Annotated in this window: 110 protein-coding genes and 1 tRNA gene (2 of these 111 only partly in view); 53 read left to right on the top strand and 58 right to left on the bottom strand. The window is 68.9% G+C overall.

Going from position 1 to position 109,608, the window contains the following annotated elements; genetic code table 11:
- A protein-coding gene (locus tag DKG75_RS09495) for an SCP2 sterol-binding domain-containing protein (protein ID WP_109920835.1) crosses the window boundary here: on the bottom strand, positions 1 to 51 show its start. It extends 264 nt beyond the left edge of the window; only the first 51 of its 315 coding nucleotides appear in the window; it begins with the start codon at positions 49 to 51; its stop codon lies off the left edge, out of view.
- A gap of 134 nt (positions 52 to 185) precedes the next feature.
- Here DKG75_RS09495 and DKG75_RS09500 point away from each other — a divergent pair, with 134 nt between their 5' ends.
- Positions 186 to 584 (top strand): Zn-ribbon domain-containing OB-fold protein, encoded by a 399-nt coding sequence (locus DKG75_RS09500; RefSeq protein ID WP_109920836.1) that lies wholly within the window; start codon positions 186 to 188, stop codon positions 582 to 584.
- Entirely contained in the window at positions 584 to 1,738 is a 1,155-nt protein-coding gene (locus DKG75_RS09505) for a thiolase (RefSeq protein WP_109920837.1), read from the top strand. Before DKG75_RS09500 ends, DKG75_RS09505 begins: the two co-directional genes overlap by 1 nt.
- Positions 1,739 to 1,741: 3 nt before the next feature.
- Here the strand turns inward: DKG75_RS09505 and DKG75_RS09510 are convergent, their stop codons facing one another.
- Positions 1,742 to 2,023 carry a hypothetical protein gene (locus DKG75_RS09510; RefSeq protein WP_109920838.1) on the bottom strand — a complete coding sequence of 94 codons (282 nt, stop codon included), beginning with the start codon at positions 2,021 to 2,023 and terminating at the stop codon, positions 1,742 to 1,744.
- An 87-nt stretch (positions 2,024 to 2,110) separates the two neighbouring features.
- On the opposite strand from DKG75_RS09510, the gene DKG75_RS09515 reads away from it, so the two are divergent.
- A complete protein-coding gene (locus tag DKG75_RS09515; RefSeq protein ID WP_109920839.1) occupies positions 2,111 to 2,401 on the top strand; it encodes a hypothetical protein in 291 nt (96 codons plus the stop codon).
- A 6-nt stretch (positions 2,402 to 2,407) separates the two neighbouring features.
- Complete coding sequence (locus tag DKG75_RS09520) at positions 2,408 to 3,166, top strand: TSUP family transporter (RefSeq protein WP_109920840.1); 759 nt, start codon at positions 2,408 to 2,410, stop codon at positions 3,164 to 3,166.
- 4 nt (positions 3,167 to 3,170) lie between these two features.
- On the opposite strand, the gene DKG75_RS09525 is transcribed toward DKG75_RS09520, so the two are convergent.
- Positions 3,171 to 6,677, bottom strand: coding sequence for an AMP-binding protein (locus DKG75_RS09525; RefSeq protein ID WP_109920841.1), 3,507 nt, complete (start codon positions 6,675 to 6,677; stop codon positions 3,171 to 3,173).
- 443 nt (positions 6,678 to 7,120) lie between these two features.
- Between DKG75_RS09525 and DKG75_RS09530 the strand changes: the two genes are divergently transcribed.
- Positions 7,121 to 8,077 (top strand): HD domain-containing protein, encoded by a 957-nt coding sequence (locus DKG75_RS09530; RefSeq protein ID WP_109920842.1) that lies wholly within the window; start codon positions 7,121 to 7,123, stop codon positions 8,075 to 8,077.
- A 19-nt stretch (positions 8,078 to 8,096) separates the two neighbouring features.
- Here DKG75_RS09530 and DKG75_RS09535 read toward each other — a convergent pair whose 3' ends face one another.
- Positions 8,097 to 8,543 (bottom strand): MOSC domain-containing protein, encoded by a 447-nt coding sequence (locus DKG75_RS09535; RefSeq protein ID WP_109920843.1) that lies wholly within the window; start codon positions 8,541 to 8,543, stop codon positions 8,097 to 8,099.
- Positions 8,540 to 10,414, bottom strand: a complete 1,875-nt coding sequence (locus DKG75_RS09540) for a trypsin-like peptidase domain-containing protein (protein WP_109920844.1) — start codon at positions 10,412 to 10,414, stop codon at positions 8,540 to 8,542. Before DKG75_RS09540 ends, DKG75_RS09535 begins: the two co-directional genes overlap by 4 nt.
- Positions 10,415 to 10,643: 229 nt before the next feature.
- On the opposite strand from DKG75_RS09540, the gene DKG75_RS09545 reads away from it, so the two are divergent.
- Positions 10,644 to 11,561 (top strand): LysR family transcriptional regulator, encoded by a 918-nt coding sequence (locus tag DKG75_RS09545; RefSeq protein WP_166646383.1) that lies wholly within the window; start codon positions 10,644 to 10,646, stop codon positions 11,559 to 11,561.
- A gap of 25 nt (positions 11,562 to 11,586) precedes the next feature.
- On the opposite strand, the gene DKG75_RS09550 is transcribed toward DKG75_RS09545, so the two are convergent.
- Positions 11,587 to 12,534 (bottom strand): alpha/beta hydrolase, encoded by a 948-nt coding sequence (locus tag DKG75_RS09550; protein ID WP_109920846.1) that lies wholly within the window; start codon positions 12,532 to 12,534, stop codon positions 11,587 to 11,589.
- A 197-nt stretch (positions 12,535 to 12,731) separates the two neighbouring features.
- Here DKG75_RS09550 and DKG75_RS09555 point away from each other — a divergent pair, with 197 nt between their 5' ends.
- From DKG75_RS09555 to DKG75_RS09575, 5 genes are all read left to right on the top strand, one after another.
- Complete coding sequence (locus DKG75_RS09555) at positions 12,732 to 13,268, top strand: thermonuclease family protein (protein WP_109920847.1); 537 nt, start codon at positions 12,732 to 12,734, stop codon at positions 13,266 to 13,268.
- Between the two features lie 118 nt (positions 13,269 to 13,386).
- Entirely contained in the window at positions 13,387 to 15,048 is a 1,662-nt protein-coding gene (locus tag DKG75_RS09560) for a cytochrome P450 (RefSeq protein ID WP_109920848.1), read from the top strand.
- A gap of 8 nt (positions 15,049 to 15,056) precedes the next feature.
- A complete protein-coding gene (locus tag DKG75_RS09565) occupies positions 15,057 to 16,079 on the top strand; it encodes an NAD-dependent epimerase/dehydratase family protein (protein ID WP_109920849.1) in 1,023 nt (340 codons plus the stop codon).
- A gap of 107 nt (positions 16,080 to 16,186) precedes the next feature.
- Positions 16,187 to 16,822 (top strand): hypothetical protein, encoded by a 636-nt coding sequence (locus DKG75_RS09570; RefSeq protein WP_109920850.1) that lies wholly within the window; start codon positions 16,187 to 16,189, stop codon positions 16,820 to 16,822.
- Between the two features lie 8 nt (positions 16,823 to 16,830).
- Entirely contained in the window at positions 16,831 to 17,640 is an 810-nt protein-coding gene (locus tag DKG75_RS09575; protein ID WP_109920851.1) for a hypothetical protein, read from the top strand.
- Positions 17,641 to 17,790: 150 nt separating this feature from the next.
- Here DKG75_RS09575 and DKG75_RS09580 read toward each other — a convergent pair whose 3' ends face one another.
- Genes DKG75_RS09580 through DKG75_RS09595 form a run of 4 tightly spaced genes read right to left on the bottom strand, consistent with a single transcriptional unit; the run spans position 17,791 to position 22,725 of the window.
- The gene (locus tag DKG75_RS09580) at positions 17,791 to 18,828 is read right to left on the bottom strand and encodes an SDR family NAD(P)-dependent oxidoreductase (protein WP_109920852.1); all 1,038 of its coding nucleotides are present in this window, start codon (positions 18,826 to 18,828) and stop codon (positions 17,791 to 17,793) included.
- Positions 18,829 to 18,839: 11 nt separating this feature from the next.
- Positions 18,840 to 19,517, bottom strand: coding sequence for a sterol desaturase family protein (locus DKG75_RS09585; RefSeq protein WP_109920853.1), 678 nt, complete (start codon positions 19,515 to 19,517; stop codon positions 18,840 to 18,842).
- A gap of 23 nt (positions 19,518 to 19,540) precedes the next feature.
- A complete protein-coding gene (locus DKG75_RS09590; RefSeq protein WP_109920854.1) occupies positions 19,541 to 21,139 on the bottom strand; it encodes an aldehyde dehydrogenase family protein in 1,599 nt (532 codons plus the stop codon).
- The gene (locus tag DKG75_RS09595; RefSeq protein WP_109920855.1) at positions 21,136 to 22,725 is read right to left on the bottom strand and encodes a GMC family oxidoreductase; all 1,590 of its coding nucleotides are present in this window, start codon (positions 22,723 to 22,725) and stop codon (positions 21,136 to 21,138) included. The genes DKG75_RS09590 and DKG75_RS09595 overlap by 4 nt, the downstream gene beginning before the upstream one ends.
- 158 nt (positions 22,726 to 22,883) lie before the next feature.
- On the opposite strand from DKG75_RS09595, the gene DKG75_RS09600 reads away from it, so the two are divergent.
- From DKG75_RS09600 to DKG75_RS09630, 7 genes are all read left to right on the top strand, one after another.
- On the top strand, positions 22,884 to 23,660 hold the full coding sequence (locus DKG75_RS09600; protein WP_109920856.1) for a TetR/AcrR family transcriptional regulator: 777 nt from the start codon (positions 22,884 to 22,886) through the stop codon (positions 23,658 to 23,660).
- A gap of 41 nt (positions 23,661 to 23,701) precedes the next feature.
- The gene (locus DKG75_RS09605) at positions 23,702 to 24,475 is read left to right on the top strand and encodes an SDR family NAD(P)-dependent oxidoreductase (RefSeq protein ID WP_109921083.1); all 774 of its coding nucleotides are present in this window, start codon (positions 23,702 to 23,704) and stop codon (positions 24,473 to 24,475) included.
- A 13-nt stretch (positions 24,476 to 24,488) separates the two neighbouring features.
- A complete protein-coding gene (locus DKG75_RS09610) occupies positions 24,489 to 25,265 on the top strand; it encodes a ferredoxin--NADP reductase (protein WP_109920857.1) in 777 nt (258 codons plus the stop codon).
- Positions 25,266 to 25,502: 237 nt separating this feature from the next.
- The gene (locus DKG75_RS09615) at positions 25,503 to 26,696 is read left to right on the top strand and encodes an acyl-CoA dehydrogenase family protein (RefSeq protein WP_109920858.1); all 1,194 of its coding nucleotides are present in this window, start codon (positions 25,503 to 25,505) and stop codon (positions 26,694 to 26,696) included.
- Between the two features lie 59 nt (positions 26,697 to 26,755).
- Complete coding sequence (locus tag DKG75_RS09620) at positions 26,756 to 28,789, top strand: DUF1302 domain-containing protein (protein WP_166646382.1); 2,034 nt, start codon at positions 26,756 to 26,758, stop codon at positions 28,787 to 28,789.
- A 25-nt stretch (positions 28,790 to 28,814) separates the two neighbouring features.
- Entirely contained in the window at positions 28,815 to 30,191 is a 1,377-nt protein-coding gene (locus tag DKG75_RS09625; RefSeq protein WP_166646381.1) for a DUF1329 domain-containing protein, read from the top strand.
- A 205-nt stretch (positions 30,192 to 30,396) separates the two neighbouring features.
- Entirely contained in the window at positions 30,397 to 32,028 is a 1,632-nt protein-coding gene (locus tag DKG75_RS09630; protein ID WP_166646380.1) for an FAD-binding protein, read from the top strand.
- A gap of 13 nt (positions 32,029 to 32,041) precedes the next feature.
- Here DKG75_RS09630 and DKG75_RS09635 read toward each other — a convergent pair whose 3' ends face one another.
- The 3 genes from DKG75_RS09635 to nosP all read right to left on the bottom strand — a co-directional run bounded on the left by DKG75_RS09635 (position 32,042) and on the right by nosP (position 36,544).
- Positions 32,042 to 32,674 (bottom strand): TetR/AcrR family transcriptional regulator, encoded by a 633-nt coding sequence (locus DKG75_RS09635; protein WP_166646379.1) that lies wholly within the window; start codon positions 32,672 to 32,674, stop codon positions 32,042 to 32,044.
- 143 nt (positions 32,675 to 32,817) lie between these two features.
- Entirely contained in the window at positions 32,818 to 35,409 is a 2,592-nt protein-coding gene (locus DKG75_RS09640) for a hybrid sensor histidine kinase/response regulator (protein ID WP_109920863.1), read from the bottom strand.
- Positions 35,402 to 36,544, bottom strand: a complete 1,143-nt coding sequence (nosP, locus tag DKG75_RS09645) for a nitric oxide-sensing protein NosP (protein ID WP_109920864.1) — start codon at positions 36,542 to 36,544, stop codon at positions 35,402 to 35,404. Before nosP ends, DKG75_RS09640 begins: the two co-directional genes overlap by 8 nt.
- A gap of 170 nt (positions 36,545 to 36,714) precedes the next feature.
- Between nosP and DKG75_RS09650 the strand changes: the two genes are divergently transcribed.
- The 5 genes from DKG75_RS09650 (at position 36,715) to DKG75_RS09670 (ending at position 41,148) form a co-directional block, all read left to right on the top strand.
- Complete coding sequence (locus DKG75_RS09650) at positions 36,715 to 37,101, top strand: c-type cytochrome (RefSeq protein WP_109920865.1); 387 nt, start codon at positions 36,715 to 36,717, stop codon at positions 37,099 to 37,101.
- A 77-nt stretch (positions 37,102 to 37,178) separates the two neighbouring features.
- Positions 37,179 to 37,904 carry an ATP-binding cassette domain-containing protein gene (locus DKG75_RS09655; RefSeq protein WP_243746469.1) on the top strand — a complete coding sequence of 242 codons (726 nt, stop codon included), beginning with the start codon at positions 37,179 to 37,181 and terminating at the stop codon, positions 37,902 to 37,904.
- Positions 37,901 to 38,716: an ABC transporter permease gene (locus tag DKG75_RS09660; RefSeq protein WP_166646378.1), complete on the top strand. Its 816-nt coding sequence runs from the start codon at positions 37,901 to 37,903 to the stop codon at positions 38,714 to 38,716. Before DKG75_RS09655 ends, DKG75_RS09660 begins: the two co-directional genes overlap by 4 nt.
- Complete coding sequence (locus DKG75_RS09665) at positions 38,713 to 39,960, top strand: FCSD flavin-binding domain-containing protein (protein WP_109920867.1); 1,248 nt, start codon at positions 38,713 to 38,715, stop codon at positions 39,958 to 39,960. The genes DKG75_RS09660 and DKG75_RS09665 overlap by 4 nt, the downstream gene beginning before the upstream one ends.
- A 3-nt stretch (positions 39,961 to 39,963) precedes the next feature.
- Complete coding sequence (locus DKG75_RS09670; RefSeq protein ID WP_109920868.1) at positions 39,964 to 41,148, top strand: ABC transporter substrate-binding protein; 1,185 nt, start codon at positions 39,964 to 39,966, stop codon at positions 41,146 to 41,148.
- Here the strand turns inward: DKG75_RS09670 and DKG75_RS09675 are convergent, their stop codons facing one another.
- The 6 genes from DKG75_RS09675 to DKG75_RS09700 all read right to left on the bottom strand — a co-directional run bounded on the left by DKG75_RS09675 (position 41,149) and on the right by DKG75_RS09700 (position 47,057).
- The gene (locus DKG75_RS09675; RefSeq protein ID WP_109920869.1) at positions 41,149 to 42,120 is read right to left on the bottom strand and encodes a YheT family hydrolase; all 972 of its coding nucleotides are present in this window, start codon (positions 42,118 to 42,120) and stop codon (positions 41,149 to 41,151) included. It lies immediately after the preceding gene.
- A 165-nt stretch (positions 42,121 to 42,285) separates the two neighbouring features.
- A complete protein-coding gene (locus tag DKG75_RS09680; protein WP_109920870.1) occupies positions 42,286 to 43,056 on the bottom strand; it encodes an SDR family NAD(P)-dependent oxidoreductase in 771 nt (256 codons plus the stop codon).
- Between the two features lie 47 nt (positions 43,057 to 43,103).
- Positions 43,104 to 43,547, bottom strand: a complete 444-nt coding sequence (locus DKG75_RS09685) for a GNAT family acetyltransferase (RefSeq protein WP_109920871.1) — start codon at positions 43,545 to 43,547, stop codon at positions 43,104 to 43,106.
- Positions 43,548 to 44,537 carry an NAD-dependent epimerase/dehydratase family protein gene (locus tag DKG75_RS09690; protein ID WP_109920872.1) on the bottom strand — a complete coding sequence of 330 codons (990 nt, stop codon included), beginning with the start codon at positions 44,535 to 44,537 and terminating at the stop codon, positions 43,548 to 43,550.
- Between the two features lie 17 nt (positions 44,538 to 44,554).
- On the bottom strand, positions 44,555 to 45,967 hold the full coding sequence (locus DKG75_RS09695) for an FAD-binding oxidoreductase (RefSeq protein WP_208111976.1): 1,413 nt from the start codon (positions 45,965 to 45,967) through the stop codon (positions 44,555 to 44,557).
- A 112-nt stretch (positions 45,968 to 46,079) separates the two neighbouring features.
- On the bottom strand, positions 46,080 to 47,057 hold the full coding sequence (locus DKG75_RS09700) for an L-threonylcarbamoyladenylate synthase (RefSeq protein WP_109921086.1): 978 nt from the start codon (positions 47,055 to 47,057) through the stop codon (positions 46,080 to 46,082).
- 95 nt (positions 47,058 to 47,152) lie between these two features.
- Between DKG75_RS09700 and DKG75_RS09705 the strand changes: the two genes are divergently transcribed.
- From DKG75_RS09705 to DKG75_RS09720, 4 genes are all read left to right on the top strand, one after another.
- A complete protein-coding gene (locus DKG75_RS09705; RefSeq protein WP_109920873.1) occupies positions 47,153 to 48,949 on the top strand; it encodes an acyl-CoA dehydrogenase family protein in 1,797 nt (598 codons plus the stop codon).
- 220 nt (positions 48,950 to 49,169) lie between these two features.
- The gene (locus tag DKG75_RS09710; RefSeq protein ID WP_208111975.1) at positions 49,170 to 50,222 is read left to right on the top strand and encodes an MBL fold metallo-hydrolase; all 1,053 of its coding nucleotides are present in this window, start codon (positions 49,170 to 49,172) and stop codon (positions 50,220 to 50,222) included.
- A 39-nt stretch (positions 50,223 to 50,261) separates the two neighbouring features.
- The gene (locus DKG75_RS09715; protein WP_109920875.1) at positions 50,262 to 50,759 is read left to right on the top strand and encodes a MarR family winged helix-turn-helix transcriptional regulator; all 498 of its coding nucleotides are present in this window, start codon (positions 50,262 to 50,264) and stop codon (positions 50,757 to 50,759) included.
- On the top strand, positions 50,756 to 51,529 hold the full coding sequence (locus DKG75_RS09720; protein ID WP_109920876.1) for an enoyl-CoA hydratase: 774 nt from the start codon (positions 50,756 to 50,758) through the stop codon (positions 51,527 to 51,529). Before DKG75_RS09715 ends, DKG75_RS09720 begins: the two co-directional genes overlap by 4 nt.
- Positions 51,530 to 51,575: 46 nt before the next feature.
- On the opposite strand, the gene DKG75_RS09725 is transcribed toward DKG75_RS09720, so the two are convergent.
- On the bottom strand, positions 51,576 to 51,821 hold the full coding sequence (locus DKG75_RS09725) for a DUF3297 family protein (RefSeq protein ID WP_109920877.1): 246 nt from the start codon (positions 51,819 to 51,821) through the stop codon (positions 51,576 to 51,578).
- Positions 51,822 to 51,963: 142 nt separating this feature from the next.
- On the opposite strand from DKG75_RS09725, the gene DKG75_RS23480 reads away from it, so the two are divergent.
- The 3 genes from DKG75_RS23480 (at position 51,964) to DKG75_RS09740 (ending at position 54,087) form a co-directional block, all read left to right on the top strand.
- A complete protein-coding gene (locus DKG75_RS23480; protein WP_109920878.1) occupies positions 51,964 to 53,013 on the top strand; it encodes an SHOCT domain-containing protein in 1,050 nt (349 codons plus the stop codon).
- A 186-nt stretch (positions 53,014 to 53,199) separates the two neighbouring features.
- Positions 53,200 to 53,424 (top strand): 50S ribosomal protein L31, encoded by a 225-nt coding sequence (rpmE, locus tag DKG75_RS09735; protein WP_109920879.1) that lies wholly within the window; start codon positions 53,200 to 53,202, stop codon positions 53,422 to 53,424.
- 192 nt (positions 53,425 to 53,616) lie between these two features.
- Positions 53,617 to 54,087, top strand: a complete 471-nt coding sequence (locus tag DKG75_RS09740; protein WP_109920880.1) for an Hsp20 family protein — start codon at positions 53,617 to 53,619, stop codon at positions 54,085 to 54,087.
- A 142-nt stretch (positions 54,088 to 54,229) separates the two neighbouring features.
- Here the strand turns inward: DKG75_RS09740 and DKG75_RS09745 are convergent, their stop codons facing one another.
- A complete protein-coding gene (locus tag DKG75_RS09745; RefSeq protein ID WP_109920881.1) occupies positions 54,230 to 54,424 on the bottom strand; it encodes a DUF1192 domain-containing protein in 195 nt (64 codons plus the stop codon).
- Positions 54,425 to 54,480: 56 nt separating this feature from the next.
- Between DKG75_RS09745 and DKG75_RS09750 the strand changes: the two genes are divergently transcribed.
- Complete coding sequence (locus DKG75_RS09750; RefSeq protein ID WP_109920882.1) at positions 54,481 to 55,482, top strand: NAD(P)H-quinone oxidoreductase; 1,002 nt, start codon at positions 54,481 to 54,483, stop codon at positions 55,480 to 55,482.
- Between the two features lie 111 nt (positions 55,483 to 55,593).
- Positions 55,594 to 56,244: a DUF1013 domain-containing protein gene (locus DKG75_RS09755; protein ID WP_109920883.1), complete on the top strand. Its 651-nt coding sequence runs from the start codon at positions 55,594 to 55,596 to the stop codon at positions 56,242 to 56,244.
- 3 nt (positions 56,245 to 56,247) lie between these two features.
- Here the strand turns inward: DKG75_RS09755 and DKG75_RS09760 are convergent, their stop codons facing one another.
- Complete coding sequence (locus DKG75_RS09760; RefSeq protein WP_109920884.1) at positions 56,248 to 57,126, bottom strand: LysR family transcriptional regulator; 879 nt, start codon at positions 57,124 to 57,126, stop codon at positions 56,248 to 56,250.
- Positions 57,127 to 57,218: 92 nt separating this feature from the next.
- On the opposite strand from DKG75_RS09760, the gene DKG75_RS09765 reads away from it, so the two are divergent.
- Both DKG75_RS09765 and DKG75_RS09770 read left to right on the top strand, forming a co-directional pair.
- Positions 57,219 to 57,644: a CidA/LrgA family protein gene (locus DKG75_RS09765; RefSeq protein ID WP_243746468.1), complete on the top strand. Its 426-nt coding sequence runs from the start codon at positions 57,219 to 57,221 to the stop codon at positions 57,642 to 57,644.
- A complete protein-coding gene (locus DKG75_RS09770; protein ID WP_109920885.1) occupies positions 57,634 to 58,323 on the top strand; it encodes an LrgB family protein in 690 nt (229 codons plus the stop codon). The genes DKG75_RS09765 and DKG75_RS09770 overlap by 11 nt, the downstream gene beginning before the upstream one ends.
- A gap of 10 nt (positions 58,324 to 58,333) precedes the next feature.
- On the opposite strand, the gene DKG75_RS09775 is transcribed toward DKG75_RS09770, so the two are convergent.
- Positions 58,334 to 58,924, bottom strand: a complete 591-nt coding sequence (locus DKG75_RS09775; RefSeq protein WP_166646377.1) for a PadR family transcriptional regulator — start codon at positions 58,922 to 58,924, stop codon at positions 58,334 to 58,336.
- 67 nt (positions 58,925 to 58,991) lie between these two features.
- Positions 58,992 to 59,417, bottom strand: a complete 426-nt coding sequence (gene arfB / locus DKG75_RS09780) for an alternative ribosome rescue aminoacyl-tRNA hydrolase ArfB (RefSeq protein WP_109920887.1) — start codon at positions 59,415 to 59,417, stop codon at positions 58,992 to 58,994.
- Positions 59,418 to 59,537: 120 nt separating this feature from the next.
- On the opposite strand from arfB, the gene DKG75_RS09785 reads away from it, so the two are divergent.
- Positions 59,538 to 60,728: a serine hydrolase gene (locus DKG75_RS09785; protein WP_109920888.1), complete on the top strand. Its 1,191-nt coding sequence runs from the start codon at positions 59,538 to 59,540 to the stop codon at positions 60,726 to 60,728.
- A gap of 5 nt (positions 60,729 to 60,733) precedes the next feature.
- Here DKG75_RS09785 and DKG75_RS09790 read toward each other — a convergent pair whose 3' ends face one another.
- From DKG75_RS09790 to DKG75_RS09810, 5 genes are all read right to left on the bottom strand, one after another.
- A complete protein-coding gene (locus DKG75_RS09790; RefSeq protein ID WP_109920889.1) occupies positions 60,734 to 61,906 on the bottom strand; it encodes a BaiN/RdsA family NAD(P)/FAD-dependent oxidoreductase in 1,173 nt (390 codons plus the stop codon).
- Positions 61,907 to 62,002: 96 nt separating this feature from the next.
- Entirely contained in the window at positions 62,003 to 62,479 is a 477-nt protein-coding gene (locus DKG75_RS09795) for a nuclear transport factor 2 family protein (protein ID WP_109920890.1), read from the bottom strand.
- 14 nt (positions 62,480 to 62,493) lie between these two features.
- On the bottom strand, positions 62,494 to 63,276 hold the full coding sequence (locus DKG75_RS09800; RefSeq protein WP_109920891.1) for an SDR family oxidoreductase: 783 nt from the start codon (positions 63,274 to 63,276) through the stop codon (positions 62,494 to 62,496).
- Between the two features lie 19 nt (positions 63,277 to 63,295).
- Positions 63,296 to 64,450 carry a sulfotransferase family protein gene (locus DKG75_RS09805; RefSeq protein ID WP_109920892.1) on the bottom strand — a complete coding sequence of 385 codons (1,155 nt, stop codon included), beginning with the start codon at positions 64,448 to 64,450 and terminating at the stop codon, positions 63,296 to 63,298.
- Positions 64,451 to 64,475: 25 nt separating this feature from the next.
- The gene (locus DKG75_RS09810; protein ID WP_109920893.1) at positions 64,476 to 65,558 is read right to left on the bottom strand and encodes a DUF1214 domain-containing protein; all 1,083 of its coding nucleotides are present in this window, start codon (positions 65,556 to 65,558) and stop codon (positions 64,476 to 64,478) included.
- A gap of 127 nt (positions 65,559 to 65,685) precedes the next feature.
- On the opposite strand from DKG75_RS09810, the gene DKG75_RS22715 reads away from it, so the two are divergent.
- Positions 65,686 to 66,294 (top strand): TetR/AcrR family transcriptional regulator, encoded by a 609-nt coding sequence (locus DKG75_RS22715; protein ID WP_166646376.1) that lies wholly within the window; start codon positions 65,686 to 65,688, stop codon positions 66,292 to 66,294.
- 16 nt (positions 66,295 to 66,310) lie between these two features.
- On the opposite strand, the gene DKG75_RS09825 is transcribed toward DKG75_RS22715, so the two are convergent.
- Positions 66,311 to 67,024: a TetR/AcrR family transcriptional regulator gene (locus tag DKG75_RS09825; protein WP_166646375.1), complete on the bottom strand. Its 714-nt coding sequence runs from the start codon at positions 67,022 to 67,024 to the stop codon at positions 66,311 to 66,313.
- Between the two features lie 208 nt (positions 67,025 to 67,232).
- Between DKG75_RS09825 and DKG75_RS09830 the strand changes: the two genes are divergently transcribed.
- From DKG75_RS09830 to thiD, 9 genes are all read left to right on the top strand, one after another.
- The gene (locus DKG75_RS09830; protein WP_109920895.1) at positions 67,233 to 67,547 is read left to right on the top strand and encodes a chorismate mutase; all 315 of its coding nucleotides are present in this window, start codon (positions 67,233 to 67,235) and stop codon (positions 67,545 to 67,547) included.
- 157 nt (positions 67,548 to 67,704) lie between these two features.
- On the top strand, positions 67,705 to 69,021 hold the full coding sequence (tolB, locus tag DKG75_RS09835; RefSeq protein ID WP_109920896.1) for a Tol-Pal system beta propeller repeat protein TolB: 1,317 nt from the start codon (positions 67,705 to 67,707) through the stop codon (positions 69,019 to 69,021).
- A gap of 216 nt (positions 69,022 to 69,237) precedes the next feature.
- Positions 69,238 to 69,723, top strand: coding sequence for a peptidoglycan-associated lipoprotein Pal (gene pal, locus DKG75_RS09840; RefSeq protein WP_109920897.1), 486 nt, complete (start codon positions 69,238 to 69,240; stop codon positions 69,721 to 69,723).
- 182 nt (positions 69,724 to 69,905) lie between these two features.
- Complete coding sequence (gene ybgF, locus DKG75_RS09845; RefSeq protein ID WP_109920898.1) at positions 69,906 to 70,784, top strand: tol-pal system protein YbgF; 879 nt, start codon at positions 69,906 to 69,908, stop codon at positions 70,782 to 70,784.
- Positions 70,768 to 72,051, top strand: coding sequence for a tRNA lysidine(34) synthetase TilS (tilS, locus tag DKG75_RS09850; protein ID WP_166646374.1), 1,284 nt, complete (start codon positions 70,768 to 70,770; stop codon positions 72,049 to 72,051). Before ybgF ends, tilS begins: the two co-directional genes overlap by 17 nt.
- 69 nt (positions 72,052 to 72,120) lie before the next feature.
- A complete protein-coding gene (gene ftsH, locus DKG75_RS09855; RefSeq protein WP_109921089.1) occupies positions 72,121 to 74,034 on the top strand; it encodes an ATP-dependent zinc metalloprotease FtsH in 1,914 nt (637 codons plus the stop codon).
- Positions 74,035 to 74,096: 62 nt separating this feature from the next.
- Positions 74,097 to 75,086 (top strand): dihydropteroate synthase, encoded by a 990-nt coding sequence (folP, locus tag DKG75_RS09860; RefSeq protein WP_109920900.1) that lies wholly within the window; start codon positions 74,097 to 74,099, stop codon positions 75,084 to 75,086.
- Positions 75,087 to 75,096: 10 nt separating this feature from the next.
- Positions 75,097 to 76,446, top strand: coding sequence for a phosphoglucosamine mutase (glmM, locus tag DKG75_RS09865; protein ID WP_109920901.1), 1,350 nt, complete (start codon positions 75,097 to 75,099; stop codon positions 76,444 to 76,446).
- The gene (gene thiD, locus DKG75_RS09870; RefSeq protein WP_109920902.1) at positions 76,443 to 77,243 is read left to right on the top strand and encodes a bifunctional hydroxymethylpyrimidine kinase/phosphomethylpyrimidine kinase; all 801 of its coding nucleotides are present in this window, start codon (positions 76,443 to 76,445) and stop codon (positions 77,241 to 77,243) included. The genes glmM and thiD overlap by 4 nt, the downstream gene beginning before the upstream one ends.
- A gap of 102 nt (positions 77,244 to 77,345) precedes the next feature.
- Here the strand turns inward: thiD and DKG75_RS09875 are convergent, their stop codons facing one another.
- The 3 genes from DKG75_RS09875 to DKG75_RS09885 all read right to left on the bottom strand — a co-directional run bounded on the left by DKG75_RS09875 (position 77,346) and on the right by DKG75_RS09885 (position 80,662).
- Positions 77,346 to 77,600 carry a hypothetical protein gene (locus DKG75_RS09875; protein WP_109920903.1) on the bottom strand — a complete coding sequence of 85 codons (255 nt, stop codon included), beginning with the start codon at positions 77,598 to 77,600 and terminating at the stop codon, positions 77,346 to 77,348.
- 176 nt (positions 77,601 to 77,776) lie between these two features.
- Positions 77,777 to 79,357: a phosphoglycerate dehydrogenase gene (gene serA, locus DKG75_RS09880; RefSeq protein ID WP_109920904.1), complete on the bottom strand. Its 1,581-nt coding sequence runs from the start codon at positions 79,355 to 79,357 to the stop codon at positions 77,777 to 77,779.
- Between the two features lie 120 nt (positions 79,358 to 79,477).
- The gene (locus DKG75_RS09885; protein ID WP_109920905.1) at positions 79,478 to 80,662 is read right to left on the bottom strand and encodes a phosphoserine transaminase; all 1,185 of its coding nucleotides are present in this window, start codon (positions 80,660 to 80,662) and stop codon (positions 79,478 to 79,480) included.
- 181 nt (positions 80,663 to 80,843) lie between these two features.
- On the opposite strand from DKG75_RS09885, the gene DKG75_RS09890 reads away from it, so the two are divergent.
- Complete coding sequence (locus DKG75_RS09890; protein ID WP_109920906.1) at positions 80,844 to 81,230, top strand: DUF2794 domain-containing protein; 387 nt, start codon at positions 80,844 to 80,846, stop codon at positions 81,228 to 81,230.
- A 19-nt stretch (positions 81,231 to 81,249) separates the two neighbouring features.
- Positions 81,250 to 81,870, top strand: a complete 621-nt coding sequence (locus DKG75_RS09895; protein ID WP_109920907.1) for a class I SAM-dependent methyltransferase — start codon at positions 81,250 to 81,252, stop codon at positions 81,868 to 81,870.
- Between the two features lie 19 nt (positions 81,871 to 81,889).
- On the opposite strand, the gene sciP is transcribed toward DKG75_RS09895, so the two are convergent.
- The 4 genes from sciP to DKG75_RS22985 form a co-directional block, all read right to left on the bottom strand.
- A complete protein-coding gene (gene sciP / locus DKG75_RS09900) occupies positions 81,890 to 82,174 on the bottom strand; it encodes a CtrA inhibitor SciP (protein WP_279573913.1) in 285 nt (94 codons plus the stop codon).
- 83 nt (positions 82,175 to 82,257) lie between these two features.
- Positions 82,258 to 82,917 carry a flagellar hook assembly protein FlgD gene (locus DKG75_RS09905; RefSeq protein ID WP_109920908.1) on the bottom strand — a complete coding sequence of 220 codons (660 nt, stop codon included), beginning with the start codon at positions 82,915 to 82,917 and terminating at the stop codon, positions 82,258 to 82,260.
- Between the two features lie 18 nt (positions 82,918 to 82,935).
- Positions 82,936 to 83,307 carry a flagellar hook-length control protein FliK gene (locus tag DKG75_RS09910; protein WP_166646373.1) on the bottom strand — a complete coding sequence of 124 codons (372 nt, stop codon included), beginning with the start codon at positions 83,305 to 83,307 and terminating at the stop codon, positions 82,936 to 82,938.
- Entirely contained in the window at positions 83,279 to 84,079 is an 801-nt protein-coding gene (locus DKG75_RS22985; RefSeq protein ID WP_166646372.1) for a hypothetical protein, read from the bottom strand. Before DKG75_RS22985 ends, DKG75_RS09910 begins: the two co-directional genes overlap by 29 nt.
- 203 nt (positions 84,080 to 84,282) lie before the next feature.
- Between DKG75_RS22985 and mnmA the strand changes: the two genes are divergently transcribed.
- Together mnmA and DKG75_RS09920 are read left to right on the top strand one after the other, a co-directional pair.
- Positions 84,283 to 85,410, top strand: a complete 1,128-nt coding sequence (gene mnmA, locus DKG75_RS09915; RefSeq protein ID WP_425086477.1) for a tRNA 2-thiouridine(34) synthase MnmA — start codon at positions 84,283 to 84,285, stop codon at positions 85,408 to 85,410.
- A 62-nt stretch (positions 85,411 to 85,472) separates the two neighbouring features.
- Positions 85,473 to 85,549, top strand: a tRNA-Met gene (locus DKG75_RS09920).
- Positions 85,550 to 85,614: 65 nt separating this feature from the next.
- On the opposite strand, the gene DKG75_RS09925 is transcribed toward DKG75_RS09920, so the two are convergent.
- The 16 genes from DKG75_RS09925 to DKG75_RS10000 all read right to left on the bottom strand — a co-directional run bounded on the left by DKG75_RS09925 (position 85,615) and on the right by DKG75_RS10000 (position 103,380).
- A complete protein-coding gene (locus DKG75_RS09925) occupies positions 85,615 to 86,232 on the bottom strand; it encodes a YqaA family protein (RefSeq protein ID WP_109920910.1) in 618 nt (205 codons plus the stop codon).
- 82 nt (positions 86,233 to 86,314) lie between these two features.
- Positions 86,315 to 87,259 carry a serine O-acetyltransferase EpsC gene (epsC, locus tag DKG75_RS09930; protein ID WP_109921092.1) on the bottom strand — a complete coding sequence of 315 codons (945 nt, stop codon included), beginning with the start codon at positions 87,257 to 87,259 and terminating at the stop codon, positions 86,315 to 86,317.
- Positions 87,260 to 87,266: 7 nt separating this feature from the next.
- Complete coding sequence (locus tag DKG75_RS09935; protein ID WP_243746467.1) at positions 87,267 to 88,970, bottom strand: family 2A encapsulin nanocompartment cargo protein cysteine desulfurase; 1,704 nt, start codon at positions 88,968 to 88,970, stop codon at positions 87,267 to 87,269.
- A gap of 103 nt (positions 88,971 to 89,073) precedes the next feature.
- On the bottom strand, positions 89,074 to 90,015 hold the full coding sequence (locus DKG75_RS09940) for a family 2A encapsulin nanocompartment shell protein (RefSeq protein WP_109920912.1): 942 nt from the start codon (positions 90,013 to 90,015) through the stop codon (positions 89,074 to 89,076).
- A 163-nt stretch (positions 90,016 to 90,178) separates the two neighbouring features.
- Complete coding sequence (cobA, locus tag DKG75_RS09945) at positions 90,179 to 91,042, bottom strand: uroporphyrinogen-III C-methyltransferase (RefSeq protein ID WP_109920913.1); 864 nt, start codon at positions 91,040 to 91,042, stop codon at positions 90,179 to 90,181.
- A complete protein-coding gene (locus tag DKG75_RS09950; protein WP_109920914.1) occupies positions 91,014 to 93,662 on the bottom strand; it encodes a nitrate reductase in 2,649 nt (882 codons plus the stop codon). The genes cobA and DKG75_RS09950 overlap by 29 nt, the downstream gene beginning before the upstream one ends.
- Positions 93,662 to 93,994, bottom strand: coding sequence for a nitrite reductase small subunit NirD (gene nirD / locus DKG75_RS09955; RefSeq protein WP_109920915.1), 333 nt, complete (start codon positions 93,992 to 93,994; stop codon positions 93,662 to 93,664). The genes DKG75_RS09950 and nirD overlap by 1 nt, the downstream gene beginning before the upstream one ends.
- A complete protein-coding gene (gene nirB, locus DKG75_RS09960; protein WP_109920916.1) occupies positions 93,991 to 96,441 on the bottom strand; it encodes a nitrite reductase large subunit NirB in 2,451 nt (816 codons plus the stop codon). Before nirB ends, nirD begins: the two co-directional genes overlap by 4 nt.
- Before the next feature lie 2 nt (positions 96,442 to 96,443).
- Complete coding sequence (locus DKG75_RS09965) at positions 96,444 to 97,244, bottom strand: ABC transporter ATP-binding protein (RefSeq protein WP_109920917.1); 801 nt, start codon at positions 97,242 to 97,244, stop codon at positions 96,444 to 96,446.
- An 11-nt stretch (positions 97,245 to 97,255) separates the two neighbouring features.
- Positions 97,256 to 98,125: a nitrate ABC transporter permease gene (gene ntrB, locus DKG75_RS09970; RefSeq protein WP_208111973.1), complete on the bottom strand. Its 870-nt coding sequence runs from the start codon at positions 98,123 to 98,125 to the stop codon at positions 97,256 to 97,258.
- Between the two features lie 17 nt (positions 98,126 to 98,142).
- Positions 98,143 to 99,429: a CmpA/NrtA family ABC transporter substrate-binding protein gene (locus DKG75_RS09975; protein ID WP_109920918.1), complete on the bottom strand. Its 1,287-nt coding sequence runs from the start codon at positions 99,427 to 99,429 to the stop codon at positions 98,143 to 98,145.
- A gap of 397 nt (positions 99,430 to 99,826) precedes the next feature.
- Positions 99,827 to 101,083 carry a CmpA/NrtA family ABC transporter substrate-binding protein gene (locus DKG75_RS09980; protein WP_109920919.1) on the bottom strand — a complete coding sequence of 419 codons (1,257 nt, stop codon included), beginning with the start codon at positions 101,081 to 101,083 and terminating at the stop codon, positions 99,827 to 99,829.
- Positions 101,080 to 101,679, bottom strand: a complete 600-nt coding sequence (locus DKG75_RS09985) for an ANTAR domain-containing response regulator (protein ID WP_109920920.1) — start codon at positions 101,677 to 101,679, stop codon at positions 101,080 to 101,082. Before DKG75_RS09985 ends, DKG75_RS09980 begins: the two co-directional genes overlap by 4 nt.
- 90 nt (positions 101,680 to 101,769) lie before the next feature.
- Positions 101,770 to 102,405 (bottom strand): EF-hand domain-containing protein, encoded by a 636-nt coding sequence (locus DKG75_RS09990; RefSeq protein WP_133636817.1) that lies wholly within the window; start codon positions 102,403 to 102,405, stop codon positions 101,770 to 101,772.
- A gap of 88 nt (positions 102,406 to 102,493) precedes the next feature.
- Positions 102,494 to 103,054: a Spy/CpxP family protein refolding chaperone gene (locus tag DKG75_RS09995; RefSeq protein ID WP_109920922.1), complete on the bottom strand. Its 561-nt coding sequence runs from the start codon at positions 103,052 to 103,054 to the stop codon at positions 102,494 to 102,496.
- 80 nt (positions 103,055 to 103,134) lie between these two features.
- Positions 103,135 to 103,380: a GlsB/YeaQ/YmgE family stress response membrane protein gene (locus DKG75_RS10000; RefSeq protein WP_109920923.1), complete on the bottom strand. Its 246-nt coding sequence runs from the start codon at positions 103,378 to 103,380 to the stop codon at positions 103,135 to 103,137.
- 128 nt (positions 103,381 to 103,508) lie between these two features.
- On the opposite strand from DKG75_RS10000, the gene def reads away from it, so the two are divergent.
- Both def and DKG75_RS10010 read left to right on the top strand, forming a co-directional pair.
- Positions 103,509 to 104,030, top strand: coding sequence for a peptide deformylase (gene def, locus DKG75_RS10005; protein ID WP_208111972.1), 522 nt, complete (start codon positions 103,509 to 103,511; stop codon positions 104,028 to 104,030).
- Between the two features lie 5 nt (positions 104,031 to 104,035).
- Positions 104,036 to 104,698, top strand: coding sequence for a COQ9 family protein (locus DKG75_RS10010; protein ID WP_109920925.1), 663 nt, complete (start codon positions 104,036 to 104,038; stop codon positions 104,696 to 104,698).
- On the opposite strand, the gene DKG75_RS10015 is transcribed toward DKG75_RS10010, so the two are convergent.
- From DKG75_RS10015 to DKG75_RS10025, 3 genes are read right to left on the bottom strand one after another with little or no spacing between them, the layout of a single operon-like run.
- Positions 104,679 to 105,845, bottom strand: a complete 1,167-nt coding sequence (locus DKG75_RS10015) for a 5-(carboxyamino)imidazole ribonucleotide synthase (protein WP_109920926.1) — start codon at positions 105,843 to 105,845, stop codon at positions 104,679 to 104,681. The two genes, DKG75_RS10010 and DKG75_RS10015, sit on opposite strands and share 20 nt — an antisense overlap.
- Positions 105,842 to 106,330 carry a 5-(carboxyamino)imidazole ribonucleotide mutase gene (gene purE / locus DKG75_RS10020; RefSeq protein ID WP_109920927.1) on the bottom strand — a complete coding sequence of 163 codons (489 nt, stop codon included), beginning with the start codon at positions 106,328 to 106,330 and terminating at the stop codon, positions 105,842 to 105,844. The genes DKG75_RS10015 and purE overlap by 4 nt, the downstream gene beginning before the upstream one ends.
- A gap of 12 nt (positions 106,331 to 106,342) precedes the next feature.
- Complete coding sequence (locus DKG75_RS10025; RefSeq protein WP_109920928.1) at positions 106,343 to 106,543, bottom strand: YdcH family protein; 201 nt, start codon at positions 106,541 to 106,543, stop codon at positions 106,343 to 106,345.
- Between the two features lie 209 nt (positions 106,544 to 106,752).
- Here DKG75_RS10025 and DKG75_RS10030 point away from each other — a divergent pair, with 209 nt between their 5' ends.
- Complete coding sequence (locus tag DKG75_RS10030; protein WP_109920929.1) at positions 106,753 to 106,920, top strand: YdcH family protein; 168 nt, start codon at positions 106,753 to 106,755, stop codon at positions 106,918 to 106,920.
- Between the two features lie 113 nt (positions 106,921 to 107,033).
- Here the strand turns inward: DKG75_RS10030 and DKG75_RS10035 are convergent, their stop codons facing one another.
- Complete coding sequence (locus DKG75_RS10035; protein WP_109920930.1) at positions 107,034 to 107,357, bottom strand: type II toxin-antitoxin system RelE/ParE family toxin; 324 nt, start codon at positions 107,355 to 107,357, stop codon at positions 107,034 to 107,036.
- Positions 107,354 to 107,629, bottom strand: coding sequence for a ribbon-helix-helix domain-containing protein (locus DKG75_RS10040; protein ID WP_109920931.1), 276 nt, complete (start codon positions 107,627 to 107,629; stop codon positions 107,354 to 107,356). The genes DKG75_RS10035 and DKG75_RS10040 overlap by 4 nt, the downstream gene beginning before the upstream one ends.
- 198 nt (positions 107,630 to 107,827) lie before the next feature.
- Here DKG75_RS10040 and pbpC point away from each other — a divergent pair, with 198 nt between their 5' ends.
- On the top strand, positions 107,828 to 109,608 hold the 5' portion of the coding sequence (gene pbpC / locus DKG75_RS10045) for a penicillin-binding protein 1C (protein ID WP_243746466.1). Its footprint extends 349 nt past the window's final position; only the first 1,781 of its 2,130 coding nucleotides appear in the window; it begins with the start codon at positions 107,828 to 107,830; the stop codon falls past the right edge of the window.

The raw sequence follows: 109,608 nt of genomic DNA on the forward strand, positions 1-109,608 counted from the left end.
GAGGCGGCGGGCCACTTCCGCGATGACATCGTCCAGATAGGCCGAACTCATGCTGTTTCACTCCTTGGCGGGCGGCGCCAGGATAATGGGCCCGGCGCTGATGGCAAGTCCGCGGCTTGCCGCCATCGCCGCCACTGGCTAGGGTGCCGGAAAATACAATGAAAAGCGGTTGAGGAGAGTGGGGGATGGAGATCCGTGTAACGGCGGCCGGGCCGGGCACCGAACGCCTGTGGCGCGATGCCCTGGGCGAGGGGCGGCTGACCCTGCCCTTCTGCGAGGCGTGCGGCCGCGCCCATTTCTTTCCCCGGGTGCTCTGCCCGCATTGCGGCGCCAATGCCATCGTGCTGCGCCCCGCCAGCGGCCGGGGCACGGTCCATTCGACCACCACCGTCCGCCGCCGGGCCGAGGAGGGTGGCGACTATAACGTCGCCCTGATCGATTTCGCCGAGGGGCCGCGCATGATGGCGCGGGTCGATGGCGTGGCGCCGGCCGCCGTCGCCATCGGCATGGCGGTCGAGGCCGCGATCGTGACCGAGGACGAGGCTCCCCTCGTGGTGTTCCGGCCGGTGGCGGAGGGGGCGTGATGGTCAATCCCCGCCTGCGCGGCACCGCCGCCATCGTCGGCGTCGGCCATGGCGGCATCGGCGCGGCGCCGGGCCGCACCGCCTTCGACATCGTCGGCGATGCCACCCATGCCGCGCTGGCCGACTGCGGCCTGAAACTGTCCGATATCGACGGCGTCTTTGCCGCCACCATGGTCAATTCCATGCCGGCGGTGAATGTCGTCGAATACCTGGGGCTGCGGCCCCGGGTGACCGAGGGCACCAATACCGGCGGCTCGTCCTTCCTCGCCCATCTGCAATGGGCGGCCCTCGCCCTCGATGCCGGCCTGTGCGAGGTGGCGCTGATCACCTATGGCTCGAATCAGAAGACCGGGGCGGGCAAATTCGTCTCGACCAGCGAGATCGTGCCGTTCGAGGCGCCCTACAAGCCGCGCTATCCGGTTTCCGCCTATGCCCTGGCGGCGGCGCGCCACATGCACGAGTTCGGCACCACGCGCGAGCATCTGGCCGAGGTGGCGGTGGCGGCCCGGACCTGGGCCAACCTGAACCCGGAAGCCTGCGCCCGGGGGCCCCTGTCGATCGGCGATGTGCTTGCCTCGCGCATGGTGTCCGATCCCCTGACGGTCAGGGACTGCTGTCTGGTGACCGACGGCGCCGGCGCCGTGATCATGACCAGGGCCGACCGGGCCCGTGATTTTCCGAAGCCGCCGGCCTATCTCCTCGGCGTCGCGGCGGAGAACTGGCACCGTTGGGTGTCCTCGATGCCGGACCTGACCACCACCGCGGCCAGCCGTTCCGGCCCCCGGGCGATGGCGATGGCCGGGGTCGGCCATGCCGATCTCGACCTCGTCATGCTCTATGACGCCTTCACCATCACGCCGATCATGTTCCTCGAAGATCTCGGCTTCTGCCCCAAGGGCGAGGGCGGGCGCTTCGTCGCCGACGGCCGGCTGCGCCACGGCGGCGGCTTCGCCCTCAACACCAACGGCGGCGGGCTGTCCTGTGTCCATCCCGGCATGTACGGGCTGTTCCTGCTGATCGAGGCGGTCCGGCAATTGCGCGGGGAATGCGGGGCCCGCCAGCTCGACCGCCCGAAACTGGCGCTCTGCCATGGCAACGGCGGCCATTGGTCGTCGCAGGTGACCGCGATCCTCGGCACCGGCGAGACGCTGTGACGGTCAGCGCCGGGGCTTGAGGCGGATCGCCATCGGGTGGCCGTCCGGGCGCGTCCCGGCGGCTTCGAGGCGCATGGTCAGGGTGACCGCGCCGCCGCAATGGGGGCAGGCGGCGTGGCGGCGCAATTCGGGCAGGGTGAAGTCCCGGCCCAATTGGCGCAGCAAGGCCGGCAGGTCGACGTCGGCGCCCCGGGCGCAGGACGGGCAGTCGAGGCGAAGGGCATAGCCGTGTTCCTCGATCTGGCCGATGGTGTTCAGGCGGACGGCGGGAAGTTTCGAGGCCATGGGCGGCGCAGCTCGGTCTGTGGCATTCTTCTCCCCGACCTTAAGCCGTGATGGCGAACGAAAGATTAACGACAGGGGTAAAGCCGCATGTATGCCGATGTCAGGCGGACCCTGTTCCAAGTGCTGCCCGGCGATGCCGAGACCGGGCAGGTCTATCTGGGCCTGCTGCTGTTCGTGCTCGTTTCGCTGGCCCTGCGCCGGGGGCTTGGCCACCTGGCGCCGATCGGCGTGGTCATCCTGGCCGGTCTCGGGCTAGAAGTGGCGGATGTCGCCGTCCTCGGACAATCGGCGCGGGGCGCGTTGCCGGATTTGCTGCATTTCGTCCTCGCCCCCCTGTTCCTGTTCGGGATGGCCCGCTTCCGCCTGCTGAAAGCCTGAGCCATCATGGAGTTCATCGCCGGCCCGGAAATCCTGGGCCTTCTGTTTCTCGTCGCCCTCGTCGCCGGCTGCATCGATGCCATCGCGGGTGGCGGCGGCCTGCTGACCGTGCCCGTGCTGCTCTCGGTCGGGGTGCCGCCGGCGCAGACATTGGCCACCAACAAGCTGCAGGGCACTTTCGGCTCCCTGGCCGCCAGCATCACCTTCATCCGCCGGGGCGAGATCGATCTCCGCGCCTTCTGGCCCTTCATCGCCGCCACCCTTGTCGGGGCCGTGATCGGGACCATCGGCGTCCGCATGATCGATGCCTCGGCCCTGGCCCGGATGATCCCGGTGCTGCTGGTCGGGGTCGCGCTCTATGTCCTGCTGTCGCCCCGGGCGGGCGATATCGAGGCCCACCGAAGGGTTTCCGACATTTTCTTCATCGCCCTGGTGGCGCCCCTGATCGGGGCCTACGACGGGTTCTTCGGGCCGGGCACCGGCTCCTTCTTCGCCATTGCCTTCGTCGCCCTGCTCGGCCATTCGCTGCGCCGGGCGACGGCTCATGCCAAGGTCCTGAACTTCACCTCGAACATCGCCTCGCTGGCCGTCTTCATCGGCGGCGGCCATGTCGTCTGGGTGATCGGCGGGGTGATGGCGCTCGGCCAGCTGATCGGCGCCCAGGTCGGGGCGCAGCTGGTGGTGAAGGTCGGGGCGCGGATCGTGCGCCCCGTCCTCGTGGTGATGTCGGTGGCCCTGGCCCTGAAACTGCTGCTCTGGGGCTGATCGATCAGCCCTTGCCCAGGGCCTGTTTCACCGCCTGGTAATCGGTCTTGCCCGAGCCGAGCAGGGGCAGTTCGGCGACATGGACGATGGTCTTCGGCAGCATCAGTTCGGTCAGGCCGCGGTCGTGCAGGTGCTTCGAGAAGGTGCCGCGGTCGGCGTCGGGGCAGGTCGTCATCATGGCCAGGCGCTCGCCCTTGGCGGGGTCGGGCAGGTTCACGACCGCATGGGCGAAATCGGGCCAGAGGTCGGCCGCCTCGTGCTCGACGGCGGCGAGGCTGACCATCTCGCCCGCGACCTTGGCGAAGCGCTTGGCCCGGCCGAGGATGGTGACGAAGCCGAGATCGTCGATCTCGACGATGTCGCCGGTGTCGTACCAGGCATCCGCCGGCGGCTCCAGTTCCGCCGGCCGGTCGGGGCGGAAATAGCCGAGCATGATGTTCGGCCCGCGCACGACGAGGCGGCCGCCGCGGTCGATGCCTTCGACCGGCTCCAGCCGGGCGCGCATGGCGGGCAGCAGGCGGCCGACCGAGCCGGGCTTGAACTGCATCGCGGTATTGACCGCGACCACCGGCGAGCATTCGGTGGTGCCATAGCCTTCGAGGATGCGGACGCCGAATTTCTCGCCGTAGATGCGCCGCGTCTCGTCCTTCACCCGTTCCGCCCCGGCGAAGATATAGCGGGTCGAATAGAAGTCGTAAGGGTGCGCCGCCCGGGCATAGCCGTTCAGGAAGGTATCGGTGCCGAACATCATGGTCGAGCCGGTCTCATAGACCAGTTCCGGGATCGCCCGGTAATGCAGCGGCGAGGGATAGAGGAAGGTCTTCACCCCCTGCAGCATGGGCAGGATCAGGCCGCCCAGCAGGCCGAAGGAATGGAACACCGGCAGGGGGTTCAGCACCTTGTCCTGGCCCGTGATGTCGACGATCGAGGCGATCTGGTTCTGGTTGGCGTTCAGGTTGCGGTGGCTGAGAACGACGCCCTTGGGCAGGCCCTCGCTGCCCGAGGTGAAGAGGACCACCGCCGGATCGTCCGGCTTGGAGACGGCATCGCCGTGGAAGAAGCGCGGCGCCCGGGCGGCGGCCAGGCCCCACAGCTTGTCGCCCAGCGACAGCTTGGTGCGGATATCCTCGAGATAGACGACTTCCGCCACCTCGCCGATCGCCTTCACCGCCTCGTCGAGCTTGCCGAGGGCGACGAAGCGGCGTGCCGTCAGCACGGTCTTCACCTTGGCGGTGCGGCAGGCGGAGGCCATGGTCGACGGCCCGGCGGAGAAATTCAGCATGGCCGGGACCCGGCCGAAGGCGGTGAGGGCGAAGAAAGTGACGGCGACGCCGGCCGAATTCGGCAGCAGCACGCCGACGATCTCGCGCTCCGCCGTCAGGCGCGACAGCGCCCGGCCGAGCACGAAGGTGCTCATGACGAAGCGGTTGTAGGTCAGGGGCTTGCGCTCCTGGTCCTCGACGATAGGGCTGGCGCCGCCGTGGTTGGTGCGGGCGCGCAGCAGGGCCTGCCACAGGTTGAGGTCGAGATCGGTCGATTCGAACATCATCTCGACCATGACGTCGTAGAGCTTGTTGCCGACGACCTGGCGGCGGTGGCGGCCGGCGATGCCGGCGGGCACGTCGAAGCGGCGCGGCTCCTGGATGTGGATCGTCACCTTGGGGAAAAGCCGGCGGTGCGTCTTGCCGCCGAGGCGCGAGAACAGGGAATATTGCGGCCCCTCGATGCGGATCGGCAGGATCGCGGCGCCGGCCCGGTCGGCGACCATGCCCGGGCCCTCGTAGATCTTCATCAGGCTGCCGGTCACGGTCGGCCGGCCTTCGGGGAAGATCACCATGGGCGTGCCGGCCTCGACCGCGCCGATCAGGGCCTTGACCGCGACCGGCTTCGAGGTGTCGACCGGGTGCAGCTTGATCAGCTTGGCCATCAGCCGGGCGGCGAAGGTCCGGCTGACGGCGGCGCTGGCGGCGAAATGGGGCGTGCCGGGCAGGAAGGCGGCCAGCAGGGGTGCATCGAGGTGGGAGACGTGGTTGGAGACGATCACCACCGGCGTGCCGTCGGCCGGGATATGGTGCCCGCCCGTGACCTCGACCCGGAACAGGAAGCGCAGCAGCTTGGCCGCCGCCTGCTTGAACAGGTGATCGGGCCACAGCCGGAGGGCGAGCGGCGCCGCCGCCAATGTCGCCAGCGCGACGACGAGGAGAAGCCCGGACAGGCCGAGGCCGAGGCCGGCGAGCGCCATGGCGGCTAGCAGCATGCCCAGCCCGCCGAGGCCGACCAGCATGCCGAGGATGGCATAGTGATGCGCCGTCGCCCGCTCGTCTTCCGGATCGGCGGCCAGGACGAGGAGGGGGATCGACAGCAGCCCGCCGCCCGCGGCGAAGAAGAGGATGTCGAGGCCGAGGCGGATCGCGCCCTCGCCGGCGAAGACGGCGAAGAGCGAGAGCGGCCCCGCCGCCTCGCCCGCCGCCGGCAGGCCCAGGCTGACGCCATAGGCATCGAAGGCGGCGAAGATCATCACGATCAGGGCCAGCGGCGTCCATGCGGCGCTGGCCTCGCCCCGGGTCAGGCGGAGTGCCAGATAGGCGCCGAAGGTGACGCCGAGGCCGAACAGGCCGATCAGGCTGAATTCGACCAGCGCATCGCCGCGCAGGAACTGGCGCGCCGCCGCCGGCAGATAGGCCAGCAGGACGATGGTCAGGCCGGTGAACCAGCCGATGCCGAGCGCGGCGGCCCAGGGCGCCTGCCGGGCGCGCATGCGGTCGATCGCCTGGATCACCCCGCCGCGGGCGAGGCCGGCCAGATCCAATTCGCCGTCCGCCGGCGGGGCGCCCACGGTGGTGGTGGCCAGCCGCCCGGTCAGCCACCAGGCGGCGCCTGCGATCACCACCAGGGCGGCGGCCAGCAGCGGCCCGCCGCCCGGCAGGGCGAGCAGGACATGGGCAAGGCCGATGCCGAGACCGGCGCCGAGAAAGACGGCGGAGAGTGCCGCCGCGAGCCCGGGCAGCCGCTCGGCCGGGGCCAGCCGGCGGTAGAGGGCGGAAAGCACCAGCGGCCCGAGCAAGGCGCCGACGATGCCGTCGAGGCCGAGGGCGATCCAGATCGCCAGCCCTTCCCGCGCGGCGATGCCGCCGGCGGCGACGACGGCGGCGAGCAGGGATACCGCCATGCACCAGGTGACCAGGGGCTGGCCCCGGCCGCGGGTGGCGACGGCGGCGGCGAGGCGCGGCAGCAGGATCGAGGGGACGAGCAGCAGGCCGGCGGCAAGCAGGCCGCGCAGGCCCGGCGCCCGGTCCGCCGCGGCGATATCGGAGACGAGGCCGGACGGGCCGAGCAGGGCGATGAAGATCGCCGCCACCGACAGGGCGAAGGCGAAGACGGCGATCACCAGGCGCGGCGCCGGCCCCCGGCCGAGCCGGTCCATCAGGCCCGTCGCGGGCGGCGGTTCGGGGGGATCGCGCTGGGGTTCGAGGGAGTCCGGCCTTGGCTGGGCATCGACGTGTTCGGTCATTCCGCGTCCCGTTCTTCCGTCGTCGGCGCCGCCGCGTGAGGGGCGGTATCGGGCCGGCCGGCGGCTTCGATCCAAAAGGTCCGGGGCACGCCACACTCCCCGGTCCAAGGTGATTAACGCAGATTTAGCCCCATCCGAAAGGGGCGATGGCGGTTTCCCCCTCAATTCTGCTGAATTTCACATTGTTCCGGCATGGCAAAAGGTGATCTAGAATGGCGCAGTGCCGGGGGGCGCCGGGCTTGGGGGGCTTTACCCCCGTGCCAATGTCGCCCGGTGTGATCTAGGTCACAGACGCAGAAGGTCCGCAGGCTGTCCGTATATGCGCATTCACGTCTGGCATTTTCGGCGGGTCTCCATGCAATTTCCACCTGTCCTCCGACCGCAGCATCCGCCGCCCGGCCGTTTCCGCCGGTGCCCGGGCTGTTGATCGATCCGGGGGCGTGATGACCGCGACATTGCAGGAAATCGCCGGAACCGCCGGCATCGATCTGGCGGCCGAACCTTTCGCCCTGGTCCAGGGCCATACCGCGCGGCGCGCCGCCCGGTCGATGATCGGCAGCTATCTGGCGCTCGAGGCGGCGCCGGAACCGAAGCTCGGCCCGATCGCCGACTGGGTGCTGGCCGCCTATGGCTTCGGGCCGGACCATCCCTATCGCCGGGCCGCCGCGCCGATCGCCGCCGCCATCGAGCGGCGGGACACGCCGGTGCCGGTCAATCCCTATCACAATGCCCATCACACCCTGGAAGTCCTGCTGAACGCCCATTACCTGGCGATCCGCAACGACCTGGTCGCGACCCACATCCGCCTGAACGACCGGGAACGGGCGCTGCTGTGCCTGTCCGCGCTGATCCACGACTACGAGCACGACGGCACCATGAACGGGCCGACCCGCTTCCGCCTGGAATCGCTGGCCTATGACACCGCGCATCCGCAATTCCGGGCCGCGGGCATGGACGAGGCGGATTGCGCCGCGATCCGGGCGATCGTGCTCGCCACCGATCCGGCGGGGCCCAATCTCTACATGAAGGCGCTGCACAGCGCCGCCTTCTACGGCGGCCTGCCGCCGGAGCCTGGGCAGGCCTTCGCCGAACTGAAGCCGCTGGCGGACGATCGCCGCCTGCTGCGCATGGCGGCGCTGCTGAACGATGCCGACCTGCTGTCGTCGGCCGGGCTCAGCGTCGATTACGCCGACCGGCAGTCGGCGAAACTGGGGGCGGAGGGCGGCCGCAAGCTGGACTGCGCGGATATGCTGCGCTTTCTCCAGCATATCGTCGGCGGCAGTTTCACCACCCGCGCCGCGCGCTTCTTCAACCTCAATATGTTCCTGATCAAGTCCTTCGCCGAGATGGACGTTCACGATTCGAACGACGGCGTGGATGCGCCCCTGATCCGGCCCTGACTCGTCAGGGAATCGGGTTTCAGGCCGGCGCGACCGTATCGCCCAGGGCGATGGCGCCGCCCTGGAGCACGCGGCAGGTGACGCCGCCGCGCCAATCCGGCGTCAGGGCCCTTGTCAGGCCGGGCAATTGGGCATCCATGCGCGAGCAGGGGTCGGTTTCCCCCGTCACTTCGAGCACGACCGGGCCGATGGCGACGCGGGCGCCGACGGTACGGGGCAGGGCGATGCCTTCGACCAGCAGGTTGGCCCGGCGCAGGGTCCAGGGGGCATGGGCCGGCGGGGGCGCGATCTCGGCGACGGCGGCGGCGAACCCTTCGGCCGCCAGCACGGTCACCTGGCGCTTGCCGGGCCTGCCCCTGATGTCGCCGGCGACCCCGGCCGTGGCCGTGATCTCCACCTGGTCCAGGGTTTCCATGGCGGCGCGCGGCCTGGCGCGGCGGGCGATGCCGATCAGGCGCCCGGTCATTTCCAGCACTCCACCAGCACCGTATAGCGCCGGGCGATCTCGCCGACATCGGCGGCGGACAGCGGCGTGATCGAATCGGCGGCCACCGGCACCACCTGGGCCCGGTTCAGGAAGGCGGAAACCACCCGTCCCTTGATGGCGAAATTCACGTTCTGCGGAATGTCGCCATAGGCATCGACCACTTCGAGGGCGTCGAGCTTGGCCGAGACGATGCCGATGACATGGCCCGAACGGTCGAGCAGCGGCCCGCCGGAATTGCCCGGCTGCACCGGCGCCGAAATCTGGAAGTAATCGGGATCGTCGCGCAGCCCCGCATTGGCGCTGATCGTGCCCGTGGCGACATTGGCTTCCGACGACAGCAGCCCGCGCAGGGGATAGCCGATGGCGACGACATCGTCGCCCGGGCGCACATCCTTGCCCATGCGGAACACGGCATGGGCGGGCGGGACGGACGAGGCGCGCAGCAGGGCGAGGTCGTGGGCGGCGTCGCTGGCGAGCACGGTGGCGGCGCCGATCGCCTCCCGCCCCAGGCGCAGCTTCAGGTCGCTGCAGGCGGCGATGACGTGATGGTTGGTCAGCACCATGCCGCTTTGGGAAATGAAGAAGCCGGAGCCGGTCGAATCCAGTTCGGTGCGGCTGCGCTCGGGCGGGGGCTGGTCGGCGGGGCCGGTGCTGGCGACCCGGGGCGCGGCGCTGCCCGGGCCGGCGCGGCGCAGCCATTCGTCGGCCCGGCGCCGGGCTTCCTTGGTTTCCGCCCGTTCCATGCGCTCGCTCAGGTCGCCCCGCTCCTCGAGGGCGGCTTCGCGGTCGGGGCCGGAGCCCATGGACTCGATGGCGATGGTCAGCCACTTATAGGCTTCGATCAGGTCCTGGGGCACGCCCTGGCCATCGCGGTGCAGGGCGGCCAAGTTGCGCATGGCGCTGGTATTGCCGCGCTGGGCGGCCTGTTCGTACCAATAGGCGGCCTCGTCGGGCGCGCGGGCGATGCCGTCGCCGGAATCGAGCAGGACGCCCAGGTTGTTCTGGGCCGCGGCATTGCCCTGTTCGGCCGCCTTGCGGTACCAGAGCGCTGCCTCCGCCTTGTTGGCGGGAATGCCTTCGCCGGCATCCAGCATCAGGGCAAGGTTGAACTGCGCCTCGACATCGCCCTGTTCGGCGGCCTTGCGGTACCATTTGGCCGCTTCGATATCGTCGAGGGGGACGCCGGTGCCGAAATCGAACATGACGCCCAGGTTGAACTGGGCGCGGGCGAAGCCCTGTTCGGCGGCGGCGGCATACCAGCGCGCGGCCTCCACCTTGTCCTCGGCGATGCCGATGCCCTTGTCGTAAAGGACGCCCAGGTTGTTCTGGGCCTTGGCGTGGCCCTGTTCGGCGGCCTTGCGGTACCAGTCCGCGGCGGCGATCGGGTCGCGCAGGATGCCGTCGCCATTCTCCAGCATCAGGGCCAGATTATACTGCGCGCCGACATGGCCGGTGATCGCGGCCTTGCGGTACCAGAAGGCAGCCTCTTCCTTGTTCACCTGCACGCCCTTGCCGGAATCATAGAGCAGGGCGAGGTTGAACTGGGCATCCGGATTGCCGCGCTCGGCGGCGAGGCGGTACCATTTGGCCGCCTCGGCATCGTTTTCGGCCAGGCCCTGGCCATTGTCGAGCATGACGCCGACGCCGAACTGGGCATCGGAATCGCCGCCCTCGGCCAGGGGCAGCCAGACGCGATAGGCCTCCACGTAGTCGCCGCGCTCGTAGGCGGCGAACCCTTCCTGGTAATTCGCCGCCCAGGCCGGAATCCCGGCCGCCATGAGCACGAACGAACCGAGCAGGGCGATCGCGCCGACAGCGGCAACAGAGCTGCGGCGGCCAAAAGGCATCATGGCAGAGGCACCAATGCGGAAAATCCGATGCAGTCGGGCAGATGTCCTTCGGACAAGTGTCTTTGGGCAAATGTCTCGACTGTTGTCATACAGGATTTAACTTAGACCGGCCGTTTTCGAGTCGCGACCTTTTTGCAAGCGCGAAATGCGTTTCCTCGGCGGGTGTGGTAACCGGATCGCGCTTTGCCGGGGGCTGCGCGGCGCTTCAACTGCGGCTATGTCTTGGACCATGCAGGATTGGGATGATCTGAAGATCGCGCTGGCGATCGCCCGCCACGGCACGCTGACCGCGGCCGGCCGTGCCCTCGGCCTCAACCAGTCGACCATGGGGCGGCGGCTGTCGGCGCTCGAGGCCGCGGTCGGCCGGCCTTTGTTCGAGCGCCAGGGCACCAGCCTGGTGGCCACCGAACTGGGGGCCAGGGTGGTCGCCGCCGCCGAGCATATGGCGGGGACTGTGGCCGAATTGTCGGTCGAACTGGCGGGCGGGCCGCTGCCGCTCGAAGGCGTGCTGCGCCTCTCGGCGCCGGAACTGCTGATCGCGCCCTTTCTGGCGCCGCGCCTTGCCCCCTTCGTCTCCAGCCATCCGGGGCTTGCCCTCGAACTCGTCTCGGACGAGCGGCCGCCGGTGCTCGCCCGGCGCGACAGCGATATCGCGCTTCGCTTCGCCCTGCCCGACCAGGCGGAGCTTTTCGTCCGCCGCGTCGCTTTCGTCGCCTTCGCGGTCTATGCCGCGCCGCGCTATGTGCTGGCGGCCGGCCTCGATCCGGAGGAGCGGCGCTCGCCGGTGGCGGGCACCTTTGCCGGCTGCGACGCGATCGGCCCGCCGCCCGAACTGTCGGGGGCGGCGGATGCCCAATGGTTCGCCCAGATCGCCCGGGGCGCCCGGCCGGCGCTGCGCGTCGACGGCACGCCGGCGCAGCTGGCGGCGGTCAAGGCCGGGCTCGGCCTTGCCCTGCTGCCCTGCTTCATCGGCGACGACGAGGGCCTGACCCGCCTGACCGCGCCCGGCGCCTGCCCCTTGCGCGAAGTCTGGCTGGCGGTGCACCGCGACCTGCGCCATGCGCCGCGGCTGCGCGCCACCATCGACCAGATCAGCGCGATCATGAAGCGCGATCGCCCGGCCCTGATGGGTGCGCCGCGCCCTTGATCCGAACCGTAGGCGCCCCGCGCCCTTAAGCCTTGGCGAAAGTCTCGCGCAGGCGGGCGGCGCCCTGGGAGAGGGCGGTGCGCCCGGCCTCGATCACCCCGCCCATGGAACAGAAGCCGTGAATCTGGCCGGGGAATTCGGCCAGCGTCACCTCGTTGCCCGCGGCTTCCAGGGCCCGGGCGTAGGCGATGCCTTCGTCCCGCAGGGGGTCGAAGCCGGCGACGACGACATGGGCCGCCGGCAGCCGGGCCAGGTCCGGGTGGCGCAGCGGCGAGAAGCGCGGATCGCCGAGGTCGCTGCTGCCGTCGCCGACATATTGCTGGAAGAACCAGGTCATCAGGTCCTGGTCGAGCATATAGCCCTCGGCATTGGCAGTGCGCGACAGGCCCTCGTGCAGGGCATCGGTCGCCGGGTAGATCAGCAATTGGAAGACGATGCGGGGCCCGCCGGCATCGCGGACCTGCTGGCTGACCACGGCGGACAGATTGCCGCCCGCGCTGTCGCCGCCGACCGCGATCCGCGTCGCATCGGCGCCCAGGGCCGCGGCATTGCGCGCCACCCAATGGACGGCGGCGAGGCAATCCTCGACCGCGGCCGGAAAGCGGTGCTCGGGGGCGAGGCGGTAGTCGACGGCGACGACCAGGCACTTCGCCTCGTTGGCCAGCAGCCGGCAGCCGCCGTCATGGGTGTCCAGGCTGCCGATGACGAAGCCGCCGCCATGGAAGAACACCAGCACCGGCAGGGGGCCGGGCGGGGCCGCCACCGGCGTATAGATGCGCAGGCCGATGTCGCCGCCCGGGCCCGGCATGGTGCGGTCCTCGACCTTGCCGATGGGCTGGTCCTTGATGTCGGTCAGCTTGCAGGTCATCTCGAACATCTGGCGGGCGATGCTGGCCGGCACCTGATGCAGCTTGGGCAGGGGCGAGCGCGCCACCTGGTCGAGAATGGCCTTGGCCTGGGGGTCGAGGGTCATGGGTCTTTCCGTCCTTATGGGTGACACCCGGGCGGCACGCCGCTTTCGCGTCTCTCCCTGCCGGTCCCGGGCGAGCCGCAGGCTATCGCCGGGCCTTGACCCTGTCATGGAAAAATGGCGGGACAAAGACATGTCCCCATTCAGGAAATTCTAACGGTTTACATTCAAATTGGTTGCATTGGGATCGGGTGAACCACATGCAACGCAGATCGAAATTCCAGGGGCGCATACAGGCCCAGGGACGCATCCAGGCAAGGACGGTCGATGCCTATGGCCTGTCGCTGCTGCTGGCGGGCCTGCTGCTCGCCGCCGCCGTCGCCTATGCCCTGTCCGGCCTGCCGGGCCTGCTGGCCGGGCCGGCGCCCCGGGTGATCGCCGGCTATGCCTCGGTCGTCGACGGCGAGACCCTGGACCTGATGGGCGAGCGCATCCGCCTTGCCGGCATCGATGCCCCTGCCCTGGGCCAGGACTGCCTGCGCGACGGCCGGGAGCGCGACTGCGGGCGCGAGGCGGCCATGGTCCTGCGCCGCCTGGTCGGCTGGCAGCGCATCGCCTGCGTCGACCGCGGTATGGACGGCAGCGGCCGCACCCTTGCCACCTGCGCCTATGACGCAGGCGACGTGGGCGCGGACCTAGTCGGCCTCGGCGTCGCGGTCGAGCAAGCCTCCGCCAGCCGCATCGTCGCCGACAGCCTGCGCCTCAGCCCCGCCCTGTGGCTGACGGTCGAGCGGTGATCGGATTCTGAACTTACGATTTTACATATTTAGTATTTCTGTATAGTCTTCCTTCCCAGGAAACGCGGCCCGGTCCGGGCGACCGTCGCAGGCGGCATCAGGGCGAGGGGGGGAAGGCATGAGTGTCCAGGCAAGTGCGCGGGCCGGCGGCGGCGACGAGCCGCCGATGGTGAAGGGGGGCATCCCCTGGATCGGCCATATGCTCGCCTTCGCTTCCAACCCGTTCAAATTCGTCGAGCGGGCGGCGCGCGAGGCGGGCGAGGTCGCGGCCTTCCGCCTGCTCGGCCAGCGCATCGTGCTGCTGACCGGGGACGAGGCGAGCGAAGCCTTCTACCGTTCCTCGGACGAACAGCTCGACCAGTCGGCGGCCTATAAGCTGATGACGCCGATCTTCGGCGAAGGTCTCGTCTTCGACGCCCCGATCGCGCGGAAGAACGAACAGCTGCGCATGCTGATGCCGGCCCTCCGGGTCGAGGCCATGCGCGACCATTCGACGAAGATCGTCCAGGAGGTCGAGGACATCATCGCCGGCTGGGGCGATGCCGGCGAGATCGAACTGGTCGAGTTCATGAAGCAGCTGACGATCAATACCGCCAGCCATTGCCTGCTCGGACGCGAATTCCGCTACGAGCTGAGCACCGAATTCGCCCATATCTATCACGACCTCGAACAGGGCGTGCACCCCCTCGCCTATCATTTCCCCAATCTGCCGATCCCGAAGTTCCGCCGCCGCGACAAGGCGCGCAAGCGCCTCCAGGAACTGGTCGGCGCCATCGTGCGGAAGCGCGCCTCCCAGGCGGAAAAGCCCAGCGACATGTTCCAGTCGCTGATCGACATGCGTTACGAGGACGGCGCCAAGCTCGACGAAAACGAGATCACCGGCCTGCTGGTCGGCGCCATCTTCGCCGGCCACCACACGAGTTCCGGCACCGCGGCCTGGGTGCTCCTGGAACTCCTCAAGAACCCGCCGGTCCTGCGCGCGGCGCGGCAGGAACTGGACGCCCTGTTGGGCCGCAAGGGCGACGTCACCTTCCAGAGCCTGCGGGAAATGCCCGTGCTCGAAAACGTGCTGAAGGAAGTGCTGCGCCTGCATCCGCCCCTGATCATCCTGATGCGGCAAGTGTCGGAAGACCTGCATGTCAAGGGTTACACGATCAAGGCCGGCGACATGGTCTGGGCCTCGCCGCCGGTGACGCACCGCATGTCGCGCCTGTTCTCCAATCCGGCCGCCTTCGATCCCGACCGCTTCTCGCCCGAGCGGCGCGAGGACCGCAACCTGATGGCCTATCAGCCCTTCGGCGGCGGCAAGCACAAATGCTCGGGCAATGCCTTCGCCATGTTCCAGATCAAGGCGATCTTCGCCGTGCTGCTGCGCCGCTACGACTTCGAACTGGTCGACGCGCCCGAGAGCTATGTCGACAATTACGCCGACATGATCGTGCAGCCGAAATCGCCCTGCCGCCTGCGCTATCGCCGGCGCCCGGCTTCGAGTTTCGTCTCGGATTACGGCAAGGGCGAGCCGCCGCCCGCCGCCGGCAAATGCCCGGTCGATCACGGCGCCCGCGCCCGGGTGGAAATGCCGAAGATCACGGTCGCCGTCGATCGCGGTCTCTGCCAGGGCCATGCCATGTGCATGGGCGAGGCGCCGGATCATTTCCACGTCGGCGAGGACGGCGTGCTGCGCATCGTCAAGGAAGCGGTGACCGAGGCCGAGATGGCGGCGGTGCAATCCGCCATCAATTATTGCCCGAACGCGGCGCTGCGCCTCGAACGGCGCTGAGGCGGGCGATGAAGATCTTCGTCACCGGGGCGACCGGCTTCGTCGGCGCCCATACCGCCCGCGCCCTGCTCGAAGCCGGGCACGACCTGCGCCTGCTCGCCCGCGATCCTGCGGCGTTACGGCGCTATTTCGCCCGTTTCGGCCAGCGGGTGGACGATATTGTCGAAGGCGACATGCGCGATGCGCCGCTGGTCGGCAAGGCGATGGCGGGCTGCGATGCGGTCTTTCACGCTGCCGCCCTGGTCTCGGTCGATCCGAAGCGCGCCGACGAGATCTATCGCAACAATATCGCCGGGATCGATGCCGTGCTCGGTACCGCCTGCCGGCTGGGCATCGGGCGGATCGTCTATGTCTCCAGCCTGTCCGTGCTGTTCCAGAAGGGTGTGACGCGGATCGACGAGGCGACCCCCCTCGGCACGCCGGCCAATGCCTATGCCCGCTCGAAGCGCGACTGTGACGCTCATGTCCGGCGCCTGCAGGCGGCGGGGCGGCCGATCCAGATGACCTATCCGGCCGGCATCTTCGGGCCGGACGATCCCAAGCTGTCGGAGGCGAACCATGGCGTTACCGCCTTCGTCAAGGTGGTGCCGCGGACCTCGACCGGGCTGCAGGCGATCGACGTCCGCGATCTCGCCGCCGTTCACCGCCACCTGCTCGAACATCCGGCCGAGGGCGATTACACGGCGGCGCGCTTCATCGTCGGCGGGCGCTATTACCCCTGGGCGGCGTTCCGCCGCCTGCTGCAGGGCCTGACCGGGCGGCGCATCCCGGCGCCGCCGCTGCCCGGCGCCCTGATGCGGGCGATGGGGGGGACGGTCGATCTCATCCGCCGCATCGTGCCCTTCGAGACCCAGGTCTCGGGCGAGGCGATGACCTATGTCACCCGCTGGGCCGAAGCCTCCTCGGCGCGCATCCTGGCGCGCACCGGCATGGCGTTCCGCACCGGCGAGGAAACCTTCGGCGATACGATCCGCTGGCTGGTCGCGGCCGGCCATCTCGACGCCCGCCACGCCGGCCGCCTGGCGGCCTGAAAGACACCCCGGCCGCTTGGCGGCCTGAAAGACACCCCGGCCGCTTGGCGGCCTGAAAGACACAACGGCCGCCTAGCGGCCTGAACGATAACAGGGAGGAAAATATCATGTCCGACAAGCGCGTTGCCTCGATCGTGCCGCCCAACAAAGCCTATCCCCGCGCCGAACTCGAAGAGATGGTCGAGCGCTGGCTGCAAGGCAATGTTGCCTGCGAGAAGGCGGGCGATTGGACCGGCCTCGGCAATTTCTATACCGAAGGCGCGGTCTATTCCTGGAACATCGGCCCGAACGAGGAATTCGTCGCCAACGGCCGCCGGGAAATCGTCGATATCGCCGTCGGCTATCAGATGAAGGGGTTCGAGGAGTGGGAGTATCCCTATCACGACATCGTGATCGACGAGAAGCGCGGCACGGTGATCGGCTTCTGGAAGCAGCGTGCCCCCTACAAGCGGCCTGACGGCAGCTTCTACGAGATCGCGGGCATCGGCGGTTCCTGGTTCGAATACGGCGGCAATTTCCAGTGGCAGTGGCAGCGCGATTTCTTCGATCTCGGCAATGCCAAGGATTGCTTCTTCCAGCTGGCGGGCGCCGGCGTGCTCTCGCCCGTGGTGAAGGAAAAGATCCATCTTCAGGCCAAGGGCAAGCTGCTGCCCGGGCATCGCCGCCTGCACCCGGAACTCTCCACATTCCAGAAGGTCCGCAACACCATGGCGATTGCGAAGATCGCCCTGCTCGGCCGGTGAGAGCGCCGATGAGCGGGACGGGCGGCGCGGCGCGCTGGTTCTCGGCCAATCCGGACAAGGCCTGGGTCGAGAAATTCTTCCTTTTCTACTCGCCGGTGTGGATGGCCTCGATGGCCATGATGATGGTCACCGGCTGGGACAAGACCTGGGGCGACGGCGCGCTGCTCTGGCACGGCGTGCTGACGGCGGCGCCGGTCCTGCTCGGGCCGGCGCTGCTGTCGCGGCGCTTCGGCACCGGGTCGTGGGCCGATTCCTATTGGCTGAAGGCCAATCTCTATCTCTTCGTCTTCGGCTTCTTCGGGAACTACTTCGGTTCCGAATATTTTTTCGACGTGCTGGGCATGGTCTATGTCTACCCGAATGCGACGACGACCCTCGATGCGGCAATTGTCGGCAAGGGCGGGCAGACGGTGCCGGTGATCATGTATCTCTACACCCACGTCTATTTCATGACCTATCACGCGATCGCCAACATCGTGCTGCGCCGGCTGCGCACCTCCGGCATCCCGGCCGCAGGGCTGCTGTTCCCGGTCTTCGTCTTCGTCATCGGCTATGCCTGGGCCTGGGCCGAGACCAAGGCCATGGCCAATCCCATGATGGCGACCAGCTTCTACTACCAGAAGATGGACTTGATGCTGGCCTATGGCTCGGCGATCTATGCGACCTATTTCATCGCCAGCTTCCCGATCTATTACTTCATCGACGAGAGCAGGGACCGGCGCTGGAGCTTGACCCAGGCGGTGGCCGGCGGCCTTTCGGCTTCCATGCTCACCTTCTTCATGCTCGACGCCGCGGCGCATTGGGTGGGCTCGCTATGAGCGGGCCCTTGAAATAGGCGATCCCACCCAGCACCAAGGGTAGGGGCCGGGGGGCAGGGAGAGCAGCCGGGTTCCGCCCGGGCCTTGCCGGCCCGGGTATCGCCCAATTCGTTCGAACAATGGCGGCTGGGGGAGCGGCGATGTCGCCGCTCAAGCCGCCCGTGTGCCGATCCGGAGCGCGGGCTGGCGCCGCACCAGTTCGTCCACGGTCAGCCTGATCCCCTCGGCAAGGGAGACCTTCGGCGTCCAGCCGAGGTCGCGCTTCGCCTTGGCGATATTGTAATAGTGATGGGTGACCATGTAACGGACCGAGAACCGGGTCAGGCCGTTCTCGGCGTTCAGCGTGCCGCCCTTCAGGGTATCCAGCGCCTCGGCCGCCGCGGCGACGCCATAGGCGAGCCAATAGGGCACCTTGCCCCGGATCGGCGGATAGCCGAGTTCGAGGATCAGCTTCTCGATGAAATCGAAGAAGGCCATGGGCTCGCCATTGGTGATGAAATAGGCCTGGCCGCCGGCGGGCGAGCCGGGCACCAGCCTGTCCTCGGCCGCGACCACCGCATCGACCAGATTCGAGATATAGGTGAAGTCCGACAGCTTGTCGCGATTGCCGACCGCGCGTTTCAGCTTGCCGGCCTTCACCTTGTCGAGGATCGCGGGCACGAAGCGGTTGTCGCCGGCGCCGAAGATCACATGGGGCCGGATGGCGCAGGCGAGCGTCGGCCCGGTGCCGGAAAAGGCGAGCACCCGTTTCTCCGCCGCGATCTTGCTGTCGGCATAGGGCGCCTGGGAGATCGAGGAATAGGGCAGGGTTTCGTCGCCGTTCTCGATGTCCTTGCCCTCGTAGACCGCGCTCGCCGAACTGATGTAGACGAGGCGGGGGATCCGGTGGGCGGTGCAGGCGGCGAGGATATTCTCGGTCCCCGTCAGGTTCACCGCCCAGACATCCTCGACCCGGTTGTGCTTGGTGTGCACGAGGGAGGCGTTGTGGATCACGCTGTCGATGCCGGCCAGCGCCGCGTGGACGGCCGCCTTGTCGCGGATGTCGAGCTTCACGAAGCGGACGTCGCCGCGGAACGGCTTGTCGTTGATGTCGGCGCAAGTGACCGCATGGCCGAGATCGGCGAAGCGATCGACCAGGGCCCGCCCGACGAAGCCCTGTCCCCCTGTGATCAGGATGTTCTTTTTCATGGTCGTCTCGCTCACTTGTCGGTGCCGAAGGCCTGGTCCCAGAACGGGAAGATCGAGGCGTAGTTGTAGTTCATGCGGAAATGATGGGTGTCGTGCTTCGTGGTCCAGAAGTTGAACAGGCGGAACGCCGGATGCGGGAACACGAAATTGGTGTGCACCAGCACGTTCACGATCGAATAGACGAACCAGACGATGATGAACGAAGCGGCCGAGACCGGGCCGAACAGCGTAACCGCCAGCAGCAGCAGGCCGATGCCGGCGAAATTCTCCGCCGGGTGGAGATAGATGCTCTCGGGCGCGGTCGGGAAGCGGATCAGGTGGTGGGTGCGGTGGACATATTTCAGCACCAGCCTGTTGTGCATGAAGCGGTGCAGGAAATAATACATGAAGTCGTAGAGCAGCAGGACGCCCAGCGTCTCGCCGACGAAGGCGGCGAAGCTGGCGGGCAGGCCGGCATGGATCACCCGGTCGCCCAGGAAATAGAGGAAGGACAGCAGCAGCGCGGTCGAGAACAGCCCGTTCAGGCTGACGTTCAGCCATTTCCGCAAGGGCGGGATCTGCGGGCTTTTCGGGATGCGGATGCGGTATTTGTTGAACCGCGCGCTGTTCGACATCCAGTTGAACACGGCCATGATCAGGCCGTTCAGGGCAAAGGAAGCGGCGAGCGCGATGAAGAAGGCGGTATCCATGATCGGACCTCGTCGTGGAATGGTCAGCGTATCAGCCCGGCCAGGGCGCCGAGCTTGGCGCCGAGGCCGCGTGCGAACAGGAGACGGATGGTGTGGCGGGTCTTGCCATAAACCTTGGGCCCGACCGGATAGAGCCGGGGCGGGATGGCGAAGGGCAGGCGGTCGCTCAGCACCGCCTTGGCGTTGGTGTAGGAGCGTAATCCCTCGCGCCCGTTCATCCGGCCGAAGCCGGAATATTTGACGCCGCCGAAGGGCAGGTCCTGGTTGAGGTAGCACAGGCCGAAGTCGTTGATGCAGGTCGCCCCGGTATCGAGTGCGGCTGCGATCCGCTCGCCCCGCGCCCGGTTTCGGGTGAAGACCGAGGAATGCAGGCCGAAATCCGTGCCGTTGGCGATCGCCAGCGCCTCGGCATCGTCGCGGGCGCGGAAGATCAGGGCGACCGGGCCGAAGATTTCCTCGCGCGCGATGCGCATGGCCGGGGTGACGCCCGCCAGCACGGTCGGCGGATAGAACTGGCCCGGTCCCTCGGGCAAGGTGCCGCCGGTCAGGGCCCGGGCGCCACTGGCGATGGCGTCGCGCACCAGATCGTCGATCACCTGGATCTGCTGGCGGGTGTTGATGGCGCCGACGTCGAGGGTGCCCGGCGCCCGGGGCGCGCCCTGGCGCAGGGCTGCGGCCCGCCGGGCGAATTCGGCGACGAAGCGGTCGTGAATGCCGTCGAGCACGATGATCCGCTCGGAGGCGATGCAATTCTGCCCGAGGTTGATGAAGCAGCCGCCCAGCGCCGAATGGACGGCGTGTTCGAGATCGGCATCCTCGCAGATGATCATGGGGTCCTTGCCGCCCAGTTCCATCACCGTCGGCGTCAGGTGAACGGCGCTGCCCTCGATGATACGCCGGCCGTTGCCGACCGAGCCGATGAACAGGATCTTCTGCACCCGGGCGCGGACCAGGGCGGCGCCGGTCTCGCCGAAACCGTTGACGATCTGCACCGTATCGGGCGAGAAGCCCTCGCGGCGCAGCGCTTCGTCGATGAGGGTCTGGAAGAAGCGGGTCGACCAGGCAACCGCCTCGGACGCCTTGACCACCACGGCGTTACCCGCCATCAGGGGGGCGACGAAGGAACCGAAGATGTTCTGGAACGGGTAGTTCCAGGGCACGATGCAGGCGACGACGCCGAGCGGCAGATATTCGATCCGGCCCTTCTTGTGCAGCAGCAGGCCGGACGGCACCTTTTCCGGGCGCAGGTATTTCTCGCCGTTCTTCATCACCCAGCGGATCTTGTTGCACACCGGCATGACCTCGCCCAGCAGGGCATTCTCGAAGGTCTTGCCGCTGTCCTCCACCACCGCCTTGCAGATCTCGTCCATGCGCTCGACGATGATATCCATCAGGTGGCGCAGCACGGCGCGGCGCTGGGCGAAGGTGCTGCGGCCCCAGGCCGCCTGCGCGATCCGGGCGCGTTCGACCACGGCGCGGACCTCGTCCGGGCTGGTGACTGGAACCTCGCCCAGGGTTTCCCCGGTCGCGGGGTTGATGCAATGGATGAGGGCGGCCGAGGAACGCGGCCCGACATTGGCACCGGCGGGGGCATTGGCCGGAAAGAGGGGGGCCATGTTCATGCCGTTTCTCCTGCTAGGATAAAGTCCGCCGCGCGATAGGCGATCATCATGCTGGGCGCGTTGAGGGCGGAGACCGGGATCTCGGGCACCACCGAGGCATCGGCGACCCGGACATTGGCGAGGCCCTTGACCCGGAGGCTGGTATCGACCGGGCTGTCCGCGTCGTCGCCCATGCGGCACGAGCCGCAGAAATGGAACGTGGTCATGGTGGCGGTCCGGATCCATTGCCACCGCTTGCGTTCGCCGACACGCTTCGCCCCTGCCGACAGGGGCTTGGCGCCGGCCAGGGGTGCCTTGGCGGCGATGGCGCGGGCCCGTTCGATCGCCGCCGCCATGACCGAACGGTCTTCCGGCGTCGCGTAATAGGCGAGGTCGATGGCCGCCGGCTGGTCCGGATCGGCGCTGACCAGGCTGACCGTGCCCCGCGACGTGGGCTTGCCCAGAACCACCACGATGCCGAAGACCCGGCCGACGAAGCGCCGCACCAAAGGCAGGCGGAAGGCGAGGTCGACCAGCCCGCGCAACAGGCGGCGCAGGCCGGCGATATCGTGAAGGCGGCCGGGCAGGGTCAGGATCGGCACCATGCGCTGCATCGACTGCTGCAACGAGGCCGGCGCCGCATAGCAGACATAGCAGGTATCGGGCTGGATGCCGGCCTGCAGGCCTTCGGGGGCCCGGGCATTGTCGAAGCCGTAGACCTGGGGATACTGGAAGTCGATCGGGGCCCCGGCGCGGTAGAACATGCAGACGTTGGGGTGATCCTGAAGGTTCCGGCCGATTCCCGCCGATGCCTGCACCACGGGAATGGCCAGCCGTTCCAGCGCCGCGCGCGGGCCGACGCCGGACAGCAGCAGCAGGCGGGGCGTTTCCAGGGCGCCGGCACAGAGCACCACCTCGCGCCCGATCGCCGCCTGCCGCGGCCGGCCCTGCCAGTCATAGTCGACGGCGGTGGCGCGCCGGTCCGGGCCGAAGCGCAGCCGGCGCACCCGCGCCCCCGTGCGCACGGTCAGGCCCGGCAGGTCGGCGCCATGCAGGAAGGCGCGATAGGAACTGCGGCGGTGCTCGCCCTGGTAATTCATGTCATTACAGCCGGCGACCCCGCCCAGGTCGCCGTCGTTCAGGCCGTCCTTGCGGGCGAAGCCGGCCTCGACCGCCGAATCGAGAAAGGCGGTGGCAAAGACGGTCGGCGGGCGCGGCCGGACGCCGAGCCGGGCCTCGACCGCCTCGAAGGCGGGCACGACATCGTTCCAGCGCCAGCCCTCGGGCCAGGCGTCGAAGTCGCGCCGGTCGCCCCTGGTATAGACCATGCCGTTGACCGCGCCGCTGCCGCCCAGCACCCGGCCGGTGCCGGCCCAGATCGCGCGCCCGCCGCAATCGGCCTGGGGCGTCGACAGCCGGTGCCACATCAACCCTTCCTTGGCGAAGGCATATTTGAAGCCGTCGGAGGATTGGGTTTCCGGGTGGGCCAGGGCGTCGTCGCCCGCCTCGAGCAGCAGGACCCGCGCCGCCGCCGCCAGGCGTGCGGCGACGATGCAGCCGGCCGAGCCGCCCCCCACCACGACATAGTCGAAAGACTCGGTCTCCATGCGTATCCGTCCGTTTCCCCGCCCCAGGTCCCGATCGCGTCCCAGGGCTTGGTAATGCCCCTTGCAAAATACGTAATCGTTATTACTATATTGGAAAGTTCGGTTCTGGTTGTCAATGATGGCTGCATCCGATGTGAACGAATGGCGCGCAGATCCCGATGAAGGCTGACCCGAAACCCAGTGACGAGATGACCCCGGCCCTTCGCGAGCCGGCAAGGCGGCGCAATCAGGCGGCGCAGGCCTTGCGCGCGGCCAAGGATGCGCTGTCGCGCGACCACATCATGGAGGTGGCGGAGCGCGTCTTCGCCGAGCACGGCTTTCTCAATGCGCGCATGCAGGATGTGGCGCGCGAGGCCGGCGTCTCGCTGGCGACGCTCTACCAGTTCTATCCGGGCAAGAAGGAATTGCACCGGGGCGTGCTGATCGAGCGGCACCGCCAGATGGTGGCGGCGGTGATCGATCAGGTGCAGGAAATCCTGGAGCGGCCCAAATCGGTGCCGCAACTGCTCTGGGTCATGAAGGCCCATCTGGCGTTCCTGCTGGAACACCCGGATTACCTGCGCCTGATCCTGCAGGAGGGCTATGCCTGGTATCACGCCGCCGCCCAGCCGACGACCGACGAGAAGGCCCTGTGGGAACAGGGGATCGAGGTCATGGTGCAGGTCCTCGGCTGGGGTGTCGAGCACGGCTATCTGGTGCCGGGCAATGGGATCGAACAGGCGCGGATGATGCTGACCATGCAGCAGACCCGCCTTGCCAATTGGGTGGCAGGCGGCATGGCGGAGGATCACGCCGCCGTGATCGCCCGGGTGATGGCGGATTTCGTCCGCCAGTTCTGCCGCCCGGCCTTCGCGGCGGCCTTGCTGACCGAGGACGGCGTCGCTCTGAAGCCGGCCTTCGCGGCGGAAATCGACGGCTTGGACAGCCACGGCTGAAAAAAGAAAAAAGGGGCATGCGGGTGAAGGAAACGAAGGGCATGGAACAAGTGTTGTTCCCCGATGGCGCGGCGCTGGTCTTCGGCGGCAGCGGCGGCATCGGCCGGGCGGTGGCACGCTGCTTCGCCGAGGCGGGCACGGATGTCGCGATCACCTATCGCCGCAAGGCGGAAGTGGCGTCCGGCTTCGTTTCCGACTGCATGAGCCTTGGCCGCCAGGCCAGCGCCCATCTGACCGACCTGACCGATGCGGACAGTGTGCGCCGCACCGTCGAACAGGTGATCGCGGCCCATGGCCGGATCCATACCGTCGTCTTCGCCGCCGGGCCGGTGGTCGAACAGGTGCCGATCGCCGATGTGACGCCGGAACTTTGGCGCCAGTCGATCGAGACCGAGACGTTCGGCTTCTTCAACGTCATCGCCGCCGTGGTGCCGCATATGCGGGCGGCGGGCGGCGGTTCCTTCGTCCATCTCGGCTCGGCCGGCCATGTGAAATGGCCGAAGAAGGACGGGCTTTCGGTGGCGCCCAAGGCGGCCAACGAAGCCCTGGTGCGCGGCCTCGCGCGGGAGGAGGGGGCGAACGGCATCCGCGCCAATTCCGTCCTCGTCGGCGTCATCGAGGCGGGCATGTTCCTGGAGCTGAAGGAACGCGGGGTTTTCCACGACCACTGGATCAAGGAAACCTTGAAGATGCTGTCGGTGAAGCGCTTCGGCAAGCCGGAGGAGATCGGCCATGCCGCCGTCTTCCTGGCCTCGGCACGGGCGGCCTATATCACCGGCCAGCAGATCAGCGTGTCCGGCGGCTTCGGGCTTTGAGGGGGATGGCGGCATGTCGGCTTTGAATACCGAACGGGTGATCGAGGTTCGCCACTGGAACGAGACGCTGTTCAGCTTCCGCACCACGCGCAGCCCGGGCCTGCGCTTCGAGAACGGCCAGTTCGTGATGATCGGCGTCGAGGTCGAGGGGCGGCCCCTGCTCCGCGCCTATAGCATCGCCAGCGCCAACCACGAGGAACACCTGGAATTCTTCAGCATCAAGGTGCAGGACGGCAAGCTGACCTCGCGCCTGCAGCATCTGGCCCCGGGCGCCGAGGTTTTCGTCGGCCGGAAGCCGACGGGGACGCTGCTGCTGGACGACCTCAAGCCCGGCCGCCATCTCTACCTGCTGGGCACGGGCACGGGGCTCGCCCCCTTCATGTCGCTGGTCAAGGATCCCGCGGCCTACGAGCGTTTCGAGAAGATCGTGGTCATGCACGGCGTCCGCCAGGTCAGCGAACTCGCCTATCGCGATTTCTTCGAGCGCGACCTGCCCGACGACGAGATCTTCGGCCCGCTGGCCCGAGAAAAACTGGTCTACTACCCCCTGGTGACGCGCGAGGAGCACCGCAACCGCATGCGTATCACCGAGGCGCTCGAAAGCGGCCGCTTCGCCGCCGACACGGGCCTGCCCAAGCTCGATCCCGCCAATGACCGGGTCATGGTCTGCGGCAGCCCGGCCATGCTGCGCGACATGCAGGCCCTGCTCGACGGGCGGGGCTTTACCGTCTCGCCTCATGTCGGCGCCGCGGGCGATTATGTGATCGAGCGGGCTTTCGTGGAACGCTGAGTTTCGCCGCCGTTATTCAGCGCGTAACACAGTAATCGTCGATCGAGGCGGCAATATTCATTGCTGCAACGCATTATGTCGTCCTGAATTTATCGACGATTGAAGCGTTCTTCCGGTGGAAATTGGATCTCATAGTCTGATCGGACGATGCTGTTACTTCAAAGAACCGCCAAGGTGCGGACATAAACGGAGGTCGGCCGGCAAGGCCGGCGGGGGATCGGAAAGACAGGGACAGCCATGGACGGCAGCTCAGACATCGGCACCACCGTGCCCAGCGAAGACGAAATCCGCGCCCGGGCCCGGGCTTTGGTGCCCTTCCTGCGCGAGCGGGCGGAAGCGGCCCAGGCGGCCCGGCGCCTGCCGGTGGAAACCGTCGCCGCGATGCAGGAGGCGGGCCTGTTCCGCGTCCTCCAGCCGAAGCGCTGGGGCGGTTACGAGATGCATCCGAACGTCTATTACGACGTCCTGATGACGCTGGGCGAGGGCGACATGTCGGCCGCCTGGTGTTACGGCGTGATCGGCTGCCACCCTTGGCAGCTGGCCCTGTTCGACGACCGCGCGGCCCGCGACGTCTGGGGTGACGATCCGTCGGTCCTCGTCTCCTCGACCTATATGATCCAGGGCGATGCCCGGCCGGTCGAGGGCGGGTTCATCTTCAACGGGCGCTGGCGCTTCTCCTCGGGCTGCGAGCATTGCGGCTGGGTCTTCCTCGGCGGCGAGGTCGGGCTCGGTTCCGGCAATATGGACATGCGCACTTTCCTGCTGCCGCGCAGCGATTACGAGATCGTCGATACCTGGCAGTCCTTCGGCCTGCGCGGCACGGGCAGCCACGACATCGTGGTGAGGGATGCCTTCGTGCCCGATTACCGCACGCACAGCTTCATGGACGGGCTGATGTGCAACAGCCCGGGGAACCTGGTGAATACCAACCCGATCTATCGCATGCCCTTCGCGCAATTGTTCAGCCGGGCGGTCTCGACCGCGGCGATCGGCGCCTTGCAGGCCATGGTCGATGAATTCGTCAAATACGGCGCCAAGCGCGTGACGGTGACCGGCAACAAGACCGCCGAAGATCCCTATGCCCAGCTCGCCCTGGCCGAGGCGGTGGCGGCGATCGACGAGATGAAGCTCGTCCTGCACCGGAACGTCGACGTGATGCACGACCAGGCGGTGCGCGGCGAATTCACCACGATCGAGGACCGCATGCGCTACCGCTTCCAGTCGTCCTCGGTGCTGGAGCGCACGACCAATCTGGCCCAGCGCCTGTTCAAGGCCGGCGGCGGCGCCGCGGTCTTCGACCGCCTGCCCTTCGGCCGCATCTACGCCGACCTGATGACCGGCAAGGCCCATGCGGCCAACCAGGCCGATACGATCGGCCGCAACTGGGGCGGCACCATGCTCGGCCTGCCGAGCACGGACCACTTCTGCTGACCCCGGCAACGGGAACGATGAGGCGCGAAGCGCCCGGGCACCATGGGGGAACGGTGGGCATGGCACAGGCGACGGCCGCCGGCGGGCGAGACGGCAGCAGACGGAACATTCGGGGTCTCGTCCTGCGGGCGGGCGTGGTCGGCAGCCTGCTGGGCGGGGCGACCACGGCGCTCTCCGAAGTCTATGACTTCGAGAACGGGGCCAGCCTCTCGGTCGGCGTGACCACCACCTATCAGATCGGCATCCGCGCCGAGGACCCGAGCCCGAAATCCTTCTCGCCCGAGACCGATAACATTACGGTGCCGCTGCTGGAACCCATTCCGCTGCTGCCGCCGATCACGACTTCGATCCTGGTGCCGCGGACCTATAATTTCGACGATCCGAACCTCAACTTCGAGAAGGGCGATCTCGTCACCAATGCGGTCAGCGCCCTGCTCGAAGCCAATTTCAAGTATCGGGACTACGGCCTCAGCTTCAGCGGCAACGCCTTCTACGATTTCGTCTACCACCAGTCGAATTCCAACGGCACGGTCTTTCCCGACGGCATCAACAAGACCAATGGGGACCCGGACGAATTCATGGGCGGCACGCGCTATGCCAACGGCGGGCGCTTCCGGCTGCTGAACCTGTTCGCCTATGGCAATTTCGACCTGTTCGGCACCGATCTGTCGCTTCGCGTCGGCAATCAGGTGGTGGCCTGGGGCGAGAGCCTGTTCTTCGGCAATATCGCGGTCTCGCAAGGGGTGGTCGACGTCACCCGCGCCAATACGCCCGGGGCCGAGGTGAAGGACATCCTCCTGCCCCAGCCCCAGGTGGCGATGAACTGGGGGGTTACCCCCAGCCTCTCGATCATGGGCTATTACCAGCCGATCTACGAATTCAACCAGCTCGACGGGCCGGGGGCTTATTTCAGCCGTTCCGACATCGTCGGCCCGGGGGCCGAATTCGCCTATGGCGCGATGAATCCCTTTCCCGACATCATCGCCCAGCTCGCCTCGGCCTGCACCCTGAGCGCGGCGATCCCGAGCTGCGGCAGCCTCGGCCTGCCGGTCCAGGTGGCGCAGATCCTGTCGGACATCCTGAGTTACAATATCCTCGGTATCGCCGATCCCGAGCATCACCGCTTCGACGTCGCCTATGCCGGCGAGATCAAGCCGAACAGCGGGCAATGGGGCGCGGGCCTGCTCTACGACGTGACCGACAACCTGACCGCCGGTCTCTATATCCTCAATTATCACGACAAGAACCCGTCGCCGAGCTTCAACGTCTCGACCATCAAGTCCAACCCGTTCCGGCAGGAGACACTGCTCAGCGCGGTTTCCGGCCTGTGCGGCGGCCTGGGGCTCGACTGCTCGGCGCTCGAGAATGCGGTGACCGGCGCGGTCGACCAGGTCATCGCCACGGTGGCTTCGGTCTACCTGCCCTATAGCTACAACATCCGTTACTTCGACGATATCAAGCTCTACGGCGCCAGCGCGACCACGACGCTCGGCCCGGTCAATGTCGGTTTCGAATTCGCCTATCGCCAGGGCGTGCCCATGCTGGTGGACGGCAATCTCGCCGGCATCACCGCGCCCCAGCCGGTGCGCGGCGACATGTGGCAGGTGAACCTCAGCGGTCTCTATGTCGGCGGCAGCACGGCGTGGTGGGATTCGCTGAACCTGGTGGTCGAGGCCAGCCTCAATCATGTCGTCCACCACGACACCCTCTATATGTTCGACGTCAACGGCGAACCCTTGCAGGACGGCAACGGCAACAATATCAACGCCTTTCGTGAACTGACCGGGGACAAGACGTCCTGGGGCATCCAGGGGCTGGCGGAATTCGGCTATACCGACGTCTTTCCCGGCGGCTGGGACATGTCGGTTCCCGTCGTCTTCGGCATCGCCTTCGGCACACCGGCGGTTTCGGGCGCGCTCGGGGCGCTGTCCGGTTCGGGCGATGTCCGGGTCGCCGCCGGGGTCAAGTTCCGCAAGCTGAACAATCTCGAGATCAGCCTGATGTATAATGCGTTCTTCGGTTCCTATCACCGTATCGAACGCCCGCTCACCGATCGCGACTATGCGATCGCCACGGTCAAATACACGTTCTGAAGAACGGACAGACAGGAGGAAGCCGATGGACCGCAGAAGTTTCGTCAAGGGCACGGCCGCGGCGGCGCTGATGGCCGCCGCCCCGCGCACGCTCTTCGCCAAGGCCGGCGCCGACGAGGTCGCCAGGCTCGGGACCAGCCTCACCCCCACGGGTGCGATCAAGGAAGGCAGCGCCGACGGCCTGATCGCGCCCTGGGCCGGCAAGTGGAACGGGGTCCCGACCGGGCTGTCCTTTGCCGGCACCGGCAAGGTCCAGCCCGATCCCTATGCCGGCGAAAAGCCGTTGTTTTCGATCACGGCGCAGAATGCCGCGCAATATGCCGGCCGCCTGACCGACGGCCAGAAGGCGATGTTCGAGAAGCACCCGGCGACCTTCCGCATGGACATCTATCCGTGCCATCGCGATTTCCGCTTCTCGGACGCCCTGCACGACAATCTGAAGAAGAATGCGCTCGAAGGCGCCTTGACGGCGGACGGCGAAGGCGTGACCGGCGTCTTCGGCGCCCCGGCCTTCCCCTTCCCGAAGTCGGGTCTCGAGGTGATCTGGAACGCCATCAGCCTGCCCCGCGCTTATACCCAGCGCGGCACCATGGACGAGGCGGTGGTCTATCCGGACGGCAATATCGCCTGGGGCGGCCAGCAATGGGACATCTATTCCGCCGCCTATGATCCGGCCGTGCCGCGGGCCTCCTTCGGCGGCGAGTCCGCCTTCGTCTATCGGACCACGGTGAAGCCCGAGCGCAACCGCGGGGAGATCACCCTGGTCCGCGAATTCTGGGATTTCGGCGCCCGGCCGTCCCAGGCCTGGCAATATATCCCGGGCACCCGGCGGGTGAAGCAGGTGCCGGAGATCGCCGGCGACTATCCGCTCGGGCCCGGCGGCTTCCACACCGTGGACGATACCGGCCTCTGGGCCCAGTCGCCCAAGCGCTATGACTGGGAACTGGTGGGCAAGAAGGAAATCTTCGTGCCCTACAACAATTTCGCGACCGAGGATCCGGCGGTCAAATACAAGGACCTGCTGGCCAAGGCGCATCTCAATCCCCAACTGGTACGCTGGGAGTTGCACCGCGCCTGGGTGATCCGGGCCAAGCTGAAGCCGGGCATCCGCCACGTCTATTCGGCCCGTACCCTGTATCTCGACGAGGACGGCCTGTTCCCGGTGCTTGCGGACATGTATGACGCCCGCGGCGCGCTCTACCGGATGGCGATGCAGTGCACCTCCTTCGATTACGCCGGCCTGGTCTTCCAGCCGCGGGTGACGGTCTATCACGACCTCGTCTCCGGCGCCTATATGGCCGACCGCCTGTCGAACGAGGTGACCGACCGCATGCGCTACAACGAGGGCGGCCGCAAGCTCGATGATTATTCCCCGGGCGAATTGAAGCGGCGCGGGGTTTGACGGCGCTCGGCGGGATTATTTCGCGCCGTCCCCCATATGGACGAGGCCCCGCCCCGGCCCGGGCTGGCACAGAAGGGGGAAAGGGCGCGCCGGCCCGCATGCGACGAGCGGCGGCGCGGCAATGCCGAAAGGGGATGGGGCGGTCATGGGCTTGAGCGGTCTCGCGGCGGATCAATCTCCGGGCTGCGCCGCCCTTGATGCGGCCGTGGCGGCGCCCGTCGCCTTCGATCTCGAATGCGATCTCCTCGTCGTCGGTTTCGGCGCCGCCGGTGCCGCGGCCGCCCTCGAGGCGGCGGCGGGGGGGCTGGACGTGCTGCTGGTCGACCGTTTCGCCGGCGGCGGCGCCAGCTGGCTTTCGGGCGGCATCGTCTATGCCGGCGGCGGCACCCGCCACCAGCGCACCGCGGGCCGCAGCGACAGCGCCGAAGCCATGGCCGACTATCTGGCGCGCGAAGTCGGCGACGCGGTCTCGCCCGAGACCGTGCGCCGCTATGCGGCACAGAGCGCGGGCATGATCGACTGGCTGGAAGCCCATGGCGCCGCCTTCGATGCCGCCGAGGCGCCGCATGAAACCTCCTATCCGTCCCGCGATCACTATCTCTATTTCTCGGGCAACGAGATGGTGCCGGCCAACCGCGACGCCATCCCGCCGGCGCCGCGCGGCCATCGGGCCAAGGGCAAATGGCTGTCCGGCCGCGCCATGATGGAGGGCATCATGGCCCGCGTGCGCCGGACCGAGGGCATCCGCATCCGTACCGAGGCGGCCATCGGCCGCCTGATCGTCGACGGCGACGGCACGGTCGCCGGCGCCGAATTGCGCTGTATGCCGGAACGCGGCCTCGCCACCTGGGCGCACCGGCGCCTGGAACGGCTCGCGCGGGTGATGGTGCTCCAGGTCGCGGGTGTCAGCGCCCGGATCGCGCCGCTGCTGGCCGCGCTCGAACGCCGCCATGCCAGGGCGGTGACCGTGCGGGCGCGCCACGGCGTGGTGCTGGCGACCGGCGGCTTCATCAAGAACCGGGCCATGGTGGCGCGCCATGCCCCCGGCTTCATGAAGGGGTTCCCCCTGGGCTCGACCGGCTGCGACGGCAGCGGCATCCGCCTCGGCCTCGGGCTCGGCGGGCGGCTCGACAAGGCGGACAAGATCTCGGCCTGGCGCTTCATCAACCCGCCCCATGCCTTTGCGCAAGGGGTGGTGGTCGACGGCGAAGGCCGCCGCCTGACCAACGAGGAGCAATATGGCGCCCGTCTCGGCGATGCCATGATGCGGCGGGCCGGCGGGCGGGCCTATGTCGTCATCGACGAAGCCTTGCGCCGGGCGGCATTGAAGGAAATCGCCAGCGGCGCCATGTGGGGCTTCCAGTCGTTTCCGGCGCGGGTCCTGATGTTCCGGGCCAAGCGGGCGGCCACGCTGGACGGGCTTGCCGCCAAGCTCGGCATGGCGCCGGCGGTGCTGCGGGAGACGATCGCCGCCAACAATGCGGCGGTGCGCGGCGAGGCCGCCGATCCGGTCGGCAAATCCGACGAGATGCGCGGCGCGGTCGCCGCCGGCCCCTTCTTCGCCCTGGATATTTCCGTCGACAATCCGGCCTTCCCCCTGCCGGTGCTAACCCTCGGCGGCCTTGCGGTCGACGAGGCGACGGGGGCGGTGCTGCGGGATGCCGGCGGCACCATCCCGGGGCTTTACGCCGTCGGGCGCGCGGCCCGCGGCCTGCCGTCCAATTTCTATGTCAGCGGGCTTTCCCTCGGCGATTGCATCTGGTCCGGCCGGCGGACGGCGGCGGCGATCGCGGCCGGCCGGCTCAAGGACAGGCAGAGCGCGACTTCAGGGCCGTAACGGGGATCCGGGCTCAGGCCCCGGGGCGCAGCCCGGCCATGGGCACCAGAACCCGCGTCAGATAGCGGCGCAGTTCCGCGCCGTCGCGCTCGCTCGGGCCGGACATCAGCAGAAGGGACAGGACCATGCGGATGACCGTTTCGGTCACATCCGCAAGCTCGGCGGCCGACATTTCGACCCCGCGCAGGATCTGGCGGATCAGGTCGGTGGACAGGGCCCAGCCCTGTTCGTTCATCATCGCGCCGTGGCTGACGAAGGCGCTGAGGTCGGTTTGCAGGATGACCCCGAGATAGGGTTCCCCGGGCATGGCGGTAAGGGCGAAATGGACGGCCTCCACCAGCCGCTGGGCGGGGTCGTCGAAAGTCTCGACCCGGGCGAGCAGGCGCTGCCCGAGCGAGACCGCCGACTGCATCAGCGCGGCGGAGAGAATATCGTCCCGGCTGGCGAAATAGCGGTAGACCGTGGGCCGGGTCACCCCCGCCTGCTTGGCGATATCGTTCAGGTTGGTCTTTTCGATGCCCCATTGGCGCACGCAGACCACCGCCGCGGCCAGGATGCGCTGCTGCGTGTCGTTGATGGGCGGGCCCTGGGGGACGATCGTCGCCGGGCTGTCGTCAGGTGCCGTCATGGCGAAAGAGTAGAACATCCGGCGCCCGGGGGGAATCCGTCGCCTGCGACCGATCGCCGATAGAGCATGTTCGGAATGACCGCCATTCCAAACATGCTCTATCGCTTTGATTTTACGCATCTTCGGACGGCGAACCGGTTTCCACTTCGCCTGAAGATGCTTTAACCGTCCAGCAGGGCAGTCATCAGGGCGCGCAGCTTGGCCGGCTTCACCGGCTTGTAGAGCAGGGCGCAGCGTTCCATGGCCGAGACGTTGCGTTGCAGTTCGACGCTGCGGTCGGCGGTCAGCAGGGCGGCGGGGACGGCGCCGCCGAGCCGCCGGCGCAGGGCGCCGATCGCCTCGATCCCGGTCTCGCCCCGGTCGAGGTGGTAGTCGGCCAGCACGATGTCGGGCGGGTGGCCGTTGATGCTGTCGATCGCGTCGCGCACGCCGCGCGCCACCGCCACCTCGCACGACCAGCCTTCGAGCAGCGAGCGCATGCCGTCCAGGATCGCCTGTTCGTTGTCGATGACGAGGACGCGGGTGCCGATGCGGGCGACCGGCGTCACCGCCGGGACCGGCACCGCCGGCCGTTCCACCGGCCGCGTCGTCGCGATCGGCAGTTCGATCGAGAAGGCGGAACCGCGCCCGAGAGTCGAGCGCACCTTGATCCGGTGCCCCAGCAAGCGGGCGATGCGGCGCACGATGGACAGGCCGAGGCCGAAGCCGTTGACCATGCCGTTCGGCTGGTCCAGGCGGCGGAATTCCTCGAAGATTTCCTCCATCCGGTCGGCCGGGATGCCGACCCCGGTATCATGGACGAAAATCCGCGCATGATGCCGCCCGCGCCGCACGCCGAGGAGAATGCGCCCCTTCGGCGTGTAGCGGATGGCATTGGACAGAAGGTTCTGCAGGATGCGGCGGAACAGCCGGGGATCGGTCCTGACCGAAAGGGTGGCCGGCACCAGGCGCAGATCGAGGCCGCGGGCGCGGGCGACCGGCCCCATCTCGTCCAGCAGGCCGTTCAGGATCGGCGACAGCGCCACCACCTGTTCCTCGATGGTGACGCGCCCGGCATCGAACTTGGAAATGTCGAGCAGGGTGCCCAGCAGTTCCTCGACCGCGGTCAGGGAATTGTCCAGCTTGCGGATCAGGCCGGCGCTCGGCACCGGCAGGGCCTGGTCGGTCAGGGACGAGACGAAGAGACGGGCGGCGTTCAGGGGCTGCAACAGGTCGTGGCTGGCGTCGGCCAGGAATTTGGTCTTCGACACGTTGGCGCGTTCGGCGTCGAGCTTTGCCTGTTGCAATTCGATCGACACGCGCTCGCGCTCGGAGATTTCGTTGCGCAGGGTCTCGTTCAGGGTGACCAGGGTCGCGGTGCGTTCCGCGACCCGGCGCTCCAGCATCTCGTTCGCCTCGGCCAGGAGCTTTTCCGCCCGCCGCCGTTCGGTGATGTCCTGGATCAGGGTGAAGAAGCCGATGACGGCACCGTCGTCGGCGATATGGGGGACATAGGTGGCGATGCCGAAGCGGCCCTGGCCTGGCAGCATCAGTTCGAAGGTGGTGAAGCGCCCGCTCAGGGCCTGATCCATATGGCCCTTGCGGGTGGCGAAATCGGCCGGCGCCAGGATCTGCGCGACATGCAGCCCGAGCGGATCGTGGCCGCGGCCGAAGGTCTCGCGGTAGGGCCGGTTGGTGAAGCGGTAGATCAGCCCGGCATCGACATAGCAGATCATGGCCGGCATGGCGTCGGTGACGAGGCGGATGCGGCGCTCGCTGTCGCGAAGGGCGACCTCCGCCTCCTTCCGCGTCGTCACGTCGGCGAAGGTGCAGACGAAGCCGCCGTCCGGCATGCGGTCGCGCTTGATCGAGAACCAGCGCCCCATCCAGCTGCATTCGTCCGAGCCGGTGCCCACTTCCGGCACCAGGGCGGTGGAGCCCCGGCGCTCGTTGTAGGCCTTGAATTCGTCGAAGGTGGCGCCCGGCATGGCGAAGACCGGCGGCAGGTCGAGCAGGCGCCAGAACCGCTCGTTGGCATGGACCAGCATGCCCCCGGCCTCGAACACGGCGACGCCCAGCGACATGCTTTCGATCGTCGCCTGGAGGTGCAGCGAGCGCTCGGCCAGGGCCTGTTCGCGCATTTCGTGCTCGGCGCGCTTCAGGTCGGTGATGTCGGTCAGGACCGAGGCGATGCCGCCCTCGGCCGAGAGGCGGTCGTTCATCTGCACCCAGCGCCCGTCGCGCAGCGCATAGATGCTGCGCGCCGGCTGGCCGCGGCGGACCTGCTGGCGTTCCGCCAGCCGGCTCTTGATCCAGTCGGCCGCCAGTTCCTGCACCATGGCGATGTCGCCGTGGCGGAAGCCTTGCGTCAGCAATTCGTGATAGGTGATGCTGGCCCGCACCCGGTCGCGCTGCGACGGCCAATAGTCCAGGAATTTCTGGTTGAACAGGATCAGGCGGTCGTCCCGGTCGAACAGGGCGAAGCCTTCCGACATCGAATTGATGGCGTCGTGCAGCCGGTTCTGCGCCGTGTGGCTGGCGATGATCGCGGCGTTCAGCTCGTTGTTGGTCGTCTCCAGCGAGCGCATGGCCTCGGTCAGCTCGCGGGTGCGGTCGTTCACCTTGCGGTCGAGGAAGATCGCCGCCTCGAACAGGGAAAAGGCATTGCCGTGGAAATCGAGGCTGCGCTCGACCCGGCCCATCAGGGCGCGGTTGATCTCGGTCAGCTTGGCGACCTGGCGTTCCAGCTGGCTGATACGGTCGGCGTCACTCATGGTCTTGCCCGGTGCCGAAGGCGATGCCGGTGAAGGTCTGGTTGACGTGCATCATGCCGAATTGCTCGCCGTAGGTGGAGAAGCCGACGACCTGGTTCTCGACGAACAGTTTGGAGACGAGGCCGAGGATCTGGCGCTGTTCCATCTCGAGATAGCGGAACACGCAGTCGAAGCCGAGGATCGCCTCGATGCTGCCGACGGAACGCTTGAGGTTCTCGAAGGTGTCGACCAGATTGGCGACGAGGTCGATCGAATTGGCGACGGTGAGCACGATGCCCTCGTCGATCGCGCAGAAGAACGACAGGCTGCCGTCCTCGTGCACGCGCTGGATGGAACGGACATAGTCGCGCCCGCCGGCCCGGACCACCAGGGGATGGGCGGCGAAGACCTGGGCGTTCAGCTCCCCGTCGCGCAGGCCGATCAGCCGGGCGTATTCGGCCGCCGCCGGCTCGGCGTTGATCTCGGCGACCAGCCGGCGCGAGGGATCGGCCCGCGTCACCACCAGCTTCTCGCTGGAGGAGACGAAATGCTGGGTCTGGAACACCTGGAACGGCAGGTCGGTGGAGATCAGGGTGACGATCGCCGCATCCTTCCGCGCGATCTCGCCGAGAAGCACCCGGGTCTCGCGGAACATCAGGTCGTCCCCGGCGGAGCCGCCGACGAGGGGGATCTCCTCGAAGGCGTCGCCGAGGATGGAGACCAGCATTTCCTCGCTCATGGACAGGCCGTCGCTGATCAGCAGGGCGAAGGTGCCGCCCGCGCGCCCGCCCCGCGCCTCGCCGTGCAGCTGGCGCATCTCGCGCACCAGGGTCTGGCCGTCCTCGAAGCTGAAGGCGGACATATTCTCGATCAGGCGGGCGGTCGCGGTGAAATGGGCGGCGGAAAAGGCGATGACGGTCACCGTGCCGGTGCGATAGCCGAAGGGCGTGATCTCGCCCGCCGTGGTGCAGCCGGCGATCGGGGTGCCGGGGAATTCCTCTTCGATGCCGGCGGCGACGCCGGTCAGGTTATAGGCCGGCGAGCAGAACAGCAGCAGCAGGGCGACCGGGGCCTGCCCGATGCCGGCGACGATGTCGGCGACCGCCGCGTCGACATCCGCCGCCTCGCTGGTCGCGCGCCGGATACCGCGGTCCATTGCCCCTGCCTGTTCGCTCATGTCTCCCCGCCTTGGCCGCTTCGCCGCGGCACTCTCCCGATGGTGCGATCATGGCGCCCGGATTTCCATCACGTCTACTGATCGAAAGTGCAATTGGCGCCCTGGCCTCGCGCCCGTAGCGTCCCCTCGAATAACGGGAGGAAGCCGACGTGTCTGCCAGAATTGCCTTCGCCGGGACATTTTTCGCCGCCCTTGCCCTTGTCGCCCCGGCCGAGGCCCAGGAACTGGCTGCACCGGATTTGGCGGCGGGCGAGAAGGCATTCAAGAAATGCATGTCCTGCCACAGCGTGAAGGCGGACGAGAACAAGGTCGGCCCCCATCTGTTCGGCATCGTCGACCGGCCCGTCGCCTCGGTCGGGGGCTTCAAGTATTCGGACGCGATGAAGGCGAAGGGCGGGGCCTGGACGCGCGAGGAACTGGACGCCTACCTGACCAACCCGCGCCAGGCCCTGCCCGGCACCAACATGAGTTTCATGGGGCTGAAGAAGCCCGAGGAGCGCGCGGCCCTGATCGATTATCTGGCGGCGCAGAAATAGGCCGGGCCATGGGCGAGATCGTCTCCCTGCCGCGGCGCGCCTCCCCCTCCGGCGGGGGTGGGGGCGAGGGGGAGCCGGTGCTCAAGGTCAGTACCCTGTCGCGCCATTACGGCGGGCGCCGCGCCCTCGACGGTGTCGACCTTCAGGTCGCGCCGGGGGAGATCGTCGCCCTGCTCGGGCCGAACGGCGCCGGCAAGACCACGCTGTTCCGGATCGTCGAGGGCCTGATCCCGGCCGACGGCGGCACGGTGACGGTGGCCGGGATCGAGGTCGCACGGCGGCCGGCGGCGGCGCTCGCGGCCCTCGGCATCGTCTTTCAGGAAACGACCCTCGACCTCGACCTGACGGTGGCCGAGAACCTGCGCTATTACGCGGCGCTGCGCGGCATTGCCCGGGGCACGCGGGCGGCGGCGGCGCAGCAGGCGCTGGTCCGCCTCGGGCTCGAGGAACGGGCGGGATCGCGGGCGCGGGAATTGTCCGGCGGGCTGCGGCGGCGGGTGGAACTGGCCCGCGCCCTGATCGGCACGCCGCGCCTTCTCCTCCTGGACGAGCCGAGTGATGCCCTCGATCCGGCCAGCCGCATCGCGCTCCGCGCCGAGATCGACCGCCTGCGCCATCTGACCGGCTGCGGCGTGCTCTGGGCCACCCATCTGGTCGAGGAAGTGGGCAATGCCGACCGGGTGGTGATCCTCGACCGCGGCCGGGTGATCGCGGCCGGGCCGCCGGCGGCGATCGTCGCCGCGGCGGGCGGCGCCAGCCTGACCGAAGCCTTTCTCGCCCTGACCGGGAAGGGGGCGTCATGACCGGCATGGGCCATGCTCTGGGCGCGGCGGGCGCCATCGTCCGGCGGGAATTGCGCCGCTTCGTCGAGCAGCGCAGCCGGCTGGCCTCGGCCCTGGTGCGGCCCTTGCTGTGGCTGATGGTCTTTGCCGCTGGCTTCCAGAATGTCTTCGGCGTCTCGATCATCCCGCCCTATCAGACCTATGTCACCTATCAGGTCTATGTCCTGCCCGGGCTGGCCGCCATGGTGCTGCTGTTCAACGGCATGCAATCGTCGCTCTCGCTGGTCTACGACCGGGAAATGGGCATGATGCGCCTGCTGCTGACGGCGCCCCTGCCGCGCTGGTGGCTGCTGCTGGCCAAGCTCGCCGCCGGGGTGGCGCTGTCGCTGGTCCAGGTCTATGCCTTTCTCGGTGTCGCCGCCCTGTTCGACGTCCGCCTGCCCGCGCTCGGCTATCTCACGGTGCTGCCGGCGCTGGTGCTGGCCGCCCTGATGCTGGGGGCGATCGGCCTGCTGCTGTCGGCGACGATCCGGCAGCTGGAGAATTTCGCCGGGGCGATGAATTTCGTCATCTTCCCCATGTTCTTCCTCTCCAGCGCGCTCTACCCCTTGTGGAAGATCGCGGAGGCGGCGGCGGCCCCGGTCCACTATCTCTGCCTGGTTAATCCCTTCACCTACGCCGTCGAACTGATCCGCTTCGCCGCCTATGGCGAGGTGGCGCCGGTGGCGCTCGGCGTCGTCCTGGGTGTTACGGCCGTGGCCTTCGCCCTGGCGTGCCGGGCCTATGATCCGCAGCGCGGCCTGCTGGGCCGGGCGCGGGCGCAGCCGGCGTGACGAAGGGCGGCATCGGCCGGCGCGGGCTGCTGGCGGGGGCGGGGGCGGCGCTGCTGTCCCGGCCCTTGAATGCCGGGACCTTGGCGCCGGCGCTTGCGGTCGTCGGCGGCGGCATTGCGGGCATGACGGCGGCGCGGCGCCTGCGTGCCCTGCTGCCGGCGGCGCGGATCACGGTGTTCGAGCCGCTGCCCGCCTATCATGCCTGCTATGGCGCCAATCAAGTGCTCGGCGGCTGGCTGGACGATGCACGGCTGCGCTTCCGCCATGATGCGCTGGCCCGCCTCGGCATCGGCCTGGTGCGGGAAACGGTCGCGCGCATCGATCTCGACGGGGCCCGGCCGCGCATCGGCGGGCGGGCCTTCGATCATGTCGTCCTGGCCGCCGGCGTCGCCATGGCCGCCCCCGCCTATGACGGCTACGACCCCGCCGCCACGCCGCCCTATTGGACCGCGGGCGAGGGCATCCTGCCGCTGCGCGACCGCATCGACGCCCTGCCCGACGATGCCACCGTGGTTATGGTGGTGCCCGGCGCGCCCTATCGCTGTCCGCCCGCGCCCTATGAACGGGCGACGGCGATCGCGGCGCGGATGCAGGCGCGGGGTCGGCGCGGGCGGGTGGTCATCCTCGATGCCAAGGGCAGCTTCCCCAAGCAGGCCCTGTTCGAGGATGCGTGGCGGCGGCTCTACCCCGGCCGGGTGGAATGGCTGCCCCTCGACATGATCGGCCGGGTGACGGCGATCGCGGGCGATGCGGTGATCACTGCCACCGACCGCTTCCGCTTCGATCTTCTCCACGTCATTCCGCCGCAGACGGCGGCGCGGGTCGCCCTCGACAGCGGCCTTGGCGATGGCACCGGCTGGGTGCCGGTGACCGGGCCCGCCTTCCGCCATCCCCGGGCGGCCAGAGTCTCCGCGCTGGGCGACGGCTGCATCGCCGGCGACATGCCGAAATCCGCCTTTTCCGCCAATGCCCAGGCCCGGGTCGCCGCCGCCACCCTGGCGGCCGAATTCCTGGACCTGCCGGCGCCGGCGCCCGACCTGTTCAACACCTGCTACAGCCGCCTTGCCGAGGCGGAAACCGTGCTGGTGGGCGGGCCCTTCGCCTTCGTGGACGGGCGGATCAAGGCCCATGACGGTTTCATCAGCACGCCGGGCGAAAGCGCCGAAAAGCGCAAGGCCCAGACCGAGGAAGCCGTCGCCTGGATCGACCTTTTTTCCGCCGGCATTTTCGGCGCGGGAGACTGAGCCATGCGCGTGATCGCCGTCCTTCTCGCCCTGCTTCTCGCCGCGCCGGCGGCGGCGGCCCCCCTGACCCTCGATATCATCCATGTTACCCGGGACGAGGAGGCGCCGATCCCCTTCTCCTTCATGGAGCCGGTGCCGGCGGGGGAGGGGATCGAGGGCGCCCGCCTCGGCCTTGCGGACAATAATGCCTCCGGCCGCTTCACCGGCCAGGCCTATGGGCTCGGCGAGATCGTGATCCCGCGCGACGGCGCGCTGGCGGCGGTGCCGGAACTGGCGGCGCTGCTGGCGGCGGGGCCGCGCGTGGTGGTCGCCGATCTCGGCCGTGCCGACCTCGAAAGCCTGCTCGCCCTGCCGGGAACGGCGGACGACATCATCGTCAACGCGCGGGCGACCGACGATGCCTTGCGCCGCGAGGGGTGCCGCGCCAACCTGTTCCACACCGCCGTCTCGCGCGCCATGCGGGCCGACGGGCTGGCGCAATATCTGGTCCTGATGGGCTGGAAGCGCTGGTTCCTGGTGGTCGGGCCGGCATCGGCGGACCAGAATTTCGCCGCCGCGATCCGGCGCAGCGCCACGCGCTTCGGAGCCCGCATCGCGCTCGAGAAGCCCTGGACCTATGAGGTCGGCCACCGCCGCACCGACAGCGGCGTGACCAATGCCCGCGAGGAAATCCGCCCCCTGACCAAGGTCGACGACTACGACGTGCTGGTGGTTGCCGACGAGGCGGATGATTTCGGCGAATACCTGCCCTATCGGACCGCGCTGCCGCGCCCGGTCGCGGGCACCCACGGCCTGGTTCCCCTGGGCTGGAGCCGGGCGAACGAGCAATGGGGCGCCACCCAGTTGCAGCGCCGCTTCGAGAAACAGGCGAAGCGCTTCATGACCGCCCGGGATTACGCCAACTGGCTGGCCGTGCGCGCCCTGGGCGAGGCCATGACCAAGGCCGGCAGCGCCGAGCCGGCGGCGCTGCGCGCGGCCCTGCTGTCGCCCGAATTCGGCGTCGCCGGCTTCAAGGGGGCGCCCCTGTCGTTCCGGCCCTGGGACCGGCAGATGCGCCAGCCGGTCCTGCTCGCCACCACCCGCAGCCTCGTCGCCGTAGCCCCCGAGGACGGTTTCCTGCACCGGGTGACGCCGCTCGACACGCTCGGCGACGACGAGCCGGAAAGCGCCTGCCCGGCACGCGGCTGATCACAGGGTGGCCAGGAAGCGCTCGATCAGGTCGATGTACCAGATGCCGTCGCGGCCGTGGTGGCCGACATGGCCGCCGCCCGGGGTGAAGGCGGGGATGACCGCGGGCACCGCCGCCCAGTCGACCTCGCGGTAGGGCGCGAAGGGCACGATCGGATCGTCGCCGGCGGCGATCACCAGGGCGGGGACGCGGATCCCGGGCACGAAGTAACGCGCGCTGTTCTGCCGGTAGAAGGTTTCGGCATCGGCCACGCCGTTGCGCGGCGCGGTCACATTCGCGTCGAATTCGACGAAGCTGCGCGCGGCGGCGACGGCGGCCCGCAAGGCATCGCTCAGCTCGGCGCCGGGGGCGACATATTCGGCCTTGAAGCCCTTCATCAGATGGGCCTGGAACAGGCGGTTGGCCCGCCGGTTCAGGCTGCGCGAGGTCCGGCCCAGGTCGATCGGCGCGCAGACGGCGGCGACCGCCCGGACGGGACCGGCGGCGCCCTGTTCCCCGGCCAGTTTCAGGACCGTGTTGCCGCCCAGTGAAAAGCCGATGGCGACCACGCCCCTGGCGGTCAGCCCCGCGGGCAGGCCGGCGATGGCATCGCGCAGGTCGCCCGAGCGGCCGGCATGGTAGTGACGCCGGCAATCGGGCCGGCTGGGCCCGGCACCGCGCAGGTTCAGGCGCAGCACCCGGAAGCCGAGGGGCAGCAGGCGGGCCGCCGTCTCCAGCATGTAGTAACTGTCCGCGCTGCCCGACAGGCCATGGGCGAGCAGGACCAGCGGCGCCTCGGCGCGGATGGTCGCCGGCAGGTCCAGGGTGGCATGCAGGATGTCGCCGGTGCCGTCGCCGACCGGCAGGCGCAGGGGATTGGCGGCGGCGGCCGGCCGCGCCGCCACCGGTTTCACCAGGGCGTTGCGCACGGTCTGCAAGCGCCCGCCCCACCAGGGAAAGCGCGACCGGAAGGGAGGCAGGACGAGGGTCATGACCGGAACGCATCTTTCTGGCACCGGGGCCGGCGGGCTTGAGCTTCGGTCGCGGAGTTTTTCCCCTCACCCAACCCTCTCCCCGGAGGGGCGAGGGCTTTGCAGCGCGTTCCCTCGCCCCTCCGGGGAGAGGGACAGGGTGAGGGGGAAAACACAGGAAGCGCCCTAGAAGATGGCATAGCCGCCGTCGAGCACAAGGCAGTCGCCGGTGTGAAAGGCACTGGCGTCGGACGCCAGATAGACGGCGATGCCGGAAAAATCCCGCGGGCTGCCCCAGCGCCGCACCGGCACCCGGGGCAGGACCTTGTCCCGGAAGCGGGGCATGGCGAACAGGCCCTCGGTCATGTCGGTCTCGATCCAGCCGGGCAGGATGGCGTTGCAGCGGATGCCGTCCCGGCCGAGTTCCGCGGCGATCGCCCGCATCATGGCGATGACGCCGCCCTTGGTGGCGCCGTAATGCTGGTTGCGGGCGGCGCCCTCGATCCCGGCCAGGGATGCGGTGACGACCAGCGAGCCGCCACCGCCCCGGGCCGTCATGTGACGCGCGGCTTCGCGTAAGGTCAGGAAGGCGCCGTCGAGATTGACCGCCATGACCCGGCGCCATTCGTCGAGGCCAAGCTCCATGAAGGACGGCGCCATGCCGCCGACGCCGGCATTGGCGAAACAGGTATCGACCCGGCCGAACTTGGCCAGCGTGCGGGCGAAACCGTCGGCGACCGCCGCCTCGTCGGCCACGGAAACCTCGAAGGCCGCGACCTCGGTGCCATGGACTTCCAGGCGCTCGACGGCGGCGGCATTCTTCTTCGCGTTGGTGCCCCAGAGGGCGATGGCGGCCCCGGCCTGGGCGCAGCCCTCGGCAAGGCCGAGGCCGATGCCTGAATTGCCGCCGGTCACCAGCACCACCTTGCCGGTCAGGTCGAAGGGTTTGAAACTCATCGCTGCTCTCCCCGTTATCGGTTCTTGTTGTGCGGAAGATTGCGTCGTCAGGCGTCCAGCGGCCGCCCGTCCAGCCAGCGCGCCATCATCACCCGTTTCTGCTCGCCATAGCCCGCCGCCGCGTAGAAGGCGCGGACGCGGTCGTTCTCCGGCCGGATCAGCAGGTGCATCTTCTCGATGCCGCGCGCCGCGGCCCAATCCTCGGCCGCCTTGACCAGGATCCTGCCCAGGCCCCGGCCCTGCAACGCGGGAGCGACGGCGACATAATACATCCAGGCCCGGTGCCCCTCGTGCCCGACCATGACGCTGCCGGCGAGGCGGCCGTCGTCGCCGACGGCCAGCAGGATCTCGGCCTCGTGCGAGGCGCGGGCACGGGCGATGTCGGCCCGGGGGTCGTTCCACGGCCGGGTCAGGCCCGTCGCCTGCCAGAGGGCCGCCAGCGCCTCGACATCGGCATCGGCGATGGGACGCAGGGTAACCTCAGGGGACATTCAGGCTGGCCTCTCGATATAGCCCTGGGCGATCAGCCAGTCGGCGCAATCGGCGACCATCTCGGCCAGGGGCCGGGTCTGGTAGCCGAGATCCTCCTGCGCCCTGAGGCTGGGGCAGGGGTTGGTCTTGGCCGCCATGGCCGCGACCTCGGGCGTGATCGGCGGCTCGCGCCCGGTCAGCGCCCCGCGCAGGGCATAGAGCCGGGCGAAGACGCTCAGCACCCCGAGCGGCAGGACCGAAGGCACGCGCGGCTTGCCCAGGCGCCGGCAGATTTCGGTCACGAAGTCGCGCATGGTCGCATCGGTGCCGCCCAGGATGTAATTGGCCCCGGTCCGGCCCAGTTCATAGGCGGCGACATGGGCGCGCACCACTTCGCGGACATGGGCGAAGGACAGGGCGCCGGGCGGGATCGCCTGCAATTCGTCCTGCGCCACCATCAGGAACAGCCGGGCCCAGGTGTGGCTGTCCTGGGCCCCGACGATGGCGCCCGGGTTCAGGATCACGGCGTCGAGGCCGCGCTCGATCGCCTTGCGCACTTCCTGCTCGGCCAGGAACTTGGATTTCTGGTAGTTGATCCAGGACAGGCCGCCCTTCATGGGCGTGTCCTCGGTGATGGTGCCGTCGACCAGGCCCCAGGCGGAAATGGTCGAGGTGTGGATGAAGCGCTTCGCCCGCTTTTCCAGGGCGACCGTGCACATGTTGCGCGTGCCGGTCACATTGTTGGCGGTCTGGCGGTCGTTGTTGCGCGACCACATGTTGGTGTCGCCCGCGACGTGGAACACCGCCTCCGGCGCGGCCGGCATGGCCGACCGCAGCGAATCGAGGTCGGTGATCGAACCGTTGACGATCCTGACGGCGCGCTTCGACAGATACCTGGTGTTCGAGCCGGCGCGGACGAGGCAGGTGACCTGCCAGCCCCGCTCCAGCAACTCGTCCACAAGGTTGATGCCGACAAAGCCGGTCGCCCCCGTGACAAATGCCATTGGCATGTGAGCCCTCCCCAATTTTATTGTCTGACCACTTTGCCCGGGTTCATCAGTCCCTTCGGGTCGAATGCCGTCTTGATGCGGCGCTTGAGGTCGATTTCGACCTGATCGTGATAGCGGGTGATTTCCTCCACCTTCAAGCGGCCAAGTCCATGTTCGGCAGAGATCGAGCCGGCATGGGCATGGACGATGTCGTGCACAAGCTGGGCGAATTCTTCCGTTCGGGCAAGGAAATCCGCAGGTGATGCACCCAGGGGTTGACTGAGGTTGAAATGCAGGTTGCCGTCGCCGACATGGCCGAAGCAGACGATGCGCACCCCGGGGTCGCGCGCCCGGACCGATGCCTCGGCCGCGGCGACGAAGCCGGCGATGCCCGGCACCGGGATCGAGACGTCGTGCTTCAGGCTGGCGCCCTCGGGGCGCTGGGCGTCCGACATATCCTCGCGCAGGGCCCAAAGGGCGGCGGCCTGGGCGTCGGAGGCGGCGATCGCCGCATCCTGCACCAGGCCATCGGCGATCGCCGTGCCGAGGGCGGCTTCCAGCACCGCCTGCTGGTCGGCCCCTTGCGAGGCGATTTCGGTCAGGACATACCAGGGCGAGGGCGCCGCCAGCGGCCGCCGGCGCCCGGGCATATGGCGCAGGACGAAGCCGAGGCCGATCTCGGGGATCAGTTCGAAGGCGGTCAGCGCCTCCCCCGCGGCACCGCGCAGCCGGCCGAGCAGGGCGACCGCCGCCGCCACGTCTGACACCGCGCAGAAGGCGACGGCCCGGCCCGCCGGCCGCGGCCACAGCTTCAGGCAGGCGGCGGTGATCACGCCCAGCGTCCCCTCCGCCCCAATGAACAGGTGCTTCAGGTCATAGCCGGTATTGTCCTTGCGGAGCGCGCGTAGCCCGTGCCAGAGCCGCCCGTCCGGCAGCACCACCTCGAGCCCGAGGACCTGTTCCCGGGTATTGCCGTAGCGCAGCACATGGATGCCGCCGGCATTGGTCGACAGATTGCCGCCGATGGTGCAACTGCCCTCGGAGGCCAGCGAGACGGCGTAATGCCGGCCGGCCGCCTCGGCCGCGGCCTGGACCTCGGCCAGCAGGCAGCCGGCCTCGACGGTGATCGTGTCGCCGGCGGGATCGACCGCGCGGATCTGGCGCAGCCGGTCGGTCAGGATCAGCACCTCGCGGCCGCTGCCGTCCGGGGTGGCGCCGCCGACGAGGCCGGTATTGCCGCCCTGGGGCACCATGGGCACGCCGGCCTCGTAAAGCAGGGCCATGGCCGCGGCGAGATCGGCCACGCGCGCCGGCCGGACGGCGAATGCGGCGGCGCCGGCATAGCGGCCGCGATGGTCGCGCAGTTTCGGGGCCAGATCGGCCGGATCGGTGATCAGGCCCGAAGGGCCGAGGATCGCGGCGAGCTTGCCAAGGATATCGGCCGGGATCATGGCGCTTCCCCCTCACCCCGGCCCTCTCCCCGGAGGGGCGAGGGAGTCGATGCCATGTCCTCCCTCGCCCCCTTGGGGGAGAGGGTCGGGGTGAGGGGGTAGGCGCCGCCCATCAGCCCACCCCCCGCGGCGCCGCCGCCCGTGCCAGGCGGTCGCGGATCGCCTCGCCCAGGCCGTCGCCGGGCACGGGCATGACGGCGATGGCCCGGGCGCCGCTGCCATCGAGCTGGCGCAGCATGGCGAAGAGATTGGCCGCCGCCTCCGCCAGATCGCCGGCGGCCGAGAGGTTGAGGGTCGCCTTCGCCCCCTCCAGGGCCGGGCCGAAGGCGAGCAGGGCCTCGTCCGGCGCGACCGTGGCCGCATCCAGGCGGACCGGCAGCCCCGGGGCGTAGTGGGAGAGCAGGCGGCCGGGGCTTTGCGGCGCCTGGGCATCGTCCCCGGCCGCGCGCAGCGGGCCGGCGATCGCCTCGATCGCGGCCCGGGGCAGGCCGCCCGGGCGCAGCATGGTGGCGCCCGCCGCGAACAGGCCGACGATGGTCGATTCGACCCCGACCGGCGCCGTCCCCCCGTCGATCACCAGGGCGAGGGCGTCGGCCGGAAAACTGTCCGCGACATCCCGGGCCGAGGTCGGGCTGAGCTTGCCCGAGGGATTGGCGCTGGGCGCCGCCAGGGGGCGGCCGGCGGCGCGGATCACGGCCCGCGCCACCGGGTGCGCCGGGCAGCGCAGGGCGACGGTGTCGAGCCCGGCGGAGGCCAGCAGGGAAATCCCACCCGCTGGCCGGCGCGGCAGCACCAGGGTCAGGGGGCCGGGCCAGAAGGCCGCCATCAGCCGGGCCGCCAGGGGCGAGACCACGGCATAGGCCGCCGCCTCGGCCGCATCGGCGAGATGGATGATCAGGGGGTTGAAGCTGGGCCGGCCCTTGGCGGCGAAAATCGCCGCGACGGCGCGATCGGACGTCGCGTCACCGGCGAGGCCGTAAACGGTTTCGGTTGGCAGCCCGACGAGAAAACCACTCTTGAGTGCGGCGCCGGCTTGAGCAATGGTCTCGGCCACCGGGGGTCTGATGGGCACCGTCGTCTGCGGCGTCATGTCGGCTTCCATGGTAAGACTTGGCCTTAGCATATCGCGCCTGTCCGTCAAAGGTCGCAGGCCGTAAAACAGACAATCTTCGGAGAGCTTGATCCATGACCGTCTATTCCGCCCCGTCGCGTGAGCTGCTGTTCACGCTTCAGTCCATCGGTCGCCTCGGCGATCTGTCGGGCTTCGAGCTTTACGAACATGCGACGCCGGAAACCGTGGAACAGGTGATCGAAGAGGCCGGCAGGCTGGCCCGCGACGTGATCGCCCCGACCAACCCGATCGGCGACAAGAACGGCGCCAAGCTCGAAAACGGCCGGGTCCTGCTGCCCAAGGAATTCGAGACCGCCTGGAAAGCCTATACCGAAGGCGGCTGGCCGGGCGTGCCCTTCGAGGCCGAATTCGGCGGCCAGAGCCTGCCCTGGACGGTCACGGTCGCGGTCTCCGAACTCTGGTCGTCGTCGAACATGGCTTTCGGCCTCGTCATGCTGCTGAACCAGGGCGCCACCGAGGCGATCCACGCCCATGGTACCGAGGAACAGAAGGCGATCTATCTCGAAAAGATGATCGCCGGCGAATGGACCGGGACCATGAACCTGACCGAGCCCCAGGCCGGTTCCGACCTCGGCGAGATCAAGTCCCGCGCTACCCCGGGCGAAGACGGCACCTGGCGCATCAAGGGCCAGAAGATCTTCATCACCTTCGGCGAGCACGACCTCGCGAAGAACATCATCCATCTGGTGCTGGCCAAGACCCCGGGCGCGCCCGCCGGTTCCAAGGGCATTTCCTGCTTCATCGTGCCGAAGTTCCTGATCAACGAGGACGGCTCGCTCGGCAAGCGGAACGATGTCCGCTGCGTCTCGCTCGAACATAAGATCGGCATCCACGGCTCGCCCACCTGCGTCATGGCCTTCGGCGACAACGACGATTGCGTCGGCTATATGATCGGCAAGGAAAACCGCGGCCTTCAGGCCATGTTCACGATGATGAACAATGCCCGCCTGTCGGTCGGCGTGCAGGGCCTCGGCCTTGCCGAGCGCGCCTATCAGCAGGCGCTGGCCTTCGCCCAGGAACGCCGCCAGAGCCGGGCCGTCGGCGCCCCTCCGGGCCCCTCCGCGATCATCGAGCATCCGGACGTGCGCCGCATGCTGTTCACCATGCGCTCGACTATCGACGCCATGCGCGCCCTGGTCTGCCGCAATGCGCTGGCCATCGACCTCGCCAAGGTCGCCCCGACCGAGGAGGAGCGCACGAACGAGCGCGCCCTGGCCGACCTGCTGACCCCGATCACCAAGTCCTGGTGCACGGACCGCGGCACCGACCTGACCTCGCTGAACATCCAGATCCACGGCGGCATGGGCTTCATCGAAGAGACCGGCGCCGCCCAGCACTGGCGCGACAGCCGCATCGCCCCGATCTACGAGGGCACCAACGGCATCCAGGCGATCGACCTCGTCACCCGCAAGGTCCCGCTTCAGGGCGGCGACACGGTGCGCGGCCTGATCGGCGAGATCGAGGCGGTGATCCCGGCCCTGAACGCCGCCGGCCATGCCGACCTCGCCGCGATCGCGGCGGCGTTGGCCCCGGCGGCGGCGGGTTTCGCCAAGGCGACGGACTGGGTGCTGGCCAATGTCGCGACCAATACCGACGACGTGCTGGCCACCGCCTCCACCTATCTGGAGATGGCGGGCAATGTGGTCGGCGGCTGGCTGCTGGCCCGCCAGGCCCTGGCCGCGGTCGAAAAGCTGAAGGAAGACGGCGCCGACCGGAAGTTCTTCGGCGCCCGCATCGCCTCCGCCCGCTATTTCGCGGAACAGCGCCTGCCGGTCGCGGCGGCGCTGCTCGGCCCCGTGACCACAGGCAACGCCATCCTGGCCGACCTGCCCGGCCTGCTGGTCGCCTGAGCGGATCCGCCCCTCACCCCATCCCTCTCCCCGCAAGCGGGGCGAGGGGGTCGCTCTGCGCAAGGCATCGACTCCCTCGCCCCCTTGGGGGAGAGGGCGGGGGTGAGGGGGTTTCGCGTCCCGCTTGACGCCGCGTCCGGGCGCCTTGGCGGGCACAGGTTGACGTGCGCGTCAACCGGCCTACACTCGCATCCGCAACGAAAATAGAAGCGGGTGCAATGTGGGCAGCCTGACCTTTCCCTTCGACGACAAGCCGGCCCCGGGCGAGGCGATCCCGGTGGCGCCGGGCGTCCTCTGGGTGCGCTTCCCGCTGCCCTTCGCCCTCGACCATATCAATTGCTGGCTGATCGAGGACGGCGACGGCTGGGCCGTGGTCGACACCGGCCTGCGCGGCCCCGAGACCGAGGGCATGTGGCACCGGCTGTTCGACGGCCCGATGCAGGGCCGCCCGGTCACGCGCATCTTCGCCACCCACATGCATCCCGACCATATCGGCCAGGCCGGCTGGCTGGCCCGGCATTTCGGCGCCGACCTGTGGATGACGCGGGAAGAGTTTCTCATCGCCCGCGTGCTCTGCCTCGACGTCCGCGCCGAGCCGCCGGCGGAGGCGGTCGAATTCTACCGCCGCTGCGGCTTTTCGGACGAGATGCTGGCGAATTACCGCAAGCGCGGCTTCGGCAATTTCGCCATGGGCGTCACCGAGATGCCGCTCGGCCATCGCCGCCTTGCCGACGGCGACCGGCTGGAGATCGGCGGCCGGGCGTGGGAGGTGGTGGTCGGCCGCGGCCATTCGCCGGAACACGCCTGCCTCTGGTGCCCTGAACTCGCGCTGCTGATCTCGGGCGATCAGGTGCTGCCGCGGATCTCCTCCAATGTCTCGGTCGGGGTGACCGATCCCGAGGGCGACCCCTTGACCGAATGGCTGGCCTCGCTCGACGATATTCCGCGCCGGGTGCCGGACGATGTCCTCGTCCTGCCCGCCCACAACGAACCCTTCCACGGGCTGCACAGCCGCCTGCAGCGCCTGACCCAGGGCCACGAACGGCGTCTCGACGTGATCATGGAAGCCCTGGACCAGCCGCGTCACGCCATCGACCTGATGGGTCCGATGTTCCGTCGCAAGCTCGAAGGCAGCGACCTCCTGCTGGCGGTCGGGGAAGGGCTCGCCCATCTCCACTGCCTGCGCACCCGGGGCCTGATCGCGCGGGAGGAGGGGGCGGGCGGCGTCCACTACTGGCGCCGGCTGGTAGAGGCGCGGGATGCGGCCGAATAATACTTCACATGTGAAGTAGTTCCGGCTAGGGTGCAGGCCATGACGACGCCCGCACCCCGCCTGTTCTACCTGCTGAACCGCGCCCGCCACGCCTTGTTCAAGGCGGCGGACGCCGTCCTCCTGGAACGGCTGGATATCACCGGGGCCCAGCTCGGTGCCCTGTTCGTGCTGGGCGAGACGCCGGACTGCACGCCGGGCGACCTGGCCGAGCGGCTGGACCTCAATGCCTCCGCCGTCACCGGCCTCGCCGAGCGGCTGGAACGGGCGGGGTTCATCGCCCGCCGCCCCCATGACGACGACCGCCGCGTCACCCTGCTGTCGCTGACGGACGCCGGGCGCGAGCGGGTGCGCGCCTCGAAGCCGCTGATGGCCGAGGTCAACCGCCGCATCGTCGAGGGTTACAGCGCCGAGGACGTGGCCCTGATCGCCCGTTTCCTCGATACCACCGCGCAACGTTTCGCTCCCCCACGCAAAGGATTGGCCGCGCGGGTGCCCGAAAAGCCAGAGACCGAAAAGAAGAGGAGAGTTACGCCATGACCGATCTGGTGCTGACCGAGGTCCGCGACGGGATCATGACCGTCACCATGAACCGGGCGGACAAGAAGAATGCCATCACCCTGGCGATGTATGACGGCATCGTCGGCGCCCTGGCGCAGGCGGCGGCGGACACCACGGTCCGCGTCGTCGTGCTGACCGGGGCGGGCACGGCCTTCACCGCCGGCAACGACCTGGTCGATTTCATGCAGAACCCGCCGGACCTGAACGGGGAATCGCCGGTCTCGCGCTTCCTGGCCGCGATCTCGACCTTCCCGAAGATCCTGATCGCCGCGGTCAACGGCGTCGCGGTCGGGGTCGGCACCACCTTGCTGCTGCACTGCGACCTGGTCTATGCCGCCGATACGGCGCGCTTCTCGCTGCCGTTCACGGCGCTCGGCCTCGTGCCCGAGGCGGCGTCCAGCCTCCTGGTGCCGGCCATGATCGGCCACCGCAAGGCGGCGGAGCTTTTCCTGTTCGGCGATCAGTTCGATGCGGCGCGGGCGGCGGACCTCGGCTTCGTGAACGAAGTGGTGCCGGCGGCCGATCTCGCCGGCCATGTCGCGGCCAAGGCGGCGCGGCTGACCGCGCTTTCGCCCTCGGCGCTGCGCCTGACCAAGCAATTGATGAAGTCGCAGACCCCGGCCGTCGCCGGGCGGATGAAGGAAGAGGGCGCGATCTTCGGCGAACTGCTGCGCGGCCCCGAGGTGGCGGAGGCGATCGGCGCCTTCTTCGAAAAGCGGAAGCCCGACTTCTCGCAATTCGCGGCCTGATGCCGCCGGCGTCTCCCCGGGATGCGGGGAGACGCCGGGGGACGACTTATTCCGCGTCGTCGCGCAGATAGGGCTCGACCGGGCCCTTCAGCAGGATGGTCAGGGGATTGCCGTTGCGGTCGCGGGCAGTGCCGGCGGCGACCCGGATCCAGCCTTCCGAGACGCAATATTCGTCGACATTGGTCTTTTCCTGGCCCTTGAAGCGGATGCCGATGCCGCGCTTCAGCAGGTCTTCGTTGTAGTGGGGGCTTTTCGGGTTGGTGGAAAGCCGGTCGGGCAGGCTGTCGCTCATGGGTCGGACCATCGTCGCTTGTCGAAAGATGGCGCAGTAATAGCCGCCGCCGGCCGCGCTGCCAACTGCGGGCGAGTTTTCTCGCCTTTGTCATCAAATAGGCTCAGGGTGGGGACCTGCGTTCTTCCCCATAGGTCATTCGATGCGACAGCTTTCCCCCGACGGCCAGCAGGCCGTGAACGACATCGCGCGCCGCCACGGCTTCAGCCCGGATGCCGTCGCCAGCATGCTGAACAGCGTGATCAACGGCAACGGCGGCATGGCCCAGTTCAACCACCCGGAATTCGCCGGTTCCGGCCAATGGATGCGCGGCGGCATGATCATGCTGTCGGACATGTTCAACAACAACCTGAAGGCCCGGGTCGATTCCCTGGCCTACGAACTGGCCGATCTCGTCGCCAGCCAGCCCGGCCTGATCGCCACCGGCAGCTTCCAGTCCCAAACCCAGGGCTATCAGGGCCAGGGCTACCAGAATCAGGGCTATCAGGGCCAGCCCCAGGGGCCCGGCGTCCAGGGCACCGGCTTTGCCGGCGCCGTCAGCCTGTTCGTGCCGCCGCCGCCCGGCCAGGGGGCGAACTGGTGGCCGGACGGGATCGGCATGCCCGACAGCACGGGCGCGCAGAACAATGTGCGCTATGCCTGGTTTTCCGGCGCGCACCGCCTGGCGATCGACGTCAACGGCACGGTCACGCTCTACGACACGCTGGACCACTGGATCGGCGGCTTCTCGCAGCAGCAGTCCCTGGGCGGCAGCCTGTCCTTCTCCAGCCAATACGGCCTGATCGATGTCGCCAGCCTGCCCGTGATCTCGGTGAACGGCCAGCCGCCGGCGCCCCCGCCGGCTGCTGCCCCGCCGGCTGCTGCCCCGCCGGCTGCTGCCCCGCCGGCTGCTGCCCCGCCGGCTGCTGCCCCGCCGGTTGCTGCCCCGCCGGTTGCTGCCCCGCCGGTCGTTGCCCCGCCGATTGCTGTCCCGCCGGTCGAGCTCCCACCGGTCGAGCCCCCGCCGGCGGTGCCGGTGACCGTTTTTGCCGAGCCCGCCCCGGTGCCGGCCCCCATACCCGCCCCGGCGCCCACGGCCGGCGGGCTGGATATTTTCGGGGCGATCGAGAAGCTGGCCGATCTCAAGGCGCGGGGCATCCTGTCCGAGGCCGAATTCGCCGCCAAGAAGGCCGAGCTTCTAGGGCGGCTCTGATCCGGCGGCCGGATGGTGTCCGGGGCCCGATGGCGCCCCGGGACCTGATAGCGCCTGGGGCCTGATAGCGATTGCCTTCACCGGCCTTTTGCGATACCAACGCGGCTTCCCGACGCACTGTCGATACGGCTTTACCCATGGCCGGCGGCCCAGGACCCCAGGGCACCGTGGTCAAGGAGCGAGAAGATGAAGCAAGGCATTCACCCCGACTATCACGTCATCACGGTCGAAATGACCGATGGCACGGTGTTCAAGACCCGCTCCACCTGGGGCAAGGAAGGCGATGTCCTGAAGCTGGACATCGACAAGAGCTCGCACCCGGCCTGGACCGGCGGCCAGCAGCGCATCCTCGACACCGGCGGCATGGTCGCCCGCTTCAACAAGCGCTTCTCGAAGTTCGGCCTGAAGTAAGACTTCCGGCCTCGGATCCGAAAGGGCGGCCCCATGGGGTCGCCCTTTTTGCTTTCCGGCCCTCTTGAAGGGCCCGGCGCGCGCACCCAAATGGATCTTGCCGGAGGCCCGAACGGGGTCCGGCCCGTGGTCCCGCCCGCATGGGGGGATCGCCGCACGATCCAACTCGCCATTGCTCACCGGAGAATCGCGATGCGCTCTGCCTTTGATTTCTCGCCCCTGATGCGTTCCACCATCGGTTTCGACCGCGTGTCCCGCCTGCTGGACGCCGCGGCCCGCGTCGACGAGGCGAATGCCGCCTATCCGCCCTACAACATCGAAAAGTCGGGCGACGACAAATACCGCATCACCATGGCCGTCGCCGGCTTCGCGCCCGAGCAGCTTGAGGTCACGGTGAAGGAAAACGTCCTCCTGATCGCCGGCAAGGCGCGCGAGGACCAGGCGGAAGCCCAGTACCTCCACCGCGGCATCGCCGCCCGCGCCTTCGAGCGCCGCTTCGAACTGGCCGAGACCATCAAGGTGGTGAATGCCGCCTTCGAGAACGGCCTCCTCCATGTCGAACTGGTGCGCGAAGTGCCGGAAGCGAAGAAGCCGCGCCAGATCGCGATCGATACCCGCGCCGCCGCCCGGGCGCCGCAGATCGAGCACCAGGCTGCCGCGTAAGGTCCTGAAAAGACGACGGGCTACCCGATGGGTAGCCCGTTCTTTTGTGATGCCGTCCCTGTAAGACTTGCATGGGGATCATGCGCATCCGCATGGCCTGCGTCAACCCGCCACGGGGCCGGTGAAACGAGATTCTTATTCTTCAGCGCTTGAAAAAGGTGTCTGCCGCATCGCGGCTCGCCTTCTTCTTCGCGATCGCCGCCTCGCAGCGGGCGATCTCGGCTCGGGCGGAGGCGATGCGCGCCTCGATATCCTCGATCGACAGCGAATCGAGGGCGAGCGCCTCGACCTCCACCGCCGCCTTGGGCCGGGGCCGGTCTTCCATGTCGAACGCCATTCTTGCCTCGCCTTGCATCCTCGCCTAACCAGGGAAGGATAACACCGGAGAGCGCGATGAGCCCCACCATCCCCGAGACCATGACCGCCATCGCCATCACCGCCCCCGGCGGGCCCGAGGTGCTGCAACCGGTGCGCCTGCCGGTGCCGGTGCCCGGCCCCGGCGAAGTGCTGATCCGGCTGGAAGCGGCGGGGATCAACCGGCCGGATGTCTTCCAGCGCCTCGGCCTCTACCCGCCGCCGCCCGGCGCGCCCGAGACCCCGGGCCTCGAAGGGGCGGGGACGGTGGCGGCGCTCGGCCCGGAGGTCGGGGGCCTTGCGGTCGGCGACCGGGTGACGGCGCTGCTCGCCGGCGGCGGCTATGCCGAATATGCGCTGGCGCCGGCATCCCTGTGCCTGCCGGTGCCCGACGGCCTGTCGATGGTCGAGGCGGCGGCCCTGCCCGAGACTTTCTTCACCGTCTGGACCAATGTCTTCGAGCGCGGCGCGCTGAAGCCGGGCGAGCGGTTCCTGGTCCACGGCGGCGCCAGCGGCATCGGCACCACCGCGATCCAGCTGGCGGCGGCGCTGCGCGCCACCGTCTTCACCACGGTCGGCGGCGGCGCCAAGGTGGCGCCGCTGAAGGCCCTGGGGGCGCAGCGCGTGATCGACTACGAGACCGAGGATTTCGTCGAGGTGATCAAGGCCGAGACGGGCAAGAAGGGCGTCGACGTCGTGCTCGACATGGTCGGCGGCGACTATGTCCAGCGCAACATCAACTGCATGGCCGTGGGCGGCCGGCTGGTCTATATCGCCTTCCTCAAGGGCGCGCAGGTCGAGGTCAACCTGATGAACCTGATGCTGAAGCGCCTGACCGTCACCGGCTCGACCCTGCGCATCCGCCCGGTCGCGGAAAAGGCGGCGATCGCGGCGGCGCTGCGCGAGACCGTCTGGCCCCTGCTGGCGGCGGGGAAAATCCGCCCGGTGATCGATCGCACCTTCCCCCTGGCCGACGCCGCCGGGGCCCACACCCGCATGGACGACCGCGGCCACCTGGGCAAGATCGTGCTGACGATTTGACGTGGCGGCATTTGACGGGGCCGACTCGGGTGTCTATATAGCCCTATCGCTAAATGCCATGACCATGGCGGCGGCAGGCCTCCCGGCCGGTCGCAACGGTGGAGGATTGACATGCCCCTTCCCTTGATGCCCAAGGCCACAGCCGTGTGGCTGGTGGAAAATACCGCGCTGACCTTCGATCAGATCGCGCGGTTCTGCGGCCTGCATCCGCTGGAAGTGAAGGGCATTGCCGACGGCGAAGTGTTCCAGGGCATCGTCGGTCTCGATCCCGTCGCCCATGGCCAGCTGACCCAGGCCGAGTTGGACAAGGCCCAGGGCAATCCGCGCTACGACATGAAGGTTTCCGAATCGACCAACCCGCCGCCGCGCACCCGCTCCAAGGGGCCGCGCTATACCCCGGTGTCGCGTCGCCAGGACCGGCCGGACGCGATCGCCTGGCTGCTGCGCAATCATCCGGAACTCTCGGACGCCCAGCTCTGCCGCCTGATCGGCACCACCAAGCCGACGATCAAGGCCGTGCGCGACCGCAGCCATTGGAACAGCCCCAACATCAAGCCGGTGGACCCGGTGACCCTCGGCCTCTGCACCCAGGTCGAACTCGACCAGGCGGTGCAGAAGGCGGCCGAACGGGTGAAGAGCGAAGCTCCGGACGACGACGAGGATTTCGACGAGTCGACCGCGCCCGAGACCCTGGAAGCCCTGGCCGAAGCCGGCGCGGGCGAGGGGGAAGCCGAGGGCGAGGACGAGGGCTGGGCCGGCTAATAACTAACCGGCCATGTCGCGGGCCAGGGCCGCCCAGGCCCTGGCCGCATCGGACAGATAGCCGCCCCGGCGCCAGGCCAGCGCCATGTGCCAATCGGTGCCCGGGGCATCGAGGGGCACCAGCCGAACCTCCGGGTGGGGCCGCAGTTCCGCGATCATCCGGGGCAGGAAGGCGCAGCCCAGCCCGCTGGCGACCAGGGCGACGATGAAGGTGATCTGCGCGCTGCGCGCCGCCTCGGTCGGGGTGAAGCCGGCGCGCTGGCAGGCGGCGGCGATGCGGGCGTTCAGCGCGAAGCCTTCCTCGAACAGGATGAAGGGGGTCGGGCGCAGGTCGCCCAGGGTCACCCGGTCACGCCCCGCCAGCGGATGGGCGGCGGGCAGCAGGGCCAGCAGCGGCTCGTGCCGCACCGGCTGGAACTCGAAATCGTCGCCGAGGGGCAGCAGGGTGGCGATCATCTCCACCCCGCCGGCCAGGAGGATTTCCTCCAGCCGTTTCGAGCCGTGCTCGATCAGGCGGATTTCCACCCCCGGATAGCGCTGGCGATAGGCGGCGAACAGCGAGGCGAACAATTCGGCGCTGCCGAGCGGCGGCAGGCCCAGGCGCAATTCGCCCCGGCGCAGGCCGCGCAGGTCGTCGATCTCGCGCAGCATGTCGTCGCGCTCGTTCAGGATCGCCAGCGCCCGCCGGTGCACGATCTCGCCCGCCGCGGTCAGCACCGGGCGATGCCCCGTGCGGTCGAACAGGACGACGCCCAACTCGTCCTCCAACTGCTGGATCGCCTTGCTCACCGTCGGCTGGGTGGCGAAGACCGCCTTGGCCGCGGCGGAAAAACCGCCCTGGCGAACCACTTCGGCCAGGGTGCGCAGGGTACGGAGATGCATCGTCATTCTCTTTCGGAATGAAAAAAATTCTATCAATTCATTTTATCTATGACGGCGCGGCGCCAAAATAAAGTGTCACAAGGATGACGCCGATGGACATGGATACCGCCCCGCATACCCGCTTCCGCCCTCTCACCCGGCTCCGCCGCCTGTGGCGCCGCAGCCGCCTTGCGCAGCTCGGCCTGATCGTGGGCTTCTGGGCGTTCGGCGACGTGGTCGCGCGCTGGTCCGGCCTGCCGGTGCCGGGCGGGGTGATCGGGATGGTGCTGCTGCTGGCCCTGCTGCTCGGCCACGGGCTGGGGCCGGCGTCGATCCGGCGCGGGGCCGATGTCCTGCTCGCCGACATGCTGCTGTTCTTCGTGCCCGCGGTCATGGGACTGCTGGACCACCGGGAATTCCTGGGGGTTCTGGGGCTGAAGCTCTTTGCCGTCATCCTGCTGGGCACGCTGGCGGTGATGGCGGGAACGGCCTTGACCGTCGATCTCGTCCAGCGATTGGTGGCGCGCCATGGCCGCTGACCTGACCCTGCTGTTCTGGCCGGCGGCGACCATCGTCGCCTATCTCGGCTGCCGCGCGCTCTATCGCCGCTGGCCGGGGTGGCATTCGTCGCCCCTGCTGACGACGCCGATCGTCCTCATCCTGCTGGCGGTCGGGTTGCAGGCGTCCTACGGCGACTATCTGCTCGGTACCCATTGGCTGATGGCCATGGTCGGGCCACTGACCGTCGCCTTCGCCCTGCCGATCTACGACCAGCGGGCGGTGATCCGGCGGCATTGGCTGCCGCTGGCGGTCGGGGTCGCGGTCGGCAGCCTGATCGCCATCGCCACCGGGTCCGTGCTGGCCCGGCTGCTGGACCTGTCGCCGGAACTGCGGCAGAGCCTGCTGCCCCGGTCCGTCACCATGCCGTTCGCGATGAATGTCTCGGGCCATGTCGGCGGCCTGCCAGAACTGACCGCGGTCTTCGTCATGATCACCGGGATCGTCGGCGCCGCCTTGGGCGACCTGTTGCTGAAAGTCCTGCCGCTGCGCTCCGCCATGGCGCGGGGCGCGCTGTTCGGCATGGGCGCCCATGGCGCCGGCGTCGCCAAGGCGCGGGAGGTCGGAGCGGAGGAGGGCTCCGTCGCCGGCCTCGTCATGATCCTGGCCGGGCTGGCCAATGTCGCCGTCGCCCCGGTCCTGATCATGGCTTTCGCCTGAGCGGGCCCGGTTACAATTTCTCGATCTCGAGGGCGGCGGCATCGATGGCCGCCGCCGCCGCCCGGATCTGCTCCTCGCTCGGGGCGGTGCCGGCCAGTTTCAGGCGCAGCGCCGTCTTCAGGTTTTCCATGGCGCGGATGATCTGGGGCGGCGGGCCGTCGCCGTGGCGCGCCTTCATCTCGGCCATGCGGGCGAAGATGGCGTTGACCGTGCCCTGGTTGGCGGCGAGGAACGCCTTGCCCTCCTCGGTCGCGCCATAGAGCTTGCGGTTGCCGTCGGCCGCCGCGGCGGCGGCATGGCCCAGTTCCTCGAGCAGGGTCAGGGTCGGGTAGACCACCCCGGGGCTCGGCGCATATTGGCCGCCCAGGGCTTCCTCCACCGCCTTGATCACTTCATAGCCGTGGCGCGGCTTGTTCGCGATCAGGCGCAGGATCACCAGCTTCAGGTCGCCGTGATCGAAGACCCGGCGGCCGCGCCGGCCCCCGCCCCCGAACGGCCCGCCGCCGTGATGGCGCTCGTCGAAAAGATCGCGGCCGCGGGCGAAGCGGCGGTCGTCGCGGTCTTGGCACCGGCCCATCCGGTGTTTGTCAAAAGGCATCATCTGTTTCTCCGACATGATTTCGATATGTCGGAAATTAGATATATCTAAAAAGAGTCGAATTCAAGGGTCAATCAGCGCCCGGCTTGCCGCGCCCTTTCTTCACCTCGGACCTGATGCCCTTGGCCTCCAGCCGGCGCTGCTTCGAGGCCAGCGTCGGCCGGGTCGGGCGGCGCTGTGCCGGCGGCACCGCGGCATCGCGGATCAGGTCGATCAGCCGGGCCAGGGCATCGGCGCGGTTGCGCTCCTGGGTGCGATATTGCCGGGCGAAGAGGACGAGCACGCCGTCCTGGGTCAGGCGCCGCCCGGCCAGCGCCATCAGCCGCCGCCGCACGCCTTCGGGCAGCGACGGCGAGCGGGCGACGTCGAAGCGCAGTTCGACCGCCGTCGCCACCTTATTGACGTTCTGCCCGCCCGGGCCCGAAGCCTGGATGAAATTTTCGCTGATCTCGCTGTCGTCGATCGAGATCCGGGGGTCGATGCGGATGAGGGCCATGGCAGAACACTATGAGGATCCTCTCCATCATTTCAAAACGATCACCGAAGGCCCAGCGGATTGTGGCGGAACCCGGCCGGAATGCCCTATTGAAGGTGAAACGGTCTTCCCGAGGGGGCGATGGTTCTTCACCCGCTACTGGTCCGCGCCCTTGCGGTGATGGGGGTATTCATGGTGTCTCTCGGCGCCGCCATGGCGCAGTCGCCCGCCGCCGACGCGGCGCTGCGCCGCCTGTTCGAGGAAGAGCGGGCGAATGACGCCCTCTTCACCGCCGATTTTCTGCAACAGGTGCCGGCGGCGGCGGTCGCCCGCCTGATCGCCGATCTCCGGGCCGGCTACGGCCCCTTCGCCGCGGTCGAATGGACCGAAGGACGGGGGACCATCGTGCTGGAGCGGGGCCGGGTGCCGGTCCAGATCACGCTCGATGACGGCGGCCGGATCGCCGGCCTGTTCTTCGGGCCGCCCCAGGCGGTGGGGGCCGGCCTTGACGATCTTGCGGCGCGGCTGCGGTCGGCGGCGGTCGGCGACCTGTCGATCCTGGTCGTCGTCGACGGCGAGACCCGCCTTGCCGAGGCGGCGGCGCGGCCGATGGCCGTGGGCTCGGCCTTCAAGCTCGTGGTGCTGCGCGCCTATGAGGATGCGGTCGCCGCCGGTGCCCTGGCGCGCGACGGGGTGGTCGGCCTCGAAGCCGGGGATCGTTCCCTGCCCAGCGGCGTCCTGCATCTCCTGCCGCCGGGCACGCCTTTCACGCTGGAGTCCCTGGCCGGGCTGATGATCCGCATCAGCGACAATACCGCCACCGACGCCCTGATCCGCATTGTCGGCCGGGCCGCGTTGGAACGGCTGTCACCGCGCAACCGCCCGTTTCTGACCACCGGGGAATTGTTCCGCCTGGCCGCCGCCGCCGCCGATCGCGAAGCCTATGGCCGGGGCGATGAAGCGGCCAGACGCGCCGTCCTTGCCGCCCTTGCGGCACAGCCCCTGCCGGAGGCCGGCACGATCGGCCAGCGGATCACCTGGCCGGAGGCCGAATGGTTCCTGAGCGCCGAGGATATCTGCACCCTGCTGGGCGGCCTGCGGGCGGCGCCGGCCCTGCGGCACACCTCGGAACCCTTTCTCGCCGCTCTCGGCTGGCCGTCGCTGCTGTACAAGGGCGGGTCGGAGCCCGGGGTGCTCAACCTTTCGGCCCTGGGGCGCAGCCCTGCCGGGCGGCGGGTCTGCGCCGTGATCACCGCCAATGGCCACGGCCGCCAGCCGGACGACACGCTGGCCGGCCTGTTCGCCGACCTGCTGCGGGTGGCCGGGGAATAGGCCGTTCAGGCGGCCTCGCCGGCGGCATGGCCGCTGGACCACGCCCATTGGAAATTATAGCCGCCCAGCCAGCCGGTGACGTCGACCGCCTCGCCGATGGCGTAAAGGCCGGGGACATCGCGGGCCGCCATGGTCTTCGACGACAGGCCGGCGGTATCGATGCCGCCGGCCGCGACCTCGGCCTTGGCGAAGCCTTCGGTGCCGCTCGGGGTGACCCGCCAGGGGCGGAGGCGCTGGACCAGGGCGGCCAGGGCCTTGTCCCCCGTCTCGCCGATCGGGCGGGCAAAGCCGGCGGCCAGCGCCTGGGCGAGGCGGGCGGGCAGGATCTCCGCCAGCACGGTCTTGACCTCGGCGCGGGGGCGCTCGTCCTTCCGCGCCTTGAGGTGGGCGAGCAGGTCGATATCGGGCAGCACGGTCAGGTCGATGCTGCCGCCCGCCGCCCAATAGGACGAGATCTGCAGGATCGCCGGGCCCGAGAGGCCGCGATGGGTGAAGAGCAGGGCTTCGCGGAAGCGCGCCTTGCCGATGGCGGCGGTCGCATCGACGGCGACCCCGGCCAGCGGCGCGGCGAAGGCGAGATCGTCGCCCGCGAGCGTCAGGGGCACCAGGGCCGGGCGCGGCTCGATCACGGCAAGGCCGAAGCGGCGCGCCACCTCATGGGCAAAGCCGGTCGCCCCCATCTTGGGGATCGCGGGGCCGCCGGTGGCCAGCACCAGGCTGCCGGCGACCAGGACCTCGTGTTCGGTGGCGACGCGGAACCGCGTGCCGTCATGGCCGACGTCGGTGATCCGGCGCGACAGGCGGATCTCGGCCCCGGCCGCGGCGCATTCCGCCAGCAGCAGGGCGAGGATCTCCCGGGCCGAACCGTCGCAGAACAATTGCCCGAGGGTCTTCTCGTGATAGGCGATGCCGTGGCGGGCGACCAGGGCGATGAAATCATGCTGGTCGTAGCGTTTCAGCGCCGAGGTGCAGAAATGCGGGTTGGCGGAGAGGAACCGCTCGGGCCGGACGTCCAGATTGGTGAAATTGCAGCGCCCGCCGCCGGAAATCAGGATCTTCGCCCCCGGCCGCGCGGCATGGTCGAGCACCACCACCCGCCGCCCGCGGGCACCCGCGGTCGCGGCGCACATCAGGCCGGCGGCGCCGGCCCCGAGAATGATGACGTCAGCCTGTTCCATGCGGGGGGAGGTAGCGCGCCCGGCCCCCGCGCGCAAGCCCGGCCGTGCCCCGGTACCGGGTTGCCGTTCACGGCCGCATCGCGTTCCGACCGGCGCTCAGGCCCCGGCCTTACCGCCCAGCAGATGGGCGGTGAGGTTGGGGTTCTCGATCTGGTGCACGCGTTCGAACAGGCGGCTGTAGGTCGCCTTGCGGATCAGCCAGCGCCCGTCCTGCTTCACGTATCTGTCGACATAGAAGGAACTGCCCTCGACCACCGTATTGCCGAAGGCGAGGCTCATGGTCCAGTCGATCAGGGTCCAATGGCCGTCCGCCGTATCGTCGTCATGGACCTCGATGATCGGGTGGTGGACGGTGTGGCTGCTGACCAGCTGCGGGTTGAAGGCTTCCTTGATCGCCTGGATCACATTGTCCCGCCCCTCGTATTTGAAGCGGTAGATGCCGCCCTGGTAATCGACCTCGGCATCCGGGGTCAGCAGGGTTTCCAGCAGGGCGAGGTCGCCGGTGTCGATCGCGCGGCAGTATTTGTATTTCAGCTGCTTGATCAGTTCGATGTCTTCGAGGCGCAGGGCCATGGTGTTTCCTCCGGTCAGGCGGGCATGTATTCGCCGCCGTTGACGTCCAGCGTCGCCCCCGTCACCTGCACCGCGTAGTCGGACAGGAGCATGAGGGCGGCGCGGCCGCATTCGTCGTCGGGCGGGATGCGGCCGAGCGCGATGCGCGCCGCGGCTTCGGCGACCGCCTCCTCTTTGGTCCGGCCGGTCGAGAGGGCGCGCCATTCGAAGAACATGTCGGTGGCGGGCCCGCCCAGCCAGCCCATGGTGGTCATGTTGACGCGGATGTTCTTCGGCCCCAGTTCCAGCGCCAATTGGCGGGTGAGGGAGGACAGCGCCCCCTTGGCCAGCACGTAACCGCCCTCGCCCGCCATGGGCTTCCGGTTGGCCATGGTGCCGATATTGACGATGGCGCCCTTGCCCCGGGCCTCGAAGGCCGGCAGCACGGCGCGGGTCATGTTCAGGGCGCCGCCGACGATGACGTCGAAGGCCTGGCGCAGGTCGTCGGCGTCATTGTCGAGCAGGGGCACCATGGGCGGGTGGTAGTAGGCGGAATTGATCAGCCCGTCGATGGTGCCGAAGGCCTCGACGGCACTGGCCGCGACGCGGGCGCAATCCTCCGCCTTGGTGACGTCGCCGAGCACGCCGATGGCCCGGCCGCCCGCCTCGGTCGCCGCCTTGACGACATCGCCCATGACGAAATCCGACCGCGACATGGCGACGACGCGGGCGCCGGCGGCGGCCGCGTCGCGCACCATCTTGGCGCCCATGCCGGGGCCGATGCCGGTGACGATCACCACCTTGTCCTGCAACAGCATGTGTTCCTCCCCCTTGTGGTCAGTTTTTCAGGTAGGCGTCGATATAGAAGGCGAAGTCGCGTTCGAGCCCTTCACGGGTCAGGCCGAATTCCTCCGCCGTATAGTGATGGGCGGGGTGGCGGTCGCGGGCGTTCTGTTCCAGCCAGGCGCGCATCGCCGCCTCTTCCGCAGGCCCGAACGGCAGGCCCAGGGCGGCATAGACGCGCTTCGCCTCGCCCACCGGATCGCGCTGCACATCCTCGTAGCGGGCATCGACGAAACGGTCCGGGTGCCGTTCCCGCAACTCGATCACCGCGGCGAGCGAGCGGCGGAAGCGGGCGACCCAGAACGGGCCGAGGGCGGCGGGATCCAGGCGGTCGGTGTTGGGCCGGGTCAGCGCCGCCGCCATGCTGGCGTAGGAGGGCACGGTCTGCGCCGGGGTGCGGTGGGTCATCACCACCCGGCACGAGGGGAAGACCTTGAACAGGGCGGGCAGGGCGGTCAGGTGGTGGGGCGACTTCAGCAGCCATTTCCGCCCGCGCCGCGCCGGCGCCTGCCATTGCAGGACTTTCAGCCAGGTCTTCAATTCCTCATAGGCCGGGGTCTGGTCGACATCGAGCAGGAAGCGGTCGTAGGACGGCACCTTCAGCATCGTGGTGTAACCGGTCGAGATGAACGAGCGGTCGAGAAGCAGGACATCCTCCTCGTAGCCGACGGGATCGATCGGGTGGATGGCGGCGATCTCGGGCATGGTCGCCAGATAGATCTGCGTCACTTGTTCCGCCGCCTCGATGCGCGGCCGGCTGTCGCCCGGCGCATCGCCGGGGAAGGGCAGGGGGTTCAGCAATTCCCACGAGAAGGTGGAGGTCACTTCGGGCGAACAGGCGAGCAGGCGGTGCAGCATGGTGCTGCCGGTGCGCGGCAGGCCGACGATCTCGGCCAGGACCTCGACCGTCTCATCCCGGATTTCCGGATGATCCTTCAGCAGTTGCACGAGGCGCAGGCGCTCGCCCAGGTATTTGGTCAGATTGGCGGCCTGCATGTAGCCGCCCATTTCCGACAGCTCGCCGTCCCGGTTCAGGGACGAGACCAGGGCATTCAGCGGCTCCAGGAACCAGCGGTCGCCGAAATCCGCAAGGCCGGTTTCCTGTTCGGCCTGGCGCATCAGGGCCTCGGCCGAAAGCGTGCCGGTCATGGCGTTTCTCCTCTTGTCTTTATTTTCAGATCTTGACGATGCGGCAGGCCGGCAGCGGGTGGGAGCGGGCGCCGACCCAGCGCAGCAGGGCGGTGCCGCGATCGTGCCCTGCGGTATCGATCCAGTTGCCGAAGCCGGGATCGCGCGCCGCCACCACCAGGGTTACCGTGCCGTCCGGGTTCGGCCTGGCGCCGTGCTTGTTCACCCAGATGCGGTGGAAGCGGTAGTCGAGGGATTCCATCCACCAGTTGTTCAGCTGGAAGTTCCAATAGGGGCAGTCCGGCACCGGGGTTTCGATCACCCAGGCTTCATCGGGTGCGAGCTGCCAATAGCCGTGCAGGTAGAAGATGTCGGGATCGCCGCCGGCGCGCTGGAACATCTCCTGTCCCCAGTCGGGCAATTCGTTCGGCCGGGTCATGAACAATTCGGTCCACTGCGCAAAGATGAAGGCGGTGCCCATCACCCCCATGGCGGCCTTTTGCAGGGCGTCGTTCAGGGCCGGGGCCTGAAGGGGCGGGGGCGCCTTGGGGCCGCCGAGCCGTTCGATCGTATAGCTGCCGGGCGTCTCGGCCTCGTGGTCCAGATAGGATTGGCGGACGACGAGAAGGGTGGTGTCGGCGGCCATGGGCAGCCAGTTGCCGGGCTTGCGCGTGCTGCTGGCGATGATCTCGAAAGTGCCGTCCGGGCGGATCTCCAGGGTGCTGTCGTTCAACTCGCCGGTCGAGGACATGGTGCCGTCGATCGCATAGCGGTTGGCCTTCGAGCCGATGGAGAAATAGGCGATGGTGCCGCGCCGGCCCCGGATCAGGTAATCCCGGTCGCCGGCGACACTCGCCGAGAGATAGACATTGTCCGGATTGTCCGCCCCGATCTTCACCGTTTCATGGGCGAGGCGGCGCAGGGCCGGGAAATCCGGATCGGCATATTCGACCGAGGCTTCGAGAAAGGCGCGGGTCAGGCGGCTGAGGTAGCGGATGCCCTCGCCCCGGTCGAGCAGCGTGGCGGGGGCGGCGTCGCGGAACAGGATATTGCCGGCCTGGCCGATGGTGCGGCAGAAATCCTGCCACGCCTCGCCGGTCAGGATGCGCTGGCTGGTCGCGTCGTCCATGGGTCCCTCCGCGGCCCGGCCTTGGCGGCCGTGGCGAAAATGGAAAATTTCTGTTTTCCTTGGTCGCAATCATCGCCGGGGCGATGCTGCCGTCAAGGGGAATCTGTGGTGTGTCGGAGGTTCGGGCGTGGCAAGGCGTGACGAGGCGGATCTGCGGGCGGCCATCCTGCAGGCGGCGACGGCGGTCTTTCTGACCGAAGGTTTCTCGGCCGCCTCGGTCGGTACCATCGCCCGGGCGGGCGGGGTCTCGACCAAGACGATCTATCGTTTCTTCGAGACGAAGACCGAGATCCTGGTCGCGGTGATTTCCGGCTTCATGGATATCGTGCTGCCGGGGTTCGATGCCTATGTCGTTGAACGGGCCGAGGACCTGGAGCCGGTGATGAACCGGCTGCTCACCCATACGGCGGTCTATGGCCTGTCCGATGCCGGCCTTGCCGCCAACCGGCTGGCGGTGACCGAAATGATGCGCGTGCCGGAAATGGTGGCGGCCTATTACCGCGAGGGCCACGAGAAGCTGATCGCCGCGGTCGGGCGCTGGCTGGGCCGGCAGGCGGCGGCGGGCCATCTCCGCCTCGACAGGCCGGAGCGGGCCGCGGCCATGCTGCTGTCCATGGCCTATGCCGACCTGACGCGGGAAGCGATGGTGACCGGCGAGCCGCCGGAACCGGAAAAGATCGCCGCCTGGGTGGCGGAGGCGGTGGCGATCTTCCTGCGCGGCGCGGTGCCGCGCTGATCAATCGATGCTGGGATCAGTCGATGCTGGGCGACAGGCTGGGGTCCCAGGGCGCGTCTTCGAGCTGGAGATAGCGGATCATCACCGTCGCCAGTTCGGCGGCGAGATCGTCGTCCGACATGCCCATGGTGCGCTGGTCGGCCAGGGACCGGCTGATCAGGGACGACAGCACCAGTTGCACGGCAAGGTCGATCGGGCCGCCCGGCCGGGCGCGCTCCGCCACTTCCGGGTGCTGGCGGGCGACGTCCAGCAGGCGGTCCAGCAAATGGTCGCGCATCGACGAGAAATAGGTCCAGGCGCCCATGTCGCGCAGCGAGGCGCGCACCACTTCGCGCAGCAGCACCGCATTGGCACTGGCCAGGCGGACCATGACCACCAGCATGCGCCGGACGACGAGGGCGAAGGGCTGGCCGGCGAAGCGTTCGGGCAGCAGCATGGTGTCGAGCAGGGTCCAGGCCCGTTCGGCGAAGCGCTGGGCCAGGGCTTCGAGCAGGGCTTCCTTGTCGGCGAAGCGCTGGTAGAAGGCGCCGGTGGAGCAGCCCGCCCGCTCGGCGATGTCGACGACGCGCATGCGGTCGAAGCCGACCTCGATCATCATGTCGTGGCCGACCTCGAGCAGGCGTTCCAGCTTGTTCCGGCTGCGCGCCTGCGCCGCCGGCTTCAGCACCACGCCCAGGCGGCGGCGGCCCGCGCGCTGGCTGTCGTCGCTGGTGTCGCCGGCCTTGGTCATGCTGCGTTCCGTCACCCTGCGCCTGGCGACGGCGGTCCGTGCTGCGCCCGTATCGTTGCTCACGCTGGTCTGGCCCTGTTTGTCTTTATCGGCAAATGATATTTGCGTTCCGCTTTTCCGGCAAGGCCGGGGCGCTGCGCCATACTTGCGCTTGAGCGCCGTTTCCGCCAGCGTGTCGGCCGGATTTCGGGACAAAAAGGACATAGGCATGGTCGAAGGGGTGGGGGCCGAGGGATCGGCGGGGGTCTTGCCGGAACTTCAGCGCCTGCGCGACAGTATCGACAATATCGATGCCGCCCTGGTTCACCTGCTTGCCGAACGCTTCAAATGCACCCAGGCGGTCGGCGCCCTGAAGGCGCGCCACGAATTGCCCCCGGCCGATCCCCAGCGCGAGGCGGAACAGATCCGCCGCCTGCGCTCGCTGGCCGAATCCGCCCGGCTCGATCCCGAATTCGCCGAGAAATTCCTCAACTTCATCATCGGCGAAGTCATCCGCCACCACCGCGCGATCGCCGGACGCTGAAAGCGAAACCGAGTCGATCCGGCAACAGGCGGGAATTAATCGCTCCCAGGGCGGTGCCGTTGCCGGGCCATGGGTGGCGCCTCGGCCCTGGCTTTGCCATTTTTCGGCCCTAGCTTCCCCCGAGATGATTCGGTGGACTACCGCTACGGACACGAAAATGATCGGGCCATTCGCACGTACTTCCCTGAAGGCTGTGGTCTTGGGCGCCAGTCTGGCGCTTGCCGCGCTGACCGGCACGGCCACTGCCCAGACTACTATCATCCTCGAAGGCGGCACATTGCAGCCGATGCCGATCGCGGTGCCGCGCTTCGCCGGCGGCGACCTCGGCGCCCAGATCGCCCAGGTGATCGCCGCCGACCTCGAACGCTCGGGCCTGTTCCGCCCGGTTCCCGCCGGCAGCCATCCGCAGACGCCGGAACAGATCCAGGCCCAGCCCGCCTTCCCGTCGTGGCGCGGCGCCGGCGCCGAGGCCCTGGTGGCCGGCCGCGTGGTGCCCCAGGGCAACAAGGTGTCGTTCGAATTCCGCCTGTGGGACGTGCAGGCCGAACAGCAGCTGACCGGCACCGCCTTCACCGCCGATGCCGCGAACTGGCGGCGCGTCGCCCATATCATCGCCGACACCATCTACAAGAAGGTGACGGGCGAGGAGGGCTATTTCGATACCCGCATCGTCTATGTCTCGGAATCGGGGCCGAAGAACCGGCGGGTGAAGCGCCTCGCCATCATGGACCAGGACGGCGCGAATCACCGCTTCCTGACCTCCGGCAAGGACCTGGTGATGACGCCGCGCTTCTCCCCGCGCGACCAGACCATCACCTATATGTCCTATTTCAACGACAAGCCGCGGGTCTATCTGTTCAATATCGACAGCGGGCAGCAGGAAGTGCTGGGGGATTTCCCGGGCATGACCTTCGCGCCGCGCTTCTCGCCCGACGGCAATACGGTCGTCATGTCCATGGCGAAGGACGGCAATACCGATATTTTCTCGGTCGACCTGCGCACCCGGCGCATTTCGCGCCTGACCTCGGGCCCGGCGATCGATACTTCGCCCAGCTTCTCGCCGGACGGCAGCCGGATCGTCTACAACTCGGACCAGAGCGGCGGCCAGCAGCTCTACGTCATGAGCGCGTCGGGCGGCGGCGGCAAACGCATATCGTTCGGCGACGGCCGCTATGCAACGCCGGTATGGTCGCCGCGCGGTGACTACATTGCCTTCACCAAGATCAAGGGCGGCCGCTTCTCGATCGGCGTGATGAAACCCGATGGTTCGGGCGAGCGCATCCTGACCGAGAGCTTTCTCGACGAAGGCCCGACCTGGGCCCCGAACGGGCGCGTGATCGCCTTTTTCCGCCAGTCTCCGGGCGCCGCGGGAACGGTGAAGCTCTATACGGTCGACGTCACCGGCCGCAACGAGCGCCTGGTGCCGACGCCGCTGGACGGTTCGGACCCGGCGTGGTCGCCCCTCAATCCGTGAAGTAAAACCGTCGCCTTATTTTCGACAAAGTTGGGCTGGTGTTGCGCTTATGCACTAGAGTGCGGAAAGACGTGGTGGTAACGCTATCCCCGCGTCCTTCCGCGCCCGGCTGCCAGTGGATTTCGCAATTGCGAGATGATAGTTTCCGCAACTAGCGAAACGTCCAAGCCGCTCGGCGCGCACCGACAGCGCTGCACCCTCAGGAGTCCAACTGCTATGCGCTTCACCCATCCCGGTTTCAAGATCGCCGGTATCGTCGCCTCCCTGTTCATCGTCGCTGCCTGCTCGTCGTCGAACACCGATGGCGCCGCAACCACCGGCGGCACGACCACCGGCGGCATCGTCCCGGGCTCGCAGGAAGACCTCGCCGCCACCGCCGGTGACAGCGTGTTCTTTGCGCTCGACCAGTACAACCTGAGCGCCCAGGCCCAGGCCACCCTGCAGGCCCAGGCCGCCTGGCTGGCCAAGTATCCGTCGGTCACCCTGACGGTCGAAGGCCATGCCGACGAGCGCGGCACCCGCGAGTACAACCTCGCCCTCGGCGAGCGTCGTGCCAATTCGGCCCGCGCCTACCTGATCTCGCTGGGCGTCGACGCCAACCGTCTCCAGGTCATCTCCTACGGCAAGGACCGTCCGTTCGCCGTCGGTTCGGACGAGACCGCCTGGGCCCAGAACCGCCGCGCCTTCTCGCGCGTCAACTAATTCGGCGGCCGCTTCCGGCGGCTTTCTGGATTGTGGGGAAGCCCGCTCCGGCTCGGCCGGGGCGGGCTTTTTCATGGCTATCCGGCGGGGCCGCAGCGACATTCTTTCGCCCAGGTTGCCGCTCAATGTAAAATCATGCCGTTGCCGCGCTGTCGGCGTCGTCGAATCGAGGATTTCGCGCAATGCCGTGCCTGTCCCGCTGTGGCCTGTCCCGCCGTGTTTCCCGCCCGCTGCTGGCCCTTGGCGTCGTCATTGCCGCCGGCTGGGGCCTGCCTGCCGCCGCGCAAGGGGCCGCGAACCTGGGCGCGCTGCGGGACAAGGTGCAGGAACTCGCCGCCGCCGCCTCGGACATCCGCCTGGCGCAGAGCACCATGGCGCCGGCCGCTGCAGCCCAGATGGACCTCCGCCTTTCCGCCCTCGAGGAAGAGATCCGCTCCCTCACCGGCCGGATCGAGGAGGCGCAGAATGCCGCCGACCGCAACGACGCCCAGCTCAAGCGCTTCCAGGAAGACGTCGAATTCCGCCTGAACCGGCTGGAACAGGGGGCGGGCACCGCAACCCCGGGCACGGCCCCGCCCGCGGCGGCCCCGGCAACGCCGCCGGCGGCCACCGCCGCGGCGACCCCGGCGCCGGCCGCCCCCGCCCGCGGCAACCCGAGCCCGTCCAATTCGCCGCCGGACGCGCTGGCCGCCTATGACGCCGCCCTCGGCATGCTGCGCCGGGGCGAATACGTCCAGGCCGAGGCGGCGCTGAAAGCCTTCCTCTCGACCTATGGCAGCGACCGCCTTGCCGGCAACGCGCAATATTGGCTGGGCGAGACCTTCTATGCCCGCGGCAATTACGAGGCGGCGGCCCAGGCGTTCCTGACCGGCGTGAAAACCTATCCCGACGGCGCCAAGGCGCCGGACACTTTCCTCAAGCTCGGCATCAGCCTGGTGCAGATGGGGCAGAAGGACAAAGGCTGCCAGGTCCTGCGCGAACTGCCCGGCCGCTATCCCGATGCCGCCGCCACGATCAAGAGCCGGGCGGAACGCGGCCTTCGGGATGGCTCCTGCACCTGACGATGTCCGGGCCCGGGGCTGCGCGGCGCTGGCCGCGCTGGCGCCCGGGAACGACCTTGCCCTCGCCGTCTCCGGCGGGGCCGACAGTCTCGCCCTGCTGCTGATCGCCGAGGATTGGGCGCGGGCGGCCCCGGGCCGCCGCCTTCACGTGCTCACCGTCGACCACGGCTTTCGCCCCGAGGCGGCGGCGGAAGCGGCGGGCGTCGCCGCCCTGGCCCATGCCCGCGGCCATGCGGCGGCGGTGCTTTCCCCCGTCGCCGCCCTGCCGCGCCGGGGGCTGGAGGCGGCCGCCCGCGCCGCGCGCTATGACCTGATGGCCGGCTGGTGCCGGGCGCGGGGCATCGCCTGTCTCGCCACCGGCCATACCGCCGACGATCAGGCCGAAACCCTGCTGCTGCGCCTGCAACGGGGCAGCGGCCTGGACGGGCTCGCCGCCATGGCGCCGGACAGCCGGCGCCTGGGGCTGCGGCTGCTGCGCCCGCTGCTCGGCCTCGACCGGGCGGGGGCGCGGGCCCTGGTCCTGGCCGCCGGCCTGCCGGTGATCGACGATCCGATGAACGAGGACGAGCGTTTCGCCCGCGTGGCCGTGCGCCGGGCGATCGCGGCACTCGGCCTCGATGCGCCGGGGCTCGCCGCCACCGCCGCCCGCCTGGACCGCGACCGCCGGGCGATCGCCGCCGCGGTCGCCGAGCTTGCGGGCGCCGCCGTCGCCCTGTCGCCCTGGGGCACGGCGCGGCTGGCCCGGCCGGCCTTGCGCGGGCGGCCGGCGCCCTTCGTCGAACGCCTGCTGGCCGGCCTCGTCCGCGCCGTCGGCGGCGAGGATCATCCGCCCCGCCGCGACCGGCTGGACCGGCTGGCGGCGCTGCTGGCGGGCGAGGGGCGGTTTCCGGGCGCCACCCTGGGCGGCTGCCGCTTCCTGGCCGGCGAGGAAGCGGTGGCGGTGCTGCGCGAGGCCCGGCACCTCGGCCCCGATCTCGTGCTGCGGGCGGGCGAATCCGGCGTCTGGGACCGCCGGTTCGAGGCGACCGCCGGGCCCGAGGCGGTGACCATCGCCGCCCTCGGCACCTGCAAGCCCGCGGGGCTGCCTTCGCTTTCGTTGGCCGAGCGGCGGGTGCTGCCGGCGGTTTTTCGCGACGGGGCCCTGATTGCCGTGCCCGCCCTTCATTTCGGGACTCCCCTGGCTGCCGAACTTCGCTATTGTGGCGCCAACGTGCTGGTGCCGGACGGCTGGCAGGGAGTTGTTTACCGGCAAAGGCACACTATTTAGAACAGGCATAAGGAATCACCGCCTGTTTAGGACGGTTCGCCGGCGTGGGCCGGCTGAAAGGTAATGCACGTGAATTTGCCCGGCCGAAATCTCGCCCTTTGGGTCGTCATCGCGCTGCTGCTGATCGCGCTCTTCAACTTTTTCCAGAGTTCGTCGGGACGCAAGCCCGGGACGGAAATGTCCTATTCGAACTTCGTGAACGAAGTCGAGGCCGGCCGCGTCACGGACGTGAAGATCCAGGGCGACACGGTCGTCCTGCACCTCGCCGACGGCAACGAGCGCTACACGATCGCCCCCTCGGACCCGCAGATGGTGCAGCGCCTGCTCGACAAGGGCGTGAACGTCGTCTCCGTCACCCAGGACAAGGGCGGCCCGACCCTGGTCGACATCCTGATTTCCTGGTTCCCGATGCTGCTGCTGATCGGCGTCTGGATCTTCTTCATGCGCCAGATGCAGTCCGGCGGCGGCAAGGCCATGGGCTTCGGCAAGTCCAAGGCCCGCCTGCTGACCGAGCGCCACGGCCGCGTCACCTTCGACGATGTCGCCGGCATCGACGAGGCCAAGGAAGAACTGGAAGAAATCGTCGACTTCCTGAAGGACCCGCAGAAGTTCCAGCGCCTGGGCGGCCGCATCCCCAAGGGCGCGCTGCTGGTCGGCCCGCCGGGCACCGGCAAGACCCTGCTGGCACGCGCCATCGCGGGCGAGGCCAATGTGCCCTTCTTCACCATTTCCGGTTCCGACTTCGTTGAAATGTTCGTCGGCGTCGGCGCCTCCCGCGTGCGCGACATGTTCGAGCAGGCGAAAAAGAATGCGCCCTGCATCATCTTCATCGACGAAATCGATGCGGTCGGCCGTCATCGCGGCGCCGGTCTCGGCGGCGGCAACGACGAGCGCGAGCAGACCCTGAACCAGCTCCTGGTCGAGATGGACGGCTTCGAGGCCAACGAGGGCGTGATCCTGGTCGCCGCCACCAACCGCCCGGACGTGCTCGACCCCGCGCTGCTGCGCCCCGGCCGCTTCGACCGTCAGGTCGTGGTGCCGAACCCGGATATCGCCGGCCGCGAGAAGATCCTGAAGGTCCATATGCGGAAAGTGCCCGTGGGCGCCGATGTCGATGCCAAGGTCATCGCCCGCGGCACCCCCGGCTTCTCCGGCGCCGACCTCGCCAACCTCGTCAACGAGGCGGCGCTGCTGGCCGCGCGCAAGGGCCGCCGCATCGTCTCCATGGCGGAATTCGAAGCCGCCAAGGACAAGGTCATGATGGGCGCCGAGCGCCGCTCCATGGCCATGACGGAACAGGAGCGCAAGCTCACCGCCTATCACGAGGCGGGCCATGCCCTGGTCGCCCTGCTGTCGCCGAACCATGACCCGCTACACAAGGTGACGATCATCCCGCGCGGCCGGGCGCTCGGCGTCACCATGTCCCTGCCGGAGCGCGACCGCTACGGCTGGTCGAAGAAGGAACTCAGCTCGCGTCTCGCCATGATGTTCGGCGGCCGCGTGGCGGAAGAACAGGTCTTCGGGCCGGAAAACGTGACCACCGGCGCCTCGGACGATATCCGCCAGGCGACCAATCTGGCGCGCCGCATGGTCACGGAATGGGGCATGTCGGACAAGCTCGGCCGGCTGCGCTATTCCGAGAACGAGGAGGAAGTCTTCCTCGGCCATTCGGTGACCCAGCGGAAGAATGTCTCGGACGCCACCGCCCATCTGATCGACGAGGAAGTCCGCCGCCTGATCGACGAGGCGGAGACCTTCACCCGCAGCCTGCTGTCCACCCATGCGGACCAGCTGGAGATCATCGCCAAGGGCCTGCTGGAATACGAGACCCTGTCGGGCGACGAGGTCCGGGCCCTGCTGCGCGGCGAGACGATCTATCGCGAATCCTCGTCCAGCGAACCGCCGGCCGATGTCGGCACCGGTTCGGCGGTGCCGCCCACCGGCAAGCCCGGCATCCGGCCGGAGCCGGCGCCCGGCGCCTGAACACCCCCGATCGACCAGCGAAGGCCGGCAGCAATGCCGGCCTTCGGCATTCTGGGAAGCCCATGACCGAGTGTTTCATCGCCCCCGCCGGCCTGATGCGCGGCGCCGAAGCCCGGCGCCAGCGTGACGCCGGCCTCGCCCTGCCCCTGGGCGCCGCGCTCGCCCATGGCGGGCACCTCGAAATCGGGCCGGCCGGCGGGCGCCGGCTGCTGCCCCTGGCGGCGGCACCGGCCTATCCCGACCCGGGCCGGCCGCGGGTCATGGGCATCGTCAATGCGACGCCGGACAGTTTTTCCGACGGCGGCCGCTTCCTCGGCCGGGCCGGCATCGAGCATGCGGAGCGGCTGGTCGCGGCCGGGGCGGAGATCCTAGATATCGGCGGGGAATCGACCCGGCCGGGCGCCGCCCCGGTTTCCGCCGCCGAAGAGATCGACCGCGTCTGCCCGGTGATCGAGGGGGCGAAGGCGCTGGGGGTGGCGATTTCGGTCGATACCCGGAACATGGCGGTGATGCGGGCGGCGCTGGCCGCCGGCGCCGATATCGTCAACGATGTCTCTGCCCTCGGCCATGATCCGGCTGCGGCCGGATTCCTGGCCACGGTCGCTTGTCCGGTGGTGCTGATGCATGCCCGGGGCACGCCCGCCACCATGCAGCAGGCGCCCCATTACGACGATCTCCTGTTCGAGGTCCTCAGCGAACTGGCGGGCGCGGTCGAGCGGGCCGTCGCCGCCGGCATCGCGCGGGAACGGCTGATCGTCGATCCCGGCATCGGCTTTGCCAAGGGCCTCGCCCACAACCTGGCCCTGATCGACGATCTTCACGCTTTGCACGCGCTGCGCCTGCCGGTCTTGCTGGGCGTTTCGCGCAAGAGTTTCATCGGCCGCGTGGCCGGCGAGGTGGCGGCCGACCGGCGGCTGCCCGGCTCGCTGGCGGCGGCGCTGGCCGGCCTTGACCGGGGCGCGTCGATCCTTCGGGTCCATGATGTGGCGGAAACCGTGCAGGCGGTGAAATTATGGTCGGCCTTGGCTATAAGTGACGACTCGCGCGCGTGAAAGAACCACCATGACCCGCAAGCTCTTCGGCACCGACGGCATCCGCGGTACCGCGAATACCGACCCGATGACCGCCGAACTGGCCCTGGCCGTCGGCCAGGCCGCCGGCCGCCTGTTCCAGACCGGCGGCCAGCGCCGTCACCGGGTCGTCATCGGCAAGGATACGCGGCTGTCGGGCTATATGATCGAGGCGGCCTTGCAGGCGGGGTTCGTCGCCGTCGGCATGGACGTGATGCTGGTCGGGCCGATGCCGACGCCGGCGGTCGCCATGCTCACCCGGTCGCTGCGTGCCGACCTCGGGGTGATGATTTCCGCCTCGCATAATCCCTTCGAAGACAATGGCATCAAGCTGTTCGGTCCCGACGGCTATAAATTGTCCGACGAGGTCGAGATCGAGATCGAGCGCCGGATCGGGCGGGGCGAGGCCCCCCGCGCCGAACCCAAGGCGCTCGGCCGGGCCCAGCGGCTGGAGGATGCGGCCGGCCGCTATATCGAATTCGCCAAGGCGACCTTCCCCCGCGGCATGACCCTGGACGGTCTCAAGATCGTCGTCGATTGCGCCCATGGCGCCGCCTACAAGGTGGCGCCCACGGTGCTGTGGGAACTGGGAGCGGAAGTCGTCCCCATCGGCGTCAGCCCGGACGGCTTCAACATCAACCGCGAATGCGGTTCCACCCATGTCAAGGCGCTGCGCCAGGCGGTGCTTCAGCATGATGCCCATATCGGCATCGCCCTCGACGGCGACGCCGACCGCCTGATCCTGATCGACGAGGCGGGGCAGGTGGTCGACGGCGACCAGCTGATGGCCGTGGTCGCCGAACATTTTCACCGCACGGCGCAATTGCGGGGCGGCGGCATCGTCGCCACCGTCATGTCCAACCTCGGCCTGGAGCGCCACCTCGGCCGCCTGGGCCTGGGCCTGGCGCGGACGGCGGTGGGCGACCGCTATGTCGTCGAGCATATGCGCGAGAAGGGTTTCAACGTCGGCGGCGAGCAATCGGGCCATATCATCCTGTCCGACTTCGCGACCACCGGCGACGGGCTGATCGCGGCGCTTCAGGTCCTGGCCATGGTGGTCGAGGCCGGGCGCCCGGCGTCGGAAGTGTGCCGCCGCTTCCAGCCGCTGCCCCAGGTGCTGCGCAATGTCCGCTTCACGGCCGGCGGCCATCATCCGCTGGAGGACGGCGGGGTGAAGGCGGCGATCGCGGCGGTCGAGGACCGGCTGCGCCTGTCCGGCCGGCTGCTGATCCGGAAATCCGGCACTGAGCCGGTGATCCGGGTGATGGCCGAGGGCGAGGACCAGTCGCTGGTCGAAGCCTCGGTCGCCGAAGTGGTCGAAGCGCTGGAGCGGGTAGCGTGACGGGGCGGGTGCTGATCGTCGCCGGCTCCGATTCCGGCGGCGGCGCGGGGATCCAGGCCGATATCAAGACGGTGACGGCGCTCGGCGGCTATGCCATGACCGCGATCACCGCCCTCACCATCCAGGATACGCTCGGGGTGCATGGCATCGTCGATGTGCCGGTGGCGGCGGTCGGCGCGCAGATGGCGGTCTGCCTCGACGATATCGGCGCCGATGTGGTGAAGACCGGCATGCTGCATTCGGTCGACGTGGTGGAAACGGTGCTGGCGGGCATGGACCGGCCGACGGCGCCGCGCCTGCTGGTGGTCGATCCGGTCATGGTCGCCAAGGGCGGCGCCAGCCTGACCACGGATGCGACCACGGCGGCGGTGCGCGACCGCCTGCTGCCCCGCGCCGGCGTGATCACGCCCAACCTGCCCGAAGCCTCGGTCCTCCTGGGCCGGCCGGTGACCGCGATCGGCGAGATGGACCGGGCCGCCTTCGACCTCCTGGCGCTGGGGCCGCGGGCGGTGCTGCTGAAGGGCGGCCATCTGGCCGGCGATCTGGTGCGCGACGTCCTGGTTTCCGCCGATGGCCTGATCTATTTCGACGACCCCCGGATCGAGACGCGCAGCACCCACGGCACCGGCTGCACCCTGGCCTCGGCGATCGCGACCGGCCTCGCCCAGGGGCTGGACCTCGTCCCCGCCGTGCGCCGGGCCCGGAACTATGTCCGCAAGGCCCTGGCCACCGCCCCCGGCCTCGGCCGGGGCCACGGCCCCCTCAACCACGGCCACACGGTGCAGGCTTTCCGGTGACTTGATGGTCCGGCGGCAGCCGAGAGCCGCCGGGTTCTGCCTTTCGCGGATATCCCTGTGGTCCCTGGGCCGGAAACGCCCCAGGCGGGTGATTCGGGTTGGTTAGACCCCTTGCGGGCGGGCGAAGCCGATGGCGGCGGCCGGGGCGCGTGCGATGCGCGGTGCCTGGGGCAGGCGGCCGAGGGCGCACAGCAGGGCGGAGGTCGCGATCAGGCCCGCGGTCATGGCGATCATGGCCACCGGCCCCTGCCACAGGCCGAGCCCGGTCCCAAGCACGGCCCAGAGCACGCGCGCGGCCAGATTGTCGAACAGGGCGGCTTCGGCGCGAAGCGCCAGGACAGGCAGAAGGCTGAGCATCGGGGTCACCCTTGACGCGATTACCGGTCCATTAGGCAGGCTGTGAACGGGTGACGGCAACCTTCATTTTGTCGCATCGCACAATAGATTTTTGCAATACGGCAAAGAGAAGCCCCCGCCGTTGCCGGCGGGGGCCTGGAATGCGGTGTTTCGCGCCGACCAGAAGTCCAGGGCGATCAGAAGTCCAGGGCTTGGGCCTGCTTGACCTGCGAGATGGCGCGCACCTTCTCGACCACGCTGGCCGGGATCGATTCGTCCACCGAGACGAGGCAGATCGCCTCTTCGCCCGCGATCTTCCGGCCGAGGTTGAAGGTGGCGATATTGAGGCCGGCATCGCCGAGGATGGTGCCCAGGGCGCCGATGAAGCCCGGCTTGTCCTCGTTGGTCACATAGAGCATGTGCGGGGTGATCTCGGCCTCGACCGTGATGCCCTTGATCGAGACGATGCGGGGCTGGCTGTCGGCAAACAGGGTGCCGGCGACCGAGCGGGTCTTGCCGTCCATCTCGACGATGATGCGCATCAGGGTCTGGTAGTCGCCGGCGACTTCGAGCTTGGTGTCGGCGACGGCGATGTTGCGCTCCTTGGCCACCACCGGCGCATTGACCATGTTGACCGAGGACATGATCGGCCCGAGCAGGCCCTGGAGGGCGATGGCGGTCAGCGGGCGGGTGTTCAGCCTGGCGGCATGGCCTTCGTATTCGATCGTCACCTTGCGGATGCCGACCTCGGCCGAGAGCTTGCCGGCCAGGGCGCCGAGCTGGGCCGCCAGGGTCATATAGGGGCGCAGCCGCGGCGCTTCTTCCGCCGTGACCGAGGGCATGTTGAGGGCGTTGGAGACCGCGCCGTCGATCAGATAGGCCGACATCTGCTCGGCGACCTGAAGGGCGACATTCTCCTGCGCTTCAGTGGTCGAGGCGCCGAGATGCGGGGTGCAGACCACTTTCTCATGGCCGAACAGGATGTTTTCCTTGGCCGGCTCCACCGCGAAGACGTCGAGGGCGGCGCCGCCCACCTTGCCCGAATTGAGCGCGGCCAGCAGGTCTTCCTCGACGATCAGGCCGCCGCGGGCGCAATTGATGATGCGGACGCCGTCCTTCATCTTGGCGATCGAAGCCGCGTTGATGATGTTGCGGGTGCCGTCGGTCAGCGGGGTGTGCAGGGTGATGAAGTCGGCGCGGGCGAACAATTCGTCGAGTTCGACCTTGACCACGCCGATCTCGACCGCCCGTTCCGGGGTCAGGAACGGGTCATAGGCGACGACCTGCATCTTCAGGCCCTGGGCCCGGTCGGCCACGATCGAGCCGATGTTGCCGGCGCCGATCAGGCCGAGGGTCTTGGCGTAAAGCTCGACGCCCATGAAGCGGTTCTTTTCCCACTTGCCGGCATGGGTCGAGGCGCTGGCGGCCGGAATGTCGCGGGCGACGGCGAACATCATGGCGATGGCATGTTCGGCGGTGGTGATCGAATTGCCGAACGGCGTGTTCATGACCACGACGCCGCGCGCGGTGGCGGCCGGAATATCGACATTGTCGACGCCGATGCCGGCGCGGCCGACGACCTTGAGATTGGTCGCGGCGGCCAGCACATCGGCCGTCACCTTGGTCGCCGAGCGGATGGCGAGACCGTCGTACTGGCCGATGATGGCGATCAGCTCGTCCTTCTTCAGGCCGGTCTTGACGTCGACCTCGACGCCGCGGTCGCGGAAGATCTGGGCGGCGGCGGGGCTGAGTTCGTCGGAAATGAGAACCTTGGGCATGGGGGCACCTTAAGGAGGTTCGTCGTCCCGGAAGCGGGCCGGGATGGCAGGGAAGATCGTTTAAGCGGGAAGATCGGTTAAGCGGGGGCCCCGGCGGCGAGCGCCGGGGGGAGACGCAGATCAGGCGGCGACCGAAAGCTCGGCCTTCACCGTCGCATAGGCCCAGTCGAGCCAGGGCAGCAGGGCCTCGAGGTCGGACGCCTCGACCGTGGCGCCGGCCCAGATGCGCAAGCCCGGGGGGGCATCGCGATAGGCGCCGATGTCATAGGCGACGCCTTCTTTCTCGAGCAGGTCGGCCAGCTTCTTGGCGACCGCGGCCTTGCCGTCCTCGTTCAGGCCCTCGACCCAGGGGTCGACGACCTTGAGGCAGACCGAGGTGCAGGAGCGGATGGCCTTGTCTTCCGCCAGGAAGCCGGCCCAGGCGCTGTTCTCGACCCAGGCTTCGATGAGGGCGAGATTGCCTTCGGAGCGGGCGATCAGCCCGTCCAGCCCGCCGACCGAAGCGGCCCAGCCGAGGGCATCGAGATAATCCTCGACGCAGAGCATGGACGGGGTGTTGATCGTCTCGCCCTTGAAGATGCCTTCGGTCAGCTTGCCGCCCGACGCCATGCGGAAAATCTTGGGCAGCGGCCAGGCCGGGGTATAGGTGACCAGCCGTTCGACCGCGCGGGGCGAGAGGATGATCATGCCGTGCGCCGCTTCGCCGCCCAGCACCTTCTGCCAGGAGAAGGTGGTGACGTCGAGCTTCGACCAGGGCAGGTCCATGGCGAAGGCGGCCGAGGTCGCGTCGCAGATGGTGATGCCTTCGCGATCGTCGGCGATCCAGTCCGCATGCGGCACGCGCACGCCGGAGGTGGTGCCGTTCCAGGTGAAGACCACGTCGCGGGTCTTGTCGGCCTGGAACAGGTCCGGGATCTCGCCATAGCCGGATTCGAACTTGCGGACGTCCTTCAGCTTCAGCTGCTTCACGACGTCGTTCACCCAGCCGGCGCCGAAGCTCTCCCAGGCCAGCATGTCGATGCCGCGGGCGCCCAGCATCGACCACAGCGCCATTTCGACGGCGCCGGTATCGGAGGCGGGCACGATGCCGATGCGGTAATCCGCCGGCACCTTCAGGATCGCGCGGGTGTCTTCGATCACCTTCAGGAGCTTGGCCTTGCCGGGCTTCGAGCGATGCGAGCGGCCGATCAGGGCGTCATTGAGGGCGGCGGTGGTCCAGCCGGGGCGCTTGGCGCAGGGGCCCGAGGAGAACAGGGGCGTGGCGGGACGAGTAGCAGGCGCGGGACAAGTAGCAGGCTTTGTCATCTTTGGCCTTATCCTTCCAGATAAGCTGCGTCCCGGTGGGGGGACGTGACCCGCCCGCGACATTATCCATCGGCGTTCTCAAGTCAATGTGCGAATTCGGCGAGGCAGCCATTTTCGCTTGTACCCCCTCTGGCCTGCGCTCAAGATGACGTGAAGGTGACAGTTCGAGGGCAGGGAACGCATGGACCAGGGCGTGATCGCGTGGTTGCCGGGCAGCGGGAAGGGCGGCTCGGCCGACGGCAATGCCCCGGTTTCCGCGCCCCGGCGGATCTTCTTCGACCGCCGCGAACTCGACACCATCCTCGGCCTTTATGGCCGCATGGTCGCCGCTGGCGAATGGCGCGACTACGCCATGGCCGACGGGGTGGAGGTCGCGGTTTTCGCCGTGCACCGCCGGTCCTCGGAACAGCCGCTGTACCGGATCGAGAAACGCCCGGCGCTTGCCCGGAAGCAGGGCGCCTATGCGGTGGTCGCCGCCGGCGGCCGGGTCTTGAAACGCGGCCACGATCTCGGCACCGTTCTTGCCGTCCTCGAAAGAAAGCTGGTGAAGCTCGTCGAGGGCGACTGATTCTCGGGGAGGGTGCGTCTTGGGCTTCTACGAACGGCACATCGTGCCGCATATCATCAATTGCGCCTGCGGCACCAAGCCGATCCGCCACCAGCGGCGCAAGGTCGTGCCGCTGGCGCGCGGCACCGTGCTCGAGATCGGCATCGGCACCGGCCTCAACCTGCCCCATTACGATGCGGCCAAGGTCGACAAGGTGATCGGCCTCGATCCGTCCGAAACCTCGTGGAAGATCGCCGGCGCCCGCGCCGCCCGCCTGCCCTTTCCGGTCGAATTCATCGGCCTGCCGGGCGAGCGCATCCCGCTGCCCGATGCCTCGGTCGATACGGTGCTCGTCACCTATAGTCTGTGCACGATCCCGGATCCGGTCCCGGCGCTGGCCGGCATGCGCCGGGTGCTGCGCCCCGACGGGCGGTTGATCTTCTGCGAGCATGGCGCGGCGCCCGACGCCGGGGTGCGGCGCTGGCAGGAAAGGATCAATCCGGTCTGGAAGACATTGTTCGGCGGCTGCAACCTGCACCGGCCGATCCCCGACCTGTTGCAGGCCGGGGGCTTTCAGGCGGAGAGGGTGGAGACAATGTATCTGCCGGGCATGCCCCGGGTGGCGGGCTTCAACTACTGGGGCACGGCCGTTCCCGCCTGAGCGCGGGGGGCAGGCGCGGTCAGATGTCGCGGTAAAGCTGGACCCGGGTCGCGCGCAGGCCGGGCAGGCCGTGGCTTTCGATCGCCCGCTGCCAGGACAGGAATTCCTCGACCGACAGGGAATAGCGGCCGCAGGCTTCCTCCAGCGTGATCAGGCCGCCGCGGACGGCGGCGACGACCATCGCCTTGCGCCTGATGACCCAGCGGCGGGTGTCCGGCGGCGGCAGGTCTTCCAGGCGAAGGCCACGACCGTCCGTTCCGAACAGGCCGTCCGCCAGTTCGTGGATGGGACTACGTTCGTTCACTGTTGCTCCTGATGCCGGCGCGAGGGGAGCCGGCTTGTGGAGCGGATGGTAGCGGCGCCGGGTTAACAGCGGCCTAAAGCACCTCAGCCGTAAATCCCGCTGACCTTGTCGAGCGCGGCACTGCCGTTCTTGGTGATCAGGTTGATGATGCCATCGCTGGTTTCAACGCCGGTCACGGTCGAGACCGTGCCGATCGTGGTCGCGACCGATTTTCCGTTTTTATCGACGGCGGTGGCCCGCAAAGTATAGCTGCCGGCGGCGACCTCGTTGCCGGCGTCGGTCTTGCCGTCCCAGGTCAGCGACTTGCCGCTGCCCGATTCGGTGCTGGTCAGGGTGCGCACCACACTGCCCTTGGCATCCAGCACCTGCAGCACGGTGGTCACCGCCGTGCCGTCGTTGCCGTAGCGCCAGGTGACCGGCGTGCTGCCGTCGAAGGCGGCGGTCGGCGTATCCACCACCACCTGCTTGCCGATATAGGACACCGCATTGGTGGTGGTCGCCCCCTGCAGGACCGACAGCATGGAACTGAGGGTGTTGTTGGTGTTGATCGACTGCTCCACCTGGCTGAACTGCACCAGCTGGCTGGTGAATTCGTTGGAATTCATCGGGTCCAGCGGGTCCTGGTTCTGCAACTGGGTGGTCAGCAGGGTGAGGAAGGACGAGAAGTTCTTGGCCAAGGTCGCGCTGGCATTGGCGGTCGAGGCGGTCGCGGCCGTGCCGGCGGTCGGGGAGACGGTGGTCATGAGCCTTGATCCTTCAGGTCAGACGGCAATGTCGATGGCGCGGCTGCGCGTCCCCGCCGGCGGGCGGGGGGTGACGGTATCGAGCGCGGCCAGGCCGCCGCCGGCGCCGAGGCGGCTGCGCTGGCGCCGGGCCTGATGCTGGCCGTCGCCGGCCTGCTGGCCCTGGTTGCCGCCCTCGCCGTCGCGCAGCGTGAAATTCAGCGTCGAGGGATCGGCATTCAGCCCCTGGCCGCCCAGGACGCGGGCCAGTTCCGCCCGGTCGCGCTGCAACAGGCCCAGGGTTTCCGGCCGCTCGGCCTGGATATGGGCGCTGACCTTGCCGTCCTCGGCGATATGGAGGCGGATGTCGATGCGGCCCAGTTCATCCGGGGAAAGCGAAATCTCGAACACATCCTCGCCCTCGGCGGCATGGCGGGCGATGGACAGGCCCAGCGCTTCCGGCTCCAGCGGCACCGGGGCCGGGCGCGGGGCGGCGGCATGGGCGGCGGGGGCGACGGCTTGTTGGGTCTGGGTCGGCGCGGCCCCGGCCGGGGCGGCCGCGGGGGGCATGTCGGGGGCTGCTTCGGGCTTGGCCTCGGGCGCGGGGGGGGGCGGCATCGGCGGCGAGGCCGGCATCCGCGGCCGCCGTGGCGGCGGGCGGGGTATCCGCCAGCACCGCGGCGCCCCGGGCGGCGGCCTTGCCGGCCTTCTCGACCGCCGCGGCTTCGGCCGGGGTCGGGGCGGCGGCGGCCGGTTCCGCGGCGTCCGGCGCCGGGGGGCTGTCCTTCGGCTCGGGCCTGGCGGTCGCCGGCGCGGTCAGGCCGGCGATCAGCCCGGCCATGACCGCGCTCGGATCGACGGGGGTTTCCGTCTCGGCCGCTGCCGGTTTGGCCTCGCCCTCGGCGGCAGCATCGCCGGTCTCGGCCGGATGGGCGGGGAAGAAGCCGTTGCGGTCGAACGCGGCGGCGGCGACCGCTGCGGGTTGGGCCGTACCCTCGGCGGCGGCGGGAGCGCCGGTCTCGGCCGGGGGGGCGGGGAAAAGGCCGTTGCGGTCCAGCGCGCCCGCCGCCTGCACCGCTTGGTCGAGCTGGCGGGCGAAGGCATCGTCGTCGCCGGTCGGCGTCGCCTGCGCGATGGCGGCGGCGGCGGTCGAGGCGGCGGTGATCAGGCTGGCGGCATCCATGGGCAAGGTCCGGCGGGCGATAAATCCGCTACCGCCCTTGCAGGGATCGGGCCAGTGCGCCGAAGCCGCGGATTCCGGGGCTTCGGCCCCGGCCCCGAGGATTGGCGCGGCCGCAACCCGGCAATTCCTTCCCGTCGCTTGTCCCTTTCTGCCGGGCCGACTATGGTCCGGCCATGATCGACCGTGCCGACCTCGACCGCCTGCTGACCCCCGCCCCGGAGGATGACCTGCCCCCCGGGGCGCGGGTCGTCGTCGCCATGTCGGGCGGGGTCGATTCCTCGGTCACCGCCGCCTTGATGCAGGCGCGCGGCTATGATGTCGTCGGCATCACCCTCCAGCTTTACGACCAGGGCGCCGCGGCCGGCCGGAAGGGCGCATGCTGTGCCGGCCTCGATATCCGCGATGCCCGCCGGGTTTCGGAAAAGCTGGGCATTCCCCATTTCGTGCTCGATTACGAACAGGCGTTCCGCGCCAATGTGATCGAACCCTTCGTCGACGCCTATCTGGCGGGCGAGACGCCGGTGCCCTGTGTCCGCTGCAATCAGACGGTGAAGTTCCGCGATCTTCTGGGTGCTGCCCGCGACCTCGGCGCCGCCGCCATGGCCACCGGCCATTACGTGCGCCGGGTGACCACGCCTGCGGGGCCGGAACTGCACCGCGGCCGCGATCCCAACCGGGACCAGAGCTATTTCCTGTTCGCGACCACCAAGGCGGAACTCGATTTCCTGCGTTTCCCCCTCGGCGGGCTGGAAAAGCCGGCGGTCCGGGCGCTGGCCGCCCATTTCGGCCTGGAGGTCGCGGAAAAGCCCGACAGCCAGGACATCTGCTTCGTGCCCTCCGGCAAATATGCCGCCGTGGTCGAGAAACTCCGCCCCGGGGCGGCCGATCCGGGCGAGATCGTCGATATGGACGGGCGGGTGCTGGGCCGCCACGCGGGCGTCATTTCCTATACGGTCGGGCAGCGCAAGGGCCTCGGCATCGGCGGCGGCGCCATGCCGGACAATATGCCCCTCTATGTCGTCCGCCTGGAGCCGGAGACGCGGCGGGTGGTGGTCGGCCCGCGGGAGGCGCTGGCCCGGCGCGAGATCGCGGTCACCGACCTCAACTGGATCGGCCCGGGCGGCACGGCCGCCTCCACCCCGGCGCTGGCCCGCATCCGTTCGGCCCGGGCGCCGGTGCCGGCGGCGCTGCGCGTGGCCGGCGGCGGTGCCACCGTCGTTCTGGCCGAACCGGAATATGGTGTCGCCCCCGGCCAGGCTTGCGTTCTCTATGATGCCGCCGAGCCGGACCGGGTGCTGGGCGGCGGCTGGATTCGCCGCGCCGAGACTTGACATGAATCATCAGGTCGCCTATACGAGCGGCCTCGCGGCGGCAAAGCCGTGGCGGCGCGTTGGGCGGAGTAGCTCAGCTGGTTAGAGCGGTGGAATCATAATCCATGTGTCGGGGGTTCAAATCCCTCCTCCGCTACCAACGACCGCAATGAAAAGGGCGCCCCTTGAGGCGCCCTTTTTCGTCTGGCTTGAGAGCGGGTCGCGTCAGAGCAGGGCGAAGGCGGCGAAGCCGGCGATCACGATCACCGTGCCGCCGATCAGCACCTTGCCCTTGTGGCGGGCGATGACCGCCTTGGCCTGGGGCCCGAAGGCGTAGAACAGCCAGGCGACCAGCAGGAAACGCGCCCCGCGGGTAAGGATGCTGGAGGCCGTGAAGACCCCGAGGTCGAGTTCGGCGACGCCGCTGGCGATGGTCACCAGCTTGAAGGGGATGGGGGTGAAGCCCTTGGCGATGATGATCCAGCCGCCCCATTCGGCGAAGCGGGCCTGGAAGGTGTGGAAAGCCTCTTCCAGGTGATAGAATTCGATCACCGCTTTCCCTGCGACCTCGTAGAGCCCATAGCCGATGGCATAGCCGCCCAACCCGCCCAGCACCGAGGCCACGGTGCAGACGGCGGCTGCCAGCCACACCCGGTCGCGCCGGGCGAGCACGACGGCGGCCAGGATCGGATCCGGCGGGATCGGGAAGAAGGAGGCTTCGGCAAAGGCGACCACGGCGAGCAGCCAGAGGCCATGGGGCCCCGAGGCCAGCGCCACCGCCTTGTCGAGCAGGGATTTCTTCTTCGGGGTCGGAACGGGGGACGCTTCGCTGTGACTGGCCATGGCGGTCCTGGCTGGGGCTTTCGGGCGGGAAAGCGCCCTGTATGACCGGAATAAGCCGAAAGGGCCAGCCCCGGTTCCCGCCTTATTCGCGTTCGGCCTTGGCCTGGGTGATCCTGGTGCCCGGGGGCACGTCGCGGGTGATCCAGACATTGCCGCCGATGGTCGAGCCCCTGCCGATGGTGATGCGGCCGAGAATGGTGGCGCCGGCATAGATCACCACATCGTCCTCGATGATCGGATGGCGCGGCGCGCCCTTGATGATCGTGCCTTCGTCGTCGGTCGGGAAATGGCGGGCGCCCAGCGTCACCGCCTGATAGAGGCGGACCCGCTCGCCGATCACCGTGGTCTCGCCGATGACGACGCCGGTGCCATGGTCGATGAAGAAACTGGGGCCGATGTCGGCGGCCGGGTGGATATCGATCCCGGTCTTCGAATGCACGATGTCGGCGATCAGGCGCGCCACCAGCGTCGCCCCCAGGCCATAGAGCGAATGGGCCAGCCGGTGGTGGATGATCGCCGTCATGCCCGGATAGCCGAGCAGGATTTCCGGGTAATTGTTGGCCGCCGGGTCGCCCTCGAAGGCGGCGCGCAGGTCGCCGACCAGCAGGCCCCGGATCGCCGGCAGGTCCGAGGCGAAATCCCGCGCGATCGCCAGGGCGCTGCGCTGGATCGCCTCGTGGCCGCGCTCGTCGCCCGAGAACGACAGGCCGCGATGGATCTGTTCGACCAGGAGGACGAGCGCGCTGTTCAGGGTCGAGCCGACGTAATAGTCGATATTCTCCGGCCCCAGTTCGGTCTTGCCGTAATGGGTCGGGAACATGGTGGCGGAGAGCAGCCGCACCACCCGGTCCAGCGCATCGCGCGACGGCGGCTGGTGCAGCGTGCCCCGCGGCCTGATGTTATGCGTCACCTCGCGCGAGAGTTTCAGGTCCGAGACGATGCCGTTCAGGTTCCACACCGGCGCCCCCGGCGGCGTATAGAAGGTCGGGGGCTGGGTCCCGGCATCGGGCTGATCGAACTCGGACATGATGACCTCAGCGCGAAAGACCGTGACCCCGGCCGCTTTGCAGGCGGCGCAGGACATCGACCAGGGCGTCGATATCCTCGAAGGTGTTGTAGAGGGCGAAGGACGGCCGCACCGTCGCCTCGACACCGAAGCGCCGCAGGATCGGCTGGGCGCAATGGTGCCCGGCGCGGACCGCGATGCCCTCGGATGCCAGCGCCTTGCCGACGTCCGCCGTGGCGCAGCCGTCGAGCACGAAGGACAGCACGCCCGCCTTCTCCCGCGCCGTGCCGATCAGGCGCAGGCCCGGGATCGAGAGCAGGGCCTCGGTGCCGTATTCGATCAGGGCGTGCTCGTGGGCGGCGACATTATGCATGCCGATCCCGGCCAGGTAATCGAGGGCGGCGCCAAGGCCGACCGCATCGGCGATATTGCCGGTGCCGGCCTCGAAGCGTTCCGGCGCATCCTGGAACACGGTGCGCTCGAAGGTGACGTCGGCGATCATATTGCCGCCGCCCTGCCAGGGCTGCATCGTCTCCAGCACGCCGGCCCGGCCGTAGACGGCGCCGATGCCGGTCGGGCCGAACACCTTGTGGCCCGAGAAGACGTAGAAATCGGCATCGAGCACCTGCACGTCGACCGGCATGTGCGAGACCGCCTGGGCGCCGTCGACGATGGTGGCGGCGCCGTAACGCCGGGCGATCGCGACCATTTCCCGGGCCGGCGTCACCGTGCCCAGCGCGTTCGAGACCTGGGTGATCGAGACGATTTTCGTCTTCGGGCCCAGCAGGCGCTGGAAGGCGTCGAGGCGGATCTGGCCGCTGTCGTCGACGGGGACGACGCGCAGGCGGGCGCCCTTTTCCGTCGCCAGCTGCTGCCAGGGCACGATATTGGCGTGATGTTCGAGATGGGTGACGACGATCTCGTCCCCCGGCCCGACATGCTGGCGGCCATAGGCTTGGGCCAGCAGGTTCAGCCCCTCGGTCGCGCCGCGGACGAAGATGATGTCCTTGGCGGAGGGCGCGTTCAGGAAGCGCCGCACCTTCTCGCGCGCCGCCTCATAGGCATCGGTGGCGCGGGCGGCGAGCGTATGTGCCGCGCGGTGGATGTTGGAATTCTCGTAAGCGTAGAAGTGCACCAGGCGGTCGATCACGGCCTGGGGCTTCTGCGTCGTCGCGGCATTGTCCAGCCAGATCAGGGGCTTGCCGTTGACGTTCTGGTGCAGGATGGGAAAGTCCCGGCGCGCCAGGGCGGGATCGAAGGGGCGCGGGCCGTCGGCGGCGGGCGGCACCAGTTCCGGCCGGTGCTGCACCGCGAGCGGGCCGAGGTCCAGCACCAGGGGCGCCGGCGCGTGGCGCGGCGGCGGCTCGGGTGCGGGGGTAACCGCAGGCGTATCGAGCCGCGGCACGAAGGCGAGGTGATCGCCGAGGTTCTGCAGGACCCGGGTCAGGTCGGGCGTGGCGAAGGCCGGGCCCTGGCCGAGACCGGGGATGGACGGCTGTGCGGCACCGGCCAGCGGCGGCAGCACGGCGGCGATGCCGGGGTTGCCGTTCGGCGTCAGGGGCGGCGTCGGCGCCGGCCCCGGGACATGGCCGAGCACGAGATCGGGCGAATAGGCGGGGGCCGAGGGCAGGGCGGCACCGGCGCCGGGCAGGCTTGCCGCCGCCGGCGTCCCGCCGGGCAGGGCGGTGAAGAACGCATTGGCCAATTGCTGGATCAAGCCTTCGTCCGGCACGGCGCTCGCGGCCGTATCCGCACCGGGGATGAGCCCGGCGCCAGGGGCGCCGGGAGGCGCACCGGGAATGATCCCGGCGCCGGGGGGGACAAGGCTGCTCGGATCAGGCGTAGTCATAATATTGGTCGACCTCGACGTGATCGAGAACGGCGAGCGCATCTTCGGTCAGGACCGCCAGCGAGCAGTAGAGCGAGATCAGATAGGAGGCGATGGCCTTCCTGTTGATGCCCATGAAGCGCACCGACAGGCTGGGCGCGACCTCGCCCGGCACGCCGGGCTGGAACAGGCCGACCACGCCCTGCTTCTTCTCGCCGGTGCGGATCAGCAGGATCTTGGAGGTCCCGGTCGCCTCGTCGATCGCCACCTTGTCGGAGGGGATCAGGGGCACGCCGCGCCAGGTGATGAAGGGGGTGCCAAACAGGGTGACGGTCGGCGGCGGCACGCCGCGGCGGGTGCATTCGCGGCCGAAGGCGGCGATGGCGCGCGGATGGGCGAGGAAGAAGCTCGGCTCCTTCCAGACCTTGGCCAGCAGGTCGTCGAGATCGTCCGGCGTCGGGCGGCCCTTGCGGGTGGTGATCCGCTGGCCGGGCGCGACATTGGCCAGCAGCCCGTATTCCGGGTTGTTGATCAATTCGCCTTCCTGGCGTTCCTTCACCTTTTCGATCAGCAGGCGAAGCTGTTCCTGGATCTGGTCGAAGGGTCGGCTGTAGAGGTCCGAGACGCGGGTCTGGACGTCCAGCACGGTGGTGACCGCGTTCAGGAAATATTCGCGCGGCCGGTCGTCGTAGTCGACGAAGGTTTCCGGCAGGTCCGGATCGCGGTCCTTGGGCGGGCTGCACTGGACGTCGGCGGTCGGGCCGTCCTCATGGTCGTCCTTCACCCGGTTCAGGCGGAAGATGCCGGCCTCGACCGGCGTCCATTGCAGCAGCGGCACCAGCCAGCGCGGGGTGATCCCGCCCCAATAGGCCCTGGTCTTCGTGGCATTGGCCAGTTGGCGCGCCGCGCCTTCCGCCAAAGTGCGGCGAATTTCTGTGTCTTCCGCCATTTAAACGGCATCTCCGGTGGTTGTTCGGATGAGAACGATCAAGTCTTCATCCGCCCGACTCCGGGGCGATGGCAATGTCTAACTCGATCGCCGGTGCCGCCGATCTGCGCTTTCCTCCACTATATTGGCGGTTGTGCGCTGTTGATTACCGGCATCCGGGCTTTTATCCGGAATAACGGATGTTTTGATTGAAATATTGGACGATCGGCGCCGCGTCCTCCGCCTTGCCCGCCGCTTGCAGGGCCGTGCCGATGGCGATCAGCAGCGGTTCCTCCAGCCCGAGGAGGCCGACGCCCGCCGGCAATTGCGCCAGGGGGCCGCGCCAGTGCCGCTCCGCCGCCCGGCCGAGGGCGCGGACTGCAACCGCCGGCGTTGCGGGGTCGAGGCCGCCGCCGACCAGCCGGGCGGCGAGGTCCGGCGCCGTGCGCCCGCCCATATAGATCACCAGCGTGGTCGCGGGATCGGCCAGGTTCCGCCAGTCCAGATCGTCGGGCAGGGTGCCGTGGCGCGAATGGCCGGTGATGAAGCGCACGGAACGGGCATGGTCCCGGTGGGTCAGCGACAGGCCGAGGCTGGCCGCCATGGCCAGGGCGGCGGTGATGCCGGGCACGACCTCGACCGCGATACCCTCGCGGCGCAGGCGTTCGATCTCTTCGCCGGCGCGGCCGAAAATCATGGGATCGCCGGACTTCAGGCGGACCACATGCTTGCCGGCGCGGGCGAACTGGACCATCAGGTCCTCGATATCGCCCTGCTTGCAGGAGGCGCGGCCGCCCCGCTTGCCGACCGCAAGGCAGCGCGCCTTGCGGTGCACGAAATCGAGGATGCCGTCGCCGATCAGGTCGTCGAACAGCACGACGTCGGCCGTGCCAAGGGCGCGCACGGCCTTCAGGGTCAGAAGCTCGGGATCGCCCGGCCCGGCGCCCACCAGGGTAACCCGGCCCGGCCCTTGCGGGCGCTTCGGGCGCGGGCCCTGGCCGCCGGTCAGGAGCTTTACTTCAACCGGCTTCCGCGGCTCTGCTGGCATCGATCAATCTCCCGATTTCCATGCGGCACGAGCCGCAATTGGTGCCCGCCTTCAGGCAGGCGCCCACCGCCTCGACGGTGCAGGCGCCGCCCCGGACCGCCGCGGCGATCTGGTTGACCCCGACCGAGAAGCAGGAACAGACGATGGCGCCCGGATCGGCCCCGCCCGCGCCGGCACGGCCGGCCAGCAGGCGCAGCCGCTCCGCCCCGTCCAGGGCCTGGCCGAGCTGGCCGATCAGCCAGCCCCGCGCCGTCTCCACCGGCTCGGCGGCCAGGAACAGGGCGGCGTCGAGGATGCCGTCGGCGAAGACGGCGAAGCGATGAATGCCGCGCGTTACATCGCGATAGGCGAGAACTTCCGCCCCGGCGGCGGGTGCGAGGACGGCGGCCAGCAGGGCCGCGGCATCGGCCGGCGCCTGCAAGGCCGCCAATTCCAGGCGGAAGCCGCCCGCCGCCGGGGCCAGCGCCCAATAGTCCAGGCCCTCGACCGCCGGCCGGCGCCGGCTGACCGCGAAACCATAGAGGCCGGCGGCGAAACGGGTAAGGGAAACCGGCGTGAACTTCGATTCCGGCTGGCCCGAGACCGGATCGACATGGGGCGCGACCAGGGCATCGATGCGCGACTGCGAGGCTTGCTGCCCGGTCCAATGGATCGGAGCGAAGACCGAGCCCGGGCGCTGGCGCGCCGTCACCAGCACCCGCAGCAAGGCGCGGCCCCGGTCGCTTTCGACCAGGGCCAGATCGGCGGCGGCCAGGCCCAGGTGGCGGGCATCCAGCGGGTTGATTTCGACGAAGGGTTCGGCGTAATGGCTGGTCAGGCGCGCGGTCTTGCCGGTCCGCGTCATGGTATGCCATTGGTCACGCACCCGGCCGGTATTGAGGATCAGGGGGCGGGCGCCGCCGGTCCGGCCGGCGGGGGCGCGATAGGGGGTGGCGACGAAGCGCGCCTTGCGGTCGGGCGTATAGAAGCGGCCGTCGGCGAAGAAGCGGGCGCGCGGGGCCTCGCCCGCCGGCTGCGGCCAGTGGAAGGGGGCGAGGGCGTCATAACCCGCCCGGTCGATCGCGGCATGGGCGCCGATGTCGAAATCGCGCGTGCCGTGATTGCCATGGGCGGAAAGGGCGGCATGTTCGCGGAAGACGCCGGCGGCATCCGGCCAGTCGAAGCCCGGAAAGCCCATGCGCGTCGCCACCTCGGCCAATTGGCGCCAGTCGTGCCGGGTCTCGCCCGGCGGGGGCAGGAAGGGGCGCTGGCGCGAGATGCGCCGTTCCGAATTGGTCACGGTGCCGTCCTTCTCGCCCCAGGCGGTCGAGGGCAGCAGGACATGGGCGTAACGGCTGGTGTCCGTCGCCTGCACGACGTCGGACACGACGACGAAGGGGCAGCGGGCCAGCGCCGCGGTCACCCGGTCGGCATCCGGCAGGCTGGCGGCCGGGTTGGTCGCCATGATCCAGAGCGCTTTCACCCGGCCGTCGTGAACCGCCTCGAACAGGTCGACGGCCTTCAGGCCGGGCTGCGTCGGCATTTGCGGCGATTGCCAGAAATCCTGCACCAGGGCGCGGTGGGCGGGATCGCCGATCTCGAGATGGGCGGCAAGCTGGTTGGCCAGGCCGCCGACCTCGCGCCCGCCCATGGCGTTCGGCTGGCCCGTGACCGAGAAGGGCCCCATGCCGGGCCGGCCGATGCGGCCGGTCAGCAGATGGGCGTTGATGATGGCATTGACCTTGTCGGTCCCGGCGCTCGACTGGTTCACGCCCTGGGAATAGACCGTGACCACCCGTTCGGTTTCGGCGAACAGGCGGTAGAACTGCTCGATCTCCCCCCGGCCGAGGCCGGTGACGCGGGCGACCGCGCCGATATCGAAGGCGGCCGCCGCGGCCAGCGCGGCGTCGAGACCGCTGGTGTGGCGGGCGATGAAAGCCGCATCGCCCCGGCCCGCCGCGGCCAGGCGGCGCAGGAGGCCGGCGAACAGGGCGACGTCGCTGCCCGGTGCGAGGCCGAGGTGCAGGTCGGCCAGTTCGCTGGTCGCGGTGCGGCGGGGGTCGATGGTAACGACCCGCATCCCGGGCCGCGCCGCCTTGGCCGCGGCCAGGCGCTGGAACAGCACCGGGTGGCACCAGGCGAGGTTCGAGCCGGTCAGCACCACGAGATCGGTCTGTTCCAGGTCTTCATAGGTGCCGGGCACCGTATCCGTGCCGAAGGCGCGCTTGTGCCCGGCGACGGAGGAGGACATGCACAGCCGGCTGTTGGTATCGATGTTGGCGGCGCCGATAAAGCCCTTCATCAGCTTGTTGGCGACGTAATAATCCTCGGTCAGGATCTGGCCCGAGACGTAGAAGGCGACCGCTTCCGGCCCATGGTCGCGGATGGTGTCGGCGAAGGTGCGGGCGACCTCGGCCAGGGCACGATCCCAGGTCGCCCGCACGCCCCGGACGACCGGGTGCAGCAGCCGGTCGTCGAGGGACAGGGTCTCGCCCAGGGCGGAACCCTTGGAACAGAGCCGGCCGAAATTGGCCGGATGATCCGGATCGCCGGCGATCGCGGCACCGCCCGCACCATCCGCCCGGGCGAGCACGCCGCAGCCGACGCCGCAATAGGGGCAGGTGGTGCGGACCGCGGTCATTACGGCAGCGCCGGGTAACGCAGCTGGATACGGCCGTTCTCCAGCCGCACCGGGATCGCGTGGGCGCAGCCCTCGTCCGGGCCGCGGGCGCGGCCGCTGTCGAGGTCGATCACCCAATTGTGCAGGGGGCAGGTGACGCCGTGATCATGGACGATGCCCTGGCTCAAGGGCCCGCCCTTGTGCGGGCATTGGTCGCGCAGCGCGAAGATGCGGTCGTCCGCCGTGCGGAAGACGGCGATGTCGCCGCCCGCCGCCCGCACCACCCGCGCGCCGCGCGGCGGAATGTCGTCCAGGCTGCCGATGTCCAGCCAATGGTCGGTGAAGGCGTTCATTCGGCGGCCTCGCGCGGCTGGAAATGGGCCATGGGGCGGAATTCATGGGCATCGAGCCCGGCCACCCGTTCCGCCCAGGGGTCGACCTGGGCGAAGCGCTGGGCATGGCGGAAGCGGGCGGCGAAGGCGGCGCGCTTCTCCCGGTCGTCGATCACCTGGGCGCGGATCGTGTCGGTGCCGACGCGCTTCGCCCATTTGTAGATCCGCTCCAGGTAACGCGCCTGTTCGCGGTAGACCTGGGTCAGGGCGAGGATGATCTCCATCGCCTCGTCCTCGGTATCGGCATGGCCGAGCACTTCGGTGCCCTTGATGTCCAGGCCGGCGGCGCCGGCGAAATGGATGTCGTAACCGGAATCGATGCAGATCACGCCGATATCCTTGCAGGTCGCCTCGGCGCAATTGCGCGGGCAGCCGGAAACGCCGAGCTTCACTTTGGCCGGCGTCCAGGCGCCCCACATGGTCTTTTCGAGCTTGATGCCGAGGCCGGTCGAATCCTGGGTGCCGAAGCGGCACCATTCCGAACCGACGCAGGTCTTCACCGTGCGCAGCGCCTTGCCGTAGGCGTGGCCGGAAACCATGCCGGCGGCATTGAGATCGGCCCAGACCGCCGGCAGGTCGTCCTTGCGGACGCCGAGCAGGTCGATGCGCTGGCCGCCGGTGACCTTGACCGTGGGAATGGCGAATTTGTCGACGACATCGGCGAGGGCGCGCAATTCGGCGGCGGAGGTGACGCCGCCCCACATGCGCGGTACCACGGAATAGGTGCCGTCCTTCTGGATATTGGCGTGCACGCGCTCGTTGATGAAACGCGACTGGTTGTCGTCCGCGTATTCGCCCGGCCAGGCGCAGAGCAGGTAGTAGTTCAGCGCCGGCCGGCATTTGGCGCAGCCGCAGGACGTCTTCCATTCCAGTTCCTGCATGACCGCCGGCACCGACTTCAAGCCCTTGGCCAGGATCAGGCGGCGGACGTCGTCATGGCCGAGCTCGGTGCAGGAACAGACCGGCTGCACCGTCTTCCGGGCGAAACCGTCGCCCAGCGTCAATTGCATCAATTGTTCGACCAGGCCGGTGCACGAACCGCAGGAGGCGGAAGCCTTGGTATGGGCCCGGACCTCGTCGAGGCTGGTCAGGCCTTTGTCGACGATGGCGCCGGTGATCTTGCCCTTGCAGACGCCGTTGCAGCCGCAGATCTCCGCCTCATCCGGCAAGGCTGCAACGGCCGCCATAGGGTCCAGCGCGGCCCCCCCGGCGAAGGAACGGCCGAAGATCAGGGTGTCGCGCATCTCGGCGATCGGGGTGGCGTTGCGCAGCAGGTCGAAGAACCAGCCGCCGTCCGCCGTCTCGCCATACATGACGGCGCCGATCAGGCGGTCGTCCTTGATGACGAGGCGCTTGTAGATGCCGCGGGCGGCATCGCGCAGCACGATATCCTCGCGGCCCTCGCCCTCGGCGAAATCGCCGGCGGAAAAGAGGTCGACCCCGGTTACCTTCAGCTTGGTCGAGGTGACGGAACCTTCGTAAGCGGCGGAAGCATCGCCCGCCAGTTGAGCGGCCAATACGCGGGCCATGTCGAACAGGGGCGCGACGAGGCCGTAGCATTGCCCCCGGTGTTCCACGCATTCGCCGACGGCGAAGACCGCGGGATCGTCGGTGCGCAGGTGATCGTCGACCATGAGGCCGCGGTTGACCGCAAGGCCGGCGGCCTTGGCCAGCGCCGCGTTCGGCCGGATGCCCACCGCCATGACGACGATGCGGGCGGGAATTTCCGTGCCGTCGTCGAGGCGGACGCCGGTGACCCGGTCCTCGCCCAGGATCGAATGGGTATTGGCGCGGCAGATCACGCGGATGCCCCGCGCCTCCATCGCCTGCTGCAACAGATAGCCGGCGGCGACGTCGAGCTGGCGTTCCATCAGGGTCGGCATCAGGTGCAGCACGGTGACGTCCATGCCGCGCATCTTCAGGCCGGCGGCGGCTTCGAGGCCGAGCAGGCCGCCGCCGATGACGACGGCGCTGCCGCCCTGTTCCGCCGCGGCCAGCATGGCGTCGACATCGTCGAGATCGCGATAGGCGACGACGCCGGGCAGCCGGTGGCCGGGCACCGGCACGATGAAGGGCGACGAGCCGGTGGCGATCACCAGCGCATCGTAAGGCGTGACGTTTCCATCCCTTGCCGTCACGGTCTTTGCCGCGCGGTCGACGGCGGTGATTTCCCCGCCCTTGACCAGGGTGATGCCCCGGGTTTCATACCATTGGTCGTCATGGGTGACGATCTGCTCGAAGGTCTTCTCCCCCGACAGCACGGGGGACAGCAGGATGCGGTTGTAATTCACCCTGGGCTCGGCGCCGAAGACCGTGATTTCATGGGCGCCGGGCGCCAGTTCGGTCAGATGTTCCAGCATCCGCCCGGCGGCCATGCCGTTGCCGATGACGACGAGGCGTCTGGTCATGATCACGCGGCCTCCGGCTTGTTCAGGGCATGGCGGGCGTAGAGGAATTCCATGACCGCGGTCCGTGCCTTCACATAGGTCGGGTTGTCGGCCAGGGTCAGGCGGTTGCGCGGCCGCGGCAGGGTGACGGGAAGGATTTCGCCGATGGTGGCGGCGGGGCCGTTGGTCATCATCACGATCCGGTCCGAGAGCAGGACAGCCTCGTCCACGTCATGGGTGATCATGATCACCGTATTGCCGAGGCGGGCCTGGATTTCCATCACCTTGTCCTGCAACTGGGCGCGGGTCAGGGCATCGAGGGCGCCGAAGGGTTCGTCCAGCAGCAACACTTTCGGTTCCATGGAGAGCGCGCGGGCGATGCCGACGCGCTGCTTCATGCCACCCGAGATTTCATGGGGCCGGCGCTCGACCGCATGGGACATGCCGACCAGGGCCAGATTGTGCAGGACCCAGTCGTGGCGCTCGGCCCGGCTCTTGGTCTTGCCGTGGACCTTGTCGACAGCGAGCTTCACATTGTCGTAGACGCTCAGCCAGGGCAGCAGGGAATGGTTCTGGAAGACGACGGCGCGGTCGGGCCCGGGGGTGGAAACCTCGCGGTCTTCCAGCAGGATGGCGCCGGTGGTGGTTTCCAGCAGGCCGGCGACCAGGTTCAGCAGGGTCGACTTGCCGCAGCCCGAATGGCCGATGATCGAGATGAACTCGCCCTGCGCGACCTTGAGGTTGACGTCGCGGAGCGCGACGAAGGGCCCGCGCTCGGTGTCGAACTGCACGCCGACCTGTTCGATCGAAAGATAGCCGCTCATGATCCCCTCCCTCAACGCTGGCCGAAGCTGCCGCCGAGCCGGTTGCCGAGGGCACCGATCAGGCGGTCCAGGATGAAGCCGACGAGACCGACGGCGACCAGGGCGACGATGATTTCGCTGATCAGCGAGGAATTCCACGCATCCCAGATGAAGAAGCCGATGCCGACCCCGCCGATCAGCATCTCGGCGGCGACGATGGCCAGCCACGACAGGCCGATGCCGATGCGCAGCCCGGTGAACATGAAGGGCACGGTCGCCGGCAGCATGATCTTGAAGAAGAATTCCGGCCCCGACAGGCGCAGCACCCGGGCGACGTTGCGGTAATCCTGCGGGATGTTGCGGATGCCAACCGCCGTGTTCAGGATGATCGGCCAGATCGAGGTGATGGCGATGACGAAGATGGCGGACGGATTGGCCGCCTGGAACGCCGCCAGCGACAGCGGCAGCCAGGCCAGCGGCGGCACCGTGCGCAGGACCTGGAAGATCGGGTCGAGGCCGCGGAAGGCGAGGCTCGACTGGCCGATGAGAACGCCCAGCAGCACGCCGAGGACGGCCGAGATGGTGAAACCCTGGGCGACCCGCGACAGGCTGGCGGTGATCTGCCAGAACAGGCCCTTGTCGGTGCCGCCGTTGTCGAAGAAGGGATCGGAGATCAGGTCCCAGGTCTCGGCCACCACCTGGCTCGGGGCCGGCAGGGGCGCGTGGCCGCCCCGGCAGGTCAATTCCCAGATGCCGAGCAGCAGCGCCAGCATGACGAGGGGCGGCAGGATGCGCGCCGCCTGGCGCCGGATCATCCGGCGCAGGGCGGCCGCATCGGGCAGGGGACGGCGCGCGGGCGCCGCATCCATGGTCTTCGGCAAAGGCTCGGTCTGGGCGGTCATCTTGGTCCCTTACGCGGTTACACGGCCTTGATGGCGAGGCTGGCGAGATAGGCCGAGGGGTTCTCGGGGTCGAAGCTCTTGCCGTCGAAGAAAGTCTCGATGCCGCGCGACATCGGCGGCAGCTCGGTCACGCCCAGGGTCTTCGCCGCATCGAGCCAGAGATCGGCGCGGTTCACCTTGGCGACGGTCGCCTTCAGGTCGAGATCGGCCGGCTGGTAACCCCAGCGGATATTCTCGGTCAGGAACCAGAGGTCATGGCTGGGGAAGGGGAAGGAAGCGTGATCCGCCCAATACTTCATGATGTGCGGGGTGTTTTCCACCACCCGGCCGTCGCCATAGTCGATATGGCCCTGGGTGCGGCCCAGGATGTCTTCGACGGGCACCTTGAAGTAATCGCGGCCGCCGATGATCTTGCACATTTCTTCCTTGTTATCCGCCACATCGCACCACTGCGCCGCTTCCTGCACGGCCATCAGCAGGGCCTTGGCCGCCCTGGGGTTGGCATCCACCCAGTCGGCGCGCATGGTGAAGGCCTTTTCCGGGTGGTTGGCCCAGAATTCGCCGGTGGTGAGCGCGGTGAAGCCGATGCCCTGGCGCACCAATTGGGCATTCCAGGGCTCGCCCACGCAGAAGGCTTCCATGGTGTTGACCTTCATGTTCGCCACCATCTGGGGCGGCGGCACGACGATGGTCGAGACATCCTTGTTCGGATCGATGCCGTTGGCCGCCAGCCAGTAGCGCATCCAGAGATCGTGGGTGCCGCCGGGGAAGGTAACCGCGCATTTCACATCCTTGCCTTCGGCCCTGGCCTTGGCGAAGGCGGCTTTCAGGGCCGTGGCGTCGGTGGTCACGCCGAGGCCCTTGTAGGCGCCGGCGACCGAGATGCACTGGCCATTGAGATTGAGGCGGGAGAGCAAATACATGGGCACCGGCGCATTGCCTTTGGTGATCTTGCCGGTGGACATCTGGTAGGGCATGGGGCTGAGGATATGGGCGCCGTCGATCCCGCCCCCGGCCGAGCCGAGTTCCAGGTTGTCGCGGGTCGCACCCCAGGACGCCTGCTTCTGCACCGCGACCTCGGTCATGCCGTATTTGGCGAAGAAGCCCTTTTCCTGCGCGATGATCAGGGGCGCGCTGTCGGTCAGGGCGATGAAGCCGAGGATCGCCTTCGGCGTCTCGGGGCCCGCGCTCTCGGCGAAGACGCCGGCGGGAAAGGCGCTGTTGACGGCGCCGAACAGCGCAGTGGTCGCGCCGGCCTTCAGGATGCCGCGGCGGGTGATGCCTTTGGCGTTGGTCGTCTTCACCTGATGTCTCCCCTCATGCCCGAAACAAACGAAAAAAGCCGCGCGACAGGACCTCGGGCCCGTAAGCCCTGGTACTGTCGGCGGCGTTGCCGGTGGGCCCAGCCATGGACCCGGAATTGGAATGTCGCGGCCTTGCGGGCCGTTTCCGGCCAGCGCCCCGCCATCGGGGCTGCTGTAACCGGGGCCGGCGCATCATCGCTGATGCTGCCGGCGACGGGACCGTCGTTGGCCCCGCTCATAGCATTGCAGGGACCGTGCCAATTTTCGGCGGCCCTGTGTTTTCCTTGAGAATCAATCGGCTAAGCGGATCGGGGGCGGCGAGGCCGGGGGCGGGCCTGACGCGGAATGCGTCAGGTCCTGTTCAAATATTGTGCATTGCGGCGCAAAATGCGGCGGCTCAATCGTCCAGCGGGCCCGGGCCCCGGATGTCGAAACTGTTCACGTAATCGCCGATCAGGTCGGGATCGAAGACCTTGCCGTCGAAGAACCCGTCGGGTCCGAGGAACAGCCGGCCGTTGGCGGTGGCGACCGGGGTTTCCATGGTCAGCGTGCCCTCGATCTTGGCGCTGGCGTTGGGCAGGGCGACGCCGAGCGGGCCGAGCGCGCGGCGGTAGAGATCGGGGCGCAGCGACTGGCGCACGGTTTCCAGGGTCGCCGGCGTCAGCTCCGCCTGGCCCCAGCGCACCATCTGGCTGAAGAACCAGAGACCGTGGGAGACCCAGGGGAAGGTCGCCGCCCGCTTGGCGAAATAGCGGAAATCCTGCACCGGCTGCGGCTGGCCGGCGCCGAGCGTGATGCGCCCGGTCAGGCCCGCCATCATGGTCGAGGGGGCGACGTCGAGATAGCGCGACGAGGACAGAAGCTCGACCAGTTCCGGCGCATTCCTCGGCGCATCGCACCAGAGCGAGGCGCGGTGCATGGCGCGCAGCAGGGCGGCCAGGGCCTCGGGGTTGCGCTCCGCCCAGTCGGCGCGGGCGCCCAGCACTTTCTCAGGGCTCGACTTCCAGATCGCCGAGGTCGTGGTGACGATATGGCCGACGCCGGCGACGACCGAGGCGCTGTTCCAGGGCTCGCCCACGCAATAGCCGTCGATATGCCCGCCGGCCAAGGCATCGGCCATATAGGGCGGCGGCACCACGGTCAGGCCGACGTCGGTGCGCGGATCGATGCCGCAGGCGGCCAGCCAGTAGCGGAGATAATAGTTATGGCTGGAGAAGGGGTGGACCACGGCGAAGGTCAGCTTGGGCAGGCCCTTGGCCTTCCGTTCGGCGACCACCGCGCGGAGCGCGTCGCCCATGGCCTTCGGATCGCCGCCGTTGTCGGCGCCGGCGACACTCATGCCGTACCAGACCGCGTTGGAGACGGTGACCGCATTGCCGCCGAGGCCGAGGCACATGGGCGTGATCACCGCGCCGCCGAAGGGCGTCAGCCCGAGGGAGGCGGCGATCGGCATGGGCGCCAGCATATGGGCGACGTCGAAATGGCCGAGCGCCACCCGGTCGCGGATATTGGCCCAGGAGAATTCCTGCACGAGGGTGAGGTCGATGCCTTCCTCCTCGGCGAAACCCTTGATGCGGGCGATGATCAGGATCGCGGCGTCGAGCAGGGGGATGAAGCCGGCGCGGATGGTTACGGTGGGGCTGGTTGCGGTCATGGCTTCCCTCCCGACAGCAGGTCGGCGGCGGTCAAAACGCTTTGGGCGACATCGGCGATGCGGCGGTTCTCGTTCATGGCGGTGCGGCGCAGCAGGGCGTGGGCGTCTTCCTCGCCGATGCCGCGCAGGCGCATCAGGATGCCCTTGGCCCGGTCGATCACCTTGCGCTCCTCGAGGGCGCGCTTGGTGCGGTCCAATTCCTCGCGCATGCGGGAGAAGGCGTTGAAGCGGCTGATGGCGGTGTCGAGGATCGGCTTCAGCCGCTCCTTCTTCAGGCCGTCGACGATATAGGCGGATACGCCGGCATCGACCGCGGCCTCGATCATGGCGCGGTCGGAGCGGTCGACGAACATGGCGATCGGCCGGCTGATCGCGCGGCTGACCTGGAACATGTGCTCGAGCACGTCGCGATTGGGGTTTTCGAGATCGATGAAGACGACGTCCGGGTCGGCCTCGACGATGGCGCGGACCGAGGGGCGCGAGTCGGCGATGATGCTGACGCGGGAATAGCCGGCCTCGCGCAGGCCCTCCTCGATCACGGACGCGCGGATGCGGTTGTCGTCGATGACCAGGATGCGGATGTCGGCTTCACTCATCGCGCCGGAAAGACTCCCTCGGACCGCAGGGTTTCGCGCAGCATGGAACGGTTGCGCTGCGTCGCGCAACCGTCATGCGGCACTGCGGCGTCAGTCTTTCGGGCAGTAGTCTTCCAGTTCGCCCGGGTCGAGGTCGCCGTCGCGGTTGCCGTCGAGGCGGGCGAAGCGTTCCTTCACCTTGGCCGCCAGTTCTTCGCGCGCGACCCGGAAGTCGAGATTGGCGTCCGCCGCCATCACCGGATCGGGCTGGCCGCGCCGCTCGATCCGGCGGGTCGGGCCGGGGTCGCCGGCGGTGCGTTGCTTGCGGTCGCCGCCGTCCTCGCCGCGGTTGCTGCGGGCGAAGGCCTGGTCGGCATAGGCGCCGGGGGCGATGCGCTCGCGATAGGCTTCAAGCTCGATCGCGGTCAGGAAGCCGTCCTTGCCGGTATCGACGGCGGTGAAGAAATCATCCGTATCCGCCAGCACCTCGGCCAGGTCCAGGCGGCCGTCGCGGTTGCGGTCGGCCTGCTGGCGCCAGGCGGTCAGCAGGGGGGCGCAGTCGGTCTCGCCCCTCGTGTTCAGCAGGCGGCCGCCCGGCGCCGTCACCGGGGCGGCGGGGGGCGGGCCGCGGTCGGCGGCGCGCATGCCGGGGGGCGGGCCGCGCCGGTCCGGCGTATCGTCCATCCCGGCACAGGCGGAGACGGACAGGGCGAGGAGAAGCAACAGGGGGCGGATAGGCTTTGGCATGATGTTCCGCTCGTCGGCCGGGGTCCTGCAACGGGGCAGGCCCCGGCATCGCTGCCGGGGCCCGGGTCTTGTCTGTCCGGTCCGCTGATCAAGGGGTCTGGGGCTTCGGGGGCTCCCGCCCTTCGGGACCGTGACGACCATCGCGCTCGAATCGGGCTTTCCTGGGGCCGCCGTCGCGCGGGCCCGGGCGATCCAGGATTTCGCGCTGCTTCTCGGTCAGGGCGCCGTAGAGCTTTTCGAGCACGGGCTGTTCGGCCTTGGCGGCGGCCGCCTCGGCTTCGAGGCGCTGCAGGCGGCGCTGGCCGCGGTCGACGGCGGTCGGGCGTTTCACATCCTCGGCCTTGGCCGGGACGGCGGCGAGGCAGGCGTCGCGCTGGGCCGTGTCACCCTTGGCGACCTGATCGGCATAGGCGCGCCACAGCGGCTTCTGCGCGTCGGTCAGGTCCAGGCGGGCTTCGACAAAGGAGAGGCGGGCGGCGTCGCGGGCGAAACGGTCGCGGCAGTGATCGGCCATGCGTTCCGGCGTCAGTTCGGCCGCGGGGCCCCGCCGGCCGCCATGGTCGGGCTTCGCCAGCGCCGCGCCGGCGCCGAGGGCGGTGGTGCCGAGCAGGGCGATCAGGCCAAGGCCGGCGATCATGCGTTTCTTCATCGGGGTTTTCCTTCGTGTCGGGTCGGTGTTGCGTCCCAGCACAGCAGAAACGGCGGGCCGCCCCGTTTCCTGCGCGGGGATCAGCGGGCGATCCGCCAGACCACGAGGAAGATGACGGCGCCGAGAACGGCGATACCGATCGAGCGGGCGTCCAGCGCATTGGCCGAGCCCCAGCCGATCCGCGTGCCGATGAAGCCGCCGATGAAGGCGCCGACGATGCCGATCACGGTGGTCCAGATCAGGCCGCCGCCATCCGGCCCCGGCACCAGGAACTTTGCGATCAGCCCCGAGATGAGGCCGAGCACGATCCAGGACAGCCAACCCATGGTCCAGTCTCCTCTGATGGTTCGCGGCGTCGCGCCGACCGTTCTGCAACGGCCTCAGCATGCCATGGTTCCGGGCTTTCGTCTTTTCCGGCGGTTGCATCGGCAGAAAGCTGCGCCATAGTGCGGCCATGGCCATCCGACCGATCCTTCGCATGGGGCACCCGATCCTGCGCCGCCGGGCCGAACCGGTGGGCGATCCGGCCACGCCCGAGATCCGCGCCCTTGTCGCCGACATGGTCGACACCATGCGCGCGGCGCACGGGCGGGGCATCGCCGCGCCGCAGATCGGCGTCTCGCGCCGGCTGGTGATCTTCCACGCGCCCCTGGACGACCAGAATTCGCGCGCCGTCGCCGATGCGCCGCTGACCGTGCTGGCCGATCCGGTGGTCGAGGTGCTGGACCCCGCCCTCGCCAGCGATTGGGAGGGCTGCCTGTCGGTGCCCGGGCTGAAGGGCCTGGTGCCGCGCGCCCGGGTCATCCGCTACCGCGGTCTCGACCTCGACGGCCGGCCGGTGGAGCGGATCGCCCGTGATTTCCACGCCCGGGTGGCGCAGCATGAGATCGATCACCTGGACGGCATTCTCTATCCCCAGCGCATGACCGACCTCGGCACGCTGGAATTCCTGGACTCCGAGCCCTTCGAGGACTGAACGCCATGGCCGAGATTCCCGCCGACGAATTGGCGCAGCGCCTTCTGGACGCCATGATGCCCCATGTGCCTTTCGACGGCTGGACCGCCAAGGCGATCGAGGCGGCGGCCAGGGACCTGGGCATCGACCTGCTGATGGCGAAGAACGCCTTTCCGGGCGGCGGGCCCGATGCCATCGCGCTGCATTCCGACCGCGCCGACAAGGCGATGGTCGCGGCCCTGACGCCCGCGGCACTGTCCGGCCTGAAGATCCGCGAAAAGATCGCGCTCGCCGTCCGCACCCGCCTGGAACAGGCGGAGGCCGACCGCGAATCGGTGCGCCGCGCGGTGCAGCTTCTGGCCCTGCCGCCGGGGGCGCCGCTGGCGGCCCGGCTGCTGGCCCGCACCGTCGATGCGATCTGGCGCGGCATCGGCGACGAATCGGAGAATTTCAGCTTCTACAGCAAGCGCCTGATCCTGGGCGGGGTCTATTCGGCGACCGTCGCCTATTGGCTGCAGGACGACAGCGAGGGCCGGGCCAAGACCTGGGAATTCCTCGACCGGCGCATCGACGACGTGATGCAGATCGGCAAACTGCGGGCGCGGGTCGAACCCTTGCTGAAGGCCGTGCCCTCGCCCTTTTCGGCCCTGATGCGCCTGCGCGACGCGGTCAACGCGCGGAAGGCGTGACCGCCGCGCGCAGGGCGGCGATCGCCGCCTCGGCCGGGACCGCGTCGTCGGTCAGCACGCGGGTGACATGGCCCATCTTGCGGCCGGGCCGGGCCTCGGCCTTGCCGTAGAGATGCAGGTGGGCGCCCTCGGCCAGCAGCAGCCGGCCGTGGGCATGGGCATCGTCGCCGATCAGGTTCAGCATGACCGCGCGGCCCCGCCGCAAGGGACAGCCGAGCGGCAGGCCGAGGGCGGCGCGGGCCGCCTGCTCGAACTGGCTGGTCTCCGCGCCCTCGATGGTCCAATGGCCGGAGTTGTGGACGCGGGGCGCCATTTCGTTGACCAGCAGGGCGCCGTCCGCGGTCACGAAGAATTCGATCGCCAGCACGCCGACGTAATCGAGGGCGATCAGGAAATCATGGGCGATGGTCTGGGCCCGAAGCGCCGTCGCCGCCGGAAGCGCCGGGGCGGGCGCGATGGTGACGTCGAGAATATGGTGGCGGTGGCGGTTCTCCACCGGGTCGAAGACCGCGACGTCGCCGGCGACGCCGCGGGCCGCGACCACCGAAATCTCGGCGGTGAAATCGACGAAGCCTTCGAGAATCGCCGGCTGGCCCTTCATGGCGGCGAAGGCGGCGTCGAGATCGGCGGCGGTGCGGATCATCGCCTGGCCCTTGCCGTCATAGCCGAGGCGGCGGGTCTTCAGCACCGCCGGCAGGCCGAGCGCGGCGACGGCGGCGTCGAGATCGGCCCGGCTGTCGACGGCGCGGAAGGGCGCGGTGGCGGCGCCCCGGCCGTTGGCGAAAGTCTTTTCCGCCACCCGGTCCTGGGCGACGGCCAGCGCCTTCGCGCCCGGCCGCACCGGCTTCCGCGCGGCCAGGAATTCGACGGTGGCCGCCGGCACATTCTCGAATTCATAGGTGACGGCATCGACCGCGGCGGCAAAGGCGGCCAGCGCCGCCTCGTCGTCATAGGCGGCGATGGTGGCGGCGGCGGCGACCTGGCCGGCCGGGGGGTCGGCGTCCGGCCCGTAGATATGGCTGCGATAGCCGAGATTGGCGGCCGCCAGGGCGATCATCCGGCCCAATTGGCCGCCGCCCAGGATGCCGAGGGTGGAACCGGGGGGGAGCAGGGCCCCGGTCAGGGGGGCGGGGCGGGGCGCGCTCATTCCGCCGTCTCCGGCACGCCTTCGGTCTGGCGGCGGCGGTAGTCGATCAGGCGGGCGTCGAGGCCGGGATCGCCGAGGGCGAGAATCGAGGCGGCCAGCAGCCCGGCATTGATCGCCCCCGCCTTGCCGATGGCCAGGGTGCCGACCGGCACGCCGCCCGGCATCTGGACGATGGAGAGAAGGGAATCCTGGCCCTTCAGGGCATGGCTTTCGACCGGCACGCCCAGGACCGGCAGGCTGGTCAGCGCGGCGGCCATGCCCGGCAGGTGGGCGGCGCCGCCGGCCCCGGCGACGATCACCTTGAGGCCGCGGGCCTTGGCGCCTTTCGCATAGTCGAACAGGCGTTCCGGGGTGCGGTGGGCGGAAACGACCTTCACCTCATGGGGCACGCCCAGGGCGGTGAGGATATCGGCGGCATGGACCATGGTCGGCCAATCCGACCGGCTGCCCATGATGATGCCGACGAGGGGGGGGATCTGATCCATGACTGGCAACCGTCAGGCGATGATGTCGGGCAGAAGCTGGCTGTTGACCTTCAGGATCAGGTCTTTCAATTGCAGCTTCCGTTTTTTCAGGCGCTGCACCTGGATCTGATCGAAGGGCGGGGTGGTGGTCAGGGCATCGATGGCGGCGTCAAGATCACGGTGTTCCTGCGTCAATTCCTTCAGCTTTCGCTGCAGTTCTTCCTCGTCCACCATTCGCGCTGCAATCTCCCCACCGGAAAGAGGGCCTTTGTACCATGTCCGCGCGGACAGTTGCACGCCCGCAGTGCGCTTCCGCCGCGTTACGGCCGGCTCTTCCGCGCTGCCGAATCGAATCGATGCAGCGCGTCAAGGCTTGACGGGTGACGGTTCAGTGACCACGTGCTTAGATGTAGTCCCAGAGGTCAACAAGGGAGGATGTACGAATGAGCCTTGAAGCACGTACGGCCAGCCTGTCCCAGCGTCACGCGCTGGTCGACCGCGAGTTGGAGGCGGAAGCCCACCGCCCCATGCCTGACCAGGCGGTGATCGCCAAGCTGAAGCGCGAAAAACTTCGACTGAAGGATGAAATCTCCCGTCTCTCGACCAATTGACCGGCGCGGCCGTACGGTCGCTTACCCGATTTCCGCGCGCCGCCCCTCCGGGCGGCGCGTTTGTTTTCAGGATGCCGCCCGAAGGGGCGGCGCGTTTGTTTTGGCGGGCTTCGCTATTCTTCGAGCGGCGGCTTGGCGTTTCGCCGCATTGCCGGGGCCGTGTCCTGCCCTCCGGTGAAGACCCCGAGGATCACCACGCGTTTTCGCCCCTCGTCGATCACGAACAGGATGGTGGCACGCCGGCGATAGCCGACAGAGCGGAGACCCGGGCGGATATCGTCATGGGTCGCGCCGCGATGGGGCGATGCGGCGAAGCCGTCGCAATAAAGTCTCAGCCCGTCCATGAAGCGGGCGGCACCTGCCCGGTTGCGGGCCGTGCGGATGTAGCGGCCGATCTTCTGAACTGCCGCGGGGGCCCATCTTACCTCGTAGGTCATTCCGCCCGGTCGTCGGTCCGGGCGGCGTCGATGGCAGCGGCCACTTCGTTGGAGGTATGGAGGTCGTCAGGCCTGTCGCGATAGGCGTCATGGGCGGCGGCGCCTTCGGTCCGCAGCCAGGTCTGGAAGGAGTCCTCCCGCGCGAGATGCGCGCGGAGCGCTGCACGCACGACTTCGCTGACACTGGCATAGGCCCCGGATTTGACCTGCCTGTCGAGGGCTGCCGCCATTTCGACCGGCAGCGTTATGCTGAGAGCCTGGGTCCTTCTCATCCGACGATCTCCCTCATCCGACGATCTCCGACGCCATGATATCAAATCATATTTGATAAGACTGAATCATATCATGATGTGCGAGGGATGAAACATTGAGAGACGGGTCACAGGCGCCATGCCGGAAACCGTCTAAGATCCGACGATGGCGTGCTACCACTGTGCGGGCGGCGGCGGATCGTAAGGGGGAGAAGGCGGTTGCTGTTCTGGCGGGGAAAGCGCTGGCGCCGGCTGGCCCTTGGGGGCCTGGCCGGGCTGTTGCTGCTGGCCGGCACGGCAGCGCTGCTGGACAGGCTGTTTCCCCTGCCGCTGAGCCGGGCCGAGGGGCTGTCGGCGATCGTGCTCGATGCCGGGGGGCAGCCGCTCCGGGCCTTTCAGGCGCCGGACGGGCGCTGGCGGTTCGAGGCGCGGGTGGCGGATGTCGATCCCGATTTCATCCGCATGCTGGTCGCCTATGAGGACCGGCGCTTCTACCGTCATCCGGGGGTCGATCCCCTCGCGCTGATCCGGGCGGTGGCCCAGGCGGTCGGCGCCGGGCGGGTGGTTTCCGGCGCCTCCACCCTGACCATGCAGACCGCCCGCCTGTTGGAGCCGCGGCCGCGGACGCTCGGTGCCAAGCTGATCGAGATGGCCCGCGCGCTGCAACTCGAATGGCACCTGTCGAAGGATGAAATCCTCGGGATCTATCTGACGCTCGCCCCTTACGGCGGCAATCTCGAAGGGGTGAGGGCGGCTTCCCTGTTCTATTTCGGCAAGGAGCCGGACCTGCTGACGGCGGCCGAATCGGCCCTGCTGGTCGCCCTGCCCCAATCCCCCGAGCGCCGCCGCCCGGACCGCAACCTGGAGATTGCCCGCGCCGCGCGGGACGAGGTGCTGGCCCGGGTCGCCGGCTATGGCGCGCTGAGCGCGGCCGCGGCCCGCGAGGCGGCGGAGGAAAGGGTGCCGGTCGCCCGCCTGCCCGCGCCCTTCCTCGCCCCCCATCTCGCCGAGCGGCTGCACGCGGCCGCGCCCGGCCGGCCGGTGATCACGACCAATATCAGCCGCGACCTGCAACGGGCGCTGGAGGACCTCGCGGCGCGCACGGTCGGCCAGTTCGAGGCGACGGCCAATATCGCCGTCCTCGTCGTCGCCAACGACGGGCGCCGGGTGGTGGCCAGCGTCGGCTCCGCCGGCTATTTCGACCGCCGCCGCGCCGGCCCGATCGACATGACCGGCGCCGTGCGCTCGCCCGGCTCGGCCCTGAAGCCCTTCATCTACGGCCTCGGCTTCGAGGACCTGATCTGCCACCCGGAAACCATCGTGGTCGACCGGCCGATGCATTTCGGCGGCTATGCGCCGAAGAATTTCGACCGCATCTTCAGGGGCGAGATCAAGGTCGCCGAAGCCTTGCAATTGTCCCTGAACATCCCGGCGGTCGCCGTGCTCGATCTCGTCGGGCCCCGGCGCTTCGCCGCCCGCCTGGCCGAGGCCGGGGTCGCGCTGCGCCTGCCCACGCCGGGGGCGGCGCCCAGCCTGCCCATCGCCCTCGGCGGGGTCGGGGTCACGCTGCGCGATCTCGTCACCCTGTTCGCGGCGCTCGCCGACGGCGGCACCGCGCTGCCGCTCCGCGACCGGGCGGACGAGCCCGGGGGCGCGCCCGTCTCCTTGCTGTCGCCCTCGGCCGCGTGGCAGGTCGCCGCGATCCTCAGGGACACGCCGCCGCCGCCCCATCTGCTGCCCGGGGAAGCGACGGCGACCGGGCGCCATATCGCCTATAAGACCGGCACGTCCTATGGTTTCCGCGATGCCTGGGCGATCGGCTTCGACGCGGACTATACCATCGGCGTCTGGGTCGGGCGGCCGGACGGTTCCTTCTCCGCCGGGCGGATGGGGCGCGACGCGGCGGCGCCCCTGCTGTTCGCCTCCTTCGGCATGGTGCCGCCGCCGGGACCGGCCGCGCTGCGTCCGCCGCCACCGCCGCCGGGCACGCTGATCGCGAC

Origin of the sequence: Zavarzinia compransoris, from assembly GCF_003173055.1 — a bacterium.
GTDB lineage: Bacteria > Pseudomonadota > Alphaproteobacteria > Zavarziniales > Zavarziniaceae > Zavarzinia > Zavarzinia compransoris.

Excerpts from the sequence above, each read along its gene's own strand:
- DKG75_RS09500 (WP_109920836.1), top strand. The coding sequence starts at position 186 with ATGGAGATCCGTGTAACGGCGGCCGGGCCGGGCACCGAACGCCTGTGG.
- DKG75_RS09505 (WP_109920837.1), top strand. The coding sequence starts at position 584 with ATGGTCAATCCCCGCCTGCGCGGCACCGCCGCCATCGTCGGCGTCGGC.
- DKG75_RS09510 (WP_109920838.1), bottom strand. The coding sequence starts at position 2,023 with ATGGCCTCGAAACTTCCCGCCGTCCGCCTGAACACCATCGGCCAGATC.
- DKG75_RS09515 (WP_109920839.1), top strand. The coding sequence starts at position 2,111 with ATGTATGCCGATGTCAGGCGGACCCTGTTCCAAGTGCTGCCCGGCGAT.
- DKG75_RS09520 (WP_109920840.1), top strand. The coding sequence starts at position 2,408 with ATGGAGTTCATCGCCGGCCCGGAAATCCTGGGCCTTCTGTTTCTCGTC.
- DKG75_RS09525 (WP_109920841.1), bottom strand. The coding sequence starts at position 6,677 with ATGACCGAACACGTCGATGCCCAGCCAAGGCCGGACTCCCTCGAACCC.
- DKG75_RS09530 (WP_109920842.1), top strand. The coding sequence starts at position 7,121 with ATGACCGCGACATTGCAGGAAATCGCCGGAACCGCCGGCATCGATCTG.
- DKG75_RS09535 (WP_109920843.1), bottom strand. The coding sequence starts at position 8,543 with ATGACCGGGCGCCTGATCGGCATCGCCCGCCGCGCCAGGCCGCGCGCC.
- DKG75_RS09540 (WP_109920844.1), bottom strand. The coding sequence starts at position 10,414 with ATGATGCCTTTTGGCCGCCGCAGCTCTGTTGCCGCTGTCGGCGCGATC.
- DKG75_RS09545 (WP_166646383.1), top strand. The coding sequence starts at position 10,644 with ATGCAGGATTGGGATGATCTGAAGATCGCGCTGGCGATCGCCCGCCAC.
- DKG75_RS09550 (WP_109920846.1), bottom strand. The coding sequence starts at position 12,534 with ATGACCCTCGACCCCCAGGCCAAGGCCATTCTCGACCAGGTGGCGCGC.
- DKG75_RS09555 (WP_109920847.1), top strand. The coding sequence starts at position 12,732 with ATGCAACGCAGATCGAAATTCCAGGGGCGCATACAGGCCCAGGGACGC.
- DKG75_RS09560 (WP_109920848.1), top strand. The coding sequence starts at position 13,387 with ATGAGTGTCCAGGCAAGTGCGCGGGCCGGCGGCGGCGACGAGCCGCCG.
- DKG75_RS09565 (WP_109920849.1), top strand. The coding sequence starts at position 15,057 with ATGAAGATCTTCGTCACCGGGGCGACCGGCTTCGTCGGCGCCCATACC.
- DKG75_RS09570 (WP_109920850.1), top strand. The coding sequence starts at position 16,187 with ATGTCCGACAAGCGCGTTGCCTCGATCGTGCCGCCCAACAAAGCCTAT.
- DKG75_RS09575 (WP_109920851.1), top strand. The coding sequence starts at position 16,831 with ATGAGCGGGACGGGCGGCGCGGCGCGCTGGTTCTCGGCCAATCCGGAC.
- DKG75_RS09580 (WP_109920852.1), bottom strand. The coding sequence starts at position 18,828 with ATGAAAAAGAACATCCTGATCACAGGGGGACAGGGCTTCGTCGGGCGG.
- DKG75_RS09585 (WP_109920853.1), bottom strand. The coding sequence starts at position 19,517 with ATGGATACCGCCTTCTTCATCGCGCTCGCCGCTTCCTTTGCCCTGAAC.
- DKG75_RS09590 (WP_109920854.1), bottom strand. The coding sequence starts at position 21,139 with ATGAACATGGCCCCCCTCTTTCCGGCCAATGCCCCCGCCGGTGCCAAT.
- DKG75_RS09595 (WP_109920855.1), bottom strand. The coding sequence starts at position 22,725 with ATGGAGACCGAGTCTTTCGACTATGTCGTGGTGGGGGGCGGCTCGGCC.
- DKG75_RS09600 (WP_109920856.1), top strand. The coding sequence starts at position 22,884 with ATGAAGGCTGACCCGAAACCCAGTGACGAGATGACCCCGGCCCTTCGC.
- DKG75_RS09605 (WP_109921083.1), top strand. The coding sequence starts at position 23,702 with ATGGAACAAGTGTTGTTCCCCGATGGCGCGGCGCTGGTCTTCGGCGGC.
- DKG75_RS09610 (WP_109920857.1), top strand. The coding sequence starts at position 24,489 with ATGTCGGCTTTGAATACCGAACGGGTGATCGAGGTTCGCCACTGGAAC.
- DKG75_RS09615 (WP_109920858.1), top strand. The coding sequence starts at position 25,503 with ATGGACGGCAGCTCAGACATCGGCACCACCGTGCCCAGCGAAGACGAA.
- DKG75_RS09620 (WP_166646382.1), top strand. The coding sequence starts at position 26,756 with ATGGCACAGGCGACGGCCGCCGGCGGGCGAGACGGCAGCAGACGGAAC.
- DKG75_RS09625 (WP_166646381.1), top strand. The coding sequence starts at position 28,815 with ATGGACCGCAGAAGTTTCGTCAAGGGCACGGCCGCGGCGGCGCTGATG.
- DKG75_RS09635 (WP_166646379.1), bottom strand. The coding sequence starts at position 32,674 with ATGTTCTACTCTTTCGCCATGACGGCACCTGACGACAGCCCGGCGACG.
- DKG75_RS09640 (WP_109920863.1), bottom strand. The coding sequence starts at position 35,409 with ATGAGTGACGCCGACCGTATCAGCCAGCTGGAACGCCAGGTCGCCAAG.
- nosP (WP_109920864.1), bottom strand. The coding sequence starts at position 36,544 with ATGGACCGCGGTATCCGGCGCGCGACCAGCGAGGCGGCGGATGTCGAC.
- DKG75_RS09660 (WP_166646378.1), top strand. The coding sequence starts at position 37,901 with ATGACCGGCATGGGCCATGCTCTGGGCGCGGCGGGCGCCATCGTCCGG.
- DKG75_RS09670 (WP_109920868.1), top strand. The coding sequence starts at position 39,964 with ATGCGCGTGATCGCCGTCCTTCTCGCCCTGCTTCTCGCCGCGCCGGCG.
- DKG75_RS09675 (WP_109920869.1), bottom strand. The coding sequence starts at position 42,120 with ATGACCCTCGTCCTGCCTCCCTTCCGGTCGCGCTTTCCCTGGTGGGGC.
- DKG75_RS09680 (WP_109920870.1), bottom strand. The coding sequence starts at position 43,056 with ATGAGTTTCAAACCCTTCGACCTGACCGGCAAGGTGGTGCTGGTGACC.
- DKG75_RS09685 (WP_109920871.1), bottom strand. The coding sequence starts at position 43,547 with ATGTCCCCTGAGGTTACCCTGCGTCCCATCGCCGATGCCGATGTCGAG.
- DKG75_RS09690 (WP_109920872.1), bottom strand. The coding sequence starts at position 44,537 with ATGCCAATGGCATTTGTCACGGGGGCGACCGGCTTTGTCGGCATCAAC.
- DKG75_RS09695 (WP_208111976.1), bottom strand. The coding sequence starts at position 45,967 with ATGATCCCGGCCGATATCCTTGGCAAGCTCGCCGCGATCCTCGGCCCT.
- DKG75_RS09700 (WP_109921086.1), bottom strand. The coding sequence starts at position 47,057 with ATGACGCCGCAGACGACGGTGCCCATCAGACCCCCGGTGGCCGAGACC.
- DKG75_RS09705 (WP_109920873.1), top strand. The coding sequence starts at position 47,153 with ATGACCGTCTATTCCGCCCCGTCGCGTGAGCTGCTGTTCACGCTTCAG.
- DKG75_RS09715 (WP_109920875.1), top strand. The coding sequence starts at position 50,262 with ATGACGACGCCCGCACCCCGCCTGTTCTACCTGCTGAACCGCGCCCGC.
- DKG75_RS09720 (WP_109920876.1), top strand. The coding sequence starts at position 50,756 with ATGACCGATCTGGTGCTGACCGAGGTCCGCGACGGGATCATGACCGTC.
- DKG75_RS09725 (WP_109920877.1), bottom strand. The coding sequence starts at position 51,821 with ATGAGCGACAGCCTGCCCGACCGGCTTTCCACCAACCCGAAAAGCCCC.
- DKG75_RS23480 (WP_109920878.1), top strand. The coding sequence starts at position 51,964 with ATGCGACAGCTTTCCCCCGACGGCCAGCAGGCCGTGAACGACATCGCG.
- rpmE (WP_109920879.1), top strand. The coding sequence starts at position 53,200 with ATGAAGCAAGGCATTCACCCCGACTATCACGTCATCACGGTCGAAATG.
- DKG75_RS09740 (WP_109920880.1), top strand. The coding sequence starts at position 53,617 with ATGCGCTCTGCCTTTGATTTCTCGCCCCTGATGCGTTCCACCATCGGT.
- DKG75_RS09745 (WP_109920881.1), bottom strand. The coding sequence starts at position 54,424 with ATGGCGTTCGACATGGAAGACCGGCCCCGGCCCAAGGCGGCGGTGGAG.
- DKG75_RS09750 (WP_109920882.1), top strand. The coding sequence starts at position 54,481 with ATGAGCCCCACCATCCCCGAGACCATGACCGCCATCGCCATCACCGCC.
- DKG75_RS09755 (WP_109920883.1), top strand. The coding sequence starts at position 55,594 with ATGCCCCTTCCCTTGATGCCCAAGGCCACAGCCGTGTGGCTGGTGGAA.
- DKG75_RS09760 (WP_109920884.1), bottom strand. The coding sequence starts at position 57,126 with ATGCATCTCCGTACCCTGCGCACCCTGGCCGAAGTGGTTCGCCAGGGC.
- DKG75_RS09765 (WP_243746468.1), top strand. The coding sequence starts at position 57,219 with ATGGACATGGATACCGCCCCGCATACCCGCTTCCGCCCTCTCACCCGG.
- DKG75_RS09770 (WP_109920885.1), top strand. The coding sequence starts at position 57,634 with ATGGCCGCTGACCTGACCCTGCTGTTCTGGCCGGCGGCGACCATCGTC.
- DKG75_RS09775 (WP_166646377.1), bottom strand. The coding sequence starts at position 58,924 with ATGATGCCTTTTGACAAACACCGGATGGGCCGGTGCCAAGACCGCGAC.
- arfB (WP_109920887.1), bottom strand. The coding sequence starts at position 59,417 with ATGGCCCTCATCCGCATCGACCCCCGGATCTCGATCGACGACAGCGAG.
- DKG75_RS09785 (WP_109920888.1), top strand. The coding sequence starts at position 59,538 with ATGGTTCTTCACCCGCTACTGGTCCGCGCCCTTGCGGTGATGGGGGTA.
- DKG75_RS09790 (WP_109920889.1), bottom strand. The coding sequence starts at position 61,906 with ATGGAACAGGCTGACGTCATCATTCTCGGGGCCGGCGCCGCCGGCCTG.
- DKG75_RS09795 (WP_109920890.1), bottom strand. The coding sequence starts at position 62,479 with ATGGCCCTGCGCCTCGAAGACATCGAACTGATCAAGCAGCTGAAATAC.
- DKG75_RS09800 (WP_109920891.1), bottom strand. The coding sequence starts at position 63,276 with ATGCTGTTGCAGGACAAGGTGGTGATCGTCACCGGCATCGGCCCCGGC.
- DKG75_RS09805 (WP_109920892.1), bottom strand. The coding sequence starts at position 64,450 with ATGACCGGCACGCTTTCGGCCGAGGCCCTGATGCGCCAGGCCGAACAG.
- DKG75_RS09810 (WP_109920893.1), bottom strand. The coding sequence starts at position 65,558 with ATGGACGACGCGACCAGCCAGCGCATCCTGACCGGCGAGGCGTGGCAG.
- DKG75_RS09825 (WP_166646375.1), bottom strand. The coding sequence starts at position 67,024 with ATGACCAAGGCCGGCGACACCAGCGACGACAGCCAGCGCGCGGGCCGC.
- DKG75_RS09830 (WP_109920895.1), top strand. The coding sequence starts at position 67,233 with ATGGTCGAAGGGGTGGGGGCCGAGGGATCGGCGGGGGTCTTGCCGGAA.
- tolB (WP_109920896.1), top strand. The coding sequence starts at position 67,705 with ATGATCGGGCCATTCGCACGTACTTCCCTGAAGGCTGTGGTCTTGGGC.
- pal (WP_109920897.1), top strand. The coding sequence starts at position 69,238 with ATGCGCTTCACCCATCCCGGTTTCAAGATCGCCGGTATCGTCGCCTCC.
- ybgF (WP_109920898.1), top strand. The coding sequence starts at position 69,906 with ATGCCGTGCCTGTCCCGCTGTGGCCTGTCCCGCCGTGTTTCCCGCCCG.
- tilS (WP_166646374.1), top strand. The coding sequence starts at position 70,768 with ATGGCTCCTGCACCTGACGATGTCCGGGCCCGGGGCTGCGCGGCGCTG.
- folP (WP_109920900.1), top strand. The coding sequence starts at position 74,097 with ATGACCGAGTGTTTCATCGCCCCCGCCGGCCTGATGCGCGGCGCCGAA.
- glmM (WP_109920901.1), top strand. The coding sequence starts at position 75,097 with ATGACCCGCAAGCTCTTCGGCACCGACGGCATCCGCGGTACCGCGAAT.
- DKG75_RS09875 (WP_109920903.1), bottom strand. The coding sequence starts at position 77,600 with ATGCTCAGCCTTCTGCCTGTCCTGGCGCTTCGCGCCGAAGCCGCCCTG.
- serA (WP_109920904.1), bottom strand. The coding sequence starts at position 79,357 with ATGCCCAAGGTTCTCATTTCCGACGAACTCAGCCCCGCCGCCGCCCAG.
- DKG75_RS09885 (WP_109920905.1), bottom strand. The coding sequence starts at position 80,662 with ATGACAAAGCCTGCTACTTGTCCCGCGCCTGCTACTCGTCCCGCCACG.
- DKG75_RS09890 (WP_109920906.1), top strand. The coding sequence starts at position 80,844 with ATGGACCAGGGCGTGATCGCGTGGTTGCCGGGCAGCGGGAAGGGCGGC.
- DKG75_RS09905 (WP_109920908.1), bottom strand. The coding sequence starts at position 82,917 with ATGACCACCGTCTCCCCGACCGCCGGCACGGCCGCGACCGCCTCGACC.
- DKG75_RS22985 (WP_166646372.1), bottom strand. The coding sequence starts at position 84,079 with ATGGATGCCGCCAGCCTGATCACCGCCGCCTCGACCGCCGCCGCCGCC.
- DKG75_RS09925 (WP_109920910.1), bottom strand. The coding sequence starts at position 86,232 with ATGGCCAGTCACAGCGAAGCGTCCCCCGTTCCGACCCCGAAGAAGAAA.
- epsC (WP_109921092.1), bottom strand. The coding sequence starts at position 87,259 with ATGTCCGAGTTCGATCAGCCCGATGCCGGGACCCAGCCCCCGACCTTC.
- DKG75_RS09940 (WP_109920912.1), bottom strand. The coding sequence starts at position 90,015 with ATGGCGGAAGACACAGAAATTCGCCGCACTTTGGCGGAAGGCGCGGCG.
- cobA (WP_109920913.1), bottom strand. The coding sequence starts at position 91,042 with ATGCCAGCAGAGCCGCGGAAGCCGGTTGAAGTAAAGCTCCTGACCGGC.
- DKG75_RS09950 (WP_109920914.1), bottom strand. The coding sequence starts at position 93,662 with ATGACCGCGGTCCGCACCACCTGCCCCTATTGCGGCGTCGGCTGCGGC.
- nirD (WP_109920915.1), bottom strand. The coding sequence starts at position 93,994 with ATGAACGCCTTCACCGACCATTGGCTGGACATCGGCAGCCTGGACGAC.
- nirB (WP_109920916.1), bottom strand. The coding sequence starts at position 96,441 with ATGACCAGACGCCTCGTCGTCATCGGCAACGGCATGGCCGCCGGGCGG.
- DKG75_RS09965 (WP_109920917.1), bottom strand. The coding sequence starts at position 97,244 with ATGAGCGGCTATCTTTCGATCGAACAGGTCGGCGTGCAGTTCGACACC.
- ntrB (WP_208111973.1), bottom strand. The coding sequence starts at position 98,125 with ATGACCGCCCAGACCGAGCCTTTGCCGAAGACCATGGATGCGGCGCCC.
- DKG75_RS09980 (WP_109920919.1), bottom strand. The coding sequence starts at position 101,083 with ATGACCGCAACCAGCCCCACCGTAACCATCCGCGCCGGCTTCATCCCC.
- DKG75_RS09985 (WP_109920920.1), bottom strand. The coding sequence starts at position 101,679 with ATGAGTGAAGCCGACATCCGCATCCTGGTCATCGACGACAACCGCATC.
- DKG75_RS09990 (WP_133636817.1), bottom strand. The coding sequence starts at position 102,405 with ATGCCAAAGCCTATCCGCCCCCTGTTGCTTCTCCTCGCCCTGTCCGTC.
- DKG75_RS09995 (WP_109920922.1), bottom strand. The coding sequence starts at position 103,054 with ATGAAGAAACGCATGATCGCCGGCCTTGGCCTGATCGCCCTGCTCGGC.
- DKG75_RS10000 (WP_109920923.1), bottom strand. The coding sequence starts at position 103,380 with ATGGGTTGGCTGTCCTGGATCGTGCTCGGCCTCATCTCGGGGCTGATC.
- def (WP_208111972.1), top strand. The coding sequence starts at position 103,509 with ATGGCCATCCGACCGATCCTTCGCATGGGGCACCCGATCCTGCGCCGC.
- DKG75_RS10010 (WP_109920925.1), top strand. The coding sequence starts at position 104,036 with ATGGCCGAGATTCCCGCCGACGAATTGGCGCAGCGCCTTCTGGACGCC.
- DKG75_RS10015 (WP_109920926.1), bottom strand. The coding sequence starts at position 105,845 with ATGAGCGCGCCCCGCCCCGCCCCCCTGACCGGGGCCCTGCTCCCCCCC.
- purE (WP_109920927.1), bottom strand. The coding sequence starts at position 106,330 with ATGGATCAGATCCCCCCCCTCGTCGGCATCATCATGGGCAGCCGGTCG.
- DKG75_RS10025 (WP_109920928.1), bottom strand. The coding sequence starts at position 106,543 with ATGGTGGACGAGGAAGAACTGCAGCGAAAGCTGAAGGAATTGACGCAG.
- DKG75_RS10030 (WP_109920929.1), top strand. The coding sequence starts at position 106,753 with ATGAGCCTTGAAGCACGTACGGCCAGCCTGTCCCAGCGTCACGCGCTG.
- DKG75_RS10035 (WP_109920930.1), bottom strand. The coding sequence starts at position 107,357 with ATGACCTACGAGGTAAGATGGGCCCCCGCGGCAGTTCAGAAGATCGGC.
- DKG75_RS10040 (WP_109920931.1), bottom strand. The coding sequence starts at position 107,629 with ATGAGAAGGACCCAGGCTCTCAGCATAACGCTGCCGGTCGAAATGGCG.